The sequence below is a fragment of the Methylophilus sp. DMC18 genome, assembly GCF_056314005.1.
Map to the genome: position 1 here is coordinate 395,251 of NZ_JBQUZE010000003.1, position 115,343 is coordinate 510,593.

A 115,343-nucleotide genomic window follows, 5' to 3' on the forward strand; every position below is an offset into this window, starting at 1 on the left:
GACGGGCTGGATATGGAAAGCCTGCAACGCAATGCGGATGTTGCCATGTACCGTGCCAAGCAGGAGAGTCGTAACAGTTTCCGTTTTTTTAGTAATCATATGCAATTGCAAACGGCGCGCAATTTGCAATTGGTGAATGGCCTGCGTCACGCCATTGCCTTGGGGCAATTGGCAGTGTATTACCAGCCACAAATTGCACTGGAGAATGGGCAGTTGGTTGGCGTGGAGGCATTGTTGCGATGGCAGCATCCACAGTTGGGCTTTATCTCGCCTGCAGAGTTTATTCCACTGGCGGAGTCTAACGGGCTGATTATTGCCATTGGTAGCTGGGTACTGGAACAGGCGACGCAGCAAATTCAGCGTTGGCAGCAGCTGGGGTTACACAAGATGACGGTCTCGGTCAACCTCTCCAGCATTCAGTTCCGTGATCCAAAATTACCTGCGCTGGTGAAAAGCACGCTTGAGCGCTATGACGTGGCACCAGATTGTCTGGAGCTTGAACTGACCGAAGGTGTAGCCCTCGAGAACCCCATGGGGGCGGTGACCATGATGGATGCGCTCAACGCGCTAGGCGTACGGCTGTCGATTGACGACTTCGGGACTGGCTATTCGTCTTTAAGCTATCTCAAAAAATTCAAGGTCTACAAGCTCAAGGTCGATCAGTCTTTTGTGCGCGACCTCACCACCGATGATGAAGACAAGGCCATTGTCATTGCCATCATTCAACTGGCGCGCAGCCTGGGCCTGAAAACCATTGCCGAAGGGGTGGAAACGCCTGAACAACAAGCCTTTTTGCAGGCGCAAGGCTGTGATGAAATGCAAGGCTACCTGTTAAGCAAACCCATGCAAGTCGAGGATGCCACCGCATTCTTGCTGGCCTATCCGCACCGTGACTAATCGCTAATCGCACGATCTCTGGCCCTTATTTACCACCGCTATCACGCCTGTTGTCATTTTGGTTGACTTTATAAATGATAATCATTATCATTTAATCTAAATCAGCTAAAGGAGGCTTGTGATGAAACGTCAAACTGTTGTGGGTAAAACCATGCTGGCCGGCAACACCGCATGCAAAGTACTTTATCACCAGTCATCAGACATGGTGGAGCTCGAAGTGGGCGGAACTACGCTCAAGTTTGAAGCAGACAGCTTTATTGTGATTAATGAAATGTTGCGCAAGGCGGCGGCACGGATTGTGATGCAGACCGAGATTGCGATGACGGTTTAGAGAGGAGAACACACCATGCAAACCATGACTATGCCTGCCATGCGTTATGACCCCAGCTTGCCCGATGCCGAGTCTGTGATGGCCTCGCTGCTATATGTGGCGACGTTATATATCAAAAAACCCACCTATGACCTGGCCAAACAGGCGTTGCGGCTAGCTGAAACATTGGCTGCGCCAGAATACGCGGATTCCGACCTGATATGTCACGTGTCGCGCCGCATGTGCGTGCACTGGACCCTGCTAGTCAATGAACATGAGCAGGCCAGCCTGGCACTGGCGACCATCTAAGCGCGCGCTTTTGGTGCTGATGGATGAACCCTGATCGACGAATGGTAGAAAGAAAACATGATGTGTAAAAGAATATTATTGTCCGGCCAAAGCGGGTTTCGCGTGCACTATTGTGAAACCCACCGTACGATTGAACTGGAAATAGGTGCTATGAGTTTGCGGCTTGATGAAGACGCGCTGGCGGTGATGAGCGATGCGCTCTCTGAGTCGCTCAGTAAACTACAGGCGTTACAAGCGTCACAAGGTTCATTTCGCGCCTTTATGCGCCAGCTCAATATGCCTGACTAGGCGGCTATCCCTGGCGGCAATAAAAAAGCTGTGATGAATGACATCACAGCTTTTTTATTTGGGCGAGAGTCCCGTGTGTGCTTAGCCAGGGATTTTGGCAGAAACGTTTTTAGTCAAATTGCTCAATGTTTTGTTGAGCCCATCAAAGTCATCATTAGACAGGCCGGTATCGCAGGCCACGCGCTTTTGCACGGTTGACAGTTTGCTACGCAAGGCTTGACCTTCTTCAGTCAGGCTGACAATCACTACGCGCTCATCATCTTTCTGGCGGGTACGCTTGGTCAGTTTTTTGACTTCCAGTCGTTTGACCACAGGCGTAATCGTGGCAGGCTCCAGTAATAACTTCTCTGCAATTTCTTTAATTGAGAGTTGTTTGTATTGCCACAAGGCGACCAGAACCAGATATTGCGGATAAGTCAGATTTAACTTATCAAGGTCAGGCTTATAAGACCGCAATAAGGCATGAGTAGCGGAATACAACGAAAAACATAATTGATTTTCTAAGTATAAATTTGGCATAGTTAAAATTATATTGTCATTAATATGTATAAAGACAATTACAGCACCATTTATCGAGGGTGTCCATAGTTGTCGTGTAGGAGTATGTAACTAATGTTACATAATAATCGTTAAATCTTATCGTATTGAGCTTACAGCAGCCTTGCAATGCGTCTCAATTGAAACCCTCTGAAACACTCTTTCTGGGCTAAAATAAAGGCCATGAAATTTCTCTTGTTGCATTTGTGATTGCTTGCCTGCCTGATGTTGCCCTCTGTTACTTTTCTTGACCTCGAAACCACCGGGGCCACACCACTCAAAGACCGGATTACCGAAATTGCGCTGGTGCGTTTTGACCACGGCGTTGAAACGGCACGCTGGCAAACACTGGTCAACCCGCAACAGCCTATCCCGCCGTTTATTCAATCGCTGACAGGCATCAATGACGGCATGGTGGCCGAGGCGCCAACGTTTGCTGAGGTTGCAGACACCTTGCTTGCTTTTCTTGAGGGCACGGTGTTGGCAGCACACAATGTACGCTTTGATCATGGGTTTTTAAAGACCGAATTCAAGCGCATAGGCATCACCTTGCGGCAAAAAGTATTGTGTACGGTCAAGCTGTCACGATTGCTTTATCCGCAACACTATAGTCATGGCATAGATGCGATTGTGGCACGCCACCAGATCACTGGCCTGGCCAGACACCGCGCCATGGGCGATGTGGAGGCGATACTGGTCATGCTCAACGATGCGCGTCGAGAGCTTGGCGAAGAGGCCGTGAAAGCTGCCGCGCTTAAACTGATGTCAGCCCCAACTCTGCCACCGCATATTGATGCCAGCTTGGTCGGCGAGTTGCCTGAGGCGCCGGGTGTCTACCTGTTTTATGGCGAGAATGACTTGCCCCTGTATATCGGTAAAAGTGTCAATCTGCGCGCACGCGTACTGTCGCATTTTAGCAGCGACCACGCCTCGACCAAAGAAATGCGCATGACGCAGGAGATGAAGCGTTTTGAATGGATCGCGACCGCCGGTGAGTTCAGTGCCTTGTTGCTGGAGTCGCGGCTGGTCAAGGAGCGGCAGCCCATTTATAACCGTCAGCTTCGCCGCGAACGCTCTTTATGCAGCTGGCAGATTGATCCGGCCGCGCAACCTTTAGTCAGGCTGGTGCATGAGGATGAGATTGATCCTAGCCAGATGTCCCATTTGTTTGGCACCTTTAGAAGCAAGCGCCAGGCTGTGGAAACCTTGCGCAAGATTGCTGAACTCAGTCATTTATGTGTCAAGGCCCTGGGGCTGGAACCCGGCCGCAGTGGGCCTTGTTTTGCCTTTCAGCTCAGGCGCTGCAAAGGTGTATGCTGCGGACAGGAGTCGCCTGAAATGCATGCTCTGCGCGTACAACAGGCGCTCATGGCACACAAGCTGAAAGTCTGGCCCTATCGTGGCAAGATTGGCATTGAGGAATATGACCTGGAGCATGATCTGCGTCAGATTCATGTGTTTGAGCACTGGGTCTATCTGGGCGTGGCAGAAGACGATGAAAGTTTAAATGCCTTGCGTGCGCAAACCACAGCGCTCAAGTTTGATCTGGATAGTTACAAACTGCTACTGAAAATGCTGGCGCATAAAAAGACCCGCGTACTCGATTTGGCTGACTAAGCAGAGGGTGGGCTCAGCCATGGTACGCGGGCAAGGGGTGCTGTCAGGTCAGGGCTGATAGAAGGTGCTGTCCGTGCTGACTTTTTCGCCGCTGGATAAGGCAGTCACTTCTATCTTGATGCGTTGGCTGCCATGTTGGTTGCCGGCGGGGGCCAACAGGCTCATCGGCACCAGGACTTCCTGTGTCGGCTGCGCAGTCAGTGTTTGCTCACTTTCGATCTGCAAGCCATCCAGGCCAATTGCACGTAACTGATAGCTTTCGCGGTGCTCGGTGGCATTGGTCAGGTGCAGCTGGTAAGCGTTTTCGATGCCCTGGCTGGTTTCTCGGTATAGGATGTTGCGGTCGCGCATGATATCGACCTTGAAATCCGGTTTGTGTAGCAAGCCGTATCCCAGCCAGGCGATCATCAAGACAAATAAACTGCTGTAAATCAGTACGCGCGGACGCAATAAATGGGAACTGAGCGCGTGCTGGTCTGTGGCGCCTGCCGCAGAAAAACGAATCAGGTCACGCGGATAGTGCATTTTGTCCATCACGTCATTGCAGGCATCAATACACAAGCCGCAACTAATGCATTCATATTGCAGTCCATTACGGATATCAATGCCTACCGGGCACACCTGTACGCAGATACTGCAATCGATGCAAGCGCCCAGTCCCTGTGACTGGTAGTCCTGACCCTTTGCGCGGTGACCGCGCGGTTCGCCACGCGTACTGTCATAGGCGACGATCAGGGTGTGGTTATCAAACATCGCACTCTGAAAGCGCGCATAGGGGCACATATGTTTGCATACCTGTTCGCGCAAGAAGCCTGCGTTGCCATAGGTCGCCAGGCTGTAAAAGCCAAGCCAGAAGCAGGACCAGCCACCCAACTGCCATTGCGTGAGGTCAGTGACAAGCTCGCGGATGGGCGTAAAGTAACCGACAAAACTCAAGCCGGTGATCAGTGAAAAGCCGAGCCAGACCGAGTGTTTACTTAATTTGAGGCCAGTTTTGCGTAGCCCCCAGGGTTGGGCATCCAGCTTTTGCCTGGCCAGGCGGTCGCCTTCTATGCGGCGTTCCATCCACAAGAAAATTTCGGTATACACCGACTGCGGGCAAGAAAAGCCACACCAGAGCCGGCCTGCCACCGCTGTAAACAAAAATAATCCGACCGCACAAATGATCAGTAGCATGGCCAGATAAAACAGGTCCTGTGGAAAGATCACCAGGCCAAACAGATAAAAGCGATGCGTATCAATATCGAGCAAGAACGCCTGGCGGCCGCCATATTGCAGCCAGGGCAAACCGTAAAACACCAGTTGTGTGGCCCAGATCATGAACCAGCGCCAGTTTTTAAAATAGCCGCTGACACTGCGCGGGTAGACTTTGCTGGTTTTCTGATACAGCGAAATCGTTTGTTCGCTGGCAGGGGCAGCCACAATCGGGATCACGGGTTTGCTACGGGAAGCGGTCATACAGGCACTCTATCTTGATGAAGACGTGTGTAGTGTAGAGGGCGGGATTAATTTAAAACAGATTCAGTTTTTAAATAAAAAACCATATCAGATGGGCTGACTTGTTCGTTGACTATTGCATCCACTGCCCCAGAGTCTCTATCGCCTGCCTGTGCTCTGCATTGAGCGGGTGGCCATAGTTCAGGCGCACATATCCGGCATATTGCTGTTGCGAGGAAAACAAGTGCCCAGGGGCGAGGCTGATATTGTGCTGGATGGCTTGCTGAAACAACTTCAGGCTATCCTGATGGCCGGGCAGTTGCAGCCATAAGAAATAGCCGCCTTGCGGCAGGGTGTAGCGCACCTCAGCAGGAAAGGATTGATGAATGGCTTGGGTAAATTGCAGTTGTTGCAACATAAGCTGGTGACGCAGTTGGCGCAAGTGTTTGTCGTAACCGCCTTTCGCCAGATAGCTGGCCAGGGCCAGCTGTGCCGGAATCGAGGTTGCCAGGGTCGTGGAGAGTTTGAGGCGTGTGATAGTTTCGCTGAAGCGCCCGGCGGAAACCCAGCCGACGCGGTATCCGGGCGCGAGCGATTTTGAAAATGAACTGCAATGCATGACCCAGCCGTCGTTGTCCCAGGTTTTGGCTGGTAAAGGCCGCTGTTTGCCAAAATACAATTCGCGGTAGACGTCATCCTCAATCAGCGGTAACTGGTGGCGGGTAATCAGGGCCACCAGCGCCTGTTTTTTCGGCTCAGGCATCAGGCTGCCTGTCGGGTTCTGAAAATTGGTCATGAGCCAGCACGCTTTTGGGTGATGCTGAAGGATTGCTTGCTCAAGTGCCACCAGGTCTATGCCCAGATCAGGGTCACTAGGCACCTCGATGGCTTTCAGCCCCATGCGCTCGATGGCTTGCAGTGCGGCATAAAAACTGGGCGATTCGATGATCACACTATCGCCCGGTTGCGTGACCGCGGCCAGGCATAAGTTCAGTGCTTCCATGGCGCCATTGGTCACCACGATCTCATGCGGATTCGTCGGCTTGCCGTCCAGCTGGTAGCGTAATGCAATCTGCCGCCGCAGTTCGACATCACCCTGGCCGATATCACTGATGGTCAGTTGTGGCTGCATGCGGCGCACCGTGCTGGCCATATGATCGGCCAGTCTGGCAAGCGGGAACAGGGAAGGGCTGGGAAACGCCGAGCCAAACGGGATTTGTTGCGGGTCTTTGATGCGCTCCAGCAGCGTGAACACCAGGTCGCTGACTTGCAGTTTGGTCGGGTGGCTAGCATTGTGAGCTGCTTGTGGCAACAGGCGCTCGCTGCGTAACGGCCCCGCCACATAGTAACCAGAGCGCGGGCGCGTCACAATCAGGCCGCGGGCCTCCAGCAGATAATATGCCTGAAACACGGTCGAAGCATTCACCTGTTTGCTGGCCTGGATGTGCCGGATAGAAGGCAGTTTGTCTCCCCGTTTGAGCAAGCCTTGCTGAATCGCACTGGCGATCTCTTCGGCAATCATTTCGTATTTTTTCAAGCCATGGTCCTGACAGGGGGATTATCTGATATGGTCAATTTAAAGCAAACTGCCTCTGTGATGCAATCAGCGTAGGCGTTAAGCTTGTCTTTTTCAGCAGGCGGCAGGACGAATGACTGACACAGGGAAAATTCATACGGGGGTTGAGCAAATGACTCAGCACAACAAAAAGCTGTACGGCGTCACATTGCGAGATGGCCAGTCTTTACAGCTTGCCGTGCAAGATATGTTTACCGTGCAATTAATGCAACACAGCCGGGTTCTGCTCAATGTGCGATTTCAGCCTTTGAGCTCGCTGAATAACCTGGAAATGCAACCGGTGTATCGGGTGGCGGACATGCAAATGGACAAGCAGATTGATCCCGTGCTGGAAGAGGAGTTGCTCATGTGCGTGTTTGCAGTCTACCGCTATTACACACGTGGCAGTATTCGTCCCTGGCGATCTAGGGTAAACTAGCCGCTTTGGTGCCAGCGCTGGCTGCCATCCACCGTTCCTGCACGCGATTGAAACGATGCATAAATATATTTGCATTCCCGAATAAATTGCGTATAATTGCGGGTTCTTTAAAAGGCGATGTTTAAGGCATTATTATGTACGCAGTGATTAAAACAGGTGGCAAACAGTACAAAGTAGCCGCTGGTGACAAAGTAAAAGTTGAGAAATTGACTGGCGACGTTGGCTCCACAGTAGTGATCGACAAAGTGTTGTTGATTGCAGACGGCGAGACAACTACGATTGGTGCACCGTTGGTAGCTGGTGCAAAAGTGAATGCCACAGTGGTTTCACATGGCCGTGGTGACAAAGTGATGATCTTCAAAATGCGTCGTCGTAAGCACTACCGCAAGACGCAAGGTCATCGTCAGAGCTACACAGAAATTCAAATCGACACTATTTCAGCAAAATAAGCACGTTCTGCTTGAGTAGAGCAGATTGCTAGAATAAGGAATCAAACATGGCACACAAAAAAGCAGGCGGTAGTTCACGTAACGGTCGCGACTCACAAGCCAAACGCCTGGGCGTTAAAGCCTTCGGTGAAACAGTTGTCAACGCGGGTAGCATCATCGTGCGTCAGCGCGGGACTAAAATGCACGCTGGTGAAAACGTTGGCATGGGCAAAGATCACACCCTGTATGCACTGGTAGAAGGCAAAGTAAAATTTGCTGTAAAAGGCGCATTGAAGCGTCATACCGTGAGTATCGAAGCGGTCTAATCGCACTTTTATGAAAAAAGCCCTGTCGCTTGACGGGGCTTTTTACTTTATAGTTATCAGATTGTAGCCTTGTATGGTTGTGCGCTGGATTGTCCGCGCGCAGTGAGAATTTTAAGATGCAGTGCAAGGCGCACGGTAGGCCCAAGCTTGCAATACACACAGGTTTTGAGCACCGAGTTACGCAGTAATGCGCTTAAAGGCAAATTGAATCATGAAGTTTATTGACGAAGCGACTATCAAAGTCTACGCCGGTGACGGCGGCAACGGTGTTGCCACGTTCCGCCGTGAGAAATACGAGCCTATGGGCGGCCCTAATGGCGGCGACGGTGGCCGTGGTGGTTCCATCTTTGTCATTGCAGACCGCAATATCAATACCCTGGTCGATTACCGTTACACGCGGACCTTCAAGGCCGAGCGTGGCGAAAATGGCAGCGGTTCCGATTGCTATGGCAAGGGGGGTGACGACATGATACTGCGTGTGCCTGTCGGCACGACCATCAGCGATAAGGCCACCGGCCAGATGATGGTGGACTTGAATACTGATGGCCAGAAAGTGCTGATTGCCAAAGGCGGCAACGGCGGTCTGGGGAATATCCATTTTAAAACCAGTACCAACCGTTCTCCACGTCAATGTACCAAGGGTGAGCCTGGTGAAGCTTTTGAGTTATATTTCGAGCTGAAAGTATTGGCCGATGTGGGCTTGCTGGGGATGCCTAATGCCGGTAAGTCGACGTTTATTCGCTCGGTGTCTGCCGCCAAGCCCAAGGTCGCCGATTATCCTTTTACCACATTGCACCCTAACCTCGGCGTGGTGCGGGTCGATAGCAATCGCAGCTTTGTGATTGCCGATGTGCCTGGCCTGATTGAGGGCGCGGCGGAGGGGGCTGGACTGGGACATCAGTTCCTGCGTCATTTGCAACGCACCTCCTTGCTGTTGCACCTAGTCGATATTGCGCCGTTTGATGAGAGCGTCGATCCGGTGCAGGAAGCCAAGGCCATCGTCAACGAGTTGAAAAAATACGATCAAGAACTTTACGACAAACCCCGCTGGCTGGTGCTGAATAAAATCGATATGCTGGAAGACAGTGCGCAAAAAGTGGCTGACTTTATTAAAGCCTATGGCTGGGATGGACCGGTATTTCCTATCTCCGCCATTAGCGGTGTTGGTTGCCAGGCCTTGACCTACGCCATCATGGATCATATAGACCAGACGCGTGCGCAACGTGACCTTGAAGAGACTCCCGTCCAACCGATCACAGAATAGTTTTATGAGCGTTTCACTCATACAAGACAGTAAAACCCTGATCGTCAAGGTGGGTTCCAGCCTGGTGACTAACAATGGTCAGGGCCTGGATAAGACGGCGATTGCCGCTTGGGCACAGCAAATCAGTGCCTTGGTCAAGCAGGGCAAACAAGTTGTGCTGGTCTCCAGTGGTGCGGTTGCCGAAGGCATGCAGCGACTGGGCTGGAAAAAACGCCCGGTAGAGGTCAATGAGCTGCAGGCCGCTGCGGCCGTTGGTCAAATGGGCCTGGTGCAGATGTATGAACAATGCTTTGCGCAACACGGGTTGCACACGGCGCAATTGCTGCTCACCCACGAAGATCTGGCCGACCGCAAGCGCTACCTCAATGCGCGCTCCACCTTGCGCACACTGCTAGACCTCAATGTCATCCCGATTATCAATGAAAACGATACGGTGGTGACCGAAGAAATCCGTTTCGGCGATAACGACACCCTGGGTGCGCTGGTGGCGAATCTGATTGAAGCAGATGCGCTGATCATCCTGACTGATCAAAAAGGCCTGTATTCCGCGGACCCGCGTAAAGACCCGAATGCCGTGTTTATCAATTTTGAAACCGCAGGCAATCCTGCGCTCGAAAGCATGGCAGGCGGCGCAGGCAGCTCAGTGGGTACTGGCGGCATGTTAACCAAGATATTGGCCGCTAAGCGCGCCGCCAACAGTGGCGCACATACCGTGATTGCATCAGGACGCGAGCCGGAAGTGCTGGTACGTTTGAGTCAGGGCGAGGCGATTGGGACGCACCTGCAAGCCGTGAGAATGAAAACGCTGGCTAAAAAGCAATGGTTGGCGGATCATCTGCGCGTGGGTGGTAAATTGGTGCTGGATGACGGCGCGGTGAATGTCCTGACCAACGAGGGTAAAAGCTTGCTGCCGATTGGCGTGGTGGATGTGCTGGGCCAGTTTGAGCGCGGCGATGTGGTGGCTTGCGTCGATGCTGCGGGTAAGGAATGGGCACGCGGCATTGTCAATTACAATGCCAATGAAGTACGACGGATTAAACGTAAGCCCAGTAGCGAAATAGAAAGCGTGCTGGGGTATGTGGAAGAAAAAGAATTGATACACCGGGACAATCTGGTGTTGTTATAAGCAAACGTAGTTGGCCGCAGAAGCCAGCTGCGCATGACAAGTGAACACATTGATTAAAAGGTAACGGGATGAGTAAACCTTTGGTAGCCATTATTATGGGGTCGGACAGTGACTGGCCGGTGATGAAAAATGCCGCACAAATGCTGGCAGACTTTGGTGTCGCTTATGAAGCGCGTGTGGTATCTGCCCATCGTACGCCTGACCTGATGTTTGAGTTTGCTGAATCTGCCGCAGGCAATGGCTTTCAGGTGATTATTGCCGGGGCGGGCGGTGCTGCGCACTTGCCTGGCATGGTGGCAGCAAAAACCACCTTGCCGGTATTGGGTGTGCCCGTACCTTCCAAACATCTGCAAGGCCAGGATTCATTATTGTCTATCGTGCAGATGCCTAAAGGCATCCCGGTGGCGACCTTTGCCATTGGCGATGCCGGTGCGGCCAATGCCGGTTTGTTTGCGGTGGCGATGCTGGCCAATCAAGATCCGGCGTTAGCAGAAAAATTAACTACCTTCCGCAAAAAACAAGCTGAAAAAGTGCATGCAATGGAGTTGAGCGAAAAACCATGACATCATCCGTGATTCAACCTCCTGCCATGTTGGGCATGTTAGGCGGCGGCCAGCTGGGTCGCTTTTTTGTGATCGCAGCGCACGAGATGGGCTATAAAGTCACTGTGCTGGACCCTGACCAGAACAGTCCGGCAGGCATGATTGCCGATGTGCATTTATGTGCAGCCTATGACGATGCGGCCGCGCTGAAAACCATGGCGGAAACCTGCCAGGCCATCTCTACCGAATTTGAGAATGTACCGGCCGAGACGCTGGCTACCTTGGCTAAGTCTACCGTCGTGCATCCGAGCGCGGATGCGGTGGCGATTGCCCAGCATCGTGTGAAAGAAAAAACCTTCTTTAAAGAAGCTGGCTTGCCGGTGGGGCCGTTTGTGCCGGTGATGGCGGAGAGCGACTTGCCTGCCGATGGCGAGATGTATCCTGCCGTGCTCAAAGTGGCGCGCTTCGGTTACGATGGTAAAGGTCAGGCGCGTGTTGCCAACCGTGAGCAAGCGGTCGCTGCCTTTCAGGGCTTTAAGCAAGAAGTCTGCGTGCTGGAGAAAATGCTGCCTTTGGACCTGGAAGTGTCTGTGGTGCTGGCGCGGGATGCGCACGGCCATATTGCCGCTTTCCCCACGGCAGAAAACAGCCATTTGAATGGTATTCTGGATGTGAGTATCGCCCCTGCGCGCTGTTCTGAAGTGATCAAGGCCAATGCCCAAGAACTGGCCAAAAAACTGGCAACCAAACTCAACTATGTCGGCGTGCTGGGGGTGGAGTTCTTTGTGGTCGGCAACCAGTTGCTGGTGAATGAGATTGCGCCACGCCCTCATAACTCCGGCCATTACACTATCGATGCCTGTGTCACCAATCAGTTTGAACAGCAAGTGCGCGTGATCACCGGCCAAGCCTTGGGCAGTCCGCGCTTGCATAGCGATGCGGTGATGGTGAATATCCTGGGCGATAGCTGGCTGTACAGTGGTAAACAGGTAGAGCCAGCTTGGGATAAAGCCTTTGCCCACGGCAACCTCAAAATGCATTTGTATGGCAAGCATGAGCCGCGCAAAGGCCGCAAAATGGGCCATTTCACGGTGATTGGCGATGATGCGCAGGCTGTGTTGAATGCCGCTAAAGTGGCGCGTAGCGAGTTGCATATTGGTGAATAACTGTTTGCCAGCGCCATCAAAAAAGCCCGGTTATCCGGGCTTTTTTGTCTCTGAAGCAGGCAGGCTACGAAAGGTTTGCCTGCACCTGTTTTCTAAATTCAAGCGGTGCAGCAATTTGGTCAAACGTTTCTTTGGTGCCGCCTGTGCCTGTGACGGTAATCGTCCCAAAGCCGAATACTCTGCCGAGGATGCTTTGATTGACGCCTATGCCTTCCACCTTATGGAGCAATACTTCCAGCGAGTGGCGTCTGATAAAGCCAATCTTGATCAGCACGCGTTTGTTGGTAATGGCAAATTCAGAGGTCTTGTAGCGGATATAGCTGCTGATGCCACTGATCAAGGACAGCAACAAGCCGAGCAGGCTGATCGCCCATAATAGCTGGTTGGATTGTGCCAAGCGCAGATTAAATGCGCACGCCAACACGCTCAACAATAAGTAGATGAAGGTATTCAGGAAAATAATCCAGTGCATCTGCGCGCGGTAAATCACCGCTTCATTCTCAAGCAAGTTTTTGTCAATAAAACTCAAAGGGCTCTCCTGGGCAAAGATTGCAATTTCAGCTGTGATCATAGCAGCAACAGCGGTTTCGATAATGCGCTAGATCATCGTAATCAATAGATCAAGGCAATAAAAAAGCCGGACATCAGTCCGGCTTTTTTAGTATGCACCCCTACTGAAATTATTCAGCGGCTTTTTTCGCGCGAGGCTTGGCAGCTTTTTTAGCTGGTGCAGCTTCGGCTTTAGGGGCTGCTGCTTTTTTCACAGAAACCAAAGTTGCAGGTGCGTCACCGGACAATGCTTTGATTGCTGCAGTCAAACGGCTCTTGTGACGAGCAGCTTTGTTTTTGTGAATGATTTTTTTGTCAGCGATACGGTCGATCACGCTGACATTTTCTTGGTAAGAAGCCACAGCAGCAGCTTTGTCACCAGATTGAATCGCTTTGATTACTTTTTTGATCGCAGTACGCAAAGTTGAACGTAACGCAGCGTTGTGCGCGTTAACTTTGACGGATTGGCGCGCGCGTTTGCGAGCTTGTGCGGTATTTGCCATATTCGTTTTATCCTGTAACTTTCAAAAGGGGTGTGATACGAAACCGTGCATCATACTGTTTTCGCTTTGTTTTTGCAAGATAAAAACGCATTTTCCTCGACTGCGGATGCCTGCATGGTAAAATCGGCCAAATTTTTAATCAGTCAGCCGTTCGTTGGGAGCGGCTCACGGTTAAAAAAATAAACCAGGGCCTGTATTTTCCACCATTTATGAATTTGCTCAAAGCATTGGCCACCGTGGGTGGCATGACCTTTATTTCGCGCCTGCTGGGATTTGTGCGTGACACCTTGATTGCCCGTATTTTTGGCGCGGGGATGGCCACCGATGCTTTTTTTGTCGCTTTCAAGATTCCTAATCTATTACGCCGGATCTCGGGCGAAGGGGCGTTTAGCCAGGCCTTCGTGCCTATCCTTTCCGAATATCGCAAGCAACGCACGCCAGAAGCGACCCGGGCCTTGATCAACCATGTTGCCAGTTTGCTGGGCCTGTTTCTGGTCGGAATCACCATTGTGGGCATGCTGGCAGCACCGCTGATCGTGCGGCTGACCTCGCCTGGGTTTGTGAGCGACCCGGCCAAATTCGCACTGACCACGGAGCTGTTGCGCATTACCTTTCCTTATATCCTGTTTATCTCGCTGGTTTCGATGGCGGGGGGCGTGTTGAATGCCTTCAGCAAGTTTCAGGTGCCCGCATTTACGCCCGTCTGGCTCAATTTGAGTTTTATCACCGCTGCGATTTTTATTGCCCCGCATTTTCACAACTCGGTGTATGTACTGGCTTGGGCCGTGTTTGTCGGCGGGATTATTCAGTTGCTGTATCAACTGCCTTACTTGCAACAGATAGGCATGTTGCCGCGCTACGAACTGAATTTGCAAGATGAAGGCGTGCGCCGCATCCTTAAGCTCATGGGCCCCGCGATTTTTGGCGTTTCTGTCGCGCAAATTTCGATTGTGTTGAATAACATTTTTGCCTCATTCATGCCCACAGGCAGTGTGTCCTGGCTGTATTACGCTGACCGCCTCATGGAGTTCCCGACCGGCGTGCTGGGCGTGGCATTGGGCACGATTTTGTTGCCCAGCTTATCCAAGGCGCATGTGGATAAATCCGGCGCCGAGTTTTCGCAATTGCTGGACTGGGGCCTGCGCCTCACCTTTATGCTGGCCATTCCGGCGGCTGTGGCGATGGCCGTGCTGTCCAAACCATTGGTGGCGAGTCTATTTTATTACGGCAAATTCACACCGGTCGATGTGGCGCAAACCGAGCGCGCCCTGATTGCGTATAGCCTGAGCCTGCTGGGCCTGATTATGGTCAAGGTGCTGGCCCCTGGCTTTTATGCACGCCAAAATGTCAAAACGCCGGTCAAAATTGCGATTTTTACCTTGGTGATGACCCAAATTCTCAATGTGGGCTTTTTGCTGTTTACTTCATTGCAGCATGCCGGGCTGGCGCTGGCCGTGGGCTTGGGCGCTTGCCTGAATGCGACCATGCTGTGGGTTATGTTGCAAAAAAGTGGTGCGTTCGAGCCGCAGCCAGGGTGGGGCCGCTTTCTGTTCAAGCTGCTCGTTGCGGTCACCCTGATGGCCTTGGCATTGCACGCCACAGATCGTTGGGTGGGGGATTGGTTAGCCATGCCAGCCCTGACGCGCATGCTGCATCTCGCGGGCGTGGTGGTCTTGGGTATGGTGGTTTATTTTTCAGCCTTAGGTTTGCTAGGCTTTAGGCCTCAACATTTTATGAAGCGGGTGGCCAAATAATGCAAATATTTCGTCATTTTCCAGCGGCTCAAACGCCGCAGGCGATTGCCATCGGTAATTTTGATGGCATGCATTTAGGGCATCAGGCCTTGCTCAGGCAGCTGATTGCCTACACGCAAACCTACAAGATAACGCCAGCGGTCATGACCTTTGAGCCGCATCCGCGTGAATTTTTTACACCACAAAACGCCCCCGCGCGTTTGGCCTCCATGCGTGAAAAGCTGGAGTATTTTGCCGAGTGTGGTGTGCAGCATGTCTATGTGCAGCGCTTTAATCAGGCGTTTGCAGGGCAGAGTCCAACCGCATTCATGCAAGTGTTGCGTGAGCAACTCAATGCCAATGTGGTGATGGTGGGCGAGGACTTCTGTTTCGGATCCAGGCGGGCGGGCAGTGTGCAAACCCTGATTGAGCACGGGTTTAATGTGATTCCCTTACCAGAAGTGCAGCTGCAAGGTGAGCGTGTGTCGAGCACCTTGGTGCGCGATGCGCTTGCGGCTGGCGAGTTGCTCAAAGCGCAGGCCTTGCTGGGACGGCCTTACAGCATCAGTGGCAAGGTCGTCCATGGCGCCAAGCTGGGCCGGCAACTGGGGTTCCCCACCGCCAATGTCCATATGCGCCACGAACGGCCTGCACTGACAGGGGTTTATGCGGTAAAATTGAACAATTTACCGGCTGTGGCCAATTTGGGCAATCGCCCGACGCTGGAAGGCATCCCCAAGCTTAAACTCGAAGTGCATGTGTTTGATTTTAATGGTGATCTTTACGGTCAACATGTGCATGTGCAGTTTTTTCACAAACTGCGCGACGAGCAAAAGTTTGCCGGACTGGATGCGCTGAAAGCGCAAATTGCGCTGGATACTGCAGCAGCAAAAAGCTATTTTGCCACAGATAAACGCAGATAAACGCAGATAAAAACCAAGCAATTGCTGGGAGCCGACGCAGAATATCTGTGTGCCTTTGTGTTTATCTGTGGTTAAAACGATTTGAGAATTTTAAATGACTGACCAAAGCAAAGATTCAAAATATAAACTGAATTTACCCGAAACCAGCTTTCCCATGCGTGGCGATTTGTCCAAGCGCGAACCCGCCTGGTTAAGAAGCTGGCAAGAGCGCAAGGTCTACGAGCGTATCCGCGCCAAGCGCAAAGGTGCGCCAGCGTTCATCCTGCATGACGGCCCGCCCTATGCCAATGGCGATATTCACATTGGTCACGCCGTCAATAAAATCCTCAAGGACATCATCATCAAGGCCAAAACCATGAGTGGTTTTGACGCGCCTTATGTGCCAGGCTGGGATTGCCACGGTCTACCCATTGAGTTGGTGGTCGAGAAAAACCACGGAAAAAATATAGACCCTGCCAAGTTTCGTGAGCTATGCCGCGCCTACGCCGCTGAGCAGGTCGAGAAACAGAAAAAAGACTTTATTCGCCTGGGGGTGCTGGGCGATTGGGATCACCCATATCTGACCATGGCGTTTAATACCGAGGCAGATATCATGCGTGCCTTGGGCGAAATCTACCAGAATGGCTATTTGTACCAGGGTTCCAAGCCCGTGCACTGGTGCGTGGACTGCGGTTCTGCGCTGGCTGAAGCCGAGGTGGAGTATGAGGACGTTAACTCACCTGCGATTGATGTGGGCTTCAAAGTGGTGGACAACGCTGCGTTAAGCAAAGCATTTGGTACAACAGTGAATGGTGATGCTTATGCCGTGATCTGGACCACGACGCCATGGACCTTACCTGCCAACCAGGCGGTGAGTGTGAATGCCGAGCTCGAATATGACCTGATTCAAACCAGTAAAGGCTTGCTGATTCTGGTGCGTGACCTGGCCGAGAAAACCTTGGTCAGATATGCGGAAGAAAATACTTCTGTGGTCGCCAGTTGCAAGGGTGAAGCCCTGCGTGGCCTATTGTTGCAACACCCGTTCGATCACCGCCAGGTGCCTGTGATCACGGGCGACCACGTCACCACCGATGCCGGTACTGGCTTGGTCCACACGGCAGCCGCCCACGGTAACGATGACTGGCTGGTCATGCGCGCTAATTTCCCTAACGAGAAGCCACGCGTCTTGATTGGTGGCGATGGCAAATTTTTTAGCAGTGAACTGGTTGAGCTGGCTGAGATCCGTGGCCTGAGCCGCCAGGATGCGAATAAAGTTATTCTGGCTAAACTGCAGGAAAACGGCGTGCTGTTTGCCTCTGCGCGTTTAAACCACAGCTTCCCGCATTGCTGGCGCCATAAAACGCCATTGATGCAATTGGCAACGCATCAGTGGTTTATTGGCATGAACTCTGTTGGCAAAGATGGCAAAGCTTTGCGTGAACATGCCAACACAGCGGTAGACGCGACCCAGTTCTTCCCGAGCTGGGGCCGTGCACGCCTGGAGGCCATGATTAAAAACCGCCCAGACTGGTGCGTCTCTCGCCAGCGTAACTGGGGTGTGCCTATGCCGTTCTTTGTGCATAAAGAAACTGGTGAACCACATCCACAGACCATGCAGTTGCTGGAAACCGTGTGCAAACAGGTGGAGCAGCAGGGCATAGAAGCCTGGTTCAGCCTCGATGGCGCGACTTTCCTCGCGCAGCATGCGCCTGAAAATGCCGAGCAATACAAAAAAGTGACCGATACGCTGGACGTGTGGTTTGACTCTGGCGCCACGCATTATGCAGTGGTGCGTTCAGCGCATCATGCTAGCCTATCTGCGGCAGCTAACCAGCGTGAGGCTGAACACCAGCCTGTGGCTGACTTGTATCTGGAAGGCTCTGACCAACACCGTGGCTGGTTTCAGTCCAGCTTGCTGACTGGGTGCGCCATTGATGGCAATGCGCCTTACAAAGCCTTGCTGACACATGGTTTTGTGGTGGATGGAGCAGGTCACAAAATGAGTAAGTCCAAAGGCAACGTGGTTGCACCGCAAAAGGTGATGGACACCTATGGTGCTGATATCCTGCGCTTGTGGGTTGCCTCAACCGACTACTCAGGTGAGCTGACCATCAGTGACGAGATCCTCAAGCGCGTGGCCGATGGCTATCGCCGTATCCGCAATACCTTGCGCTTCTTGCTCTCTAACCTGGCTGACTTTGATGCCAGCAAAGACTTGTTGCCGGTTGATCAGTGGCTGGAAATTGACCGTTACGCACTGCATCTGACACAACAGTTGCAGACTGGCATCCTGGCCGATTACGACAAATACGAATTCCATCTGGCCGTACAGAAATTTGTGAGTTTCTGTTCTGAAGACTTGGGTGGTTTTTACCTTGATATCCTCAAAGACCGTTTATACACCAGCGGTGAAACCTCGCATGCGCGCCGTGCGGCACAGAGTGCTTTGCATCACATCACGCATGCCATGATGCGTTTGATGGCGCCGATCTTGAGTTTTACGGCAGATGAAATCTGGCAGACCTTGGGACTGGATGCTGTGGCGACCGTGTTTGAAGAAGACTGGTATGCATTGCCTGCCCATGGCTTGAGTGACACGCAATTACAGCACTGGCAAACTGTTATTGCCTTGCGCGCGCAAGCTGCCAAAGAGATTGAAGTGTTGCGTGGCGAAGGCAAGGTGGGTTCTTCATTGCAAGCCGAGTTGGAGTTTCATGTTGCCAGCGAGACATTTGAAGCATTGAGTAGCCTGCAGGATGACTTGCGCTTTGTCATGATCACCTCCAGCGCGACCACCTATAAAGTGGCCGATGCGTCAGCGCAGAAAATCCTGGTAAAGCCGAGCGCACACCAGAAGTGCGACCGCTGCTGGCATTACCGTGCGGATGTCGGCATTGATCTCGCACACCCGACCCTGTGCGGCCGTTGTGTAAGCAACCTGTTTGGCAAAGGTGAAGTGCGCAACTATGCCTAATGTTCGCTCGGCTCTGCCATGGCTGGTGTTAAGCGCCATTGTCATCGCACTCGATCTTTACACCAAGCACCTGATCCAGCGCATGTTTGTCTATGGCGAGCATTTGCCAGTCACCGGTTTTTTTGATCTGGTGCGTTACCACAACACCGGCGCGGCCTTTAGCTTTTTGGCTAATGCTGGCGGCTGGCAGCATGGCTTTTTCACCGCGGTCTCTACGCTGGCTTCGGCCGTGATGGTGTATTTGCTGGTCAAACATCCGCAGAAAAAGTTATTCTGTTTGGGGCTGGCGCTGGTGTTGGGCGGCGCCTTGGGCAATCTCTATGATCGCCTGACGCTCGGCTATGTGGTGGACTTTTTGCTGTTTTATTATCAGCAATGGGCCTGGCCTGCGTTTAATGTGGCAGACAGTGCCATTTGCGTCGGTGTGGGCATGTTGATGCTGGATAGTTTTAAACAACCCACGGCCTCCTGAAACCGCGTTCTGCAGTCTAGTGAACGCGGGTCCTGGTGACTTGCGATGACTGAGGTGGTGATGGATGGACTGGAATATACGTTTACTGATGTGATCAGGCTTTGGCAAGGCAGCAAAAGCACCTGGCATTACGTTAGCTTGCCGCCAGATATCTCTGACGAAATTCATACCCTTAGCCAATACCATCAAACCAAACGCCGCGGCTGGGGGGCGGTCAAGGTCACTGCGAGTATCACTTCCAGCCGCGCCCCATCTATTCCAGCCCCAGCCATGACGTGGCAAACCTCAATTTTTCCGGCATTTGATCACAAGCGCTATGCCTTGTTTTTAAAGGCAGAAATTCGCAAGCAGGCGAGTGTGCGGGAAGGTGATGCCGTGACTATACAGCTCAAACTGCAGTTTTAAGCCTTAGGCTGACAGCGTCAAAGATTAAGCGCTCAGCGTTTGTGTCTTGGCAGCGACTAACAGGGGCGGAATGCCTTGTATATCCATAGGGCGGCCCAGCAGAAAGCCCTGGATGCAATCGCAGCCGATCTTGCGTAGAAACTCAAGCTGCGCTTCGGTTTCAATGCCTTCTACCACAACGGACAAGCCCAGAATGCCGGCTGTTTTGATAATGGTGCTGACAATTTCGCTGTCGGCGCTGCTTTCCGGTACATCAATCATAAAGGCACGGTCAATTTTGAGTTCATCCAGGGGCAGGTGTTTGAGTTTAAACAGCGATGAGTTGCCTACACCAAAATCATCGAGCGACAGGCGCACGCCAATAGCCTTGAATTGTTTTAAGGTTTCCAGCGCCTGTTCTTCATGTTCAAAGACGGCACTTTCGGTGATTTCCAGGGTCAGCAAGCGGGCCGGCAGGTGATAGCGTTGTAGTTGCCCGGCAATGCGGAGTGGCAAGCTATGGTCACGGAATTGCCGCGGGGAGATGTTAATTGAAAGGCCCACCTCATGACCACTGTCTTTAACCAGCTTGGCCCAATGCTTGAATGCTTCTGCAATAATCCATTCGCCCATGGGTAAAATCAGGCCAGACTGTTCGGCGTAGGGAATAAATTCAGCCGGGGAGACCACCTCTCCCTTGTTGGTTTTCCAGCGGATGAGCGCCTCAATATTGCAGATGACCGGTTGTTGTTTGCCCAGGCTGAAAATCGGTTGAAACTGCAAAAAGAATTCTTGTTTTTTGATGGCTTTGCGCAGCTGCACGTCGAGCTTGAAGCGGTTTTGGGCCAGTCGGGTATGTTCTTTGCAATAGAATAAATACGGATGTTGGGTGCCGTGCTTGGCATGTGCGAGTGCAGTGTTGGCATTGCGTGCCAGCTGTTCTGCATCTTCTGCATCACGCGGAAACAGGCTGATGCCGATATAAGCATCCAGAATCAATTCATGTCCTTCAATCAGCACGGGCTTATGCACAATTCTGCATAAATTGTTTGCCAGATGAACCAGTTCGGCATCGGTTTTCCGCGAGGTAATCAGGGCAAATTTGTCGCCATGCACACGGCCTAACTCGCCAGATTCGTGCGTGATATATTGCAGGCGCTGTGCGATCTCCAGTAAATACAAGTCGCCGGTATGGTGGCCGAAGCTGTCGTTAATGCTTTGAAAATGCTTTAAATCAATCATGAGCAGGGCGACGGTGTCGCTGGCATCGGCTGCCGTGATGATGGCGTGTTCTAGCAGGGTGTGTATGGCCAGCCGGTTGGGAAGCCGCGTGAGCGGGTCGTTGCGCGACAACTGCTGGAACTGGCGTTCTTTTTCGGCCAGCAGATTTTCGGCGAGTAGCAGTTTTTCACTCTCACGCAGCAAGATACTTTGCCGCAGGGCCGAGAACACCAGGATCATCATGACTGAGCCGATGGCAATGTAATAGGCATAGGGGTGCGGGCCGCTTTGCCACCAGATGAGCGCCAGTGTACACATGCTAAAAATAAAGGTAATGGCTGGAATCAAGCCGCGAACGCGTCTGCATTGCCTGTGATAAGACACGCGCTTGGCAATGCGGACTTGCCAGCCATACAGCCCGCTGCCGATCAACAGGTCTGCCGCTGAAAAACCGTAATTGGTCCAGAGGCTAGTTTGAGGCACGTGGTTGAGTGCGTTGAGGTTCCATTGCATCCAGCATGCGCCCAGCAAGGTCAACCCCGCGCTGAGCATAAGCCAGGGCATCATCCATGCCGGTCGCAGGTATGGGATCAATAGCAGGGAAACCAGCGCAGCACTGAGTAAACTGGCAGGGTAGGCACTGAGCACGGCCAGCTGTAGTGGGCTGACTTCGGACGATTGTGGCAAATATAAAATTAGGATGTAGCTGAGAACAGCAATGCTGAATGAAATAGTGTCAATCGAGAATGCCCAGGTTTTGGCCGCAGAAAGCTGGCTGCGTAAGGCGGTGATAAAGCCGATGATGAGGCATACGCCCATGAGGGGGTAAAAAATATCGGACTGGGCGGGGAAATTGGTTTGTTTGCTGAGGACTTCAAATATCCAGAGCACGCCGCCGGTAAAATAGGCCAAGGTACCAAACACAAACCAGCGTTTACAGGGGCGGTGTGAGAGATGGCTGCGGTAATAACCCAGTAGCGCCAGAATCAGGCAGGCCGCATTGGTGACAAACCAGTGCACATTATCCAGCCATAACATTTGAGCGGGTGTTGCTTGCAAAGAACCGAGCAAGCAAGCAACGGAAACCGATAAAGCAACCACTATTACTTTGCGCGAAAGTATCATGAAGCCCCCTTTTTAGGTAATTCTAACAAGGGCTTAGAAAAAAACTAGTGTTTCTTTCTAAATATCATCGCGATATGGATTAAGACGAAGCAGATAGCGCCCGCCAATATGCCGATCAAGGCGTTCCACAACAGCGTCCACTGTGGAGATTGCTCAATCAGCGCATGCAAGGGGGGGGTGCCATGGGCGAGAATGCCGCCGCCGACCAGAAACATGGCCGCGGTGCCGACGATGCTGAGCAAGCGCATCAGGTAGGGGACCGTTTGCACCATGCCCCAACCTGTTTTGCGTGCGGCAGAGGCCAGAAGATGATAACCGCTTCGTTGCATCAGCCATAAGCCGATATCATCCATTTTGACGATCAAAGCGACCAGGCCATACACCCCCAGTGTCATGACGACGGCAATGAGGGAGAGCACCAGAATACGCTGCGTGATAGCTGCATCGGCGACAACGCCCAGGGCAATCACAATAATTTCGGCGGACAGAATGAAGTCCGTCCGTACAGCGCCTTTGATTTTTTCCTGCTCCAGGGCGACCAGGTCTGTCTCAGGTTGCTGCATGGCGGCGTGGATCGCTTGTTCACTGGTGTCCGAGTGCTTGTCATGGCGCAGTTTGTGCCAGACTTTCTCAAAGCCTTCAAAGCACAGAAAGGCCCCTCCCAGCATCAGCAAGGGGGTGATCAGCCAAGGTAAAAACGCACTGATCAACAGCGCTGCAGGCACCAGAATCAGTTTGTTCAGCAGCGATCCTCGCGCCACCGCCCACACCACTGGCAGCTCTCTCTTGGCGGCAATCCCTGTGACTTGCTGGGCATTGAGTGCCAGGTCATCGCCCAGTACCCCCGCTGTTTTTTTGGCCGCGAGCTGGCTCATGACGGAAACGTCATCCAGCATGGTGGTAATGTCATCTAATAGTGCCAGCAGGCTGGGAGTGGCCATGGTTTGTCCTGTGTCAATGAAGAGGCTATTGTTTATTTTAAAGGATTGCCGTTAAAATGGCGGCATGGTGACGCGCAAATTTCAACGTTGGATGGCACGCATGGCCTTGATGGCAATCATGCTGGCTGCGCTCGTGCCGACGTTGAGCCTCGCGTTTCCCATGCAAGCAGGCAAAAGCTTTATTCAGGAGGTGTGTTCCTCGCAGGGCAGTAAACTGGTCATTCAGGTGATCACCACGCAAGGAAAATTGCGCGCTACCCTGATTGACTATCAGCCTTCACAAAAACCGGTTTCACTGGGGCATCATCTCAATCATTGTCCGTTCTGCCATATGGCGATGGATGATGTGGTATTGCCCCAGCCCAATCCGGCTTACATTCTGTTTCAACAAGCCCAGGCCGAGATTGCTTTAAGCAGCTATCAGGCCCCTGTTGTCGCAAGTGTTTACTCCACCGCGCACCCCACGCGCGCACCCCCACTGACTCCACCTTACTCAATCTAGTGCCGTCTGTTGTGTAGACGGTTTATGGGTATGCCTGTGATGCAGGCACATATGGAGTCATGACATGATCGTCATCAACCTTCAGGCAATGATATTTGCCAAACAGGTGGAGTGGAAACGCCACATCACCCTCAAAGAAATCGCTGAGTCTACCGGCATCAGCCGCATGACCTTGCATCGCATGGTCAAAAATCCTTCTTACAACGCATGCACCGAGCATCTGGGCAAACTTTGCTCTTATTTCGCTTGTGACATCAGCGCGCTTATCCGCTGGCAACCCGATCGGGATGCCAGGCAAGTCTTCGCCGCCTGATGTGTGATGCTCACCCTGCTGGTAGCTGACCAGTAGGGGGCATGCCGTTTACAAAAAATATTTCTGAGGAAAAGTCTATGAAAAAAACCTTCTTGGCCCTGGCCTTGCTGGGACTCACTCAACCTGCCTGGGCGCATTTAAGTTATACCGGGCGTGACTTTGGCACATTCTCTGGCCTGGTGAATGCCAGCAATAGCATTACCACCACGGTCAATACCAACTATGGCTGGGCCGGCGCCGCTGACGGCAATCTGGGCGATAGCCATATCGGCCGCGCTTTCCGCTTCACCCTGCAAAACAATGCCTGGGTGGATTTCACCGTGAATGCGGCCTCTGCCGATTTATTGCCTGCCTTCTCGATTTACTCTGGCCTAGCCGCCATCAGAACGGGCGGTGTTTTCCCTGGCACGCAAACCAGCGCCGATTACGATAGTGCCAACGCTTCTATCGTATGGCGCTACAGCTGGGCGCAAGCCAACCTTGGCTCCAACAAGTCGTATACCGACACCGATGGTAGCTGGAACGCATTGGGCAACTGGAAAATGGGCGGTGATGGCGATGCGATTGGTATCGACAATGAGTTGAGCAGTTTTATCTACAAAGGCTCTGCCACAACCGCGACCGATGTGGTCACCGGCAAGTTTCTGCTGGGCGCAGGCGATTACACCATCATGATCGGAGGTAACAACGCCGCAAACCAGCTTGCGACCACTTTTGGCTACACCGCCTCACTGAATGTCACTGCCGTCCCCGAGCCGGAAAACATGGCCTTGGTGCTAGCAGGTCTGGCATTGATCGGCTGGCAAGTGCGCCGTAGTAGCAAATAACCCACCACATGAATCGTTGGTGAGCGTGCTGAACGCCCTCACCAACATGATAGGAGAAGATAATGAACGCATTGAAAAAAACATTGGCAATCACTGCCCTGACCTTGGCAACCAGCCCAGCATTTGCTGCGCTTGCGACCTATAACGTGACCACCAAGTTTATTGAGCCAGATACTGATCCGGCCAATACCTGGTTTGTGGGGACATTCACTTTTGATACTGTCAGCAAGACGGTTTCTGGTTTGCAGGGCTGGCTCAGTGAGTCTATGACCGGCATGACGGATTACAACCCCGCCACAGGCATCAATGGCTCAGATGACATGAGTTGGGTGCATTTGACGCATCAACTGGATGCAACTTATGACGCTGCGCTTGGCGGGTTTCTTGTTACCACCTTTCTTAACTCAACCACCAGCACGTTTACCAGCGGCGATGGATGGACCCCCGGCGTCGGGATGACCAGAAACAATGGTAGCAACAATGCTTATGCCAGAGTGTTTGTGAACACGACTGATCCATTGGCCGCGCTGACTTCTGCGCAAATCAACAAGCTGGCCTATGCCGATTGTACAGCGGGCGGCATGATGGGGCCGACCTGTATGACGGGGACTACAGTGGCTGGCTATGGGCGTGTTGGGACCATGAGTGGTTATCCTGTGTCACAGAGCGTGAGCTTGCTGTCTGTGACGGTGCCAGTGCCTGAGGCTGATCGCTCTGCAATGATGGTATTGGGACTTGGCCTGTTGGCTTGGGCGCAACGTAAACAGCGTCGTTCGATGTAAGCAAGGTGTGGCGAGCAGCAATGCTCGCCACGCTTAAGGTCACATATGTACATATTCGAACAAAAATTATCGTTGCGCTTTCCGCAGAACTGGCAGCTGGTATTCATCGCGCTTTATGCCGCCTCACCGCTGGCTGAGGCCGCGGACGCAGAGCCATCTCTGCCGAAATCGGATCAGACACTCGGTTTGCCTGAGATTGAAGTGGTAGAAAAGAAACCGCGTGCAACTCCCTTGTCGGCGACAGAGCTGGAGGCTGAAAGCCTCCGATCCCATGCTATGGAAATGGACACCACCAGAATGCTGGAAGAGGTGCCTGGATTGAGTGTGTATTCGGCAGGTACGATTTCTGGATTACCTGCGATTCATGGCTTAGCCGATGAACGTTTGCGCACACAGGTGGATGGCATGGATTTATCCTCCGCATGCCCCAATCACATGAACTCCATACTCTCATATATTCACCCTAGTCGAGTGGGCAAGATTAAAGTGTTCAGCGGGGTCGTGCCAGTGAGTGAAGGCGGCGATAGCCTGGGCGGGACCATTCAAGTCAGTGCCGCCTCTCCAGTGTTTGCCACGGGTGAGCAACCCCTGGTCACCGGCAATTTAGGGAGTTTTTACCGAAGTAATGGCTATGCCCATGGCTGGAATGCAGCTGCTGGCTTTGCAAGCAGGCAGTTCAATCTCCAGTATTCAGAGTCCAGATTGGACGCCTCCAATTATCGTGCAGCCAAAGACTTCAAGGATCTCAGCCGCTGGCCCTCTGCAGACTGGATCAAGGCGACTGATCTCGATGAAGTTGCCTCCAGTGCCATTTCCGGCGCCATTAACCGAGCGCTTGATCTCGCCTTCAAACAGGACTCGCATATGCTGCAACTGGGTATCAGCCAGCAGACCGTTGGTTTTGAGGGCTTTCCGAATCAACGCATGGACATGACGGATAATCAAAACACCAACATCAACTTTCGCTACAACGGTGAGTTCGACTGGGGGGATATTCAGGCCAGGCTATACCGTCAACGGGTCAAACATGCGATGGATATTGGTGCAGAACGTGCAGATCAACTGATGCCCATGTTATCCAAAGCGACAACCGTTGGTGGTGGGTTAAAGTTAAGCATCCCGTTTTTGACGGACCATATTTTCAAACTCGGGAGTGAGTTCGTTTCCTATCGTCTGGATGACTGGTGGCCACCGGTTGGATCGGCAGTCGGCTCTATGTGCTGTAATGATTTTCAAAATATCCGTAACGGGCGCCGCGATCGTATTGGCCTGTTTGCTGAAATGGACTCACACTGGGGAACTGCATGGCAGACCTCTCTGGGCTTGCGCTCGGATATTGTGAGTACGGATGCGTCAGATGTACAGGGCTACAGTAATACAGCTTCCTACCGAAATGATGTTAGAAGCTTCAATGCGCTGAGTCATGATCGTCGGGACCATAATTGGGACTGGACCGCACTAGCCCGTTATATGCCAACCCAGCAGGCCACTTACGAACTTGGCTTGGCCCGAAAGTCCAGATCGCCTAACCTGTATGAGCGCTATCCATGGGCAACCTTCTCGATGGCTGCGCTCATGAACAATTTTGTCGGCGACGGCAATGGTTATGTGGGCGACGTCAATTTGCAACCTGAAGTCGCGCACACCCTGAATCTCGCAATGGATTGGCATGATGAAGCACAGTCTGTGTGGGCAGCCAAAATAAATGCCTACCTGACCTACATCAGTGATTATGTCGATGCCAAACGCTGCAACAGCGGCAGGTGTTCGCCAGCCAATCGGACCAACAATAATGCCTACGTTATTTTGCAGTATGCCAATCAAAGCGCCAGGCTGCATGGGCTTGATTTCTCCGCCTATCGTGTCCTGAATCCTGAGCAGAAGTCTTGGGGTGAGTTCAGGGCAAAATCCCTGATCAGTTATACCCGAGGTGAAAACACCACCAGCGGCAATGATCTTTATCACATCATGCCCCTCAATGGACGATTCTCGCTAGAGCATGCCGTCGGCGGCTGGTTGTCGACCGCAGAGCTACAGCTTGTGAGTGCAAAGACGCATGTGTCAGCGGTCCGCAATGAAACTCAGACCGATGGGTATGGCTTGCTCAATCTGCGTACCAGTTACAGTCGTAAACATTTCAGGGTGGATTTCGCCGTGGAAAATGCCCTGAATAAGCTTTATTACTCGCCACTAGGCGGGGCCTATCTTGGTCAAGGAGACCCGATGAGCCTCGGCACAATTCCATGGGGCATCAACTTGCCCGGCATGGGGCGGTCGGTAAATGTGGCCTTCAATTTGTTTTATTAAAAGTGGTCTGCATCTGTTTGACCATGTGTAAAAGGGGAGCGTTTTGAATAATAAGGTGTGGATGATGATGTTGGTGTGGGGCGGGGTGGTTTCCCATGCCTACGCAGACCATGACCAGTATTCCGAGCAATTGGAAGACGTGGTGATTACGTCTAGCCGTGCGCAGGCTAAATTGAGTCAGATGCCGGTGAATACTACATTGATTACGCAGGAGGATATTCGGCGAACGGCGGCACAATCACTGGATCAGGTGTTGCGTATGATTCCCGGGTTTAATTTTTCTGGCACCCCGGCATTGATCAGTGATCCCACAGGGAATCAGACCAAGCTGCGCGGGACTGGTAACAGCAAGGTGCTGGTGATGGTGGATGGCATTCCTGTGATTGATCCTTTCTACTTGACGACGCAATGGTTCAAGGTGCCATTGAATAACATTGATCATATCGAGATTATGCGAGGAGGTTCATCTAGCCTATGGGGCAGCATGGCCGCGTCCGGTGTGATCAATATCATTACCAAAACACCCAAAGACAATGCCGGAGAGGCCGTGATTTCAGGCGGGACACAGGGGACCAATAATGAGTACATCAGCAAAAACTTTTCGATGTCTGATCATTTGCACTTTAATCTCACTTATAACCGTACGCAGACCAATGGGTATCTTACAGTGCCACACGAATACCTGTGGATGTATCCGGGACGAAGGGCTACGCATGATGAAAACAATGTGATTCGGCTTAGTGGGATTTATCATCCCTCAGATCAATTCGAGGCTTTCTTGAAAATGGGCTATGCGCGCCAGGATCAGGACATCAATTACAGCTCAGCCTATGGTAACAACCTGCAGAGCAGTACAGATGTGGCGGGTGGCTTTACCGCAGCATTGTCTGACGACAGTAAAGTCAGTACGCGTGCCTGGTACCAGTATTTGAGCTTTGATAAGTACAATGGTGCTTCTTGTCTCTGGTCCAATGCGAATGGAACCGGTACCTGTCGAACAGCAGGTACATCTTTACTCGCCAATCCGCAAACTGTGAATAATCCCTATAGCCTTTATTACACACAATATGGCAATCAGGCGTATCGTGAAAAAGGACTGTCAGCGGTATATTCCAAAACGTTTAATGTCGCTGGTGATGGTGTCCAAGTCGGTGCAGACTTCAGAAAGCTGACGGCCAGTGATGCGGAGCAGTACTTCGGTACACCGGCTTCGATCAAGAGTACGCAAAATCTTTTTGCAACGGCGATAGGCTCAGGCGAACAAACATTCCAAGGTGTATTCATGCAGGGGAAATACTCGCCTACAGAAGCCTTACAGCTGACTTTGAGCGGCCGTTATGATGAGTGGTTTACAAATAACATGTCTAGCCAGCTGACCAGAGCGGGCGGGACCGCTTCGGGAGGGGGGAATGCAGATACTTCATATTATGCGTTCAACCCGAGTGCTGGTGTTCATTATGACTGGAATGACAATGTGGCCTTACGCGCTTCAGCGTACACGGCATTTCGTGCGCCAGGATTTAATAACCTGCTCAGAAGTTTTGGCAACTCAACCGCCTTTACCGTGGCTAATCCAAACTTGATGCCAGAAAAAGTGAAAGGATTTGAAGTAGGAACGGATTTTCGTGGGGACAAACTGACGCTTGGTGTGACGTATTTCTTTAATGATATTAGCGATATGATCGCGACATACAATGTTGCTAAAAATGCGTCTGCGCCTCAACCTGTGAAAAATCTTTGTGGATGGACTGGAGGCAGCACATTCACCAACTGTACGGGCAATATTACGTATTACACAAACGACCAGACCGGGCGAGCCTATGGTGTTGAGTTATATGGAAAATATGTATTGACCGATACCTGGCAACTGGATGGAATGTACACCTATACCAGTACGTACTTGACCAGCAAGTCTGGGAGTGTGACGACCCCATTGGATACCCAGCTAGCAGGTTTTGCCAAAAATATCGCTGCATTGGGCCTCGCTTGGAAACCGGATGCGCGCTGGCATACCTATATTCAAGCCTATTATGTTGGCCCGATGACAACTGCCTTTTCTGCATCGGGGGAAGCTCAAAAACAAGGGTCTAACACCATTGTGAACCTGAGCGCCAGTTATACCATTAACAAAAACTGGCAAATCTATGCCAATGTGATGAATGTGTTTGATAGAACCTATCAGGACAGTACTTACAGCTATGGCCAACCTTGGTCGCAAGGGTTGGCCATGCCGTTTACATTGCTGGCAGGGATCAGAGCCCAGTTCTGATCCCTGGGTTATGCCTATGCTTATGGGGTTACATCAATGCCAGTGACTTATCCAAAAAGTAGCTGGTGCGCTGTTTGAGCCGCATGCGTTTTTGCAGGATATCGGGTAGCTGCTCTGGTTTCAGGCACTGGATGATGTTGATGTCCAGCGCTTCCCTCAGGTCAAAGGTCTCGCCTTCTTCCTCAGGATCATCGTTGAGTATCTGCACGAAAGGCCTTAAGGGTTGCTGCGGGTTGGTGGAGACCACCGTCGCCAGTTGCTGATCAGATAGGCGCACTACACTGCCTGGCGGATAAATGCCCAGGCATTTGATAAAGCGGCGCAAAATGGTTTGGTCAAACTGGTGACGTTGCTGCGCAAACATCATGCTGAGCGCTTCGTAGGGCGTTTTTGCCAACGCCGGGTTAGAGGGGTTGCATAAGTTGTCATACACATTGGCGATGATCAGGATATGCGACAACGGATCAATCTGTTCTGCACGCAGGCCTTGCGGGTAACCGCTCCCATCGGCAAATTCATGATGCTGGGCAATCAGCGTCATGATTTTTTTTGGCACGGCCACCTCTTTGAGCATATTCAGGCCTAAGGCGACGTGGGTTTGATAAATCGCGACTTCGCGCAGGTTAAGGGGGTCCTTTTTTAACAGGATTTTGTCACTAATTTGCCGCTTGCCAATATCATGCAAAATGGCCGCCATGCCCAGTATCACCGCATCTTCATCGCTGATATTCAGGTTCTTGGCCAGGATCAGGCTGGCCACCAGGGTATTCAGCTCATGCTGGTAATGCTGATCGCCGACACGGTGTCCGCTCATGGCGTGGATCGCAATATCGCCCTCGGTCAGTGTGCTGCTGACCAGGTCTTGTACCAGAGTCTGAGCCAGTCCATAAGCCTGGTCAGGATGCTCGGTTGAGAGCTTCTGAATGTTTTTGACCTCGGCACTGGTGCGCATAAACTTTTGCTCACTCTCGTTGATGACTTGCTTGAGCACCTGTCGTTTCTGCTGAGCAGCATTGAGCGGCGTGGTTTCTTTGGCGGGTTCCGGCTCTGGGAACAACGCTTTTTTCACCAGAAACTCCACAACATTGGCATTTTTTTTCAGCGGGTGACTGGTACTCCGTCGCGGGTCATAGCGTAGCTGCTTGAGCCCCAGCGATTTGATCGTGTCAATTTGCGCATCTTCAGTGATCTTGAAGTTGCTGACCGAGAATGGATGATCCATCCAACCGAGATCAAGGTGGATATATAACCCCACTTGCAGTTGGTCTGGGCTAATGTAATAAGTGTCGGAGGCTTGATTATGCATGGCGTTTTATTTTTCTTTGATTGTTTAATGTTAACAGTTTTACAAAATCGTCCGCATTGACCGGGTAGGCGTACAGATAGCCTTGGGCTGTCTGGCACCCCAGTCGCTGTAAAAATTTTTCCTGCTCTTCTGTCTCTACGCCTTCAGCCACCACGGTAAATCCCAGCTGGGTCGCCATGGCGTAAATCGCACTGGTAATCGCAGCATCGTCCTTGTCGTTTGGCAGGTCTTTGACAAAGCTGCGGTCTATCTTGATCTGGTCCAGAGGCAACCGTTTCAAGTGTGAGAGTGAAGAGTAGCCGGTGCCAAAATCATCAATCGCAATGCTGATTCCCAACAGCTTGAGTTGATTGAAGGTGTCGACCACATGTTGCGTATGCTGCATCAAGGTGCTTTCGGTGATTTCAAGCTCAATGATGGATGGGTCACATTCGCTTTCCATCAGGATGCCGTAGACCGTGTCGGCAAACTTGCTTTTCATGATCTGCACAGCAGAGACATTAATCGCAATTTTCTTGAATTCCGGATGCTGTTGATGCCAGGCATGCGCTTGCCGGACCGACTGAGCGAGGGCCCATTCCCCTATGCTCAGAATCAGGCCGGTTTCTTCTGCCAGCGGGATGAATTTGGCGGGCGAGATAATGCCCTGTGTCGGATGCATCCAGCGGATGAGCGCTTCCGCGCCAATAATCATGCCTGTCTTGAGGTCAATCTGGGCCTGATAGAACATATTCAGCTGGTTTTTATTGAGCGCCTGCCGCAACTCGGTTTCCAGCTGGAAGTGCTCAACGGCGTCGCGGCTCAGTGCAGCGTCGTAAAACGCGACATGGTTTTTACCGTTGTTTTTGACCTGATACATGGCGAGGTCGGCGGCTTTGATCAGGCTCTCGACATCCTGCCCATCCTGCGGGTACATCGAGATGCCTATGCTGCCACTGACAAAAATCTGGTGGTGGTCAATATTGAATTCAACACGCAGGGCTTCCAGAATATCATGCGCTTTTTGTGACGCATCGGCCTTGCTGCGCAGGTTTTCCAGCATGATGATGAATTCGTCACCACCAAGGCGGCCAACGATGTCAGACTCACGGACGGCCTGACGCAGACGTTCGGTTACGCTCAACAATAACTGGTCGCCTGCATAATGCCCCAGGCTGTCGTTGATATTTTTAAAGCGGTCGAGGTCGATAAACAGAATGGCCGCTTGCTGCTCATTGCGGCCGGAGCGCTGAATCGCATGCGCGAACAGGTGATTAATCAGGCGGCGGTTAGGCAGGCCGGTCAGCGGATCGTGATTGACCAGAGAGTTCAACTGGCGTTGCGAACGTTTCATTTCCGAAATATCCGCAAACACGCCCACATAATTGGTGATGGCATTGGCGTGGTTACGCACCGCTGTGATAGTCATCCACTCGGTGTAGCTCTCGCCGTTTTTGCGGACATTCTCAATTTCCCCAGACCATTTGCCATGACGTTTGAGCGCACCAAACAAGCCGCGCGGACGCTGTTTGAAGATTTGCGGTTTGCTGCCCAGTACCTCTTCTTCTGCATAGCCGGTAATCAAGGTGTAACCCTGGTTGATCCCCACCAGCTCCCCGGCCGGGTTCACAATCATGATGCCTTCGGTGGTACTGTCAAAGGCGATTTTTGCCAGTTTGAGATGTTTTCCGGTTTGTTCGCGGTTGATGGCCACGCTCAAGGTGCGGCCGATGGCCATCAGTGAGCCCAGTTCTTGTGAACTGGTCGGCTCTGCATCAAAACAGCGTTCAATGACCATGGAGCCCCACCAGTCATCGTCCAGCATCAGCGGCACAATGACCAGGTTGACCGTGTCGTGCGACTTGAGCAGGGCGCGCTCGGCCTCTGGCAGGCTCAGGGCATCACACATAACCGGCTGGCCCTGCGCCAGCAGGGCATGCCAGCGTTGTAGTTCTGGCGTGAGGAAAGACACTTTTTCCCAGTGCTCATACGTGGCATGAAAGCCGTTCATGGCCCAATGAAACAGGGCCTTGGAGCGCATTTCTGTCTTGTTGCGCGTATGGATATTCTCATGCTGCAGCAGGGTGGCGCGACTGAATCTAAAGGACAGGCAGCATTGTTGCAGCACGTTTTCTGCCACCGTTTGCCAGCGTTCAGTCGAGTGCAGCATCCAGTCGCATGAGATCAGGGTATCCAGCACGGCACTGCGGTTGTTGAGTTGGGTTTGAATAAACTTTTGCTCGCTCACATCGCGAGCGACCGTGATCAGGTGGCTTGGAAGGTCTTCGCGGTCGTAGTAAGCGACTTTATGCACTTCTAGCGTTTTATGACCGCCTTGTGGCAAATGCACCAACTCTTCATTGTGGTAGGGCTGGCGCGTTTGCCAGACTTGTTGGTCTGATTTTTCGTGATGTTCAAAACTGTTGCGGAATACCGGGTGCAAGGTTTGCGCAATTTGACGGTTATTCAAAAACTCAAAGTCAAAATGGTTGATCTGGAAGGTGTTGAGCATTTGCTCGTTGGCCATCATCCAGCGGTTGTCGCTATCCTTAATGCAAATCAGGTCAGGGCTCATTTCGATCAGTGAATGCACGATGGATTGCATATGCAGCAACTGGTCGGTCAAGGTCTTTTCTTCTTCCTCCAGCATGAGGCCCACGGCGCGACGGGTGTGTTGCGGATAGAATAGTCTGCATTTGAAATCGCGCTTGAGGCCTTTGAGGGTAAGCGTGATGTTTAGCTCGGTTTTGCTTTCGCGCATGGCTTCGATGAGCACCTGACGTGTCTCTTTGGGCAATTCCTTGCCTATTGGTGCGAGCAGAGACAATGCCTGTTCGTTTGCCGCCAGGCTCACTGCACGGCGATTGATGGCCAGCATAGCCATATCGGGCATGGTGACGGCAAATGGCTGCAACCATGCTGTGCTATGATGATCAAAAACGGTGGGTAACATAATTCAGTCTGCTTGATTCCAGGCGTCTATCTGGGACGATTAAGTGGGTTAACGGCGCAGTTGGCGCTAAACTTTAGCGAGTTTCACTTGTGTTAATGAACGTCAATTTTATACATAAAATCAATCTGCTCAGGCATGGGTTAAGCGTGGTTTTAGGGCTGTTTGTCCTGATGACAAGCTGGGTGGATTGTGCGCAAGCGCACGAAGGTCATGAGGGCCATGCCGAGCAGGCACCCAACGCCCTGGCCGTCAGTGTCGCGCCCGAGGGTGCCGGCCGCATCTGGCTGGCTCAGGCCAGGCAGGGTCAGGTCTGGGTGTCTTTGCTGGATGCCACGGGCAAACCCCTTGGTCGGGAAACCGTGGTCAATCCGTTGCCGATGAAAGTGGCCGCCGATGGCGAAGCCAGGCCCAAGATTGCGGTTGGCCCCAATGGCCATCTGTATGTCACCTGGACCGAATCGCTGAAAAAGCCTTATGCCGGCTATATCTGGTTTGCACGCTCTACCGATGGCGGCAAAAGCTTTGAGGCCCCTTATATCGTGCACCAGCACCGCGATGAAATCACCCACCGTTTTGACAGTTTGCACGTGGCCGCCAATGGCACCATCACCGTGGCCTGGGTGGATAAACGTGATTTGCTGGCCGCCAAGGCTACGGGTAAACCGTATGATGGTGCTGCCATTTACTATGCGGTTTCAAGCGATCAAGGCAAAAGTTTTGCCCCAGAACAAAAATTGGCGGATAGCAGCTGCGAGTGTTGCCGGATTGCCATGACCAGCAAGCCGGATGGCACGGTGGCGGTCTTGTGGCGGCATGTCTTTGAGGGCAGTGAGCGCGACCATGCCATGGCCGAAATTGGTGGCACCGGCAAACCGGTGCTGGTGCGTGCCAGTTATGGTCACTGGAAACTGGATGGTTGTCCGCATCATGGTGCTGCGATTGCGGTTGGTGAAGGCTTTGGCTATCACTTGGCCTATTTTGATGGGGCTGGGGACAAGCCCGGTTTGCGGCTGGCGCGCATGGATGGCCAAGCCTGGGTGAGCTCACCGCCGAAACGGATTGGTGACCTCAAACGCAATGCCAGTCATCCGGCCTTGTTGAGCGTGGCCGATAAAGTCTGGCTGGCCTGGCAAGAGCGGGATAGCAGCGGTTTTGATATTGTGGGCATGGTCTCTGTGGATGGTGGCCGTACCTGGGGCACGCCCAGTGTCATGCTGCATAGCACGACAAAGCTGGATTACCCGCAATGGCTCAATTTACAAGGCCAGGTGTCGCTGGCCGTGAATACCAGTGATCAAGGCTTGAAAGTCCTGCCATTCGCAAAATAGCCAGCTCAAAAACGCTGTCATTTGATCTGGCGCTATTGAAAACGCAAAAACCCGCCGCATTATATGGGTATCCAGCCGCAAGCGTGCGGCGATACTTTAATCAAGAAAGGGTTTGCCATGCGTTTTGATAAACTCACGACTAAATTTCAACAGGCCCTGGCCGATGCGCAGAGCATGGCCGTCGGGGCGGATCATCCCACCATAGAAGCGCCTCACTTGTTGCTGGCCATGCTCAACCAGGACGACAGTGGGGTAGCGGCGCTGTTGTCACGCGCAGGCGCGCAAGTCAGCGCACTTAAAACCGGGTTGCAGCAAGCCATAGACAACCTGCCCAAAGTCAGCGAAAACAGCGGCGATGTCAGCGTGTCGCGCGACCTCAATAATTTGCTCAATGTCACTGACAAGCTCGCGCAAAAGAGCGGCGACAGCTATATTGCCAGCGAAATGTTCTTGCTGGCGCTGGCCGAAGATAAAGGCCCCACCGGGCAACTGCTCAAGCAACATGGCTTGAGTAAAACTGCACTTGAGCAGGCGATTAAAGCCGTGCGCGGCAATGATTCCGTCAACAGCCAGGAAGCGGAAGGCCAGCGCGAAGCGTTGAAAAAATACACGCTGGACCTGACCGAGCGCGCCCGTGCTGGCAAGCTGGATCCGGTGATTGGCCGCGATGACGAGATTCGGCGCGCCATTCAGGTTTTGCAGCGCCGCACCAAAAATAATCCGGTATTGATCGGTGAGCCCGGCGTGGGTAAAACCGCGATTGTAGAAGGCCTGGCGCAGCGTATCGTCAATGGCGAAGTGCCTGATTCGCTTAAAAACAAAAAAGTATTGAGCCTGGACATGGCTGCCCTGTTGGCCGGGGCCAAATACCGCGGCGAATTTGAAGAACGTTTGAAAGCGGTGCTCAAGGAGCTGGCGCAAGACGAAGGCCAGACCATCGTCTTTATTGACGAGATTCATACCATGGTCGGTGCCGGCAAATCTGAAGGCGCGATGGATGCCGGCAATATGCTCAAGCCTGCATTGGCCCGGGGTGAGCTGCATTGCGTGGGCGCGACCACGCTGGATGAATACCGTAAATACATCGAAAAAGATGCGGCCTTGGAGCGTCGCTTCCAGAAGGTGCTGGTGGATGAACCTAGCGTCGAGGCGACCATTGCCATCTTGCGCGGTTTGCAGGAAAAGTACGAATTACACCACGGTGTGGAAATTACCGATCCGGCCATTGTCGCGGCGGCAGAACTGTCTAACCGTTATATTACGGACCGTTTTTTGCCGGATAAGGCCATCGACCTGATCGACGAGGCGGCTTCGCGTATCAAGATGGAGATCGACTCCAAGCCGGAAGTGATGGATAAGCTGGATCGCCGACTGATTCAGCTTAAGATTGAGCGTGAAGCCGTGCGCCGCGAGAAAGATGAAGCCAGCCAGAAACGCTTTGGCCTGATTGAAGAAGAAATCAGCAAGCTTGAAAAAGAGTATGCCGACCTCGAGGAAATCTGGAAAGCGGAGAAGGCTGCCGTACAAGGCTCGGCAGGCGTGAAAGAGGCGATTGAAAAAATTAAACTGGAGATGGAAGCCGCCAAACGCAAAGGCGACTGGCAAAAAGTCTCAGAGTTGCAGTATGGCAAATTGCCGCAACTCGAAGCCCAGTTGAAGCACGCGTCAAGCGCTGAAGCGAGTGGCACGGTCAAACATAAAATGTTGCGTACCGAAGTCGGTGCCGATGAAATTGCTGAAGTGGTCAGCCGGGCCACCGGCATCCCGGTCAGCAAAATGATGACCGGCGAGCGCGAAAAGCTGCTCAATATGGAAAACAGCCTGCATGCGCGCGTGGTGGGCCAGGACGAAGCGGTTCGGCTGGTCTCGGATGCGATCCGCCGTTCACGCAGTGGCTTGAGTGACCCTAACCGACCATATGGCAGCTTTTTGTTCCTGGGGCCGACTGGCGTGGGTAAAACCGAGTTGTGCAAGGCGCTGGCCAACTTTCTGTTCGACAGTGAAGACCATCTGGTGCGCATAGACATGAGTGAGTTTATGGAAAAACACTCGGTCTCGCGTTTGATTGGTGCGCCCCCCGGCTATGTTGGCTATGAAGAAGGCGGCACGCTGACCGAAGCCGTGCGCCGCAAGCCTTATTCAGTCGTATTGCTGGACGAGGTGGAAAAAGCGCATCCGGATGTGTTTAACGTGTTGCTGCAAGTGCTGGACGATGGTCGCCTGACCGATGGCCAGGGGCGGACGGTAGACTTTAAGAATACCGTCATTATCATGACCTCTAACCTGGGTAGCCAGATGATCCAGAGCATGAGTGACCAGGATTATCAGGTGGTTAAACTGGCGGTGATGGGTGAGGTGAAGACGCACTTCAGGCCAGAGTTCATCAACCGGATTGATGAGGTGGTCGTGTTCCATTCACTGGGAGAAGCGCATGTGAAGTCGATTGCCAATATCCAGTTGCAATTGCTGGCCAAACGGCTGGCGGCCATGGAGATGCAACTCGACGTCACCGATGCGGCGCTGGCCGAAATTGCCAATGCAGGCTTTGATCCCGTTTATGGCGCACGTCCGCTCAAACGCGCCATTCAAAGTGAAATTGAGAATCCGCTGGCACGTGAAATCCTGGCTGGGCAGTTTGCGGCCAAAGACACGATACAGGTGGATTTTCAGGGTGGGAAAATGCAGTTCCGCAAAGCCTGAGTGTCAGTGCACTCATCTTGAGCGCAGCGTAGTCATCTGCATGCAGGCTGAACCTGTGGTGCAGGCAAAGGGTCATATTCGTATGACCCTTTTTTATTGTGCGGGTGTAAAATGGAGCAACTATGCGAGACTCACAAGCTTGGCGTTTGTCCTTGATCATTTTTTTGCTCGGTTTGATGAGCGGATGCGCGACACAACCACCGCAACCGGTGCAGATTGACCGTATTTCTCCCGAGCAACTCGCTGCGCTGGTGCCACCGCCGCAGTCGACGTTGAGTTTGGATGAGATTGTGACCATGAGCAAGCAGGGCAAGACGGATGCCGAAATTATTGATGCAATCAAGCAGTCGCAATCGCGTTATGCATTGACCCCTTCAGAGGTGCTGTCATGGCATCAAAAAGGTATTTCCAAAGGCGTGCTTGATTATATGCAGCAGGCGAATGCGCTGGCGCAGCAAAACGCCATCGCCGATGAGATTAACAAGCGTGAAAAAGCGCGCGCCGAGGCAGAAGCCAAGTTAAAGCGTGAACGGGATTATGCCCGGTTGCGCAGCATGGATCCCTGGTTTTACGGGCCAGGTTTTTACGGCGGCCCCGGTTTTTATGGTGGCCCTTGGGGACCCCGGCCCTATTGGGGCGGCGGCTGGCGTTACTGGTAAACTGACGCTGATTTACGGATAGATTGATGGATGCGACAACAGCACGAAACCCTCTCTATTAATGCCCAAGGTCGGCGTTTGTATGACATCACGCCGCAGGTATTGCAATGGGTGCAGCAATCCGGCATTCAGTCCGGCTTGTTGACGCTGTATATCCAGCACACTTCAGCCAGCCTGCTGATCAATGAAAATTATGACCGCGATGTGCTGGTGGACCTGGAAGCCTTTTTTAACCGGCTGGTACCGGATGGCGATGACCTGTTCATTCATACCGTGGAGGGCCCGGATGACATGCCTGCACATGTGCGTACCGCGCTGACACAAACCAGCTTGTCGATTCCTGTGCTACAAGGCAGAGTTGCCCTGGGCCAGTGGCAAGGCATTTTTTTGTTTGAGCATCGGCACCTGCCTGCCCGCAGACGCGTCCTCATGCATGTGATGGGTGAATAAGATTTTTGAGTATTTGATAGAAGTGTCGTATTGCCGTGCGTTATTCTGAACTGTTTTTATCTCTGACCTGTAGTTTCTTGGTGGTGGCTTGTAGCGAAGATGCGCCCAGCCAAGCGTCTACAGCGCTTCCCCTGCCACCCAGTGATGTGTCGTCCAATGATCTGGCGCCGCCAGCGGATGCGATGCCAGCAGCGGGGGGCACGCGCTCCGTGCAACTCATGCAGGTCTCTAACACCACGCTTACCATGTCGCAAGCTGAGCTCGACAAGTTGTATCTGGAAGCCAGGCAGCATGTGCGCGAGGCCGTGGATTCTTCAACAGAAGAACGGTACTAGGACCGCGCGCCGACCAGGACACCGGGGTGCGCAAGGCGGGCCAACGCCTAACGCACACTACTCCATTGCAGCGGATCAAACGGCACACTGTTGCGGCGCAGTTCGTAATAAACCCCATTTTCAGCATTGCCACCGCTATTGCCCACCGCGGCAATCGTATCGCCCGCTTTAACACTTTGCCCTGACGATTTGTACAAGGCCTCGTTGTTACCGTACAGGCTCATGTAGCCGTTGCCGTGGTCAATCACAATCAGGTTGCCAAAGCCACGCATCCAGTCGGCAAACACCACTTGCCCGCCCGCGACCGATTTCACCTCGCTGCCCTCCCTGGCGCGGATGAAGATGCCTTTCCAGCTTACCCCGGTCTCTGCCCGGGCCGTGCCAAAACGGTTGATCACATCGCCGCGCACCGGCAGGCGCAAGCGTCCCCGTAACTGGGCAAAGTTTTCCTTGTTGGCATTGTATTCAGGCAGCGTTTCGTTTTTGGCAATCACGGTGCTGCTTTGCGTGTCGCTGCCTGATTCATCGACTGTCGCTTGCGGCGTATGCTCAAACGTGCGGCCGCCAGATTTCTTTTTGCGCGTCGCCAGTTCGGCGGCTTTTTTAGCCGCTGCTTCTTTCTCGCGCTTGGCTTTCGCCAGCGCTTCCTGCTCACGTTTCTTGGCCTCGGCCAGCAAGCGCTGGAACAACTGTGACAGCGCTTCTTCGTCTTTTTTCAGCCGGACCATCTGCTGTTCTTGCGTTTCGATCTGTTTGGACAGCTCTTTTAACGCCTCGCTACGCAGTGATTTTTCGTTTTCCAGTTTTTGCGTGGTGTCGCTGTATTGGCTGGCCAGACGTTCGGTTTCGTGCAATTGTTCGGTGGTTTGCGTGCGGACGCGGTCTATGGCTTCCTGGTTAGTTTGCAGCGACTGAATCTGTTGCTGGTGCGCCGCCGTCAGATAGCCCAGGTATTTAAGATTGCGTGCCGTGTTGTTGGGGTCCTGTTGTTGCAACAGCATTTGCAGCGGGCTATGGTTGCCATGCCGATATTGCTGGTTTAGCTGCTCGTTGAGCGATTGTTTTTGCTGGTTGACCTGACGTTGCAGACCGTTGAGCTGCTTTTGCAAGTCTTGTAACTTGCTGCGGTTTTCCAGCTGCGCATCCTGAATCTCGCGCAATTTTTTGCGGGATGCGCTGATGGCCGTTTCCGAAGCCTTGAGCGCTTCATGTGCATCCTGTTTGGCCACGCGCGAAGCTTTCAGCGCATTGGCCAGTTGCTGAATTTTCTCTTTGACCTGTTCGAGATCGCCTTTGGTCGTTTCTGTTTTGTCCGCAGTCGCGGCCTGCGCTGGCAGGCTCACGGCGCCACAGAGCCAGAGGCCTGCCAACAGGCTAAAGCACTTGATCGCTGGCTTTGCCAGCTGCTTAACGAGGATCGGAGTCATGCACCTGAGTGGCCACTCAGGCCGCAGCATTCAATTGGATCAGCGACTGGCCGGTCATTTCTGCAGGTTGTGCGACCCCCATCAGCGATAACAAGGTCGGTGCAATGTCTGACAGTGCGCCGCCGCTACGAATCATCGCCTGGCGCCCAACGTAAATAAAGGGCACCAGATTGGTGGTGTGCTGGGTGTGTGCCTGCGCACTGGTGTGGTCAAACATGCTCTCGGCGTTGCCATGGTCGGCGGTAATAATCACTTCAGCGCCGGTTTTTTGGGCAGCCGCCACAATCCGGCCGACACAGGTGTCCAGCGTTTCTACCGCTTTAATGGCCGCTTGCAAGTTGCCGGTATGGCCCACCATATCGCCATTGGCATAGTTGCAGATCACGGCCTGATATTGCTGTGATTCAATGGCGGCGACCAGTTTGTCGGTGACTTCTGGCGCACTCATTTCTGGTTGCAAGTCATAGGTCGCAACTTTGGGTGAAGGCACCAGAATGCGGTCTTCACCAGCAAAAACGGTTTCTTCACCGCCGTTGAAGAAGAACGTCACGTGCGGATACTTTTCAGTTTCGGCAATGCGCAATTGCTTGAGCCCGAGCTTGGAGACGTATTCGCCAAAGGTATTGGGCACGGTGTAGGGCGCGAAAATCGGTTCTGCCAGCGTCTGGTTTTTGTCGTACTGGGTCAGCGTGAAATAGTGGCTAAAGCGTGGCACCCGGCTGCGCTCAAAGCCTGCAAACTGCTGGTTGAGCAGGGCATCGGTCAGTTGGCGGGCGCGGTCACTCCTGAAGTTCATGAACACTAGGCAGTCACCGTCTTCCATACGCACGGGGGCTTCGTCAGCCGCGCGAATTGCCGTGCACTTCACAAACTCGTCGCTTTCATCGCGGGCGTACGCTTGCTGCAAGGCGGTCAGGCTATCTGCCGCCACATATTCGGCTGTACCATTGACCAGCAACTCATATGCCACCGAGACCCGCTCCCAGCGCTTGTCGCGGTCCATGCCATAAAAGCGGCCGCCCACAGAGGCCACCCGGCCAACGCCCAGCTGCTGGAGATGGTCTTCGAGCGCTTGCAGGTAAGGCTGCGCGCTTTTGGGCGGGGTGTCGCGGCCATCGAGAAAGGCATGCACATACACCTTGCTCAGGCCCTGTTGCTTGGCCATTTCGAGCAGGGCGTGAATATGCGGCTGGTAGCTATGCACGCCGCCATCAGACAGCAGGCCCAGGATATGCAGCGCTTTGTCACTGGCTTTGAGGGCCTGCATGGCATTGACCAGGGCGGGTAACTTGAAAAACTCACCACTGCTGATGCTGTTATTAATACGCTCAAAGTCTTGAAAGACAATGCGTCCCGCCCCAATATTCAGGTGACCCACTTCAGAATTGCCCATTTGGCCGTCTGGCAGGCCGACATAGTGTTCGGATGCGTTGATCAGGCTGTGGGGGTAAGTGGCTTTGAGCCGGTCGAGGTTGGGCGTGTTTGCCTGTAAAACAGCATTGTGTTCGCGGGTCTCGCTGTGGCCAAAACCATCGAGGATCAGCAATATGACAGGTTTGATAGACATGGCTAACAATCTTTAAAAGTGATGACGAAATGTCGGATTGATGAATTCGTCTATTATAATCGCAACCGCTGGTCACGCCTACCCAAGCGGCCAGTCTCCTGAAGACCGCACACCGGTCGTCATAACCCAACAAAGTGAGTAACGCTGTGGAATTTTTAAAACATAATGTGTTGTTAATCGGACTGGCGGTGGGCTCTGGCCTGGCGCTCATCTTACCCATGCTGAGCCGTTCTGCGGCGGGGGCAACTGTGCTCTCAGTCACTGAAGCCGTGATGCTGATGAATAGAAAATCTGCTTTGGTACTGGATGTGCGCGAGGCGGACGAATTTGCCCAGGGGCATTTGCAGGGTGCGCGCCATATTCCGCTTGCGCAACTGGCTGACCGCATAAATGAAATTCAAAAATTCAAGGAAAAGCCGGTGTTGCTGGTTTGCCAGCGCGGCAGCCGCGCCAACGCCGCCGCCAAATTGCTCAAGGCACAGGGCTTTACCACGTTGAATGTGCTCAAAGGTGGCATGGCCGCCTGGGTGGAGGCCAAGATGCCAGCCACCAAGTCATCCACTTGAAAGGAATCATGATGGCAAAAGTAGTGATGTATACCTCGGCAGTCTGCCCTTATTGCATCAATGCCGAACGGTTATTGAAAAACAAGGGCGTGACCGAAATTGAAAAAATTCGTGTCGATTTGCAGCCAGAGTTACGGGCCGAAATGATGGAAAAAACCGGCCGCCGTACGGTGCCACAGATTTTTATTGGCGAGCACCATGTTGGCGGCTTTGATGACTTGCATGCCCTGGATGTGCAGGGCGGTCTGGACCCGTTGCTGGCCGCTTGAAGTGACCTGTCCGCTGTCATAAAAAACCCATAGTCAGGCCAGGGATGTCCGGTTAGAATAGCGCCTTTGTGTATTGATAATTTTAAGGACGATTCATGGCTCAGGAACCACAAAACCAAGCGGACCAAAACGCAGCACCGATTTTCAGCATCGAAAAATTGTATGTGCATGATGCTTCTATCGAAGTGCCTAATGCACCAGCGATTTTCACCGAGCGTACGACGCCACAGATCAATGTAGAACTGGGTAATACGGCACAACAGGTTGAAGATGGTATTTTCAACGTCTCCATCAAAGTGACTGTGACCGCGAAAATCGAAGATAAAACCGCATTCCTGGTAGAAGTGAACCAATCCGGTATTTTTGCCATCCGCAACGTGCCACAAGAAAACATGGAGCCTATCCTGGCGGTGGCTTGCCCTAACATCTTGTTCCCTTATGCACGCGAAGCCATCTCCGATATGGTTACCCGCGCTGGCTTCATGCCCGTGTTGTTGAACCCGATCAACTTCGAAGCCTTGTACCTGCAACAGCAGCAACAAGCTGCGCAAGCGGCAGGCGCCCCTAACTAATTTCGTCTCACTTTGTCAGTCACCGCAGACAGCACGCGGTGACTGATCAGGATCCATCCAAATGAGTAAAGTTGCCGTTCTTGGTGCAGGTGCCTGGGGTACTGCACTTGCCATGCATATTGCCTTGCAGCACGAGGTGGTGTTGTGGGCGCGTAATAGCGGGCACGTTTCTGGCATGCGCAAGGCGCGTGCCAATCCGCTGTATCTGGGCGACTTTGCTTTCCCTGAAAAACTCTCGGTAGAGGATGATCTGGCTGCAGCGATTGATGGCGCCGATTTGATTTTATCCGTGGTGCCTACGGCGGGTTTCCGGCCGATTTTGCAGCAACTCAAAAGTCTGGGCATACAACAGCCCTTGATCTGGGCCAACAAAGGCCTGGAGCCGCAAACGGCAAAACTGCCTTTTGAAGTGGCGCAAGAGGAGTTGGGCGCAGAGTATCCGTGGGGCGTGTTAAGCGGCCCCAGCTTTGCCGCCGAACTGGTGCGAGGCCTGCCAACGGCAATTACACTCGCCGCCAATCACCGCGAGCTGGCACAGCAATCAGCACAGCTGATTCATGGCGGCTGCTTGCGTGTCTACGATAGCGTCGACGTGGTCGGCGCTTCGGTGGGTGGGGCGGTTAAAAACGTGATGGCGATTGCTGCCGGTATCTCTGACGGCATGGGCTTTGGTAACAATGCGCGCGCTGCCATGATCACGCGGGGCTTAGCCGAAATCACCCGCTTTGGCATGGCGCTGGGTGCCAAGGCCGAGACCTTTATGGGCTTGGCGGGGGCAGGCGACTTGATTCTGACCTGTACCGGCCAATATTCGCGTAACCGTGAAGTCGGTTTGCAACTGGCTTCTGGCAAATCATTAGAGAGCATTCTGGCGGGATTGGGCCACGTGGCAGAAGGCGTCAACACTGCGCGTGAAGTCATGCGTCGTGCCGAAACCATAGACGTCGAAATGCCCATCACTTTTGAAGTCAATCAACTACTCACTAACCAGAAAACGGCGCAAGCAGCCGTCAGCGCCTTGTTGGGTCGCGGTCAGCGACAAGAGTCCGTCTAGGTTTTTTGCCAGCGGCTTGATCAGCCAAGCACAGAGGCCTGAGCCGTATAGACCCGCACACTTTCCTGCTCATTGGCATCGTTACGTGCCACGAGCGCAATCGCTTCGGTATCAGGGCTCAAATTGACTGGTTGATGCGGCACCCCTGCCGGAATGAAAATAAAGTCGCCCGCTTGATTGGTGCAGGACTTGCTCAAATTTTCACCATAAAACGTTTGCACTTCACCCTTTAGCAGGTAAATCGCCGTTTCAAAGCCTTGATGGTAATGCGGTTGCGCTTTGGCCGCTGGCGGGATCACCACGATATTCATCGAAATGCCACAGGCCCCCGCGGTCATTTGAGAGATGCCCACATAATTGGGCAGGTGCTGAATGGTATCTATGCTGTGTTCAGGGCGCACAGTCACGATTTCACTGGTTAAGTTTAATTGAGGATCTTGCATCTGTGGCGCTCGACAATGTGAAAGATTCACAAAGTCTAACAATAGCGCAGGCAGGGAGGCAAGCCGGGAATCGGCGGCCCCATGAAAAAGGGCACCCGACGGGTGCCCTGAATCTGTATTGCCTTGAATTTGTATTACCAGGACCGGCTTATTCGATAGCCAACAACTCAACCTGAAACACCAACGTCGCATCCGGGCCAATCACCGGGCCGCTGCCGTTTGCGCCATACGCCAGGTGCGATGGGATAGTCAGCTCAAACTTGCTACCTACGTTCATCAACTGCAAGCCTTCTACCCAGCCTGCAATCACGCCAGTCACCGGAAACACAATCGGTTCGCCGCGCTGATAAGAGCTATCAAACACCGTGCCGTCGGTCAGTGTGCCGTGGTAGTGGACTTTGACACGGTCGCTGGTGGTAGGCTTGGCGCCATCGCCTGCGACCAGTTGTTTATACTGCAAGCCACTTGCTGTTGTGGTTACGCCTTCTTTTTTCGCATTGTCTGCCAGATAGGCTTCACCTGCCGCCTTGTTTTTCGCGTGGGCAGCCATCTGTCTGGCCTGGCTCTCTTGTTGTACTTGTTCCACTGTGCTGCGTTTTTCGTCGTCGGTCATGCGTGAAGCATTGCCGGCCATCACATCGCTCACTGCCAGCGCCACGGCCGCAGCATCCAGCTCCAGGCCGTCATTTTGCAATTGGTGAGCCATATTTTCGCCGACGATATAGCTCAGGCGTTGAGTGAGGGTGTTTAGAGTAGTCATATGAATTCTTTCGTGAGATGAGTATGCCGCGCATATGCGCCGCGCCATTCGCCATTATGGCGGAGAATGACAGATAAAACAAAACCCGCAGAAGCGGGTTTTGTTTGTGAGAATGCTTGTTAGGGCATTTCAACTTCAATGCCAAGGTGAGGCTAGGCGTTGAAACATTTACGACGCAGACAGTACATGAAGTACGGCAAGGACTAAATGTCAAAACTAACGACGCATCACCGATGCAGGGAAGATTGAAATGACATCATGCCGCGCCACTGTTTTGTATGGTCGGCAATGATGTCATCCAAGCAAAGGCTACATCATACCGCCCATGCCACCCATGCCGCCCATATCACCACCCATTGCTGGTGCATCTTCTTTAGGCAGTTCAGCCACCATGCAGTCAGTGGTCAGCATCAGGCCAGCCACAGAAGCCGCGTGTTGCAAGGCAGAGCGGGTCACTTTAGTTGGATCCAGTACGCCCATCTCAACCATGTCGCCATAGGTTTCGTTGGCTGCGTTGTAACCATAGTTGCCTTTACCGGCAGCCACGTTGTTCACCACGACTGATGGTTCAACGCCAGCGTTCTGGGTGATCTGACGCAGTGGCTCTTCAACCGCGCGCAGAACGATCTTGATACCGGCTTCTTGATCCAGGTTGTCACCTTTCACTTTGGCAATCGCTTCGCGGGCACGAATCAATGCCACACCACCGCCAGCCACAATACCTTCTTCAACCGCAGCACGTGTCGCGTGCAATGCATCTTCCACGCGGGCTTTTTTCTCTTTCATTTCGATTTCAGTCGTCGCGCCAACCTTGATCACGGCAACACCGCCAGCCAGTTTGGCCACGCGCTCTTGCAGTTTTTCACGGTCGTAGTCGCTAGAAGCTTCTTCGATTTGTGTTTTGATTTGAGTGATACGGGCCTTGATCGCTTCTTCGTTGCCAGCACCGTCAATGATGATGGTGTTTTCTTTGCCCACTTCGATACGTTTTGCTTGACCCAGATCGTGCAGTTGTACGGCTTCCAGTTTCAGGCCCACTTCTTCAGAGATCACAGTACCGCCAGTCAGAATCGCGATGTCTTCCAACATGGCTTTACGACGGTCACCAAAGCCTGGGGCTTTAACTGCAGTCGTTTTCAGGATACCGCGGATGTTGTTCACTACCAGGGTTGCCAGTGCTTCGCCATCGACATCTTCAGCGATGATCAGCAATGGACGGCCAGCTTTCGCTACTTGCTCCAAGGTTGGCAGCAAGTCACGGATGTTGGAGATTTTTTTGTCGTGCAACAACACGAATGGGTTGTCCAGCAACGCGATTTGGCGCTCTGGGTTGTTGATGAAGTATGGAGACAGGTAACCACGGTCAAACTGCATACCTTCAACCACATCCAGCTCGTTGCTCAGGCCTGAACCGTCTTCAACAGTGATCACGCCTTCTTTACCCACTTTGTCCATTGCATCCGCAATGATCTGGCCAACAGAGGCGTCAGAGTTAGCAGAGATCGCGCCAACTTGGGCGATTTCTTTGCTGGTAGTACAGGGTTTGGATTGTGCTTTCAGGTCAGCTACAGCAGCTTCAACCGCTTTGTCGATACCGCGCTTCAGGTCCATTGGATTCATGCCCGCAGCCACAGATTTCATGCCTTCGCGGATGATAGCTTGTGCCAACACAGTTGCAGTCGTTGTACCGTCACCAGCGATGTCATTGGTTTTAGAAGCGACTTCTTTCACCATCTGTGCACCCATGTTTTCGAACTTGTCTTTCAGTTCGATTTCTTTAGCCACAGACACACCATCTTTAGTGATGGTTGGCGCGCCAAAAGAACGCTCCAATACCACGTTACGGCCTTTAGGGCCCAAAGTTACACGAACAGCGTTAGCCAATACGTTAACGCCATTTACCATTTTTTGGCGAACGTCATCACCAAATCTTACGTCTTTAGCTGCCATTTAAATTCTCCTAAATTATAAATGTGTGGGATTGAGTTGCGAGTGATTACTCAACAATCGCCATAATGTCTTCTTCGCGCATCACCAACAGCTCTTCGCCGTTGACTTTCACTGTTTGGCCGGAGTATTTGCCGAACAATACTTTGTCGCCGACTTTCACGTCCAAAGCGATAGCCTTGCCGTTGTCATCTTTTTTGCCATTGCCAACTGCCTGAACCACACCTTGGTCTGGTTTCTCTGTTGCACTGTCAGGGATCACAATGCCAGAAGCAGTAGTGCGCTCTTCAGCAGCGCGTTTAACAATTACACGGTCGTGCAACGGACGAATGTTCATGAGATTCTCCTTGGAGTTTTCCTAAAGTGTTATAGGGATAACGTTAAAACTAAAACAATCAAAGCGGTACGCATTTTAGCACTCGCGCACCTTGATTGCTAATTTGGGGCGGGATTTTTTGATTTCAAGGGCTAATACATAAAAATTTTATGGGTTTTTGTCGTTTGTAATTCAACTTGAGATTTTTGTAATTTAGGTGGAAAGCATCATTTCAATAAAATCATACATTTAACGAACTTGTTAAGTTGAACATTCCAATCAAAGAAGTTTTTTGGATGATTTGAGTATAAGGGCCAGACTTTAGTCAGTCCCGCTTGAATGATGGGTGAGGCCTACAACTATCAATAGCCCAACCAACGAAATATAAGAGTAAGAACGTCGGGAGCCCCAAAAGAACATAAGCACCAACCCATGAGATGTTTTGTAATTTTGAGGACAGACCGATTTCATGAATACCTGCCATTTGAAGGGCTATGGGAAGCTGTAAAAAAACGTACTGTCCTTTAAGATCACCCTCTGCTGAAAAAGCAACCGCAAAGCACACAATGATTATTACTGCATAGATTAAACAGAGCACTTTTCCGATTCGGCTCATAGTCTTATAGCTCTAAAGTTTAAAATCAGGGGGTGCCAGCTTGCTCTGGCGATCCATTGGGTTGTATTGTTGGGCGTCATCGGTTAGCGCTCCAGTAGCACCCGCAACATGCGCTCGGGGTTGGCCAAAAAATCCCGCGTAACTTGAAAGTGCTCAGTCTCTTCGTATGCGACCTGTTTGATGCCCTCTTTGTCGCAAAGATATATGACTGCTTCGGGATACGCCAAAAGGATAGGCGAGTGCGTGGCAATGATGAACTGAGACTTTTCGAGAACAAGATCGTGTATGCGTGACAGCACTGCAAGTTGGCGCTGTGGCGAAAGCGCCGCTTCTGGCTCGTCGAGGATGTAGATACCTTGCCCCCCAAAGCGCTCGTTCATGAGCGTCAAAAATGACTCTCCATGTGACTGCTCGTGCAACGAGCGACCTCCGTAGGAATTGATGACTGGCGGACCTAGCGATGGGGCTGCATCGAGGTTTTCAATTTCTGTTGCGACGTTGAAGAAACTCTCTGCTCGCAAAAAGAAGCCGTCTCGAGGAGGCCTTATGCCTTTTGCGATGCGCAAGTATTCGTGCAAGTCGGAGTGCGAGCGACGCGTACCGAAACGGAAGTTTTTCGTTCCACCCTCAGCGTTAAAGCCCATAGAAACTGCAACTGCTTCGAGCAGTGTCGATTTGCCGGAACCGTTTTCACCTACAAAGAATGTCACCTCCGGGTGCAGTTCAATTTGTTCAAGTGATCGTACCGCCGGTAGGCAAAAGGGATACTTTTCGAATGACTCGACCTTCTCCCTTAGCAACGTGACTCGGCTGACGTACTGGGTTGAGATCATGACGCCCAACGTTTGAAGTAAGGGGCTGGCGACATTGGCGACTCAACCCCCGTTATTAATAAACATTTCATAAAAGAACCTTTTCGCCAGTCCCGCTTGACTGTTGGGTTGGGCTATGACTCATAATGCATTTAAGCTTTCAATTTCTGCACTCATGCGAGACAAGAGTGCTCGTGCCTCATTAATCCCAATACCAGTTCTCGTTTGAAACTCTACCGAAGCAATCGCATCAGGGCCATTGATTATTTCGTTAAGTGCATTCGTGATTAGTACAAGCTCTTGAGCACTTAAATTTAGGGATATGGCTTGATGTCTCATTCTATTGACGCCTAACAGTAATTATAGAGGCCCATGGGTCTCTATATTAAAAATAGGATATTTGATATACATGGCTGAAGTTCCTTGCTCCCTCTTGGTTTTGTTATTTATGCGTCTGTTTATTGAATTATTAATATAGAGACAGAACGCTACCGTTTTACTGATTTTAGACTAAAGGATCAAACTTCCAACTTATGCTGGGTTAGATCTAAAGTTAATTTGCAAACAGCCTGCTAACTCTCAGCTTAAGTCGAGGCCCGTGCTACCCAGCCACGAAATGCCAAGCCGACATAGAAGGTGCTGATTTCAGTAAAGCCTGCTTTTCGCATGAGCGCTTCGTCTTGGTCTGGCGAAAGGATAGGGAGCTGTTTACCAATAGACTCCGCCGCTGTTTTCGCTTGCTCCCGATCTACTCCTGATGAGATTGCAAACTCAGCACATCTGGATAGCCATAGTTCACGCTCTGCAGGACCCTGAGGAATGCTGTAGTGCATTGCGACAAAAACGCCTCGAGGCTTTAACCGTGAATGAATTTCGCACAGTGTCTTCAAGCGTTCAGCTTCGGGGATGAAATGTAGCGTGAGGAGGCAAGACGCCGCATCGAATGGCCCCATTGGAGCCGCTTCGATGTAACCATTGTGTAGTTGAACTCGAGAGGCCAGCGGCCCAAGTGAAGTCTTGGCCAAATTCAACATTTCGGCAGAGGGATCCACGCCGTCAAATTGCCAGCCAGGAAATGACTGCGCGAAGAGTTTAAGTTCCATTCCTCCGCCGGCACCAACCACCAACACTCGCCCTTCAGGTGGCGTGCTCTCAGCCAATAAAATAGCCGACATACGGTGTACGTCAGTCAGGCCGGGGACACGTCGGGTTGCGTTCTCTGCATAGCCGACAATCGCTTTTGGATCCGAGAAAGATGACATCTTTGTTTCCCTAAAAGGTGAGCTCTGCGCAAAAAAGGCCTAACGTTAAAAGTCGGGGGAGCCGTTAGGGAGGCCGCTTAGCATTTCAAAAACGACGCGAGCGCTGTTGGCGTCGCCTTGAACAACCGGTTACCCTTATTTGCTCGGCCAATTCAACATCGCTACATTAACCATCCTTTTGAGTTGTTCTTGAGTGGCGCCATTGACCGCTTGCACTGACATTCCTTGATGTAGAGTAGCTAAATATTTAGATAAATCAACGGCATTTACGTCAGGCGATAAATCACCTTCCAGTTGTGCCAACTCAAATCGCTCAGTCAACAAGCCCTCATAATGTTTTCTATACTGAATAAGCTGTTCTTTGATGATCTGTGCGCCTTCACCGCATGAAAGGGCGCCTTGCACGATCATGCATCCCTTGGGATGTGCTTCACTAGTTAGAAACTCCGCGCTACTTAATAAAAACTTTTCTGCGACTTTGCGCGCTGTTGGCTCTTTCATCACCATCCTCACAAATGAAGCTGGACCGGAGACATACTTAGAAAGCGCTTGCCTAAACAATTCTTCCTTATTGCCAAACGCAGCATACAAACTTGGCTTATTCACACCGAGCGTGGAGGTTAACTCGGCCATTGAGGCGCCTTCATAGCCCCTTTCCCAAAAGACTTTCAAAGCCTTGTCCAGGATCACCTCGTTATCAAACATTTTGGGGCGACCTCGTGTCTTTTTTAACTCTTCAGTCATCTCAATTTTCTTCACTTAAGTAATTTATACCAATTGTTACAAAAAAATGTTGACAGAGCAAATTTTGTTGCATAGTATTTATGTACCGATTGGTATTTATATACATAACTGTTAAACCGTAAAGAGGTGAAAAAATGAATGCAGTGAATAAACTTGGGACAGCATTGATCACAGGTGCATCAACTGGGATTGGGGCTGTGTATGCAGACCGACTAGCAAAGCGAGGTTATGACTTGATTTTGGTGGCACGTGATCAAGCAAAGCTGCAAAAAGTAGCAGATGGGATTAAGAGCACATCTGGAAGTCAGGTAGAAATCATGCCGGCCGACCTGACCCTCAAGGCTGATTTATTAAAAGTCGAAACACGCTTACGGGAAGATAGCAGTATTACCCTGCTGGTGAATAACGCAGGTGGTGGTGCGTCTACGACGTTGGTTGAGTCTGATATGGATGCGATGGAGACCATGATTCAATTGAACATCACCGCGCTCACACGACTCTCCGGCGCAGCTGCCAAACGATTTTTTGCTGAAGGCAAAGGTGCCATCATCAATGTTGCCTCAGTGCTTGCCTATATTCCTGAAATGTTCAATGGCGTTTACAACGCAACTAAGTCTTATGTGGTGATGTTTAGCCAATCCATGCAGCATGAACTTGGTGACAAAGGGGTGCGCATTCAGGTGGTATTGCCTGGCGCGACCGATACGCCGTTCCTGGACAAAGTGAATATGCCAGCAAGTCACTTGCCGCCTGAAATGGTGATGAAAACTGATGATCTGGTGGATGCCGCGCTAAGAGGATTTGATTTGGGCGAGGTGATCACTATTCCCTCTTTGCCAAATATTGAGGATTGGCAAGCATTTGAAGCGGCAAGAAAAGCATTGGGGCCGCATTTGTCATTAGCTAAACCAGCGAATCGTTACCTGAGCTAATCACCGCGGGCTAAACATCTATTTGACTGAACAGGAGATATTCGTGAATAAAATTTTAAGATCATTGTTACTCATCGCCACTACCTTATCTATCATAGAGTCAGGCACGGCCTTGGCTGCAGATAAACTGGAAACAGCGGCCACAAAATTTGTAGAGGCCAATGGCATTAAATTCTCTTACCGCACTTTAGGCCCTCAATCAGGTACTCCATTAGTGCTCCTTCAGCACTTCACTGGCAATATGGATGCCTGGGATCCGGCAGTAGTGAATGCCTTGGCCAAGAATCGTCCAGTGGTTGTGTTCAATAACAGAGGTGTTGGTGCTACGAATGGAGTGGTTGCCGACAACATCGCACAAATGACCACAGATGCTTATGCGTTTATTCAAGCGCTGGGCTATAAGCAAGTGGATGTGTTGGGGTTTTCGATGGGTGGGTTTGTTGCTCAAGAACTTGCTGCGCAACATCCAGAACTGGTTCGAAAAGTGATTCTCGCCGGGACTACCCATCAAGGCGGTGGCAATCATCTGATGAAAGTATTGGGTGAGGCCTTTTCGAGAGCCAATGCGCCAGATCCACGCGACTATTTGTTCTTCTCGCAAAGTGAAGCAGGGAAGCAAGCCGCCGCTGCATTTTTGTCTCGCGTGTATGCCAGAAAAGAAGGGCGTGACCCTGAAAGTGGCAAGGAGATTGCAGATGCACATGGCAAGGCCTTAATTGTATGGACGAGCACACCTGATCCTGAATTCAAAACGTTAAAAGCCATTCAACAACCGGTTTTGGTAGTGACGGGGAGCAATGACACCATGTTACCAACCGAGGGTTCGATTACCCTATATAAGCAGCTTAAAAACGCGCAATTGCTGTTATATCCAGACTCCAATCACGGTTCGATTTTTCAGTACCATGATTCGTTTGTAAACACAGCTGAGTTCTTTCTGAGTCACTAAGCGAACACTGGCCGCAACGAGTCTAGGCGGTGTGGCCAGTATTCCTAATACGCCTAAGTCAAATCAGAGAATGTCATGAACTCAAACATACAGCAGTTAGTGTCAGCAAATAAAGCAATCCCGGCAGCTTGGCGGGTATTCGCAATCGCCAGTATTGCGATTTTTATGTCCTCCCTGGATACGACGATTCTGTATGCTGGGTTCAATAATATTCTCAGTAGCTTTCCGGACTCTACTGCCGCTGATCTATCCTGGGCGATGAGCGGCTACTCTATTGTCTATGCTGCCATGCTGATTCCGGCGGGTGGTATTGCAGATAAATTTGGGCGTAAAAAAATATTCACATTAGGCACCTTGTTATTTATCAGCGCCTCATTTGCATGCGGTGCCGCCCCAAGTGTCTCATGGCTTATTGTCGCCAGAGTTTTTCAATCTATCGGCGCTTGTCTGCTGACCCCCTCTGCATTGGCGCTGGTATTGGAGGCGTTTCCTCGCGAGAGGCGGTCAGTCATCATGGGTGCTTGGGGCGCTGTTGGTGCTTTGGCCGCGGCATTAGGTCCGGGGATTGGTTCCTGGATTATTGATGTAGGCGGCTGGCAGTGGGCATTTTTTATCAACATCCCGATTGGATTATTTTGCATATGGCAAAGCTTAGCTGTATTGCATGAGTCGGTTCAGCCAAGAGCGCATATGCGGCTTGATCTCGTCGGCATGTTGCAGTTGGTCGTCGGTGTGGGAGCAATTGCGTTTGCGATTGTTGAGATGAAGTCGCCTAGTTGGAATCCCTATGAGTTAACAGCCATTCTGATATTAGGTTGGGTGTTGCTGGCAAGTTATATTCCTTGGGCGAAGTTTTACCCAGAACCATTGTTTGACCTCAGCCTGTTTAAAAACAAAACCTTTTTATTTGCAAACCTGGCAGGCATCACCTTCGGGATTGCGTTTTCCATCATGTTTTTTTCATTCTTTTTTTGGATGAAGAATATATGGCATTTAAACCAGTCCTTAGCCGGTGCGTCTGTCATGCCAGGGCCACTGATGGTTGTGCCTACCGCATTGGTTGCAGGGAAAATAGCCTCCAAAGTGGGACATCGTCCTTTGCTTATCACAGGCACCATGACCTACGCCCTCAGTGGGCTGTGGTTTTTAATGGTCCCCGATACCACCCCTAATTATCTGGCTACATGGCTACCGGGTTTACTATTAAGCGGCATCTCTGTCGGCTTGGTCATGCCCTCTTTATCCGCTGCCGCCATGTTTGGTTTGCCGCAAAAAGACTATGCCGTTGGTTCTGCCATCAATCACGCTGCCCGCCAAATTGGCACGGTGATAGGTGTGTCCATCACCGTGTTATTCCTTGGTAAAGCACTGCTCAAGCCGGGTGACTTTATCCCAACGTACAGCATACATATTGCATTGGCGCTCATCACGGCCATGTTATGTATCCCGATCAATACCCACCCAAAACAACTTGCCAATTTAACTCAATAGGCCTTTAGGGAAATTTATGATGAAACGTATTGTGATTACTGGGATGGGCGCAGTCAGTCCGCTTGGAACAGGCGTTGACTTGGCATGGAAACATTTGTTGGAGGGAAAGTCTGGGATCTCTGCGCTCCCTGATGCGTTGGCAGAAGGCAGTCCAGTCAACATCGCCGGTTGGGTTAAGCCATCAGAACTTGATCCGAGCATGGGGCTCAATTTGTCTGAATATCTCGATGCAAAAGAGTTAAGACGCTCTGACAGATTTATTCAATTTGCTCTGATTGCCGCTAACGAGGCCATTCAGCAAGCCCAGTGGCTACCGATGACTGAGATTCAAAAACAACGCACTGCCACCATTGTCGCTTCAGGGGTGGGTGGTTTCCCAGCCATTGCACATGCAGTCCGCACAGGCGAAGCAGTGGGTGTGGGTAAGCTCTCGCCATTTACGATTCCATCATTTTTGGTCAATTTGGCGGCTGCGCAGATAGCACTTAAACACCAATTCCAAGGACCACTCGGTGCTCCGGTTACCGCCTGTGCAGCAGGCGTACAAGCGATTGGCGATGCAGCCAGGATGATTCATGCCAATGAAGCCGATATCGCAATCTGTGGGGGGACAGAAGCTTGTATTGATAAAGTCAGCCTCGGCGGGTTTGCAGCCGCAAAAGCACTGAGTACAAGATACGCGGCAAGCCCTGAGTTAGCCTCAAGACCGTTTGACACACATCGTGATGGGTTTGTGATGGCAGAGGGGGCTGGTATTTTGGTGATTGAGTCCTATGAACACGCCATGGCGAGAGGTGCAAAACCGCTTGCTGAATTAGTGGGATATGGAACCACTTCTGACGCCTACCATATCACCTCCAGCCCCGAGGAGGGTTCCGGTGCTGCCAGGGCCATGATGATTGCCCTTAATCAAGCACACATATCTCCCGAGGCCGTTGACCATATCAATGCGCATGCCACGTCTACCCCCATGGGAGATGCAAGTGAACTGGCAGCCATCAGAACTGTGTTTGGTCAGCGTCATGCCCAACCTGTGATCAGTGCCACAAAGTCTTCCACTGGACATTTGCTGGGCGCAGCGGGCGGTCTAGAAGCCATTTTTACCATTAAAGCAATTGAAGCGCAGTGTTGCCCACCCACAATCAATTTGTACGCGCCAGATGCGCGGGCAACTGGGCTGGCGATTACGACACAAGCTCCCATTCATCGACATCTTGAATATGCCCTTTCGAATGGGTTTGGATTTGGCGGGGTTAATGCATCTGTCATTTTTAAACGTTTTAACGGTTGAGCATGATGGATCAAACCTGGGGGGTGATCACTTAAATATCACTTCACTCGAAATGATAAGTACTAATTAATTTGATAAGGGAGAATGAAATGAGTGATGCACCAACAGATCTTAAATTTAACGGAGAGGAATTTTTTGTCACGCTTAAAGATGGAGAAACGGTTCGAGTCATTAAAACAGGGAGTGGAGAACCGCTGCTTTTAATGCATACGATCAGAACGCAAATTGAGTTGTTTAGCGAGATGATTCCATTTTATGCGAGCAAATTTACCGTCTATGCCATCGATTTGCCTGGCCACGGTCAATCGTCCATCAATAAGAAAATCAACTACGACGAGCCCTATTTGAGAGCCTCTGTGCTTGATTTAATTGATCAGCTGAATTTGACCAATCTCACCTTAATTGGTGAGTCTATTGGCGCGACACTGTCTCTCACGGTCGCTGCACAAATCCCAGATAAGATTAAGCAGGTGATTGCGGTCAATACATACGATTATGAAACGCGTTACGCAGATGGCATCCGGCGTGGCAACGTTATTGCCAACTTTATGATGTGGAATTACTCAATTCCCATCAATGGGGCGATTTTTGCTGCACTTGAGAATCGATTTTTCTTGAGCCTGGTGATGAATGGCGGCGTCACAAAAATCAAAAAAATCCCAACCTGGTTAATGAAAATGTTTGATCAAACAGGACATCGGCCGGGCTACAGTTTTCTTGGCAGGAACATATTAAAAAACTGGCGCAGTTGGGCGCAGGCCACTGATCAATATCATAAGATCAAAAGCCCTGTAATGCTGATATACGGAGAAAATGACTGGTCAAGACAAGCCGAAAGATATTTGACTTGGAAGAAAGTACCAAACGCAACGCTTGAGACCATCACAGGTTCTGGGCATTTCCTCAGCGTGGATAATCCAGAGGATTTAAAAAAGACCATATCCCAATACTTGGAGGCAAATTAATTAAACCATGTAAAAGTATTTTTCACGTTAAGCCCGACACCACAATCCTTAAGCTACTTTCGGTTCTGGTAATACATTTTCTTAATGTTTGTTTATTGAAATGCGGTTGACCTTCCCATCATGGAAAGCTTTAGACTGGATGAACATTTAACCAAGCAGTTTCCGAGGCCATTAAGTATGTCTGAAAAACAGTTAAGTGATGCTATCCAAGATATCTCCCTTCCTGTCCAAGGCATGACATGTGCTAGCTGTGTCCGCCGTGTTGAAGCAGCGTTAAACAAAGTGCCAGGTGTAAAAAGTGCGTCAGTTAACCTTGTTACTGAGCGTGCAAACATTAAAACATCAGCAGACACTGATCTTTCAGCTTTGATTCAAGCAATTCGTAAGATTGGGTATGAAGTCCCAACATCAAAAATAGAACTAAATGTAATAGGCATGACGTGCGCCTCATGTGTTGGTCGAGTTGAAAAAGCATTGAAATCTGTACCTGGTGTTGCTGAGGCATCAGTCAATTTGGCCACAGAAAGGGCAACCGTTTATGGCTATGTCGAGAAGGCCGATCTGATTTCCGCTATTGAGCGTATTGGTTACGAAGCAAAAGCCATCAATTCTGTCACTCAGTTGCAAGAGGCTGCCTCCAATCAGAAAGAGGTAAAACTTCTTGAGTTGAGAGATGACCTCATTCTCGCTTCAGGATTGACGTTACCAGTTTTTTTGATGGAGATGGGGGCGCACCTGATAACCGCTGTTCATGAATTAATCATGAATACTATAGGGATGCAAAATAGCTGGTACATCCAATTTGCACTAACAACGATAGTATTGGTTTTTCCAGCAAGACGGTTTTACCAAAAGGGAATTCCGGCGCTCCTCAGGTTAACACCTGATATGAACTCACTCGTCGCCGTGGGCACAGCTGCTGCGTTCGGGTACTCAGTGGTAGCGACCTTTGCTGCAGGGCTACTACCCGAGGGAGCGGTCAACGTGTATTACGAGGCGGCTGCAGTTATCGTCGTATTGATCCTATTAGGTCGGTTTTTAGAAGAACGCGCTAAAGGACGTACCTCTGAAGCGATCAAACGCCTCACAAAAATGCAGGTTAAAAAGGCCCATGTCATGAGAGAGGGGCGTTTGTTAGACATCCCTATCAATGAAGTCCTTCTCAATGATGAACTCGAAGTGCGACCCGGCGAGAGAGTGCCGGTAGATGGTCAAATCACCAATGGTAACAGTTTCGTTGATGAATCCATGATTACGGGTGAACCCATTCCTGTGGAAAAGGTTTTGGGTAGTGCTGTAGTCGGCGGTACCATTAATCAAAAGGGTGTCTTCACGGTGCGTGCTACAGCGGTAGGTAGTCAAACCATGTTGGCACAAATTATACGCTTGGTTGAGCAAGCCCAAGGTTCCAAGCTACCGATACAGGCCGTGGTTGATAAAGTGACGATGTGGTTTGTGCCTGCTGTCATGAGTGTAGCATTACTCACCTTTATTTCCTGGATCATTTTTGGACCTACACCGGCATTGACTTTTGCACTGGTGAACGCAGTCGCAGTGTTGATCATTGCATGCCCATGTGCCATGGGATTGGCGACACCCACTTCTATTTTGGTTGGCACTGGGCGCGGGGCTGAGCTAGGTATTTTGTTCAGAAAAGGCGAAGCGCTGCAATTGCTTAAAGATGCCAAAGTCGTTGCCTTGGATAAAACGGGCACACTTACGGAAGGGCGCCCCGTTCTGACCGATTTGGAAATTGCGGAAACATTGGACCGTAACCAGTTACTAGCAAAAATAGGTGCCGTGGAGTCTAAATCCGAACACCCGATAGCGCGGGCAATTGTCACTGCTGCGACTGAGGATGGCCAGTCACTACCGGATTTAATTGAATTTGAAGCGGTGACCGGCATGGGTGTGAGAGCCAAGGTTGCGGATTCACTCGTCGAAGTCGGGGCCGATCGGTTTATGCGTCAGCTGGGGCTTGATGTCAGTATTTTTGCGGAGGCAGCAGAACGATTGGGCAAAGAAGCGAAGTCTCCATTATATGCCGCGATTGATGGCCAGCTGGCGGGCATTATTGCCGTTGCTGACCCCATTAAAACTTCGACACCGGGCGCGGTTGCAGCGCTTCACCAGCTTGGGCTCAAAGTGGCGATGATTACTGGTGATAATGCCAAAACCGCACACGCAATCGCCCAGCAGCTTGGGATTGATATAGTGATTGCCGAGGTGATGCCAGAAGGTAAAGTAGCAGCCATCCGGCGTTTAAAAGCGACGTATGGGCAGGTTGCATTTGTCGGAGACGGTATTAATGATGCGCCGGCACTGGCAGAGGCGGATGTCGGCTTGGCAATCGGTACAGGTACGGATGTAGCCATAGAGTCTGGAGATGTCGTTCTGATGTCTGGTAATTTGCTAGGGGTGCCGAATGCGATTGCCCTATCCAAAGCAACGATAGGCAATATTCATCAAAACCTGTTTTGGGCATTTGCCTACAACACCGCCTTGATTCCGGTTGCTGCTGGCGCACTTTACCCTGTATGGGGACTGTTGCTTTCACCCATCTTTGCAGCGGGTGCGATGGCCTTGTCCAGTATATTTGTTTTAGGGAATGCCTTGCGCTTACGTACATTCATTCCGCCCATGATCGAATCGTCAACACATTGACTTAAATCGCTTTACCTTGCCATTATTGGAAGCTTTATTCTAATGTTGACGACCAATCATTGCCGAAGGAGTGGATGATGAAATTTCATATTGAGAATATGACTTGTGGTGGATGTGCAAGAGGTGTCACAAGTGCCATTAAAGCCGTTGATCCGGCAGCAAGCATTGCAGCCGACCCTCCAACCAGAACAGTCAATGTTGAAACCATGGTTGCAAGAGACGAGATCGTTTCCGCTTTGATAAATGCAGGTTTTTCACCTGCGAGTGAATAATTCACTCTGCCTGCTGAGCTAGATCAGCAGGCTTTTTTACCTATTATTTGGACATAAGCAATGAGTCTATTTAACATCGGGCAAGCTGCCAGGGCGTCTGGCATATCGACCAAAATGATCCGGCATTACGAAAGTGTTGGCTTGTTGCCTGCGGCATCAAGAACCTTTTCTGGATATCGTCAATATTCTGAAAAAGATATCCATACGCTAAGCTTTATTAGACACTCCCGTGATTTAGGTTTTTCTATCAAGCAAATTGAGGAATTATTAAGCCTATGGCAAGATCCGCTTCGGCCAAGTAGTAAAGTGAAAGAATTGGCAAACGCCCATGTTGAAGCCTTAAACCAAAAGATTCAAAGCCTGGTGTCGATTAAGTCGGAGCTAGAAAAGCTTGTTCATTGTTGCCATGGAGATGATCGCCCAGAATGTCCGATCCTGGAGCAACTTGCGCTAAATCAAGAAATCCACCCATAGGGTATTTCCGTCACAAGAAATTTAAGTATGTCACTGAATCATTTTTAATTTAGGGTTATCATAAGCTCATCGTGAGAAAGCTAATTAAGATTTTCACTATTTGGCTCATTGCAATCATTCTACCGGTGCAGGGATTTGCAGCGGTCAGCATGATCAATTGTGAGAAGCCACAAAGCCAGCACATCCATGAAAGTGTCAGTGGGCATAGCCATGAACACCACGAGGGGGCTGCAGATAGTCATGCTCACAAACATCCAGATGATACTAAACACGCTTGTAACCATTGTTCCAAATGTTCAGTCTGTTGCTCAGGCTTCGCCTTTGCGGCTTCGAGTGATTATCTCAAGCATCATTTGATCGTTGCAGGTACGGCAATCGGTTTTATCGTCCCAGATTTCACGAGTCATATATCCACCGGTCCTGAGCGACCTCCGCGCTTTACCCTCATTTAGTACATTGGCTAAAGTCCTATCAGGTCTTTGGCTAGCACATTTATGCTTTTGCATGCTCGCGGCAGGCGAAAGAATGTATTTCCAATGGATATTGGGAATTCTAAATGAGAGGTTTATATGAAATTTACTACCCTAGAGAGCGTCAGGCTTGCCTCTTTCTATCAATACTTATTCTTTATTGCGATGACATTAGGATTGGGTATTGGTGCATCATTTGCGGAAGAAAGCTCTGCGCCATACCAGTCCACCTTTGATGATTACAAGCCGACAAATAATGACCATCAAACAGATTGGAAATCGCTAGATTCTTCGATTGCAGACCAAGGCCATCAAATGCCGGGGATGCAGCACTCCTCGGATCAACCAATGCATCATGAAGCGATGGGACATCGTATGTCTCATGGCGATAAGCATGCTTTACATGACTCAAAGTCTCAGATGCCACCCATGGATCAGGGCAATATGAAAGGCATGGACCATAACAGCATGCCGGTGATGGACCATAGCAAAATGCATGACATGAATAATCAGGCTGAGGACATGGGCCACAGCATGGCAAGCATGGATCACAAATCATCTTCATCTGAAATGTCGGCACACACTCACGACCATGGAATGATGAACCATGCAGGAAGTGAAGGTGAAAAGGCTGTATCCATAACCCATGAGCATGGAAATTCGGAGGGTGTGCTTGCGGAAGATGATCACTCAAGCCATATCCATGAGGCTTCAGAAGCCCTTAAATCAGAAATGCCCTCAGAACACACCGGTTTCCAAATTATTCCAAATTTGCATCCGGCAGTCGTACATTTTCCAATTGCGTTGACGATGGTGGCATTTATTTTAGGCCTAGCTGCTCGGTTGCGCCGCCAATCTGCATCATCCACTTCATTGGCCGCCACAGGATATTACGTATTGATACTAGCTGCTGTGAGTGCTATGACTGCCGTTGGTTTTGGTTGGCTGGCATTCAACTCAACCATGAATCACGATGATGCCGGCCATGCTGCCATGTTGTTGCATCGAGCCTGGGCAATCCCTACTGCTGTTGGATTAGTGCTCGTTGCAATCTGGAATTCGTCGAAATCGCGTCAGGACAGCCCGATGTCAATGCCAGTATTAGTTTGCCTGGCAGGACTATCCATGGCTGTCGCGATAACGGCATGGCTGGGTGGCGAAGTGGTCTATCGCCATGGCATTGGTGTTCTATCTTTGCCTGCATCTGGTGGCCATTATCATGCGGGACACCACCATGGTGAAGCAAGTGAATCAGCAATACCGGCTCAGGACAGTCATTCAGATCATCAACATGCATCCTCTGAAGGAGATTCACATGAGCACTAATATTGGAAATCTCAGAGCACGCAGCGCCATTCTTGTTGCGGTAAGCCTGTTATTAGGTGGGTGCGCGTCCTTCTCCAAAGATGGCGGCATGAATGAGGTACAAAAACAAACTCAACCCCACCTGAAGCAAGCGTATGAATGGGCTAAGACAGAAGCGTCTACAAAGTCCCTACAGGACAAGACTCAGGCATTACTTGCACAACCCCTGGATGTAGAGGGCGCAGTACAGGTGGCGCTTTATAACAATAAAGGCCTACAAGCTTCATTCTACGAGCTGGGCATCTCAGAAGCTGATCTTGTACAGGCAGGCCGATTGCCTAATCCACGTTTCTCTATGCTTTATGCGCGTGATGGTGGTGAGTATAAGATCGAGCAGGCATTCACGTTCAACGTCTTCTCATTGATCACCATGCCTAAAGCGGTAGAAGTTGAAAAAAGACGTTTTGCGCAGACACAAGCATCTACCGCCATTGAAGTCCTAAAACTCGCCTATCAGACACGTACCGCTTATTTTAATGCGGTTGCCGCTACGGAATTGGCTAGATATAGCGCACAAGTGAAAGAGTCTGCAGAAGCCAGTGCTGAGTTGGCTAAACGACTGCATGAAACCGGCAACTGGAATCGCTTGGAGCAGTCACGTGAGCAAAGCTTCTATGCCGATGCCGCACTTGAATATGCTAATGCAAAGAATGCTGAAGTTAGGGCATATGAGGCTTTGGCCAGGCAATTAGGTGTGAAAGCGTCACAACTCACAATCCAACCTCGGTTACCTGATCTGCCTAAGTCTCTTTCAGAGTTACAGGCCTTTGAACAAAATGCCTATGAACAACGATTGGACCTGCTGGTTAAGCGCTCTGAAATGGACGCTTTGGCTAAGCAGCTAGGACTCACCAAAACCACACGATTCATCAATGTGATTGAGTTAGGCCCGGCACGAGTATTGGAGGGCAGAAGAAGTGAGCCTTATAAGAAAGGTATCGATATCGCTTTCGAGATACCGTTGTTTGACTGGGGCCAGGCCAAGGTGCCACGGGCGGAGTCAATTTACATGCAGTCGGTACAGGAAACTGCTCAGTTGGTGACCAATGCGCAATCTGAGATACGAGAACGGTATAACACCTATCGCACCAAACATGATGTCACTCGTCACATTCGCGATGAGATTGTGCCATTACGCAAACGCATATTGTACGAGGATCAACTGCGCTATAACGGCATGCTCACAAGCCCATTTGAATTATTTGGCGATGCCAGAGCGCAAGTACAAAGCGTAAAAGGCTATATCGAATCATTACGCGACTTTTGGTTAGCTGATGCAGAATTGCAAGCTACTTTAGTCGCCAGTCCTCGTTTGATGGAAGGTCAATAAGATGACAACAATGGATAGAAGAAACTTTTTTAAATATGCTGGTTTAGGCATGGCTGGCGTTGCCGTTAGTGCTGTTAGCAAGGTTGCATTAGGTGCTATTCCGGAAATCATCACCTCTGAGGTGGCAAACACACAAGAGCCGCTTTATCCTGGTACAGGGCGCCCGTATCAACCGGTAGTTACTTTGAATGGCTGGAGCCTTCCTTGGAAGATGAACAATGGTGTCAAGGAGTTTCACCTTGTTGCAGAACCTGTGGTGAGAGAAATTGCGCCAGGCATGAAAGCAAATCTTTGGGGCTACAACGGGCAAAGTCCTGGGCCGACAATTGAGGTGGTTGAGGGAGATCGCGTGCGTATTTTTGTGACCAATCGCCTGCCTGAAAAAACCAGTGTGCATTGGCATGGCCAGCGTTTGCCTAATGGCATGGATGGGGTGAGTGGTCTCACTCAACCTGCGATTGAGCCCGGTAAAACCTTTGTATATGAATTTCAGGCCAAGCGGCCGGGCACTTTTATGTATCATCCCCACGCGGACGAAATGTTGCAAATGGCTATGGGCATGATGGGCAGCTGGATCACGCACCCCAAGAACCCAAAATTCATGCCGGTGGACCGTGATTTTGTGTTTTTGCTAAATGCCTACGACATTGAGCCGGGCAGTTTTACGCCCAAGGTAAATACTATGCTCGATTTCAACTTATGGACCTGGAACAGCCGGGCGTTCCCAGGCATAGACCCGATTGTCGTGCGTAAAGATGACCGCGTGCGCATCCGCGTCGGCAATCTCACCATGACCAATCACCCTATCCATCTGCATGGTCACGAGTTTGAAGTCACCGGTACCGACGGCGGTTGGGTGCCAAAAACGGCACGCTGGCCGGAAGTGACTACCGACATAGCCGTTGGTCAAATGCGTGCAATTGAATTTGTGGCTAATGAGCCTGGTGATTGGGCATTCCATTGTCATAAGAGTCATCACACCATGAATGCCATGGGCCACGACTTTCCAACCATGATAGGCGTCAAGCAAAGTGACCTCATGAAGAAAATCACCAATCTCGTGCCCGATTACATGCCTATGGGGGAGACGGGGATGTCTGAAATGAACGAAATGATGGAGATGCCCTTGCCGAAAAACACATTGCCCATGATGATGGGTAATGGACAATACGGCTCATTGGAAATGGGCGGCATGTTTACCACTGTCAAGGTCCGGGAGGGGCTTGCGAAGAATGATTATCAAAATCCTGGCGACTACAAGCACCCAAGTGGCTCGGTTGCACATGCAATCGAGGTGGATACAACTAAGATCCAGCGTCAGAATTCTCATTTTGAAAGTGAAGCAGAGGTTAATGTAAGAAAGCCAACTAACCATTCTGGTCACTAATAGATGACCTACTCCAATGCATTAATAAAAACGGGATGCACTCTGCTAACTTTCAACGTAAGTTGCATATGGCTTGAATTAGGGCTTTACAAGACTTTTTCTAAGTCTTTGATTTATATTGATGTTAAGTTTTGAGTTAAATTGCAGACGACACAAACAGTGTAGATGCTCAACGATCATGCACATGCGTTTGACTTCGTCAGTCACACGCATGTTGGCCTAAAAAAGGGTTGCGAGGATCGTAACCCTTTTTTCATTGAGGGGTTCTCATCTCACGCATGTATTGATTTCGTGCAAAATCAGACCCCTGTGTCATTCTGGCTGGGGCAGTTACGCTGCGAATACCAATCCCTGAGTTATCTCTCAAGTTAATTTCAAAAAAGCTGCTGAATCTTGACTCGAATAACTAACGACAGAACGTTGGATGTGTCTGGATGAAGATGGTGACAAAATCTGGCATGTGCACTGTTTATAGTAAGCATTTCAATACTCCATCGAAATGAATATGAACAAGTGTATAACTATCCAGAAACAAAGCGTGTCCGCATGAAGCGCATTCAGTACCATCAATATGGCGGGGCAAGTATGATGCGCCTGGAGGAGTTTGAAGTGGAAGCTCCCGGCAAGGGCCAGCTACTTGTGAAGGTGAAATATGCTGCAATCAACCCCATCGACTGGAAGTTACGCAATGGCACGATGAAAATCCTGACCGGAAACACCTTCCCTCGGGCAATGGGTTTGGACTTCTCGGGGACGGTGATTTCAACTGGTAGAGGGGTGACACGCTTTGCTCCAGGCGACCATGTGTTTGGCATGGCACGACTGAAACAGGCCGGCGCGTTCGGCGAGATGCTAGTCACCAATGAGTCCTTTGTGACACACAAACCGGATACAGTCTCGTTTGAGGATGCAGCCTGTTTGGCGACGCCTGGCATTATGGCTTGGAGAGGGTTAGTGGAGAAATCCCGCCTGAGGGCTGGTCAACATGTATTTGTGAACGGTTGTGCCGGGGCTGTTGGGATAGCAACGATTCAGATCGCGCAGATGCTAGGGGCCATCGTCTCTGGCAGCTGCCGCCGTGAAGACATGGCAAAAATGCAAAAAATGGGATTAGCCCATGTCTACGACTATCGAAAAGTGGATTTGCATGCCCTGACGCAAAAATTCGATATTGTCTACGATACCTCAACAACCATTTCCGCAAGCACAGGGATGAAGCTGCTCAAGAAAAATGGTGTATTTCTTGACCTTGACCCGAAACCAATGAAATTCCTGCGGGCGATTTTCTCTAAAAACTATCAGGTGCTGATAGGCAGTCCGAGCGAGTATACTTTGGGCAAGGTCGCACAAGCGGCGGCACTCGGAAAGCTCCAATTACCGATTGGCAGAATCGTATCGCTCATCGATGGTGCAAATCTGATGAGTGAAATTGAGGGTGGACTCAAAATAGGGGGCAAAGGTGTTATCGCCATGGAGTAACAATGTCTCGTAGCCATCGCCTCAACGAACTGATGCAAGTGTTGCGTCGACATCGCGGCAGTGTTTCCGGCGCAATGCTGGCGCAAGAAACCAATGTCTCGTTGCGAACGATTCGCCGTGATATTGCAACGTTGCAGGCAATGGGTGCCAAAATTGATGGCGCAGCAGGCGTAGGGTACATGTTAAAGCCTGGATTTTTGCTGCCACCGATGACATTCAATGAAGACGAATTGCAAGCTTTGGTCGCAGGCGCGCAATGGGTGAGTCAACAAGCAGATCAAGCGCTCGCGCTTGGGGCTCAAAATGCACTGGCAAAGATTGGAGCAGTCATTCCTGCAGACATGAAACTATTCATGGAGGATGACATGCTTTATGTCGGCGAAAGACCATTTGTCGTAGATTTTGATTCAGGTGTAGTGCGTTATGCCATGCGCGAGCAAAAAAAACTCAAAGTGGCCTATATCAACAAAACGGGTGACACTTTGGCGTATGTGATCTGGCCGCTTATTTTAGGGTTCGTCGATTCGCGTTGGTCCATTGCCGCGTGGTGCGAGTTACATCAGGCATTTAGAATCTTTCTCGTGGATCGTATTGTGGAGATCAGTGAGCTTGAAGATCACTATCCTGGCAATCGACGCCACTTGTCAAAAGAGTGGCGTAATAGCGTCTGCCAAAGTACCGACAAAAATCAGTATATTGAATAACACATGCTTGGCTTAAGTGTGCGCATCGAGCGCGCCTTGAGTGTTGTGTCAATGGTGGTTGATTACTGCCGGGACATTATCTCCTCGCGCAGTATGTCAACCTTGTTTATTGCGAGCTCCATCGCTCAGCGCCCCATTCTGAAGTCTCAAATCGAGGTGTATCGCCTATTCATGCTGGATAAAGTCTAGAGCGAGTATGGAATGGAGCGAGATACAAGCTGACTAGAAGGCGCTGGAAACGGTGATTCTCGGCAAATGGGGGCGTCTGACCCAGGACAATATTTATGACATTACGGGCAAGCGGGAGATTCTCGTAGAAAAACTGCAGCAAATTTACGGCATCAACAAGCAAGAGGCCAATCAGCAAATCAATGCGTTTGCCCAGTCGGTACAGGAGATCAAGCACCATTGAACCGCGTGATCTGGTCTTTCACCTGGTAAAGGCCATCTGGTCGTAATCTGTCTCCTGAAGTGGGCCAGTTCGGCGACCGCTTCTTCACCCTCTGTGGCATGACGCCGCGCTTAGGAAACAGTGATGCATGGATATATCCAGAATTTTTATCAAGTCACTTTGATGAATACGGATTTCAGGATGAATACAGACTGCAGGCGGGTGGTATACACAGGACAGTATGGCCAGTTGCTTCTCGTCTCACTCAAACCGGGCGAGGAAACCGGCTTTGAAGGATAGATGCAAGACCAGTTTTTACGCGTGGAAAAAGGGGGGGGACACATCATCATCCATGGCGCCACCACAGCAGTGGAACAAGGATACGCGATGATGGTGCCAGCCGGGGTCAATCATCACCTGATCAATACGGGCAAACTGGACTTGAAACTACACAGCCTCTACTCGCCACCCAGTCATCAAGAGGGCACCGTCTGTCCTCTGCGCGTGTATGCAGATGTCTCGAAGCTGCCCTTTGACGGGGTCATGACTGAATAAGCCAGACCGTGTTGGCTAGCGAACAAACAGCCCCTTGCGTGCCCGATAGACTGCAAAGACTGGCTGTTGAATTTCCAACGGCCAGACACAGATCGACGCCACAAAGGATTTACGCCATGTCAATTTCCAATCAAGCCAGTGGATTACATCAACAAGCAGCGACTGATCATGAAGCGGCCGCCAAACATCATCTGAATGCATCAGAGAGCTATCATAAAAATAATGTTTCAGAAGCCAAAGAAAGTGCAAAAAAAGCGATGGAAGCCTGCAACTCGGCCCAGCAGAAAACGCAGTCTGCCTGCAATTGCCATGAAAAATGAGTCAGGCATTTATGCAATGCTGACCGCAACAATCCCGCTTAGGCGGGATTGCTGACGCTGGTGTCTCCGTATGCGGCCAACTGGCGATACGACGGATACTGCTTATGTTTATGCACGCGCTTATGAAAGGCCCATTCCATGCGCTTTGATCATCAGCCCACCACACAGTTAATCCGCATCTTGAAAGCCGGATTGGGCTTCAAGCTTAACCGCCGGCAACGCTCCGCACACGAGATCGCGCAACTGGATCAGATTGCGCACACCAGCGGCGCGCACATTACCTGGATAGAGCCACAGGCACGGACTGCTCGAGCAGCGCCCGACGAATGCCATCAGTCAATGGCAAAAGAACATTGAGTGTGCCAATCTCCCAGTTAAATCAATGGCTTGATCTGCACTGATTCGCCGTTACGACCAGATGAAAAATGAATTGGTTTTTCATGCGGCCTGGAGGCGGGCGCTATTTATTGCTGCCCCTGGCTTTGTGCATGCAGATAAGCCCGCCAGCCGCCAAAGCCCGAGATATCCGTTGCGGTTGCGCTGGCGTAGGCTTCACACAAAAAGCCAGCCACTTGTTGGCCATCTTGCAGCGTAAGGGTGCCAAAGCCGAGCGGGGCCGGGACGCTGGCAACCAGTTTGCCGTAGTTCTCCAGCGGCAGCTGCCAAACCTCCAGGGCGATTGCGCTGCCGCCTGTATTGACTCTGATCAGGCCGGGGCGCGGTGGGTGAAAGCCGGCCAGGTGGTAGAGTTTGTAGTCGGCCGAGGTATGCGTGGCGCGTACAAAAGTGGCCTGCAATGCCTGCAGTTGCGGGTTGAGTGGCAGGCCTTGCATATGCGCGCCGCAGACGGCGACTTCTATCATGGACATGCGTGTTTCCTTGTAATTTTTAGCGCGGTTAGCGGCCTAGCCGTTGCGCCAGTTCAACCAGCGCAAGGTCGTGAAAAGCCGGGGCGCAGAGCGTAATGCCAAACGGCAGGCCGTTGTGCTGGAATCCGGCCGGAAGAGCAATGGCAGACAAATCCAGCAGGTTCATAAAGTTGGTGTAATAGCCCAGGTTGCTATTAGTCTGGATCGGGTCCTGTTCCACTTCTTGTATGGTGTAAATCGTGCCTGCCGTCGGCGTGACCAGCAGGTCAACCTCATCCCAGCATTGCTGGGCCTGCGCCTGGTTGGCTTTGAGCTGGTATAGCGTGGCATAGGCGTCGGCTGCACTGAATTTGCTGGCCCCCTGAATGATGCTACGCGTTACCGGGTGCATGGCCTCTGCGTGTGATTCAATAAAGGGCCGGATGGCGGCATAGCGCTCGGCGACGATGGCGCCCTCATAAAGCAAGCGCGCCGTGTTGAGAAATACCGAAAAATCTATTTCGACGGCTTGCCCGCCTGTCGCGGTCAGTGCTTGTACGGCGTGGGCAAACAACGCGGGCGTCTCGGGGTTGCCAAAAAAATTCAGTTGCTCAGTCCGGGGCACGCCAAAGCGAAAGCGGGGTGGAAAAGAATGCACTGCCTGCGCGGGTGCCCGCCGTGAATAGGCATCCTCGTGGTCTTCTCCTTGCGCGACTTGCAACACGGCGTGTGCCTCTTCGGCGGTACCGGCAAAAATAGAGACGCAATCGAGTGAACGGCAGGCCGGCACCACCCCATGCGTGCTAAGCAGGCCGCAGGTCGGTTTGATGCCAACCAGATTGTTAAACGCGGCCGGGATCCGTCCAGAACCTGCCGTGTCTGTGCCCAGGCTAAAACTGGCCATGCCCAGCGCAACTGCCACGGCAGAACCCGAACTGGAGCCGCCGGAAATGTAGTCAGGATCAATGCTGTTTTTGCAGGCGCCATACGGCGAGCGTACGCCGACCAGGCCGGTGGCAAATTGATCCAGATTGGTTTTGCCGACCGGGATCGCGCCCGCGGCAATCAGTTTTTTGACCACCGTGGCATGTTGGTCGGCCGTGTAGGCAAAGTCCGGGCAAGCGGCCGTGGTCGGATATCCGGCCAGGTCGATATTGTCTTTGATGGCAAACGGGATGCCGTACAAAGGCAGGCTGGTCGGGTCCATCGCCTCCAGTTGGCAGGCGTAGATCAGCATCTCTTCCAGGCTGACCCGGTTAATCCAGACATGGTGCGTATCCTCGGCATGGATTTTTTCTGCCAGCTGCCGGACCAACTGGCTGGGTTTCAGGCTGCCAGCGCGATAAGCGGCGCTCAGATGCGAAATGTTCAAATTCATGTGGGGCAGGGCTCCGGTGTGGGTCAGGGTGGCTGGCACGGGGTTAGTGCTGGCTGCTGAGGCCGGTGGGCAAGGCCTCAATGCGCGCATATTTACTGCTTAGCCACAGCATGATCGCCACCACCAGGTAACTGGCGGCAATCGGCAGCGATTGGCCAATGCCGATCGCCTCGCCATGCATGAGGCCGAAAAAAGTAAACAGCGCCGCTGCCAGTGCAAAGCCAGCAGCTTTGGCCAGTTTGCGGTCTATGACCAGGGCGGCAATCGCACCCAGCATCAAGCCGCCTAAAATGGCGCCACCACCCAGCACCTCCAGCCCGTGGTAGAGCACGCCCACCTGGCCGAGTTTATCCAGCCCCAAGGTGGCGGCATTGGTGCCAGCGACGGCGAGGACGTTGTCAATTTGCAATTTCCCCCAGGCCGCGACATGTGGCAAAAAGGCCAGAATAATGGCAGGCGCGTGGCTCTTGGGCGTTTCTTGAAATGCTTGTGCGCCAATCAGCATGCCGATATAGAGCAAGATAGGCGAAATGGCGACCACCGGAATCAAGGAGGCCATGAGGGCGATGATGCCCAGCCAGGAAAGCAGCAAAACGATGATCCCGGTCGCCGCTGAGTAGCCGATGCGGCCGCCCATGGCCTTCCAGCCGGGATGCCCAATGTAGACCGCATTGATAAATGGGTTGCCCATCAGGCAGCCAATCAGGCTGATCACGCCGTCGGCCGTCAACACCCTTGTTGTCGGAAAGCTGTCGCCACCGGCGGCGGCGCTCTCAACGTTGTCCATTGCCTCAACCAGGTCATAAATGCCAAACGGGATGGCGGTGACCAGAATCACACCTAAAAATTCAAAGCCTGAAAACACATGGTTGATGGCGGGTAGCGGGATGGAAAAGCCAAAGTTGGCAAGGGCGGCGCTGACGTGATTCAGGCTCATGTGGGCATAATCGAGCCCGAACAGGTGAGAACCCCAGGCGATGAGCGTCCCGGCGGCAATCGCCACCAGCCCGGCCGGGATGCCTTTGAAATAGCGCACGCCGCCAAACCAGCTGGCCAGAATAATGGCGAAGCAGACCACGCCGACCATGGGCGTCATGAACATCTCCAGCGCCGGGCGCAAACTGATAAACGCGACGGAGACGCCTGCCAGCGTGCCCAATAAGGCCGCACGTGGGGTGATTTTGCGGATCACCGGCGCAATAAAGCCGCCCAGCATCAGCACAAAGCTCTGGATAAACACCCAGGCCAGTCCGGCCTCCCAGCCTTTGACCGGGTCGCCACTGGCCAGCGAGATGGGCAACATGATCACAAACACCACCACAAACATGTGCGGTACGCTGACCCCTGAAGGCAGTGCGCAGACATCGTTGCGACCGGTCTGCCTGGCGAGTTGATAGGCGAGCCAGGCGTAATACATGGTGCTCAGAAACAGCATGAGCCCGGTGGCCGGCAAGATGCGGCCGAACACCATCTCATCCGGCATTTTGAGCACAAACCTGAGCAGGCCGGTGAGCACCAGCAGATTGACCAGAATATTGGTGCCAAAACCAAAGAGCGCGTTCCAGTCGCCCGGTGACCAGAGTTTGATGCCTGAAGCGGTTTTCATGATGGGGATTCTCCTCAAATGGCGGGATGCCTGATTATTTTTGCAATGCGTGTACCAGTGGCTGGCTATCGGTGACCCAGCCAAAAATCGCGCCTTGGGCGGCAAACATGCGCAGGCTGACGGCGTGAAATTCGGGGTGGTATGAGGCGCAACAATCGCCAGGAATCAGGCAACGGAAACCGCGGTCATTGGCTTCGCGCACCGTGGTATGCACGCAGACTTCGGTCGTCACGCCACAAACAATCAGCGCTTCAATGTTGCGCTTGCGTAATAGCAGTTCGAGGTCGGTCGCATAAAAGGCGCCTTTGCCAGGCTTGTCGATAATGGGTTCGCCAGCGATGGGTGACAGCGCCGGGATAATCTCGTGCCCCGGTTCGCCACGGATCAGGATACGCCCCATGGGCCCCTGATCGCCGATACGCAGTTTTGGCGCGCCCCGGTCCACTTTGGCTGGAAAGGCGTCTGACATGTCTGGTCGGTGGCCTTCACGGGTATGGATTACCAACATGCCCTGCGCCCTGGCTGCCGCCAACACGGCCTGGCAGGGGGCAATTGCCGCTTTGAGCAAACGCACATCATTGCCCAGACTTTGCCCAAAGCCCCCTTCTTCAATGAAGTCGCGTTGCATATCGATGAGCATGAGCGCGGTGCGTGCGGGATCAAAGACAAAAGCTTCGGGCATGGCTGCGACGGTGACTGTTTGCAGGGTGGAGATCATCTGAAAGGACTTTATAAAATGCATCAATGTATACAACAAAGCAAATCACATGCCTGAGTTGCGTCTATGCTTGGTTGAAAAAAAAGCTTTTAAAACAAGGGAATTATTTTTTAATCTGCTTGGTCTGGCTGCGGAAAATCGGCCAGCGCTCGCCAAAAGAGTGCGGCTCGCACCAAGCGAGCGCATTAGTCCGGCATCAGGGACACATGCGCCGCTGCGATTTTCCAGCCTTGTTCAGTGCGTATCCAACTCTGGCTTTGCCGGCCTGTGCCATTGTCGCGCCTGAACTCGGTGCTGGTGTTGGCATAGTCAAGGCCATAGGTGGTGATGACCGTATTAAACAGGGTGCGTGGCGGCGGGGGCGTGCGTTGTTTTCTGAAGGCGACAATCTGCTCCCAGCCATACAGGTTTTCGGCAGCGCCATAGCGCACGGCGAGGGGGCTTTGCCAAAAGAAATGGATCAGGGCTTGTACGTCATTGTTGACCAGGGCACGTTCGTAGTCAGCAAATACCGCGGTGACTTCGGCGAGGACAGGGGGATGATTAATCAGCATGGGTCACCTCTGTATCAGTTTCTAACCACGGGAGACTGGCAGACTGACAACGACTGTAAATGGTGTGCCAGTTGCAGCAGCTGCGCCTCCTTGCCGGGCGCACCTATCAGTTGTACCGCAATCGGCAGCTGGCCGGGCAAATGCACAGGCACCGCGACGACAGGCAAGCCAATAAACGAAATCGGCTGGGTAAACATGCCCATGTTGGGCCGCAACGGCATACGGTTGCCGTTGATCACCATGTCTTCTTGCCCCAGCGGTTGTGCACAGCAAGGGGTGGCCGGTGCAATCAGCACATCCGTGCTCGCAAACACTTGCATGGCCTGCTCAAAAAACCAGCGCCGCAAACGTTGTGCCTGCAGATACCAGGCGGCTGGTAGCGTGGTGCCTGCCGCCAGCCTGGGGCGGGTCAGCGGGTCAAAGTCAGCGGCCTGCATGCGTAAGCGGGTCAGGTGGCGGTTGCCGCCTTCGCTGGCGGTAATCAGATAGGCGGCTGAGCGGGCGCGCGCCACTTCGGGTAACTCGACCACTTGCGTCACCTGCAAGGCGTTGCACACGGCGGCGACGGCGGCCTCTGCTTGCGCATCGCCTTGCTCAAAATAGCCGCCCAGGCGGGCGAGGCGTGGCGTGTCTGAGACTAATCGTGGCGTTGAGTCCGCGCTGGGGTTGCCTTGCAGCACGTCAAAGCAAAGCGACAAGTCTTGCGCGGAGCGCGCAAAAATCCCGGCATGATCAAAACTGTGCACAAACGGAAACATGCCGTCCAATGAGAGTGCGCCATACGTCGGTTTCAAGCCAAACAAACCGCACATGGACGAGGGCACCCGTACTGAGCCATTGGTGTCTGAGCCTAGTGTCAGCGGCACCAGACCAGCTGCGACGGCGGCGGCTGAGCCGCCGGACGAGCCACCAGCGCTACGCGTCGGATCATGCGGGTTGCGGGTTGGGCCAAAATGGTGGTTTTCAGTAGTGAAGCCATAGGCATACTCATCCATATTGAGCGCGCCGAGCAAGATGGCTCCCGCTCGCTGCATGGCCTGCACCAGCTGCGCATCGGTGCTGGCGGGGGCATGACTTTGGTTGATTTTGGCCCCGGCCAGGGTAGGCAACCCGGCAATATCAAACAGGTTTTTCACCGCATACGGCACACCCGCCAACGGTGGCAAGCGCTCGCCACGGGCACGTGCCGCATCCACGGCAGCGGCCTCTTGCAACGCACGCCCCGCAGTTACGGTGGTAAAGCTGTTGTAGCGGCCATCATGGCGCGCAATGTCGGCCAGCGCCGCCTCGGTCACGCTCAGGGCTGAGACGGTTCCCAGGCGGATTGCGTTGGCAATGTCGATTGCATTCTGACTTCCATCCATGGCGCTTAGCTCTCTGCCTGTGGGCGAAACTCTGGTGCGGGCTCAATGTGCTCGTCCAGCGGCCAACTCATGACGCGTTCGGCATGGCTGAATAGCAGGCGGTAATGTTGCGTGGTTTGCAGCAGGTCCTGTTCGTCAAGCGTGATACCCTGTAATTGTAATTGGCTGGCAACAAATGCCGGTGTGATTTCGTTGTCTTGTAGCATGGCGTGTGACAAAGCAAACTCCTTGGTGAGGTTTTTTTGATATGCAATATTGTATACAACAAAACCCAAGCAAGTGCCGTACCAGTGCCGCGTACTGGGTGGGTTTCAGGCGGTCAGGCAGAGGGGGTGGATAAGAACTTTTGCCGCGCCAAGGCAGTCAGCGTCAGGGTTTTGGCGAATTCTCGACTGCGCTGGATATGCCGCTTCATGGCTTGTTTAGCCTTGGTCGTATCGCGCTCTTTAATGAGCTGCAATATCTCATAATGCTCTTTATAGGTGCGCTGGCTGCGATTGTCAGCGTTTAGGTCCAGGCGACGAATGACGCGGATGCGGTGGTTAATGTTTTTTAAAATCGAGGCCAGCACTGGTTTGTCACTGGCCAGGGCCAGCCCGACATGAAAAGACTCATCTTTTTCGCCAAGGTCTATACCCATCTGTAATTCCGCATCATGCTTGTCCGGCTGCCAGAGTGCCATCATCTGCTCCACTTGCTTGTCACTCATGGCGTTGACCGCAGATTCGACGATGAGCAACTCCAGAGCGATGCGTGCCTCGTAATACTCCATCAGTTCGGTCACATCCAGCTCACGGATAAAGCAACCCTGCTTGGGACGTATGCTCAAAAAACCCTCTATTTCCAGGCGTTGCAACGCCTGCCGGATCGGCGTGCGGCTGACACCAAACATCTCTGCCAGCGCCAGTTCGGTAATGCGCGTGCCCGGATAGAGCTCAAAAGAAATAATTTTTTGCTTGAGCTGGCTATACAAAGCGTCGACAGTAGAGCTTTTTGCAGGTTTTTCTTTTTTGATCATGACCTTGAATCTGACTGGGGATGCGATTAAAGATACTTGGATAATGGCCTTTCGGCAACCGTTACACTACGTATGCGTGGTCACTACGCCTGCATTTTACGTGCACCTGGCTTGAATAGTCCGATTGGGCTATGAGTAATTGCGGGCATCGCTTTTATAATGACAGGCGTTAATTCGGGTTTGGTCATTCATCAAGGGAACAGGGCTGATTGCAACGGCTTCGATGGCCAGGGTTGCATCGCTTGTTGCCTGATTCTCAAAAAAACCGGACATTCGTGATACGAAATCTTCGGTAAATAAACATAGCAAGTCGTGTCCAGCATGGCAAAAGCAGTTGCCGCGAAGGATGCATCCAGATCAACCGCGGTTGATCCTCTCTATTTTTGCATTATTTAACAAAACCCCCGGCCTATTTGCCAATATACTCACCTGCTGCAAATAGGGCGTGTTTGCGGCTGTTCCGGCAGGGCCGAATTTTGAGATTTTGATGTGTTACCCATGATTGACCTACGATATTACCGTCATTTTGACGAAAACATCCTTTACGCCAGATACTTTTCGTTGCTGCCTTATGTGCCTGTAGTGATTGTGGCTGCAGTGGTGGCGATGCTGACACAAATCTCGGTGTTTCACCGTAATGAGCCCTTTGTCTGGTCTTTTGTCGTGCCTGCCATGCTCACGCTGGTTTCGGCCGCAGTGTTTGTCTACTGGTTTATTCACCGCAAGGAAAAACCGCACACCGATGTGGTTCGCAAACGCTTGCAGTTTTTCGCCAGTTTGCTGCTTGTGGCGGGCATCACCACTGTGATTTGCGACCTGCATCTGCTGCAAGACTCATCTGGCTACAGCCGCTACTTTTTGGTCGTGCAGATGACGCTATATGGCATCTGTTTTCCGTTTCTGCTGGTCAGCCTTGGCCGGCCGGCCTACCTTTACAATCTGATGCTGATCGTCACCACGCTTGCTTATGTGCTGTATGCCGACATTGAATATAGCCATTCATTTGCATTCATGATCCTGATTTTTGAGATTGGCATGTTGATTGCCATGTACCGCCGCAACAAGAGCTTTGATTCCCTGGTCTACAGTTCGTTACACGCTCAAAATCTGGCCGCCGAAAATGCGCGCCTGGCCAATGTGGACATGCTGACTGAACTGCCAAACCGCCGCCAGTTTTTTGCCACGATTAAAGCGCAATCGCTGGAGCATCTGAAAACAGAAGGCAAAAAATTTGCGATTGGCATTATTGATCTCGACAAGTTCAAGCAGGTGAATGATGCACATGGGCACCGCATTGGTGACCTTGTGCTGGTGGAAATCGGTCGGCGTCTCAAGCATTACCCGCGATGTCAGCATCCTATTCACTTCTACCGCTTGGGCGGCGACGAATTTGCCTTTCACAAGCATTTTGCTGGCGATGAAGCGGCGCTCAAGCAGCTTGGTCAGTCTTTGATTGCGCTGATTGAAGAGCCGGTAGCCGTAGAGGGGATGTTATTCAATTTGAGCGCCTCTATTGGTATTGCGGTGTTTCCTGAGGTGGATGATACGTCTGAGAAACTCTATGAGTATGCGGATTATGCGCTCTACCATGCAAAGAACACGGGGCGCAGTCATACCGAGCTGTTTTCGGCCCGTCATCTTGAACGGCTGCAAAGCCGCCTGCAAATTGAGCGGGCGTTACGTTCTGCGGATCTGGTGCAGGAATTTTTTCTGGTCTTTCAACCGATGGTGGATATCCCCTCTGGTCGTACCATCGCCTTTGAATGTCTGGCGCGCTGGAACAGTCCGGCACTGGGGATGGTCAGCCCGTGTGTATTTATCCCGGTGGCTGAAAGTATAGGCATGATCTCCAGTCTGACGCTGACTTTGTTTTCTCAGGCCTTGCAGGCCGTGCAGGCCTGGCCTGCCCAGATTGGCTTGTCTTTTAATCTGTCGGCGTTTGATATTATCAGTGATAAGGTGGTGCAGGATCTGGTGGCGATGCTCTCCGCCAGTGGTGTCGATCCTGCACGGATTACCTTTGAGTTGACTGAGACTGCCTTGCTTCAGGATTTTATTGTGAGCAGAAACAATATCGAGTTGTTACGGCAAACTGGTGTTTCCCTGGCGCTGGATGATTTTGGGACCGGTTACTCCAGCCTGAGTCACGTGCAAGGTTTGCCGCTCAACAAGATCAAGGTGGATCGCAGCTTTGTACATGATATGGAAACCAATCCGAAGAGCAAAATGATCGTGCGTTCCATTCTGGCCCTGTCTCATGGCATTGGCGTTGATTGCGTGGTGGAAGGCGCCGAGACACAGCAGCAAGTCGACTTGCTATCCTCCATGGGTTGCAAGATTATCCAGGGCTTTTACTACGCCAGCCCGATGGTTGAACCCGAGATCGTCAGTTACCTGCGTACCTGACCGGCATCGGGTCAGGCGCTGCCTTGGCCATATGCCGGTGCCAGCTGCTGTGGTCAGCGTTGTCCGTTCCAGTGGCTGAGCCAGACTTTGCTGGCGGCCGCATCCATGGGTCTTGCAAAAAAATAGCCTTGCCCGAAGCGGCAGCCCAGCTCCCGTAAACCGATGGCGGCCATACTGTTTTCTATGCCTTCGGCAATCGTCTCCAGCCCCAGGCTTTCTGCCAGTTTGAGCGTTGAGGCAATCACCTTGCGTGATTTGGAAGAGGCCTCCATGGTTGTGACAAATGACTTGTCAATTTTGAGCTCGGTAAATGGCAGCGCCGCTAATTGTGACATCGAAGAATAGCCCGTGCCAAAATCATCAATACTGAGCTTAAAGCCTTGTTCACGTAAGTGAGTCAGGATTCTTTCCGCCTGTTGCGTATCCAGCATGGTGGCGGTTTCGGTCAATTCCAGAATCATGCGCGCGGGATCGAAGGCAAACCGTTGGCAGACTTGTTCCAGCATCTGGATCAAATGGTCATTGTGCAGGCTTTTGGCTGAAATGTTGACCGACAAGCATAGGGTTGAACTGATGGATTGGATAAACTGGATACCTGTCACAACCACGTATTCAGTCAGGGCTTCTATTTGCCCAGTGTCTTCTGCCACATGAATAAATAATTCGGGTAACTGGATGCCCTGCTGTGGATGCTGCCAGCGCAGCAAGGCCTCAAAGCCTATCACCTCGCCGGTAAATAACTCAATTTGTGGTTGATAATAGACGACGAATTGCTGCTGGCGGATCGCCGCGTCTATGCTCTCGTGGTCGATGCTGAGTGGTTTGACGACTTGTGTATGATCCGTGGCATGCAAATCGACGGAAGGATGGTCCGCCAGCAGTTTTTGCAGCAGATGCGGTAAGACCGGGTGATGCAAAATGCCGCGGATATTCAATTGATGTTCCAAGGCCGTCAGCTGCGCCAGCGGCAGTAGCACTGAACCGATGCCGCTGGTCAGGATAATGCTGCTTTGGCAGTCCATACGCGCCAGCGTTTTCAGAATCTCAATGCCATCAATACTCGGCATGACCAAATCGATGGCCAGGTGCGATGGCTTCCAGGCGAGGATGGCATCAATAAATTGTCTGCCATCTTCACAGTGTTTGACCTCAAATCCCAGATCTTTTGCGACGGCAGTCATCAGGGTCGTCAGCGTGACATCATCATCCAGAATCAATAGCGTATTTGTACTCATTGCACCACCTCCTTTTATCGGCATTCATTGCCGTTCTTGTTGTTGCTGTGTTGCAGGGGTGAAACTAAATGGGTTCGCTGAGAATAAACCTCAACACATTGGGCTGTTTAGACTGAGTAAAGTTTTATGGTAATGTAATTTGCTTAAAAAATGAACATAGTTTTGGCTGAAAACAAACGGAAATGTGCTGGTTTGGTTATAAATAGCCAAATTTTGAGGCGGGAAAAGTGTTAGTACCGCCAGCGCATACGGCGGTGATCGGTCAATAATGATGCGTTAGCAAGATTAGAAAGTGCATTGAGACAAAAGGGCAGGGCTAGTATAAGTTATGCCATTTTTTTAAGGTCCAGGGGCTCGCTGTATATCTGCAAGTGACCGCGGCCGGCACGCTTGACCTGATACAGCGCCTGATCTGCGTGTTCATACATGGTTTGTGCAGAAAGTTTGGCGTCACAGGTGGAGCAGGCGCCGATAGATGCGCTCACCGTCAGTACCCGTTCGTCGATATGCATGGTTTGAGACAGTGCATGGCTGATTTCTGCACACACTTGCTTGAGGCGCAGATGCTCGCAATCAGACAATAAATGAAATGCGAACTCATCGCCACCCAGTCGGTAAAACTGCACGTCTGCTGTGTGAATCGCAGCCAGCCGCTTGCCCACCTCGCTTAACACCAGATCGCCAATATGGTGACCGTACTGATCGTTGATCGGTTTGAAATGGTCAAGATCCAGAATGCCAACAACAAAACAATGCTCACCCAGGCTGGATTCGGCTTGCTGTTGTGCCGCTTGCAGAAAGAACTGACGCCGGTTAGGCAGCGCAGTTAACACATCCTGTTGTGCCAGCCGCTGATTTTCCTTAAGCAGGCTTTGCGTTTCAAAGGTTGCATTCACCCATTGGTCAAAGGTCTTGTTGCTGGCGCGCATGGTTAACAGCATGCCCACTTCAAACACCAGAATCAGCATAGCGACCAAATAGGGATGTTCAATGTCGCCGCGAAACACGCAGGTCACCGCCGCCCCAATCAGCAACACATTGTAGGCATAAGCCGCTGCACCCAGCTTGCTCAGGATAAAGGCAAAGCACAAGCCATACAGCGTGTTGTGTACGATTAAAAAATAATGCGAAAAACTGCCCGTGATTGGAAACAGGTACAAACTGCGCCAGAAGGTAAACAGGCCTGCCAGTATCAGCAAGGTAGAGGCGGTATCCAGGCGTTTGCGGATATTCTCGATCGGTGGCTGGTCATGCCTGTGCTTGTACCAGAACCACAGCAAAATCACCCCTATCACCAAGCGCAACATGGGTGGCAAAATGGCAAATTTCCAATCAATCTCACCCTGCAACGCCACCATTTGGATCGTCAATGCGCTAATCGCGGTAAAAATGACCACGGGCACGTCGTTTACCAGGCTGTGGTAGCGGGCGCGCAATAAGTTAGCATCAGGTTTCTGGAGCAGTGACATTAAAATCGGTACAGGTTTCAGGAATAGCTTATCTTATGCAAGAGGCAACCGGCTTGATCATCAAAATATCGCTTTGTTTTATTCTTTATTAAGCGTTTTACTTCAGATAAAAGCAGCCATGTCCGAACCCGCATCCATTGTTCAGGCGATGGATGCCAGTTAGTTGGCGCTATTATCGAAAACTTTGAGCTTCTAGGGGGAGAGCATAGATTCAATTTATCGATAATTTTTGCAATTCATTGTGAACTTTGGGTATGACCGTGCCGCCAATATTTTTGCGGTTTGGCGCTTCCCGCTGTGACGCCAGCATGATTCGATGCCTATTCATGACGGATAAACAAGTGTTAGCGTTGCAGGCCTCGCGATCCAGCGGAGCGGTCGCTGGATGTTTCATAACCAAATTGGTTTTTATCAGCCATTTTTTATTAAATGTGGTTGTTTTAAACCTGTTTTATGTCAGGAAATTTTCCCTATTCATTTTTTTTATAATTGAGAATCAGTCTCTTATATGTGGTTGTGTCATGTGGCATGCGTTTTGCACTCTATGAATATAAATCTAAAAGTAGGGTGGCAGGATATGAGCGAGACACTGGCATGGTGCGGGATCGATTTAAAATGGGCTTACACGGATGTGTTGCGTCGCATTGGTCGGCGAACAGCCTGTGTGCAGCGGGCCAAAGATATTTTGCATGATGCGCTGGTGTTTTTTGCCGTCTCCAGCCATCCGGCCCGTGAAGAGTCGCCACAGGCCTATTTAAACGGCATCGTGAATCATCTGCTGGTCGATGAGTTCAGATACCGCACCCGTTTTGTCGATGAGGAGCAGATGGACGAAACCGCCCTGATCCTCGACTGCACGCCAGAGCAGCTGTATGAAACTCGGCAAAAACTGCATCACTTGCAACGTATTGTGGATTTATTGCCAGAAAAATGCCGCCAGGTATTCTGGCTCTATCACGTCGATGAAATGAAGCAACGCGAAATCGCCTTGCATCTGGATATCAGTTCCAGCATGGTAGAAAAACACCTGATTCGCGCCATGCTGGATATCCGTGCTTTTCAGCAAAGCCTGAACCATTAAAGGCTTATTGACCTCAACTGCTGCCATGTCAAAACCCGCCCAGTCCAAGCCACTCAATCCCAAATCGCTCACCTTGAGCGAGATGGCGGCGCGCTGGTATTTGCGCTTACGCGAACACGAGCAAAACGCACGTGGTAGCGAGCAACAAGCGTTTGAGGCGTGGTTGGCGGATGATCCGCGCCATGCGGCGGAATACGACAGCATTGCCCGTGCCATGCGGCAGCTGGATTCAGCCGAGAGCCTCTCTAGCTTGGCCGATGCCGCCGAGCAGCGAATGTTTTTAGCCAATGAGGCCAAACGCAAAACCCGGCAGCGCCGGCTCGGCCAACTGCTCATGATAGGCATGATCAGTATCATGGGTTATTTCTCTCATCAGCAATACCAGGTTTGGCAGGCCCAGCCCGTCATGCAAATGGCCGCGCAAAACCCGGTAGGGCAGATCGTCACAAAAACGCTGGATGATGGCAGCAAAGTCACCCTCAGTGCCAAGAGCGACATGCAAGTCACTTACTACCGCCACGAGCGTCATGTGCTGCTTAAAGAAGGCGAAGCCATTTTTGAAGTGACCAAAGACCCAGCGCGCCCCTTTATTGTCGAAACTGATACGGCCAAAGTCACTGTGTTAGGCACACGCTTTGCCGTCAACCGTCTACAACAATTGGTTCGTATCAGCGTGGATCACGGCCGGGTCAAGGTCGAACCAAATCTTGAAAACAAAGCTGAACAAGTCACCTCAACCGCTGAAGGCCAGCCCGCCATCGCCAGGGAGATCACCAACGGCCAGGTGCTCGAGGTCTACCCCAATCACGCCATGGCACTGGTCAATCGCCCGGCGTCGGACGCCTTTGCCTTCATGAAAGGCCGCCTGGTATTTGACCGCGCCGATATCGACGAAATCGCCTACACCGTTTCGCGCTACCGCGTTAAACCCGTGCAAGCACAGGGCAAGCAGGTGCGCAATATTTCTGCGGATATCAATATCCAGGATATCGACCATTTCCTGCATGGCCTGCCCAATATCGCTCCGGTCAAACTGCAAGAAACGCCGCAATATACTTTACTGAATAGCCGGTAGTTACTGGCGGTGCAAGGGTAGGGAGCGAAAAGAGCGGTATGTGCTTGCGTGTGAAAAAAGCATTGGGAACCATCATCGATGAACGCTTCAATTGAATGGCATGGCATCAACTTAAGGTGGGCATATTGTGAGCTGTTGCCTGCCATCTATCACGACATCCGTTGCCGTCATAAAGCCTATGACATTCTGCATGATGCCTTGTTAAAGTTTGCGATTTCACCCTCTACCATTCAGCTGGAAAAACCCCATGCTTATCTGCGGGTGATTGCACAAAATCTGGCCCACGAAGACCGCAAGTTCAATCAACGGCTGATCCCAATCTCGAGCGAAGATGTTGACCTGACGGCTTTTCTGGAAGACCCCAGCAGAGTGGCACCGTCCCCGGAAGAGCTGACCTCCATCAAACAAAGGCTGGAAGCCTTGCAACGCGTCATCAACCGGCTGCCGCCCAAATGCCGCGAGGCATTCTGGTTATATCGCATAGATCAACGCTCGCTTAAAGAGATTGCCGACCAGCTATCCATCAGCGTCAACATGGTGTCGCGGCATATCACCCGTGCCATGCTCGATTTGGCCAGACTGCAAGACCTGGTTCGCTAATCATGTCGCGTAACCATACCGATAAACTGCGCGAGGTTGCGATTGGCTGGTTTATCCGCATCAAGGATGCCGATATCGACGATCCGATCAGATCCAAATTTGAACAGTGGTTGATGGCCAGCGCCGCCCATCAGCAAGCCTATGCAGATGTGTCAAATGTCTGGGCCTCGTTTGATTCTCCACAAGACCTTGTTAAGTTGGCAGATATCGCCGATCAGGATGCTTTTTTTCAACAATCAGCCCGCGCCAAAAAAATCAAGAATGGCATCGCTGTCGCAATTGCAGCAATTGCCATTGGCGTGGGTGGGGCGTTGGGTTTCCAAACCTGGCGCGCCCAGCCCGTGATGCAAATGGTGGCGCAGGCAGACATCGGCCAGGTGAAATCACAACGCCTTGCAGACGGCACCGTGATGACCATGAACACCGGCACCGATATTGAGGTCACCTATTACCGTGACCGCCGTCTCGTAACCCTCAAGCGCGGTGAAGCCATTTTCGAGGTGACGCGCGATGCGCAGCGTCCATTTATTATTGATAGCGGCCAGGCCAAAGTCACCGTACTCGGCACGCGTTTTGCAATCAACCGGCTGAATAAGTTGGTGCGTGTCAGCGTCGATCATGGCACCGTCAAGGTTGAAGCGCAGCCTACTGAGCCCGCCAGTCAGGCAGGCACAATCATCCTGCACGATGGCGAAGTGGCTGAAGTGAAACGTGAAGCTGCAACCCCCACCCGTTCAAGCCACCAGGCTGCAGACGCCTTTGCTTTTGAAAAAGGCATGGTGATTTTTGAAGAGGCCGATCTGGACGAAATCGCCGAGACCCTTTCCAGATATCGCAAGCTGCCCTTAGTGGCTGAGCAACCAGCCCCGCAACACGTGCATATCTCCTCCATGCTCAAGGCCAATGCCATTGAAACCTTTATTCAGCAAATGCCTGAATTGGCCCCTGTGCGTATTGTGGCGACCCCCAACGTCACCCTGATCAAAAGCAGACCTGTAAAAAAATAATAATTTTCAAAAATCGACATCACAATTTTGCCCACCTAAAGCGTCAGTGCAGCAACAAGACCAAATCAGGGATAGGCAATGGCACAGAGGATCACACATCAACACCACCTGCTGGTATGGGCGGTGTTATCCGCACTCAGCATTAGCGAGGCAGTTTTGCACCAGGTGCAGGCAGCCGAACTCAATACCAATGTGCCTACCGTCAGTGAAACAGGTGGCTTCCCGGTGCAAATCAATTTGCCTGCGCAGCCCTTAAATCAATCCATTCGGCAATTAGCCAATCAAACCGGTTTAAGCATCTCGTTCGATAGCGAACTCACTAAAAACAAAACCGCTCCAGCCGTGAAAGGTTTTTTATCCCCACAAGAGGCTTTAAAAAAGGTACTTCAAGGTAGCGGATTGCAACTCAACATCAGTGGTGATTCCGCCGTCATCAAACCCGAGCCGGAAAAAAGTACTCAGTCGCTCAAACTAGATGCTGTAGAAGTAAGAGCCAAGCGCTTTTATGAAGTGGGCCCGTTGCCAGGCCTAGGATTAACTAAAGAGGAAATCCCTGGCAACGTTCAAAGCATTTCGGCTAAAGAGATTAAAGAAGCTCACTCGTTAAGCCTAACTGATTTAATGAATCGTAAGTTGCAATCGGTCACAGTCAATGACTACCAAGGCAACCCATTTCAGATGGACGTGCAGTATCGTGGCTTTACAGCAGGGCCACAGATCGGTACACCTCAGGGTCTGAGTGTGTTTTTTGATGGCATCCGCGTTAATGAACCATTTGGTGATGTGGTGAACTGGGACATGATTCCCATGAATGCCTTGGCCAGTGTGGATGTTTTTCCAGGATCTAACCCAATTTTTGGCTTGAATACGTTAGGTGGCGCATTCACTGTGAAAACAAAGGATGGTTTTAATCATGCAGGCGGTGATATAGAAATACTGAATGGTTCTTTTGGGCGTAAGCAACTTCAAGCTGAGGGGGGCTGGAATAATGGCACAGTCGGTATATTTGCTGCTGCGAATGTTTTTTTGGAGGATGGGTGGCGCAATAATTCCCCGAGTAAAGTGAATCAGCTTTTTACAAAAGGTACGTATCGGGGAGATAAACTCGATTTAAATTTGAGTGCCTTGTTTGTAAAAACAGACTTGGTAGGAAATGGTCTGATTCCAAGTGACGAGTATGAGCGCAACAGAAATGGCGTTTTTACAAGTCCGGATACTACAAAGAATACACTTGATCAGTACCAGTTGTCTGGAAGTTATTTTGTGAGTGATGTTTTTACAATTACTGGTCAGGTATATAGGCGCCATAGTAATCGTAAGCAGAGAGCTGCAGATGCATACACGCAATATGATGGAAATGATGTTAATTCTGTGGTTAGAAGCAAAATTGGAAATACTTTAGAGGATGGTGAGCAATATTCCTGCTTATACAATAGTACAGGTCGTGCTGCTGAGTATGGGCTGCCAAATTATTATGTTTACTCAATCCCTCACGGATCGCTTTTTTCAGGTACAGATCCTCTATTCGATCAGTTTATTCAAGGAAATGTAAATCAACCAACTTCTTTCTTTGGTGCAAATTCATTTAATGCGGAAATTACTGATCAAAACTTTTTAAAGTACGCGCAATACTATCTTCAGTACTCCAAAAATCCTACAGCAGCTACAGCTTATTCGGGCCAGTACAACAGCATCCCTGTGCCGCCCACACCTGACCCTTTGCCAGATGGGACTTCCCCCTATAGTTTTGCTCAAAATACCTTTCCAACAAATGCAATGAATTACAACACTTTACCAACAGAAGTGGACATTGGAGGAATAGCTAACTTTAATTACTACACAACCTTGGACTCAAACGGCAATCCTATTACGGACAACTATATTTTATTTATGGGACCAATAAATGGTACCAATTGTGCTGCTACACAAACCAAATATGGAAATAACACTAATTTTGCTTTTGCAGGTAATCCGCCAGTAAGAATTGATGGAGCTGCGAATGGTACATCAGGTGTTGTAGAAGGAATTCCAACTGCTCAAATAACAAATACGGAAATAGGTCAAATTGTTAATGGCGCCTCTTTACAGTTGAACTGGAATTTTGAAAAGCACAAATTGATGATTGGCACCTCGATAGATGACGCTAAAGCAGATTACAGCAGTAGTGGTCGTCTTGGTATGTTTGATAGCAACCGTAACGCATTTTTGGCGCCCGAATTATTGTTAGAGCAATTTGTTGCTGCAAGACAGGACATCCGAAATAATAATTTTGAAGGAACTTCAACTACAAAAAGTATTTATGCCAGTGAAACATGGAGTCCAGTAGATACTCTTCATGTAACTGGTGCGCTTAGATACAACGAAACGACTGTTAAAAATACTATTGCTACTACCGCTGCTGGTGACCGCCAAAGAGCCCTTTCAGAAATCATCGCTCTCGCCGATCTGTTTAATATTTGCATTGACGGAATTTGCCCTAGCACCGGATTAAGAACTCCAGATTTAGCAAACCTGCTGAATCCTCCTGAAACTGAAAAATTCACATATCGCTCATTGAATCCTGCCTTTGGTGCAACTTGGCAAGCTAAAGATAACTTAAATATTTACAGCAATTGGTCTCAAGGTACCCGAACCCCAAGTGTGATTGAGCTTGGTTGTGCTATCGATAAAACTTTGATTGATGATGGTAGGGGAGGGACGGCTTTTAAAAGTATTGTAGAAAATCGCAGTTGCAACTTGCCAAGTACTCTCTCGGGAGATCCCCATTTGCCACAAATTAAAGCGACCACTTACGAGGTTGGTGCAAGAGGTTTCTTTCAAAACGTACTTGGTGCTGATCGTATTGAGTGGAATTTAAGTACCTATCGTACGGATCTAAAAGACGATATTTATCTAATTACTTTGCCACAAAACCAAAGCTTGTTTGACAGTATAGGTAAAACTCGTCGTCAGGGCCTTGAGGCTGGATTGTCTGGGGAGTATGGCAGGGCAAGATTCAAGTTAAATTATGCTTTAACAGATGCAACTTTCCAAGATACCTTCCAAATGGCTAGTGCAGATAATAGTAGCTCTGTGAGTAATGACGTATTTGGCACAGGAGACGGTGCAAGATCAATTACCGTCAGGCCGGGTAATCGTATGCCCGGTGTGCCCTTGCATAATTTCAATGCTAATTTGAGCTTTGATTTAACGCCTCAATGGCAAGTAGGTTTTAGCGCAGTTATGCACTCAGAGAGTTTTCTAAGAGGCAATGAAAATAATGAGCATCAGCCTGGGGTAACTACTTTTAGAAGTTATGATGTGATTGATCCAGTCACAAATGTTTCAACGCGAGTTACTGTACCTCGACAACCTACAGGTAATCCTGGAAAAGTACCTGGTTACACTGTATTTAATTTTCAAACGTCTTACAAAATCAGCAAACAGTGGACGGCAAGCCTGCTCATAAACAATATTTTTGACAAAGAATATTTCAGTGCTGGCAGGCTAGGGCGAAACCCATTCTCCCCTAGTATTTTGGGGGCAATCGGTCCCGATGGTTACAACCATAACTCTAATGATTGGCAAAGTACCAACTTCATCGCTCCAGGTGCCCCTCGTGGCATTTGGTTTAGCTTGAATTGGCATTTTGTGCCTGATTAAAAGAAGTTTACTTGATCTGAGTTTATAATTTTGGCGCATCTTTTTTAGTTTGTACTTCAAGACGGTATCTGCCCCTAACTTTCTTCCCGACTAGTTGTTATCCAAAATATTCTTAATCCGCTCTATGACTTCATAGGTAATGTATTCGGGCAAGGTTTCTGCATATCTATACCCGCGTGCGCTAACATCAATTGAGCGAATTTGGTTAGTGATAATGACACCTTGTATTTGCGATCCAGTGCCTGTCAGCGAGACAGCAAAGCCCTGATCTCTTGCAAGATTGCCCCCTTGCGTAATAGGGACCACCCATGTCAAACCAGCATTATTAAATATAGACGGGGTAATGACTAACACTGGACGTTCACCTGACTTTTCTGAGCTTTTCATTTCACGACCAACAGTAGGATTAATATCCGTATAAATCACGTCGCCAGCAGAGAGTGATTTTTTTAGTTTTTGCATCAAAACGCTTCCTTGCCTACGGGTGGCGATGACTCAAATGCGATTAAATCAGGATCACGCTCCGCGCTCAGATCACATTGCGCAAGCATCTCCTTAAGAGATGGCACCTTTTTCTTGTTTCCTCTTACTGTGATCACTAAATCAGCGTCACTTTCAACAATTTCAACGCGAGTCCCTACGTCTATATTGCGCCCTTCACGCAATGAAGCTGGCAGTGAGACGCCAAGACTGTTCCCAAACCTTTTAACGATTGTTTCCATCATCATGCCTTTATGTATAACGGGTGTATTACATTGTCTCAAGCCGGATGCGGCGTGTCAAACATTGTTTTACGTGAGTCTGGTTTTTTTCAGGCAGCTTAACTGACGCTATTGGTCATAAGACAAAACCACCCAAATCAACATCATACACTCATTGTGTAAAGTTAAGTTAACAACGTCAGGGTTTTGCCGCGCTCACAGATGAGTCAATAGGACAGGAGAAGAATCTGTGATTAAACATACAAAAATACACAAAAGAGGATTACACACAGCGCTCACTGCATTGAGCGTGATGGCAACACAGCCCACTTGGGCAGAAGCACTGAACACCCAATTGCCAACACAGCAAGAGGAGACTTTTAGCGTGCCAGTGAATGTGGATATTCCAAAACAGCCTTTGGCGAACTCTTTGCACGACCTGAGCAAAGCCACCGGGATGAATATCTCATTCCCGAACGACATCGTCTCTGGAAAAACTGCGCCAGAGGTACGTGGCCGTATGACGAGCGCGGAAGCCCTGCGAAGGATGTTGAATGAAAGCGGTCTTGTCCCTAAGGTAGAAGGTAATAACATCTTTATTCAAAAAACCACAAAAGACGCAAAGAAAGATGTTCAGCTCGATAAAGTAGAGGTCCGCGCCAAACGCTTTTATGAAGTAGGCCCCTTACCTGGTTTAGGTCTCACCAAAGAGGAAATCCCAGGTAACGTACAAAGCATTTCTGCCAAAGAAATCAAAGAAGCCCATTCCTTGAGCTTGACTGATCTCATGAACCGCAAGCTGCAATCAGTGACGGTCAATGATTATCAAGGCAACCCGTTCCAGATGGATGTGCAATACCGTGGTTTTACCGCAGGTCCGCAGATTGGCACACCGCAGGGCTTAAGTGTGTTTATTGATGGTATTCGGGTCAATGAACCGTTTGGCGATATTGTGAACTGGGACATGATCCCCATGAATGCTTTGGCAAGCGTAGACGTATTCCCAGGATCTAACCCTATCTTTGGTTTAAATACTCTGGGTGGAGCTTTTTCCTTGAAAACGAAGGATGGCTTCAATAATGCAGGTGCTGATGCCGAGGTGTTGACAGGCTCTTTTGGACGTAAGCAATTACAAGTAGAAGGTGGTTGGAATAACGGTACAGTAGGTCTTTTTGCTGCCGGAAACTTTTTTTTGGAGGATGGCTGGCGTCAGAACTCTCCTAGCAAGGTGAATCAGCTTTTTAGTAAAGCAAGTTACAGAGGCGATAAGCTTGATCTGAATTTAAGTAGTTTATTAGTTCAAACCAATTTAGTCGGGAATGGGCTTTATCCCAGTGAAATGTACGATCAAGATCGGAAGGGGACTTTTACAGCTCCAGATAGAACAAAGAACAAGCTTGGACAGTTTCAACTGAGTAGCAGTTATTTTGTGAGTGATAATTTTACAATCACAGGGCAGGTTTATCGCAGAAATAGTGATCGACACCAAAAAGGGGCCGATGTTTACATGGCTGATCGGACTCTGGAACAACTTGAGTTCGGCTATGCGCGCAAGATACCATTGGCTGGAACGCAATATACGTGTCTACATAAAAGCAGTTCTGGCACGGGTCTGCTGGATTATTACGTTTTAAGTATTGACGTCACCAATGCTGATCCAAATTTTGTAGATGGAGGTTTTTTTAGTGATTCATTTGTGAATAGTGGGCTGATTGACCCAAGTGATCCTAATTTCCCCCAAAACGCTCCATCTAACCTTACCTTTAATTCGGAATTGCCATCGCAATTTGCTGCAGCGTTAAGGGAGTCATACTTTCAATTAGGCACTGCTGGTGGAAAGCTATATCTTCAGCAACGAACTAAACCAACACCGCAAGCAGGTGATCCATCACCAGAAACCTTTGGAGAAGCAAGCTACCTGTTAACGGCTACTGACCCAACATTTATACCTAATTTAGGCGATGGTCAGTTGGATGTTTTTAACGCGACAAATAACTTCTTCTACAAAACTGTTCAGACCACGTTGAATGGTGTGACAACGAACACACTCACCAAAAATTATGTAATCTTCCTTTCTCCCATTAACAACACATCATGCCAGGCTGCACAGCTTGCCAATGGTAATGATGGTTCAAATCCATCTGCGCTAAGGCCATATATGTACAAAGGTCCAAATGGAAACTATGTCACTTTGGATGGCGCTTATGATGGAAGTGGCGGTGTGATTTATGAAATTGATCCGAATACCGGTGAAAAACGTTATACCCCGACGGCAGTATTCACTGATAACCGAATTGAACAGACCACTGATGGTGGGTCGATTCAGCTTAACTGGAATCTTGAACACCATAAATTTATGGTGGGGGCTTCTATTGATGCTGCCAAAGCCAGTTATACAAACTCTCAACAATTAGGGTTATTGGATGCAAACAGGAATGCTTATCTGGCGCCGGATCAAATTCATCCCATGTTTACCGCTGCTGACCAAGCGATTAGTAATAATGATTTTAATGGGACCAATACCACTAAAAGTATTTATTTTAGTGAAACCTGGAGTCCAATAGAAACATTGCATATCAGTACCGCAGGCAGATACAACCAGACTAGAGTTAAAAATACCATGGCAACACGGTATGGTGAGGGTTCGTTCCGCTATGATGAAGTGCTTAATTTGCCAAGAACTTGGGATACTTGTACCAGTGACGCTGATTGCCAAAACTATGTACAGGGCTATCGTAAGCCTGACCTCTCAAGTCAATTAGATCCAGCTGAAACTGAAAAGTTAAGTTATTACTCATTTAATCCATCCTTGGGCGTGTCTTGGCAGGCCTTACCAACTCTCAACTTTTATTCAAATTTTGCTCAAGGCACCAGAACGCCAAGTGTTATTGAGCTTGGTTGTGCCTTTGACAAAACGCCCGTAAAGACTGGTGGGCTAATTATGCCGAAAAGCCTTGCAGAAAATAGGCAGTGCAGCCTGCCTACTACCCTCTCTGGAGATCCATTTCTTCCGCAAATCCGTGCGACTACCTACGATATTGGCATGCGTGGCAATTTCTGGGGCGAATGGCAATGGAACTTGGGCGCCTATCAAACCGACCTCAAAAACGATATTTATTTTGTTTCAGTCGGGAATGGTCAAGGATTTTTTGACAGCATCGGCAACACTCGTCGACGTGGCTTGGAGGCGGGTTTATCAGGTGCGGTCGGTAAAGCTAAATTAAGCTTGAACTACTCAATGACTGACGCGACTTTTCAGGACAGATTCCTGATGTTTAGTGTGGACAACAGTAGCGCCTTTCAGCTAGATGGCTATGGTAACGGCATCATTCGAGTTGACCCAGGAGACAAGATGCCTGGCGTTTCTTTGCACAACCTTAATGCAAATCTCACCTATGACATTACGGATAAGTGGAATGTTGGTTTAACTGCGGTTGCTCACTCTGATAGCTTCTTGCGTGGCAATGAAAACAACGACCATCAAAAAGGAATTGCCAGTACCAGAAATGTTGTCGTACCTGGTGGCGGTTTTATTCAAGTGCAAAGGCAACCTACAAATAATCCTGGAAAAATCCCTGGCTATGCGACGTTTAATTTTCAAACGAGTTACAAATTAGCAAAAGAGTGGACGGCTACGATGATCGTCAGCAACTTGTTTGATAAAGAATACTTTAGTGCGGGCAGGCTAGGCATCAATCCCTTTTCACCAAGTATCAACGGAAATATAGGCGTGAGTGGATACAACCATAATTCAAGTGATTGGCTAAGCACTAACTTTATAGCGCCTGGAGCGCCAAGAGGCATCTGGTTCAGCTTGAATTGGCATTTTGTGCCGGATTGATTTTTGAGCTTCAGGAAAAAATCCCAGTGGCGGAAGCATAGAAAATGGTTAATTTAGCCACTGTAAAAGAAAAAGTTCAGTATTGGGAGTGGCGCATTTGTGATCTGCCACTTTAACAACAGAATTCAACTACAACCTGTTTAGAACTTACGAGGCACTAATTAAGTTGTGGTGAATTGGTGAAGCGGGCAGCCACAAATGCCTGCTTATTGTACCTTTTTACAAGGAGTAGAACATGAAAAAAGCGATTTTGGCCATGGCAGTAGCAGGTGTATTAGTGTTAAACGCGACACCAGTCTTTGCAACAGGTTTGGTGACAATACCAGCTGCAGGATTTAGTGGAACTGCTTACAAAGAGTGTTTTGCTTTGGGCCAAACCTCAACTGTTCCAAAAAACAATTATGGTTCAGCTGGAACGGCAACTGCAACGACAACAAGTGATAATGAGTGTGCAGTTTTTCCTGCCAATGATGCGACATCCCCAGTCTCCGGTTTTACATTAGTCGCATCTGCTAATAGATCAGTTGTGATTAATAACACCTATACAGGTGGAACTAATATTAATGTTGGAACAATTCAAGACCGTGTATGGAGAAATGCAGCAGGTACATCCTGCATTTACGGTGCAAAATTCGTTCCTCTGAATGTTGATTTCCAGCCTGGAGTTTCAGGGACTCAGTACTTTGAGGCTAACGATATCGCGCGAGGGGGGTTTAGTGCATCAGGAGATGTTTTAGCTGGATATTATCCTGCAACAAGCACAACATCACCTGCCTATCGCATAGGTCGGACATTTACAGCGGTGCAACACCGCGCACTTAAATATGACACTTTGGCCAATAAGCAGTTGCCAGGTACGGGTTATCTGAGCTTACCAACATCAGGTTCCGGTGCATCAACAGCCTCGATTAATGGTGTGAATTCCCCAATCGCCTCTACAGCAACCGCATCTGCAACTGCTGCTGAGCAAACAGCTGCTGTAAATAGCAATTGGGTTGATTTTACTATAGATGGTGTATTTGCAGATGATGACGGATTTACAAACCCAAACTCTCCAAATACTTATGTTCAAGCAGCTTGCACAACAGCTGCACCGGTAGCCGTTAATGATGCGATTCGTATCCGCCAAACAGCTCAGGAGAACGCTAATTTCATCGAGGCAAGTGTGCCTGGTTTTGTGCCACCTGGCGGAACAGCAGCTCCTGCGCCAGTAGTTCCTTTCTAACTTCAGTAATTTATAGAACTTGTATCCTCAGGCGAGGTTTTAATGCCTTGCCTGAAGCTACTTAAAAAGGAGTATTAAAATGGCAGTGAAAGTATTTAATGCAACTGAAACTGATTACACAGGCACTTCAGTCTCTGACTTGATTATTGGTAATAACCTTGCCAATTTTATTGATGGTGGCGATGGTGCGGATATCATTTTAGGTGGCGGGGGAGATGATGTCCTGATCGGTGGAAACGGTAATGACATTATTCTTGGAGGAGATGGAAACGATATTATTGATTTGGGCTCTGGTACCAATATCGCTTTTGGAGGTGCTGGTGACGATTCTATTTATGGAGGTGACGGAAATGACGCCATTTCTGGAGGCGCTGGAAATGATGTAATTTTTGGAGGTGCTGGTGACGATATTCTCACTGGCGGTGATGGGCAAGATGTTATCAATGGAGGAGAGTCAACCTTTGGAGATGAAACTGTAGATGGTAATGTGTTTATTGCAACCTCTGACGATTTTCTTGGAGGAGAGCATGGCAATGATACATTCGTAATTGGTTCTGATGATATTCAGAATACTTTTATTAGTGGTGACGTATCGGGTCTTGATAACGAAGGTGAAGCCGCACGTTACGTCGATGTTCAAGAGGTCAGCGAGGATGAAGGGGAAGAGCGCGCTGCTCTTGATACACAAACTGGACAGTTAGTTGTTTTGGATGATGAAGAGTTGTCTGAACAAACAGAAACTGATGTTCGGTTGAACATCGTTACTCGCCCCGGCTCATCAGCAATTAGCACCTTTGCCACAACAATCGCTGGCTACAATGCTGTGGATACGATTGAGTTTACTCAATCAGGTGAGTTTGAAGGCATCTCTTTTACGGGTATTGAGCGTATTGAGTTGAATAGTGGTGTAAATATCACCTTAGAGGCTGAGCAGTTGGAAGCTAATGGTGAGTCTCTGAGCTTGGGCGAATTAAACCCTGGCACCCACATCTACGGTGTTGCCGGTGGTCCAACCGAGTCTGTCACGCTCGAAATGGAGTTTGAAGAAACGACATTTGAGCCAGCTTCTACGATTGTTGGTGCAACGCCAGTAACTTATGAAGCCGCTGCATTGGAGTTTGATGATTACTCTGTGGCTGAGTTGTTCCACAACGTGGATATTATCTACGATGCTTCAGAAGGCGAGGCTGGTAGCTATACCCGTATTGATGGCGGCAACGAGTCTGCAGGTGCGCATGAAATCGTTCAGGGTAGTGACGGTGTTGACTACGCGACCATGCGTTTGGGTGATGACACAGTTTATGGCAACGGCGGCAATGACTTGCTGATTGGCCATGGCGGTGCGGATTACCTAGATGGTGGCGAGGGCGATGACATTTTTGTGATCGGCGGTTTTGGTAGTGGTGTGCAAGGCACGACTTCTAAAGCAGATGACGGTAACAAAGAGTGGATTGCGACTGGCGACAAGCATGATGTCATCGTGGGTGGTGAAGGCGTGGATACGCTGCGTATTACGACCGGTATCGGCGCCAACACCAAAGCCAATGGCACGGTGGTGCTGAATGATGACAACTTCCAGTCCATGGAAGTAGTACAAGTCGGTGGCACGGTTGGCCGTTTGAATGTTGAAAATACTGCCTTGCAGTTGCTCAATGATCACTACTACTTCAAAGCCAACGGTTCGGTGGCTGATCTCTCCAACACCTTGGGGAACAATGGCGGCACTATCAACAACGTGGTGGTCGATGCCTCTGGGGTGACTGCTAACGGCTTGCGCTTTGAAGGCAATGCTAACCAGCAAACCTTTATTGGAACGACACAGGATGATGTGTTTGTTGGCAATGGCGGTAACGATACGCTGACTGGTGGTGCCGGCGCAGATACGTTTGTGTTCGGCAAAGTCTACGAGCAAGTCGTGACTGGTTCATCTACCAGCGTGCAAACCTATACCAACACGGCGTTTAACCTGACCGGGGTAGACACCATCACTGATTTCACCCGTGGCACCGACAAAATCGAGTTGCACCTGGATCAGTACAGCCAGTTGGCAGGGTTTAACAGCAGCATGTTGCGTGTGAACAGCACCGGCACTGCGCAAGACGCCAATGATTACCTGATTTACAACACCACCACTAAAACCCTCAGCTATGACGCAGATGGTAATGGTAGCGGTGCCAAGGTAGACATTGCAGTGTTGACCGGTGTCAGCACAGTGTCTGTGTCGGACTTTGTTGTCGTTTAAGTAGCGGCGGATAGGCGGGCAGGGAAACCTGCCTGCCGATACGCTCTATCAAAGTCATTAGTCGTGATGAAGTTGTCGCAAGCTGAAACCATCAAGCAAGCATTGCCCGCCCTGTGGCCGTTGTGGCGCCGGGTATGGTTGTTTGGGGGGGTGACCAATTTGCTGATTCTGGTGCCCTCCTGGTATATGCTGGAGGTGTACGACCGCGTCATTAATAGCCGCAATGTTTCGACCTTGCTTATGCTCACCGTGATGGCGGCCTTTGCCTATCTGGTGATGGAAGCGCTCGAGTGGCAGCGCCGCAACTTGTTGCAGTCAGCGGCCAAAAGATTTGAATCCCTGTTGCAACAACGCGTATTTGAACGCGTATTTGCGAGCAGGTTGTCCATGCCTGAATTCCCTGCCAGCCAGGTATTTTCTGATTTCTCTACCCTCAAGCAAGCGTTACATTCTTCTGCCTGTTTGAGCCTGATTGATGCCCCATTCTGCCTGATTTTTTTAGCGGCCGTGTTCTGGATTCATCCGGCACTGGGCTTGCTTACCCTGGCCGGGCTCACCATCCAATTGATTTTGACCTGGCATAACCAGTCTCGCGTCGCCCCGCTGATGGCGCAGGCCAACCAGCATGCAATCGAGTCGCACCGTTATTTTGCCAGCATCAGCCGTCATGGCGATGCCATGCATGCCATGGCCATGCTCGTGCCCATGCAACAGCGATGGCTGCAACACCAGCACGGCTTTTTGTGGCAGCAGGCGCAAGCCTCGGCGCTGGCGGGCAAAAGCGCTGCCGCTGCCCGCTGGCTACAAACCCTGCAAACCAGCTTGATTCTGGGCCTGGCCTGTTACCTGTTTATTGCAGGTGATTTGTACAACGGCGGCGCCATGATGATTGTGGCCTCGATTCTGGCTGCCCGCGTGCTCGCACCGCTGGTGCAATGTGTGGGTCATTGGAAAACCTATGAGCAAGCCTGGACCGCGTATCAACGCATAGACAGTTTGCTGGCGGGGGCGCCAGCCACTGCGCCCGGCATGGTCTTGCCGCCGCCAGTGGGTGAGTTGAGCGTAGACCAGCTGGGGTATGCCATGCCGCAAGCAGGCAAAGCAGCTGCCGAAGCGTTTATCCGCCAGGTGCAGTTCAAGCTTGCGCCGGGGCAGGTGCTGATTGTCGCTGGCGCCTCGGCGTCAGGCAAAACCACGCTGGCCAAATTGCTGGTCGGCTTACTGGCCCCCACCACCGGCCGGGTACGCCTGGATGGGGTGGATATTTACCGTTGGGATAAAAACCAGCTCGGCCCTTCGCTGGGATATCTGGCGCAAGAGGTCGATGTGTTTGATGGCCGCCTCGTAGATAATATTTGCCGTTTTCAAACGCCTGACCCTGCCGCGCTGGCCGAGGTACTTGATCTGCTGGGCCTCGGCGAGTGGGTGCAGCAGTTACCAGAGGGGCTGAATACCGTGATTGGCGCATCTGGCATGCACCTGTCTGGCGGCGAACGGCAGTTGATTGGCCTGGCCCGCGCCTTTTATGGCAAGCCGCGTTTTGTGGTGCTCGATGAGCCCAATGCCAACCTCGACACCACCAGTGAGCGATTGTTACAGCAGGCGATTGCACGCATGAAGCAACAGGGCACTACCTTTGTCATCATCAGCCATTTGCAACACATTTTAAGCATCGCCGACTGCATGCTGGTGATGTGCCAGGGCCAGATGATCCGCTTTGGCAAACCGGCCGAGGTGCTGGCCAGTTTTCAGCCGGAGTCTGGCAAGGTGGCGAGTTTATGATGGCTTTAGCGGGCGGATGGCGGCAGTCGCCGATGTGGGCATTTATGCAGCCTTTTCAGGGCGCATTTTTACAGATGTTCTGGCTGAGTTTTTTAACCAATGTACTGATGCTGGTGCCCACGCTGTACATGCTGCAACTGTATGACCGGGTTATGCTCAGCCGTAATACGCTGACGCTGGTGGCGATGACGCTGCTGACGGCCGGCTTGCTTGTGTTCATGGCGGGGGCTGACTGGTTGCGCAGTCTGTATGCGGTGAAGACCGGGGTGCAGTTTGACTTGCGCTTTGGCAAACAGGTGTTTGCTGCCACCTTTGATCCTGGTCGCCCCGCGTCCAGTGTGCCGCAACAGGCCTTGCAGCAATTGACGGCAGTCAGGCAGTGGCTTACTGGGCAGGGCTTGTTTGCCTTGCTGGATATTCCCTGGAGCCTGATTTACATCGCTGTCCTGTTTGCCCTGCATCCGCTGCTGGGAATGACCGCAATTGCATTCTGCCTGGTGCAGTGTCTGGTGGCCTGGTGGCATCAGCATGTCTTGGCGCAGCCTGGTCAGGAAACCCACGCCGCCCGCCAGCGCACCGAGCATTTTTTGCAACAGAAAATTCAGCACGCACAAACCAGCCATGTGCTGGGCATGATGCAGACCTTGCGCCAGCACTGGCAACAGTTGCTGGCACAGCAAGCCGAAACCGAAGACCACTGGCAACGCCAGAGTGATCGCAGCCAGTTTCTCAACAAATGGGTGCGTTATTGCCTGCAATCGCTCATGCTGGCTGTCGCTGCGTGGTTGACCATTGAAGGCGAGATCAGTGTCGGTTCCATGGTGGCCTCCAATGTGCTGATTGCGCGTGCCCTGCAACCGTTTGATGTCATGGTGCAAAGCTGGCGCCAGTGGTTGCAAGCCAAGACGGCCGCCGGTGAGCTTCAGCAAATGATGGCGGGTGTGCCGGTGAAGGCGGGGGCTGAGGTGCAAACAATGGAAACCGTCGCCGCTGCGCCCCTGTTGCGGCCCTATACCTTGCAGTTGACGCAGGTCGGGGTCAGTCATGGGCCCCGCCCGTTGCTGCAGGCGGTGGATGTCAGCATTCTGCCGGGCCGCCTGCTATGCGTGATGGGGCCTTCCGGGGCAGGCAAAAGTACCTTGGCCCGATTGCTGGTTGGGGCGGTATTTGCCGAGCGCGGGCGCTATGAAGTGAACCAGACCTTGCTGACGCCTGCCAATGTGCGGCAGTCACTCACCAGCGTTGGTTATCTGCCGCAGCAAGTGTCTTTGCTCGAAGGCACCATTGCCGAGAATGTGGCACGTTTTGGGCCACTTGAGACGCCGCATATCTTGCAGGCTTGCCAGCGTGTCGGTTTGCACGAGGCCATTTTGCGCTTGCCACAAGGCTACGATACTCGGCTGGATGCGCAAGGCTTGCCCTTGTCAGGAGGCCAGCGACAGCTGCTCGGTCTGGCCCGCGCCATTTACAAAGAGCCCGCCTTGCTGGTGCTGGATGAGCCCAATGCCAGCCTGGACGAGTTTGGCGAAGCCAGGCTGCTGCAGCTATTGCAGGCGCTGAAAACCCTCAACACGACCATCGTCGTCATTTCTCACCGTTCCGGCATCCTCAAGATCACTGACGACCTGCTGGTGCTCAAGCGCGGCGAAATATTGCACCACGGGCCGCGTGATGCCGGCATCGTCTATTTAAACCAGTTACAAGCCGCCAGTCCTCTGGCTACTACGGAGTAAACATGTCGCTGATGTCGACCAGCCCTGTCCCTGACAATGTCCATGCCATTGAAGACTATGCGCATAACGCAAGGCCTGCACGCAAAGGCGCCCTGATTTTGCTGGCGGGCCTGGCCGGGTTTGTGCTGTGGGCTGCCCTGGCGCCACTGGATGAGGGCGTGCCGACCGAAGGTGTGATCAGCGTGGAAAGTAATCACAAGGTGGTGCAGCATTTGTCGGGCGGCATGGTGAGTGAGTTGTTGGTGCACGAAGGTAAGGAAGTACACGCCGGCGAGGTGCTGTTCAAGCTGGATGCGCAGGCCAGCAAGGCGCGGTATGAAGAGGTGCGTCACCGTTATGCCGGGTTGCGTGCGCAGGAAGACCGCTTGCGTGCCGAGCAGACCCAACGCACGCTGATTGACTTTCACCCGGATTTGATCAGCCAGCAGACCGACCCGCTGATTCAGCAGCAGATGCGTAACCAGAGCCAGTTGCTGCTGGCCAAAGTGTCAGCGCTGGCGGCGGATATTGCGGCCAAGCAAGAGGCCATTGCCGGCTATCAGGCATTGATAGAAGGCTATCGCGGCGTGTTGACCAGCCATGAGTCGCAACTGCGCCTGCTCGAAGAACAACTGCAAGGCGTGCGCGCGCTGGCGGCCGAGGGCTATGCGCCACGCAACCAGCAAAATGACCTGGAGCAACGTGTGGCGGCCCTGTATGGCGACCGGGCCAACACACAGGCCAATCTGTTACGCGCGCAGCGGGCCATTCTCGAGCTGCAACAGCAAATTTATCAGCGCAAACAGCTGGAGAAAAAAGACATTGATGCAGAAATGGCGCAAGTCAAATTGCAAGTCGAGGCCGATGCCGAAAAAGTCCGCGCACTGCGCGAAGAACTGGGGCGGACTGAAATCCGTGCGCCAGCCTCAGGCCAGGTGGTGGGCTTGCAGGTACACACCGTGGGTGCCGTGATTCAGCCCGGGCAAAAACTCATGGATATTGTGCCCTCGGGCGAAGCGCTGATTGTGGACGCACAGATTCCCCCGCACCTGATCGACAAAATCCATGTTGGCCAGGCGGCCGATATCCGCTTTTCGACCTTTGCCAACAGCCCGCAACTGCTGGCAGAGGGCCAGCTTAAATCGGTTTCCAAAGACCTGCTGAGCAAACCGGCCGCTACGCCTGAAGGCAGCCAGAGTTATTACCTGGCCCGCGTCAAGCTGACGGACAAAGGCGTGCAAGCCTTGCAAGGCCGCCAGTTACAGCCGGGCATGCCAGTACAGGTCGTGATCAAGACCGGGGAACGCACGCTGTGGAATTACCTGATGCATCCGCTGAGCAAGCGGTTAGCCGCCTCCATGAAGGAAGAATAACCTTGTCTGTTGTATCCGTATTTGTTGCTGTTACTCGTGAGTCTGTGCATCTCAAGGCTTTAAGCCGGTTGCTCATCATGAGCATGCACCAGTGTCTGTTTCTGCTAGCTGGCTTGCTGCTGACTGGGATAGTCATCGCCGAGGCCGACCTTAATAGCCTGTATCAACTGGCGGCGACCCATAATGCAGACTACCGAGCTGCGCTGGCCAATACCGAGGCCGAACGTGAAGAGTTGACCAAGGCGCGCGCAATGTTTTACCCCAAGGTACAACTGGGCTTGCTCAAGGGACGCGGCAATACGGATCGCACGACGCAAACCACGCTGGGGGCCGTCAATAGTGAGCTCGATTATTCGCTCGAAAATTACAGCCTCTCGGTCAGGCAACCGCTGTACAACAAAGAGACGCTCGCCATGTATGGCGGCGCCAAATCTTATGTGAGTGCGCAGGAGTCATTGCTGGAGCAGGAAACCGCAAAGCTGATCCTCAAGCTGGTGTCGGTTTATCTGGAGACGCTGTACGCGCAAGACCGCGTAACGGTGCAGGCACGCAAGCTGGAGGCGGTCGGCCAGCAATTGCAACAGGCGGAACAGCGCTATACGCGCGGCAGTGGCACCGTGGTCGAGGTGAGTGAGGCGCAGTCCAACCTGGATGTGGCTAAAGTGGAGCACTTGCAAGCCAATAATGACTTGCAGGCCAGTCAGCAAAGCCTGCAGATTCTGACAGGCAGCACCCATGTCTTGTCTGCCGAGCTGCTGGTCGATGGCTTGAATCAGCTAAGCCCGGCCGAGCATCCGCTGGAAACCTGGCTGGCGCTGGCACGGCAACACCACCCTGAGCTGGCGGCGGCCTACCAGAATATTGAGGTTGCCAAGAAGGATGTCGAGAAAAAACAGGCCGGGCATTATCCGACCCTGGATTTGGTCGGTGTGCGCTCTTACAGCCAGAACGACAGCAATAACACCTTGGGCTCGCGTTTTGACACGACCACGCTGGCCTTGCAAATGAATGTGCCGCTGTTCGCGGGCGGGTATGTGAGTGCCAATGTGCGCCAGAGTGCCAGCCGCCTGACCGCCAGTGAAGAAACCATGACCGCCAAGTTACGCGAGGTAGAGTTCAATGTGCGCAAGTACTACCAGAGCCTGCACGCACAACAACAATCCGTCACTGCCTACCAGCAGGCGGTACAGTCGGCCAGGGTGGCCCTGGATGGCACGCAAAAAGGATTTTTGGCCGGATTTAAAACCAACCACGAGGTGCTGGAAGCCCAGCAAAAGCTGTTTAACAACCAGCTGGCACTGACCAAGGCCTATTACAGCCTGATTAGTGACTGGGTGAACTTGCAGTTCAGCAGTGGTTTGTTGTCACTGGACACGCTTAATCGCGTGAGCCAATTGTTTATGACCAAGTAGTCGGGGGTAAATCATGTCCAAAAAAAATCAATCTGCAATCCAGTCAAGGGCCAAGCCTGCACCATACACACAGTGGGGGTTTACCTTGCTGGAACTGCTGGTGGTGATGGTGATTATCGGTCTGCTGGCTGGCTATGTCGGCCCCAAGTACTTTGCGCAGATCGGCAAGTCTGAAACCAAAACCGCCAAAGCGCAGATTGAGGCCTTGGCACGTGCCTTGGACACCTACCGGCTGGATACCGGCCATTACCCCAGCACTGAGCAAGGGCTGGCGGCGCTGAATCAGGCACCCAGTGGCGAGACCAAATGGCAGGGGCCTTATCTGGCTAAAGGCGTGCCCGCCGATCCGTGGGGGCGGCCTTACCTATACCGCGCGCCCGGCGAGCATGGCGATTACGATGTCTGGACCTTGGGCAGCGATGGCGCGGCGGGTGGCCAGGACGCCGATAGCGATGTGGGTAACTGGTAAAGCAGCCATCTAGCCATGAAGTTTGAGCTCAAGGTATTGCAGGGCAGCGAGGTCAGCTGGTTGTCGCTGGAGGCAGCCGACCCGCAGGCGGCGCGTCAGCAGGCGCAGGCGCGTGGTTATGGCGTCTTGCAGGTGCGTCAGCCGCGTCGGGCATGGGCGCTTCCGCAATGGCCGATCAAGAAAAACAGCTTTCAGCTCAGCTTGTTTAGCCAGGAGTTGCTGGCGCTGCTGGAGTCTGGCCTGAGTTTGATAGAGGCGATTGAGGGACTGGCCGAGAAAGAGCAGCAAGAGACCTCAAGAGCGGTGCTGACTGCTTTACGGACAGCCTTGTATGAGGGTTTGCCGTTGTCGCAGGCGCTGGCTTTGCAACCCGCGGTCTTCAGCCCTTTGTATGTCGCCTTGATCCGTGCCAGCGAGCGCACCGGCGACATGGCGCAGGCGCTCAAACGCCATGTCGCTTACCAGGCGCAGGTCGATGCCATCCGTAAAAAAATCATCTCCGCGTCGATTTATCCGGTGTTGCTCATCGTGGTCGGTGGGCTGGTGGTGCTGTTTCTGCTGGGTTATGTGGTGCCGCGCTTTAGCACGATTTATGAAAGTGGCGGCGACAAGCTGCCCTGGGCCAGCCAGATGCTGCTGCGCTGGGGGCAGTTGCTGCAAGGGCATGGCGAGCTGGTGTTATTGAGCACTATCAGCGGTATCGCCATGCTGTGGCTGTTGTTTTCGCGTCCGGCTTGCCAGGCCTGGATCATGAAAAAAATCTGGCAGATCCCGAGTTTGGGTGAGGCCTTGCGCATTTATCAACTGGCCCGCTTTTACCGCACGCTGGGGATGTTGTTACAGGGAGGAATTCCCTTGTTGACGGCCCTCGGCATGGTGCAGTCTTTGTTACCGCTAGAAATGCAACGCGCCTTGCAGCAGGTGATCGCTGATGTGCGTGAAGGCAAGCCGCTGTCTGGTGCCATGGAGGTGCATGGTTTGACCACTTCTATCGCCAACCGTATGTTGCGCGTGGGTGAGCGTAGCGGCCAGCTGGACGAGATGCTGGGGCGCATTGGGGTGTTTTATGACGAGGATACCGCGCGCCGCGTCGAGTGGTTGAGCAAGCTGCTGGAACCGGCGCTGATGGTCATCATCGGCCTCATTGTTGGGCTGGTGGTGGTGTTGATGTATATGCCGATTTTTGAGTTGGCCGGCGCGATTGAATAATGAGCGCCGCAAATGAAGGGTCGCGATTGAATAATCAGTACCATAAATGAAAAGTTTCGATTGAATAATGAGCCCCAAAAAAGAGGTGCGGTTTAGTAGGCGTGTCAGAGGATAGAGGTTGTAGACGGGATGCAAGCTTAAAATGAATATGCAGGATTTATCCATGTTGGAGCAGCCCCTGGGCGAGGCCCCCGTGTTGTCCGGCGACTTGCTGCAGCAGGCGCGACTATTGGCCGCGCAAAGCGGCCGGCCGCTGGTCGAGGTGCTGGAATCACTGAGTGGTTTGGCCGCCGATGCCTTTGTCGAGGCCTTGGGCCGCTGGCTGCACTATCCGGTCAAGACGGCGCTGGCCATGCATGCCATGCAGCCCATGTTTGACACCTTGGGCCTCAATGACGCCAATGCCTGGCACGTGATCCTGATGCAAGCGGAGGATCAGTCTTTGCACATGCTGATGGCCGACCCGTTTGATGAGGCCTTGCAGGTACGCTTGCAGCATCTGGTACGGCAACCGGTGCAGTGGTCACTGGCGCATCGCAATGAGATTGCGGCCTGTTTGCAGTTTCACGAGGCGCAAATGCGGGCGATGGATCAGGTGCATGCGGGGGATGCTACCAGCCATGAAGATGAGGCGCCGGTGGAAGAGCTCTCGCTCAAATCCATCAGCGAAGACAGTAGCCCGGTGGTGCGTTTTGTACGCTCTACCTTGTACGACGCGCTCAAGGCCGGGGCCAGTGATATCCATCTCGAATCAACGCTGCAAGGCTTGCGTGTCAAATACCGCATTGACGGCGTGCTCACCGAAGTCGGCGGTTTGAATGGCGTGATGCAGGCCGAGCAGGCCATTTCGCGCATCAAGGTCATGTCCGAGCTCGATATTGCCGAGCGCCGTATTCCGCAAGATGGACGCTGCAAGGTGCATGCGCTGGGCCGCGACATCGACCTGCGTGTCTCCATCATGCCCAGTGTGCTGGGCGAGGATGCGGTGTTGCGCGTGCTCGACCGCAAAGCCCTCAGCGAGGCACAGGGCATCAGCCTGGAAGTCCTTGGATTTGCCCCGGCCTTGCTGGCGCAAATCCGCGCCCAGGCCGAGGCGCCGTATGGCATGTTGCTGGTGACCGGCCCCACCGGCAGCGGTAAAACCACCACGCTTTACGGCATGATCTCCGAGATCAATCAGGGCCAGGACAAGATCATCACCATTGAAGATCCGGTGGAATACCAGTTGCCCGGTGTCTTGCAAATTCCGGTCAATGAGAAAAAAGGCCTGACCTTTGCCCGTGGCTTGCGCTCGATTTTGCGGCATGACCCGGACAAAATCATGGTGGGCGAGATCCGCGATGGCGAAACCGCCCAAATTGCCGTGCAATCGGCGCTGACCGGGCATTTGGTGCTGACCACGGTGCATGCCAATAATGTCTTTGATGTCATTGGCCGTTTTACCAATATGGGCGTCGATGCCTACAGCTTTGTCTCGGCGGTCAATGTGATTCTGGCGCAGCGCCTGATCCGCGTGATTTGCCCGTATTGCAAGGTGGACGACCACCCTGATGCCGCCTTGCTGACTAAATCTGGCCTCACACCGGCCACTGCCAGCCATTACCAGTTTAAAAAAGGCCAGGGCTGTGGCCAGTGTCACGGCAGCGGTTACAAGGGCCGTAAGGGCATTGCTGAATTATTGTTGTTTGATGACCGCATGCGCGAGCTCATCGTATCCAAAGCCCCCATCAGCCAGATCAAGGCACTGGCAGCCACCACCGGCACCCGTTCCATGCGTGAATCCGGGCTGGCCCTGGTGGCCGCGGGCGAAACGACCTTGCAGGAGATTAACCGTGTTACATCATTGGCCTGAGCCCGGCGTCGATTGCCATGCCGCCGCCAGCCGCCGCTGGTGGCAAGCCTACACTGCGCCAGAGTTGCGCATAGTGATCACGCATGACCGCATTGTCGCCTTTGAGTGCTCTCGGCGCGGACGACTGGGGGGCGCTGCGCAATGCCTGCAACACACGGTGCATACGGTGGATGATCACAGTGATGCCCATGCAGCATCCCCATCTGCGCCATTGTGGGAGACCTTGCGCCTGGTGTTATCAACCTATGCCGGGCAACGCTGGCATGTGGTGGTCGTGCTCTCTAATCAATTTGTGCGCTGGCTGGCCTTACCCTGGCAAGATCAGATCCGTAGCCGTACGGATCAGCAAGCCTATTTTGCTCATGGGTTGCAGCAGGCGTTTGGGTCTCAGACGCAGCCATCGCAGCTACGTAGCCAGTGCCCGGGCTATGGCAAGCCATTTTTGATCAATGCGATTGCCGAGGACTTGCCGACGCAGTTACATCGCGAGTTCGATGCGGCAGGATTGCCTATCGGCCAACTGCTGCCAGCCTGGCAACTTTCGGCTAACCAAAGCCTGACGTGGATGCGAAAGCAGGGCCGTGAAGCGGCTGGCTGGATCGTCTGCCGTGAGTCAACCAGCCTGACACTGGCTTGCCTGCAACACGGTGCCTGGCAGCAGATCCGCACGTTGCCCGTAGACCGCCATTCCCCTGAGAGCGATTGGCGGCATACCTTGCGCCAGGTGTTGTTGCGCGAGCAGGCCCTGCATCCTGAGCGGGCGCAGTTGCCGGTTTATCTGGCGCAGACCGCACTCGCAGGTCTGCGCCCAGAAGATTTCTCGCCGTTTAACGTCATTGTTTTACCCACGACTGAGCCAGCGGGCCAGCCGATGTGGAGTCTGGCCTGATGCGTGCCGCCATGCCAATTTTGGACTTTAATCATGCCGCCGGTCGTCTGCCTGGCCCGGTCGCTTGTGCGCTCGGCCTGATCTTGCTGTTGCTATTGCTGGTGCTGGTACCGCTTTATCAGCACCTTAACCAGCAAAATCAGGCTTTGCAGCAGCAGTGGCTGGCCAGGCAGTCTGCCAGCCGCCCAGCCACGGTGGTGCAGCTTGCGCCTATTAGCCCGGCCTTGCAAGCCGAGTTGACGCAGGCGCAGGCGCAGATTGCCACGCCGTGGTTGCCTTTGCTGCATGACCTCGAACGCGCGCAACAGGCTGAACTTTACTGGATGCAGCTGGCACCCGATGCCAAGCGCAAACTGGTCAGGATGACGGTGCTCGCACACAAACGCCAGCAGGGCTGGGCCCTGGTTGAGCGTTTGCGTCAGCAAGCCTCGCTGGCGGCCGTCAAGCTCAATAGCAGCGAAAGCACCGAGGTCAATGGCGAGCGCATGACCAGCTTGCAACTGGAGGCCGCATGGCAGTTTTAAATTCTGGGCGCAATGGTAGCGAGGTTCTGAGCCGCGTGTGGGTACGCCTGCAGTTTGCCTGGCAGCACAGTCCCTGGCGTCAACCCTGGTTGCTCGGCCTGCTGGCATTGACGCTGGCAGTGGCGATGATGCTGGCACAAGCCTGGTGGCTGCAGCAAGATTGGCAACAGCGATTGCGTGCACCAGCGGCCGGGCCTGGCCGCCAGACACAAACGGCCAGGCCGTCCACGTCCTCAGCGAATCAGGCCTTACCACAGCCCATGCCAGTGTTGGCGCAATGGCCCAGTGAAGAAGACGCCGACCGCGTCAGTGCCGAGATTCTGGCCCTGGCCGATGCCATGGGCATGGTGTTTGAGCGCGCTGAGTTTCAATCCGGCGCGACTGCGCAAAGTGATTTATATGTGCAGCGCATCAAGCTGCCTTTAAGCGGCGACTATGTGCAACTGCGGCATTTTCTGGCGCTGGTCTTGCAACGCTACCCCAGCCTGGCGCTGGCACAATGCAAGCTGCAACGCAGCGATGTGCAGCAAGCCGGGCTGGAGGCCTATATTGAATTCAATCTGTATACGCGCAAACGGAGGCCAGCATGAACCGGCAAATCGGCTTATTGGCTGCGCTTGCCATGACCTTGGTTGCCTGCTGGTGGGTGAGCCAGTCTGACACCGAGACCGCGTCCACGCCGGTTGCTGCGACTGTCATGCCTGCCGGGGCGGCCAAGCAGCGCAAACCTTTGTCGCAGGCGCTGCCTGCACTAAATGCCGCGCTGACCGATGCGCAACCCGCCACGGGCTTGCTGCCCATCCCGGGGCGAGATAAGGCAAAGATGGATGCGCCGACTAGCGATGAAGCAAAAATGGATGAACCGGTAGTCAACCTGTTTGCGGCACTCCCGCCGCCAGCGGTGCCTGCAGAGGCGTCAGCCGCAGCTGGGCCGGTCAACCCATATACCTATGCCGGCCGCCTGCTGCAAGACGGCCGCTGGCAGGTATTTTTAAGTGATGGACAACAACAATATGTGGTGCGTGAAGGTGACCGGTTTGCCGAGGGGTGGCGGGTCACGCGGCTGGATCAGCACAGGCTGGTGCTGCAACATGCCGGAGAGCGCTTTGAAATGATGCTGGAAAATGGGGGAATGCTTTGAGCAAACAGATGAAACAAACAGGCTGGCGTTGGATGTGGCTACTCGGCAGCCCGCTATTATTGCTCAGTTGCAGTCACTGGCCAGCGGCTGAAAAAAATGGCGATGCGGCCTTGGAGCAAGCGCGGCTCTACGCAGCGCGCGGCCAGGATGACGAAGCGATCCGGCTGTTGCAGCCACTGGTAGAGGCAAACCCACGCCAGCCGCAATATAAAAACTGGCTCAGTTTGCTGCAGGAGAAAAAGCTGCAAAAGCAATTGCAGGAAGCCGATAGCTTGTTGCAGGCCAAACAATACGATGCCGCCATGACGGGTTATGAACAAGTGTTGCAAGCAGCACCGAATAATCGCGCGGCCAGTGATGGCTTGCAAAAAGTCACGCAAGCCCGCCAGCACGACCAGCAATTAACGCAGGTTAAAAGCGCGATTGCGGCCGAGGATTGGGCCGGCGCCGAGTTTGGCTTGCGCACCGTATTGGCCGAGCAACCCGCGCAGCCTGAAGCGCGTCAGTTATTTGAACAGCTGGAACAAAAGAAAAACGAACGCAGCAGTGTGGTGCGGCCGTTGCAGTCATCGCTCAAAAAGAAAGTGACACTGGAGCTTAAAAACGCCCCGATCAAGCAGGCGTTTGAATATCTGGGCAAGGCCGGTGATTTGAATTTCTCGTTTGACCAGGAGCTCAGTGATGGCATCCGCGTCAATGTGCTGCTGCGGGATACACCGATTGAACAGGCGCTGGAGGTGATCCTGACCAGCCACCAGCTTGGCAAAAAAATCCTCAACAGCAATACCTTGCTCATTTATCCGCAATCGCGCGCGGCACAATATGAGGAGCTGTTTGTGCGCAGTTTTTACCTGACGCACATGGATGCCAAGCGCGCGCTCAATATGATGAAAACCGTGCTGCGCGCCAGCGATGTCTATATGGATGAAAAGCTCAATACGCTGGTGATCCGTGACACTCTGGACCGCATCAAGGTGGCTGAAAAACTGATTGCCTCGCAAGACCTCAATGAGCCAGAAGTCATGCTGGAGGTGGAAGTGATGGAGATCAACCGCCGTAACCTGGAAAACCTGGGCATCCAGTACCCCAGCCAGATTGGGGTGGGTGTGCAGGGCAATGCTGCAGGCAGCACGAGTGGCACGCAGCCACAGGCGGGCAAATTAACGCTGACCGAGCTGCGCAACTTTAACGGCAAACTGGGCGTGTTTTCCATCAACGATCCGGCCGTGGTGCTGAACTTGTTGCATCAGGATACCGACACCAATTTGTTGGCCAGCCCCAAAATCCGCGTCAAGAACCGTGACCGTGCCAAGATTCATGTCGGTGACAAGATCCCGGTGCTGACCAGTGTCGCCAGTGCGCAAGGCTTTGTCAGCCAGAACGTGAATTATATCGAGGTCGGCATCAAGCTCGATGTGGAGCCCGTGATCCAGATGCAGGACCAGGTCAGCATCAAGGTCGGCATGGAGGTCAGCAATATTACTGACCAGGTCACCACCAGTTCCGGCGTGCTGGCTTACACCATTGGTAGCCGCAACGCCAATACCACCCTGCAATTGCGCAATAACGAAACCCAAATCCTGGCGGGCCTGTTCCGCGATGACGAGCAGCGCACCCAGCGTAAAGTGCCTGGACTGGCCAATTTGCCCTTGATCGGCAGGCTGTTCAGCAACAACAATCAGGACAAGCGTAAAAACGAAATTGTGCTGCTCATCACGCCGCGCATCATGCACAACCTGAGCCCGGCCAATGCGGTGTACAGCCTGATTCCATCCGGGGTGGCGGCGACGGCGAATCCGGTCGGGGCAGGCGGCGCGCGTACGGTGCAAGCGGTAGACACCACCCCGCCCGCTGCGCCCGTGGTGACACCACAAAGCACGCAAAGCAGCAATGTGCGTAATGACAGCGGCTTTGCCAACCAGATGATGAACAGCACCGATGGTGGCGCGGTACAGCCCTGATGGCATTGAGATAAGTTGACCATGTTTGCGTTGCGACTGTTTTCTGCCCATCCCGCCCACGCCAAACGCAGCAAGGGCTTCACCCTGGTCGAGCTGCTGGTGACACTGGTATTGCTGGCGCTGCTGGTGACGGCGGCCAGTCCGGTGGTGCAACTCAATGGCAAGCGCGAAAAAGAGCGCGAACTCAAGCGCGCCTTGTGGCAAATCCGCGACGCTATTGATGCCTATAAAGATGCAGTGGACCAGGGGCTGATTAAAAAAACCGCAGAGAGCAGTGGCTATCCGCCGAACCTGGCTATCCTTGTCACTGGCGTCGAAAATGCCCAGGATACCAAAAAGAAAAAAATGTTCTTTTTACGCCGCATCCCGCGCGACCCGTTTGCCACCGACCAACAGCTCAGCAATGCCGATACCTGGCGTATCCGTGCCTATGATGGTGCCATCGACGACATGGCCAAAGATGTCTACGACGTTTCGTCACGTTCAACAGCCATTGGCATCAACCAGCAACCTTACAGTGAGTGGTAGGCAATGAAACGTGGATTTACCTTGATCGAGATGTTGGTGGTGTTGGCGATTCTGGCCATGTTGCTGACCATCGTGTCGCCACGCTTTATGCACATGTTGCAGCGCGCCAAAGAGACCACTTTGCGTCATGACCTGGTCACCATGCGTGACGCCATCGACAAGTTTTATAACGACAAAAACCGTTACCCGGAAACGCTGGACGAACTGGTCGAGCGCCAATACCTCAAGTCTGTGCCACCCGACCCGATCACCGAGCGTGCCGATACCTGGGTCATTACACTGCCGCCCAATATCGACGAGCAGGGCAGTGTGTTTGATGTGCATAGCGGCTCGGCACTGCTGGCAGAGGATGGGACCCCGTATGCCTTGTGGTAGGCGATCGCAGGGCTTTATCCTGATCGGCATGTTTATGCTGATCATGCTGAGCGGCCTGATCTTGTCAGAGGCTGCCACGCGCTGGCAGACGCAGGTACTGCGCGAGCGTGAGCAGGAGTTGATCAAAGTCGGCCTGGCTTACCGCGATGCCATCGGCCGTTATTACAACCAGACGCCGGGTGTGATTAAAACTTTTCCACCGACGCTGGAGGCTTTGTACAACGATGAGCGTTTCCCGTCGCCGCGCCGGCATCTGCGCAAACCGTATCAGGACCCGATCACGCAGCGTGAAGGCTGGGGCATTGTCGAAGCGCCGAGTGGCGGCATTATGGGCATATACAGCCTGTCGGACAAAGTGCCTTTTAAAAGCAAAGGCTACCGCGGCGAGTTGCAGCATCTCAATGACAAGCGCTATTACGGTGAATGGTATTTTGTGTATCTGCCACAACCCATCAGTGGCCGTAATGCGCTTTAAGCTTTTAGCACTGAAGTTGATTTAACTGGTGGTTGTAAACGATGTAAGTTGGTTGCGTGCAGCCAGTTTTACAACCGGGAATTATTGAAAAAACCAATCAATTCAATTTGTTAGCTGGCTGGCATTAATATTGCCACTCATAGACCTAAACACCGATAAGAGAGTTGCCATGTCCAGTCAGTTATCCAACCCGCAAGGCTTGATTCGAGGGCTCTACCTTGAGCACCATGCCTGGTTGCGCGCCTGGATACAAAAGCGCCTGGGTTGCCCCAACTGGGCGGCAGACCTCACGCAAGACACCTTTGTCAATCTCTTGCTCAAACACGAGCTGCCTGTATTAAACGAGCCACGTGCCTACCTGAGCCGCGTCGCGCATGGCCTGATGGTAGACCATGTGCGCCGCCGGGATATTGAACGTGCCTACCTCGAAGCACTGGCCTACATGGCCCCGGCTGAAGTTGGCTCGCCAGAAACGCGCGCCATCATGCTCGAGCTGCTGGTGCGGCTCGATATCATGCTCGATGGCTTGCCGCACAAAACCCGCACCGCGTTTTTGCTGGCCCAGCTTGAAGGTGCCAGCTATCCGCAAATTTCCGAGCGTCTGGGCGTCTCTGTGCGCACCGTAGGCAGCTATGTTTCTACCGCCATGCTGCAATGCATGACGCTGTTGCAAGAGCCCCCGCATGCGGCCTGAACTCGCACAACAAGTCACCCCGGCCATGCAGCAAGCCAGCGACTGGTATGCGCGTTGGCTCTCAGGCGAGATGGATGAAAAAGCCAAACGTGCCTGGCAAACCTGGCTGGAAGCCGATGAAGAACACAGCCGTGCCTGGCAACAAATTGAACGCGTACAGCTTTACTTTGGCAAAGTGCCCGGTGCGCTGGCACTCGCCACGCTGCAGGCACCGCCTTCGGCCGAGCGCAGACGCCTGCTCAAGCAACTCATTCTGCTGCTCATGGTCAGCGGCAGTGGCTATTATGCCTACCGCGAACAACCCTGGCGCGGCATGCTGGCCGACATCAGCACCGAGGTCGGCGAACGCCGCCAGTTAACGCTCGAAGATGGCACGCTGGTGCACCTCAACACCCACTCTGCCATTAACGTGGTCTACAGCAATACTGACCGGATTGTTGAGCTGGTGCGTGGCGAAATTCTGGTTGAAACCGCCCACGAAAACCTGCGCATTTACCGCCCATTCAGCGTGGTGACCAAGCAAGGCATGGCCACTGCGCTGGGCACACGCTTTAGTGTGCGCGAGTGGCAACAACAGCAACGCGACTACACCAAAGTGAGTGTCTTTGATGGCATGGTCGATGTGCGTGCGCTTGGCCGCAAACAATCCCCGGTGCGCGTCAACGCCCGTGAGTCTGTGGTCTTCTCCGCCAATCAGGTCTATGCCAAAACCAAACTCAAAGCCACCGAAATGGCTTGGGTCAATGGCCTTATCGTCGTCTACGCCATGCGCCTGCAAGACTTTGCCGCAGAACTTTCACGCTACCAGTCCGGCGTCTTACGCTGCGACCCGGCCGTGGCCGACTTGCAAATCTCCGGCTCGTTCCCGCTCAACGATATTCCCGCCATTTTGCAAACCCTGGAGCAAACCCTGCCCGTCAAAGTCGAGCGTTTCACACGCTTCTGGACCACCCTCAGTCCTGCCTAGCCCGCAATGCCGTCGTGGAGGACCGCTTCACAACGTGTTTTCTCAAGCGATCTTTGCAGGTTTTTTTAAAAAAACGCAATTTTATCTTCCGGTTTTTATTTCTCGTTCGGCATAGCAGTAATCACACAGATTATGCGTATGCAGAAAGTGCTTACCCACATGAAAAATAAAACCCTATCAGGATACACAACACCCCATTGGCTAGCGCTAGGCGTGAGCCTGGCGCTCTCTGCCTGGCATGCACAGGCAGAAACACTCAATGTCAGCCTGCCTAAAAAGAGCTATCAAATCCCGGCCGGGGACTTAAGCGACACCTTGCCCGACTACGCCGCTGAATCCGGCATCCTGCTCGGCTTTGACCCCATCCTCACCCAAGGCAAACGCAGCCCCGCGCTCAAAGGCCAATACGGCGTGCAAGAAGGCTTTGAAGCACTACTTAAAGACAGTGGCCTAGAAGTCGTGCAAGACAAATCCGGCCGCTACCAACTCCGCCGCGCTGCACCCAAAGCCAAACCTATCCCCGGCGCACCAGAAAAAGAAGATAAAGCACTCAAACTGGAAGGCATTGAGGTTCGGGCTAAACGCTTTTACGAAGTTGGGCCATTGCCAGGACTTGGTCTGACGAAAGAGCAAATCCCTGGTAACGTGCAGAGTATTTCTGCTCAGGAAATTAAAGAAAGTCATTCATTAAGCATTACAGATTTAATGAATCGCAAGTTGCAGTCTGTGAATGTCAACGACTACCAAGGTAACCCATTTCAGATGGATTTAACCTATCGAGGATTTACTGCGGGCCCTCAGATTGGTACGCCACAAGGGTT

108 protein-coding genes (2 of these 108 only partly in view) are annotated in these 115,343 nt (G+C 51.8%); 77 read left to right on the forward strand and 31 right to left on the reverse strand.

Going from position 1 to position 115,343, the window contains the following annotated elements; genetic code table 11:
• The 4 genes from ACT53G_RS08900 to ACT53G_RS08915 all read left to right on the forward strand — a co-directional run.
• A protein-coding gene (locus ACT53G_RS08900; protein WP_476169190.1) for a putative bifunctional diguanylate cyclase/phosphodiesterase crosses the window boundary here: on the forward strand, positions 1 to 897 show its 3' end. The gene continues 1,542 nt to the left of window position 1, outside the view; the window shows 897 of its 2,439 coding nt (coding positions 1,543-2,439); its start codon lies beyond the left edge, outside the window; it ends in the stop codon at positions 895 to 897.
• A 121-nt stretch (positions 898 to 1,018) separates the two neighbouring features.
• Entirely contained in the window at positions 1,019 to 1,228 is a 210-nt protein-coding gene (locus ACT53G_RS08905) for a hypothetical protein (protein ID WP_194748602.1), read from the forward strand.
• Positions 1,229 to 1,243: 15 nt separating this feature from the next.
• Positions 1,244 to 1,516, forward strand: coding sequence for a hypothetical protein (locus tag ACT53G_RS08910; RefSeq protein WP_476169191.1), 273 nt, complete (start codon positions 1,244 to 1,246; stop codon positions 1,514 to 1,516).
• A gap of 150 nt (positions 1,517 to 1,666) precedes the next feature.
• On the forward strand, positions 1,667 to 1,804 hold the full coding sequence (locus tag ACT53G_RS08915) for a hypothetical protein (protein WP_476169192.1): 138 nt from the start codon (positions 1,667 to 1,669) through the stop codon (positions 1,802 to 1,804).
• An 81-nt stretch (positions 1,805 to 1,885) separates the two neighbouring features.
• Here the strand turns inward: ACT53G_RS08915 and ACT53G_RS08920 are convergent, their stop codons facing one another.
• Positions 1,886 to 2,260, reverse strand: a complete 375-nt coding sequence (locus ACT53G_RS08920) for a MarR family winged helix-turn-helix transcriptional regulator (protein ID WP_228518828.1) — start codon at positions 2,258 to 2,260, stop codon at positions 1,886 to 1,888.
• 306 nt (positions 2,261 to 2,566) lie between these two features.
• Between ACT53G_RS08920 and ACT53G_RS08925 the strand changes: the two genes are divergently transcribed.
• Positions 2,567 to 3,958 carry a 3'-5' exonuclease family protein gene (locus tag ACT53G_RS08925; protein WP_338655201.1) on the forward strand — a complete coding sequence of 464 codons (1,392 nt, stop codon included), beginning with the start codon at positions 2,567 to 2,569 and terminating at the stop codon, positions 3,956 to 3,958.
• Positions 3,959 to 4,006: 48 nt separating this feature from the next.
• Here ACT53G_RS08925 and ccoG read toward each other — a convergent pair whose 3' ends face one another.
• Both ccoG and ACT53G_RS08935 read right to left on the reverse strand, forming a co-directional pair.
• Entirely contained in the window at positions 4,007 to 5,416 is a 1,410-nt protein-coding gene (gene ccoG, locus ACT53G_RS08930) for a cytochrome c oxidase accessory protein CcoG (RefSeq protein ID WP_476169193.1), read from the reverse strand.
• A 112-nt stretch (positions 5,417 to 5,528) separates the two neighbouring features.
• Entirely contained in the window at positions 5,529 to 6,932 is a 1,404-nt protein-coding gene (locus ACT53G_RS08935; RefSeq protein ID WP_476169194.1) for an aminotransferase-like domain-containing protein, read from the reverse strand.
• Between the two features lie 112 nt (positions 6,933 to 7,044).
• Between ACT53G_RS08935 and ACT53G_RS08940 the strand changes: the two genes are divergently transcribed.
• The 7 genes from ACT53G_RS08940 (at position 7,045) to ACT53G_RS08970 (ending at position 12,241) form a co-directional block, all read left to right on the forward strand.
• On the forward strand, positions 7,045 to 7,389 hold the full coding sequence (locus tag ACT53G_RS08940) for a hypothetical protein (protein ID WP_476169195.1): 345 nt from the start codon (positions 7,045 to 7,047) through the stop codon (positions 7,387 to 7,389).
• Between the two features lie 134 nt (positions 7,390 to 7,523).
• Complete coding sequence (rplU, locus tag ACT53G_RS08945; protein WP_018986099.1) at positions 7,524 to 7,838, forward strand: 50S ribosomal protein L21; 315 nt, start codon at positions 7,524 to 7,526, stop codon at positions 7,836 to 7,838.
• A gap of 47 nt (positions 7,839 to 7,885) precedes the next feature.
• Complete coding sequence (gene rpmA / locus ACT53G_RS08950; protein WP_049637894.1) at positions 7,886 to 8,143, forward strand: 50S ribosomal protein L27; 258 nt, start codon at positions 7,886 to 7,888, stop codon at positions 8,141 to 8,143.
• A 211-nt stretch (positions 8,144 to 8,354) separates the two neighbouring features.
• Positions 8,355 to 9,407, forward strand: coding sequence for an Obg family GTPase CgtA (gene cgtA, locus ACT53G_RS08955; RefSeq protein WP_275356202.1), 1,053 nt, complete (start codon positions 8,355 to 8,357; stop codon positions 9,405 to 9,407).
• Between the two features lie 4 nt (positions 9,408 to 9,411).
• Positions 9,412 to 10,533 carry a glutamate 5-kinase gene (gene proB / locus ACT53G_RS08960; RefSeq protein ID WP_476169196.1) on the forward strand — a complete coding sequence of 374 codons (1,122 nt, stop codon included), beginning with the start codon at positions 9,412 to 9,414 and terminating at the stop codon, positions 10,531 to 10,533.
• 68 nt (positions 10,534 to 10,601) lie between these two features.
• Positions 10,602 to 11,096, forward strand: a complete 495-nt coding sequence (purE, locus tag ACT53G_RS08965) for a 5-(carboxyamino)imidazole ribonucleotide mutase (RefSeq protein ID WP_338655186.1) — start codon at positions 10,602 to 10,604, stop codon at positions 11,094 to 11,096.
• Positions 11,093 to 12,241 (forward strand): 5-(carboxyamino)imidazole ribonucleotide synthase, encoded by a 1,149-nt coding sequence (locus ACT53G_RS08970; protein WP_476153877.1) that lies wholly within the window; start codon positions 11,093 to 11,095, stop codon positions 12,239 to 12,241. Before purE ends, ACT53G_RS08970 begins: the two co-directional genes overlap by 4 nt.
• Before the next feature lie 64 nt (positions 12,242 to 12,305).
• On the opposite strand, the gene ACT53G_RS08975 is transcribed toward ACT53G_RS08970, so the two are convergent.
• Complete coding sequence (locus ACT53G_RS08975) at positions 12,306 to 12,770, reverse strand: PH domain-containing protein (RefSeq protein WP_476153879.1); 465 nt, start codon at positions 12,768 to 12,770, stop codon at positions 12,306 to 12,308.
• Between the two features lie 151 nt (positions 12,771 to 12,921).
• Entirely contained in the window at positions 12,922 to 13,293 is a 372-nt protein-coding gene (gene rpsT / locus ACT53G_RS08980) for a 30S ribosomal protein S20 (RefSeq protein WP_194748589.1), read from the reverse strand.
• 209 nt (positions 13,294 to 13,502) lie between these two features.
• Here rpsT and murJ point away from each other — a divergent pair, with 209 nt between their 5' ends.
• The 5 genes from murJ (at position 13,503) to ACT53G_RS09005 (ending at position 19,779) form a co-directional block, all read left to right on the forward strand.
• Positions 13,503 to 15,047 (forward strand): murein biosynthesis integral membrane protein MurJ, encoded by a 1,545-nt coding sequence (gene murJ / locus ACT53G_RS08985; protein ID WP_476169197.1) that lies wholly within the window; start codon positions 13,503 to 13,505, stop codon positions 15,045 to 15,047.
• The gene (locus ACT53G_RS08990; protein ID WP_476169198.1) at positions 15,047 to 15,949 is read left to right on the forward strand and encodes a bifunctional riboflavin kinase/FAD synthetase; all 903 of its coding nucleotides are present in this window, start codon (positions 15,047 to 15,049) and stop codon (positions 15,947 to 15,949) included. The genes murJ and ACT53G_RS08990 overlap by 1 nt, the downstream gene beginning before the upstream one ends.
• Before the next feature lie 94 nt (positions 15,950 to 16,043).
• Positions 16,044 to 18,902 (forward strand): isoleucine--tRNA ligase, encoded by a 2,859-nt coding sequence (gene ileS, locus ACT53G_RS08995; protein ID WP_476169199.1) that lies wholly within the window; start codon positions 16,044 to 16,046, stop codon positions 18,900 to 18,902.
• A complete protein-coding gene (gene lspA / locus ACT53G_RS09000; RefSeq protein WP_194748585.1) occupies positions 18,895 to 19,374 on the forward strand; it encodes a signal peptidase II in 480 nt (159 codons plus the stop codon). Before ileS ends, lspA begins: the two co-directional genes overlap by 8 nt.
• Before the next feature lie 45 nt (positions 19,375 to 19,419).
• Complete coding sequence (locus ACT53G_RS09005) at positions 19,420 to 19,779, forward strand: DUF1905 domain-containing protein (protein ID WP_476169200.1); 360 nt, start codon at positions 19,420 to 19,422, stop codon at positions 19,777 to 19,779.
• A 24-nt stretch (positions 19,780 to 19,803) separates the two neighbouring features.
• On the opposite strand, the gene ACT53G_RS09010 is transcribed toward ACT53G_RS09005, so the two are convergent.
• Positions 19,804 to 22,017, reverse strand: coding sequence for a putative bifunctional diguanylate cyclase/phosphodiesterase (locus ACT53G_RS09010; RefSeq protein ID WP_476169201.1), 2,214 nt, complete (start codon positions 22,015 to 22,017; stop codon positions 19,804 to 19,806).
• Positions 22,018 to 22,148: 131 nt separating this feature from the next.
• On the reverse strand, positions 22,149 to 23,045 hold the full coding sequence (locus ACT53G_RS09015; RefSeq protein WP_379074892.1) for a DUF808 domain-containing protein: 897 nt from the start codon (positions 23,043 to 23,045) through the stop codon (positions 22,149 to 22,151).
• Between the two features lie 64 nt (positions 23,046 to 23,109).
• On the opposite strand from ACT53G_RS09015, the gene ACT53G_RS09020 reads away from it, so the two are divergent.
• From ACT53G_RS09020 to ACT53G_RS09045, 6 genes are all read left to right on the forward strand, one after another.
• On the forward strand, positions 23,110 to 23,547 hold the full coding sequence (locus ACT53G_RS09020; protein ID WP_275356191.1) for a DUF2946 domain-containing protein: 438 nt from the start codon (positions 23,110 to 23,112) through the stop codon (positions 23,545 to 23,547).
• A gap of 64 nt (positions 23,548 to 23,611) precedes the next feature.
• Positions 23,612 to 23,860 (forward strand): helix-turn-helix domain-containing protein, encoded by a 249-nt coding sequence (locus tag ACT53G_RS09025; protein ID WP_194748582.1) that lies wholly within the window; start codon positions 23,612 to 23,614, stop codon positions 23,858 to 23,860.
• Between the two features lie 77 nt (positions 23,861 to 23,937).
• Positions 23,938 to 24,687, forward strand: coding sequence for an FxDxF family PEP-CTERM protein (locus tag ACT53G_RS09030; protein ID WP_476169202.1), 750 nt, complete (start codon positions 23,938 to 23,940; stop codon positions 24,685 to 24,687).
• Between the two features lie 62 nt (positions 24,688 to 24,749).
• Positions 24,750 to 25,469 (forward strand): PEP-CTERM sorting domain-containing protein, encoded by a 720-nt coding sequence (locus ACT53G_RS09035; RefSeq protein WP_476169203.1) that lies wholly within the window; start codon positions 24,750 to 24,752, stop codon positions 25,467 to 25,469.
• 45 nt (positions 25,470 to 25,514) lie between these two features.
• Entirely contained in the window at positions 25,515 to 27,776 is a 2,262-nt protein-coding gene (locus ACT53G_RS09040) for a TonB-dependent receptor (RefSeq protein ID WP_476169204.1), read from the forward strand.
• Positions 27,777 to 27,819: 43 nt separating this feature from the next.
• Complete coding sequence (locus tag ACT53G_RS09045; RefSeq protein ID WP_476169205.1) at positions 27,820 to 30,045, forward strand: TonB-dependent receptor; 2,226 nt, start codon at positions 27,820 to 27,822, stop codon at positions 30,043 to 30,045.
• 28 nt (positions 30,046 to 30,073) lie between these two features.
• Here ACT53G_RS09045 and ACT53G_RS09050 read toward each other — a convergent pair whose 3' ends face one another.
• Positions 30,074 to 31,351 (reverse strand): HD-GYP domain-containing protein, encoded by a 1,278-nt coding sequence (locus tag ACT53G_RS09050; protein WP_476169206.1) that lies wholly within the window; start codon positions 31,349 to 31,351, stop codon positions 30,074 to 30,076.
• Complete coding sequence (locus tag ACT53G_RS09055; protein ID WP_476144267.1) at positions 31,344 to 34,283, reverse strand: EAL domain-containing protein; 2,940 nt, start codon at positions 34,281 to 34,283, stop codon at positions 31,344 to 31,346. Before ACT53G_RS09055 ends, ACT53G_RS09050 begins: the two co-directional genes overlap by 8 nt.
• 95 nt (positions 34,284 to 34,378) lie before the next feature.
• Between ACT53G_RS09055 and ACT53G_RS09060 the strand changes: the two genes are divergently transcribed.
• The 5 genes from ACT53G_RS09060 (at position 34,379) to ACT53G_RS09080 (ending at position 39,755) form a co-directional block, all read left to right on the forward strand.
• Entirely contained in the window at positions 34,379 to 35,611 is a 1,233-nt protein-coding gene (locus tag ACT53G_RS09060) for a sialidase family protein (protein ID WP_476169207.1), read from the forward strand.
• A gap of 117 nt (positions 35,612 to 35,728) precedes the next feature.
• Positions 35,729 to 38,311 (forward strand): ATP-dependent chaperone ClpB, encoded by a 2,583-nt coding sequence (gene clpB / locus ACT53G_RS09065; RefSeq protein ID WP_338655148.1) that lies wholly within the window; start codon positions 35,729 to 35,731, stop codon positions 38,309 to 38,311.
• 122 nt (positions 38,312 to 38,433) lie between these two features.
• Entirely contained in the window at positions 38,434 to 38,970 is a 537-nt protein-coding gene (locus ACT53G_RS09070) for a hypothetical protein (protein ID WP_194748574.1), read from the forward strand.
• Positions 38,971 to 39,000: 30 nt separating this feature from the next.
• A complete protein-coding gene (locus ACT53G_RS09075) occupies positions 39,001 to 39,420 on the forward strand; it encodes a secondary thiamine-phosphate synthase enzyme YjbQ (RefSeq protein WP_194740530.1) in 420 nt (139 codons plus the stop codon).
• A 35-nt stretch (positions 39,421 to 39,455) separates the two neighbouring features.
• Complete coding sequence (locus tag ACT53G_RS09080) at positions 39,456 to 39,755, forward strand: hypothetical protein (protein ID WP_313987334.1); 300 nt, start codon at positions 39,456 to 39,458, stop codon at positions 39,753 to 39,755.
• Positions 39,756 to 39,802: 47 nt separating this feature from the next.
• On the opposite strand, the gene ACT53G_RS09085 is transcribed toward ACT53G_RS09080, so the two are convergent.
• Both ACT53G_RS09085 and gpmI read right to left on the reverse strand, forming a co-directional pair.
• Positions 39,803 to 41,182: a murein hydrolase activator EnvC family protein gene (locus tag ACT53G_RS09085; RefSeq protein WP_194748572.1), complete on the reverse strand. Its 1,380-nt coding sequence runs from the start codon at positions 41,180 to 41,182 to the stop codon at positions 39,803 to 39,805.
• Between the two features lie 16 nt (positions 41,183 to 41,198).
• On the reverse strand, positions 41,199 to 42,749 hold the full coding sequence (gene gpmI, locus ACT53G_RS09090; protein ID WP_476169208.1) for a 2,3-bisphosphoglycerate-independent phosphoglycerate mutase: 1,551 nt from the start codon (positions 42,747 to 42,749) through the stop codon (positions 41,199 to 41,201).
• Positions 42,750 to 42,895: 146 nt separating this feature from the next.
• Between gpmI and ACT53G_RS09095 the strand changes: the two genes are divergently transcribed.
• From ACT53G_RS09095 to ACT53G_RS09110, 4 genes are all read left to right on the forward strand, one after another.
• The gene (locus tag ACT53G_RS09095) at positions 42,896 to 43,315 is read left to right on the forward strand and encodes a rhodanese-like domain-containing protein (protein WP_194748570.1); all 420 of its coding nucleotides are present in this window, start codon (positions 42,896 to 42,898) and stop codon (positions 43,313 to 43,315) included.
• An 11-nt stretch (positions 43,316 to 43,326) separates the two neighbouring features.
• Positions 43,327 to 43,584: a glutaredoxin 3 gene (gene grxC / locus ACT53G_RS09100; protein ID WP_194748569.1), complete on the forward strand. Its 258-nt coding sequence runs from the start codon at positions 43,327 to 43,329 to the stop codon at positions 43,582 to 43,584.
• A 95-nt stretch (positions 43,585 to 43,679) separates the two neighbouring features.
• A complete protein-coding gene (secB, locus tag ACT53G_RS09105) occupies positions 43,680 to 44,156 on the forward strand; it encodes a protein-export chaperone SecB (protein ID WP_194748568.1) in 477 nt (158 codons plus the stop codon).
• A gap of 61 nt (positions 44,157 to 44,217) precedes the next feature.
• Positions 44,218 to 45,210, forward strand: a complete 993-nt coding sequence (locus ACT53G_RS09110) for an NAD(P)H-dependent glycerol-3-phosphate dehydrogenase (RefSeq protein WP_275356178.1) — start codon at positions 44,218 to 44,220, stop codon at positions 45,208 to 45,210.
• Between the two features lie 20 nt (positions 45,211 to 45,230).
• On the opposite strand, the gene ACT53G_RS09115 is transcribed toward ACT53G_RS09110, so the two are convergent.
• The 8 genes from ACT53G_RS09115 to ACT53G_RS09150 all read right to left on the reverse strand — a co-directional run bounded on the left by ACT53G_RS09115 (position 45,231) and on the right by ACT53G_RS09150 (position 52,110).
• Positions 45,231 to 45,653, reverse strand: a complete 423-nt coding sequence (locus ACT53G_RS09115) for a cupin domain-containing protein (RefSeq protein WP_476169209.1) — start codon at positions 45,651 to 45,653, stop codon at positions 45,231 to 45,233.
• A 148-nt stretch (positions 45,654 to 45,801) separates the two neighbouring features.
• On the reverse strand, positions 45,802 to 46,413 hold the full coding sequence (locus ACT53G_RS09120) for an FKBP-type peptidyl-prolyl cis-trans isomerase (RefSeq protein WP_313987319.1): 612 nt from the start codon (positions 46,411 to 46,413) through the stop codon (positions 45,802 to 45,804).
• A gap of 309 nt (positions 46,414 to 46,722) precedes the next feature.
• Positions 46,723 to 48,363, reverse strand: coding sequence for a chaperonin GroEL (gene groL / locus ACT53G_RS09125; protein ID WP_194748563.1), 1,641 nt, complete (start codon positions 48,361 to 48,363; stop codon positions 46,723 to 46,725).
• 46 nt (positions 48,364 to 48,409) lie between these two features.
• On the reverse strand, positions 48,410 to 48,697 hold the full coding sequence (locus ACT53G_RS09130) for a co-chaperone GroES (RefSeq protein ID WP_194748562.1): 288 nt from the start codon (positions 48,695 to 48,697) through the stop codon (positions 48,410 to 48,412).
• A gap of 678 nt (positions 48,698 to 49,375) precedes the next feature.
• Positions 49,376 to 50,125, reverse strand: a complete 750-nt coding sequence (locus ACT53G_RS09135) for an AAA family ATPase (RefSeq protein ID WP_476169210.1) — start codon at positions 50,123 to 50,125, stop codon at positions 49,376 to 49,378.
• Positions 50,126 to 50,245: 120 nt separating this feature from the next.
• Positions 50,246 to 50,443, reverse strand: coding sequence for a hypothetical protein (locus ACT53G_RS09140; RefSeq protein WP_476169211.1), 198 nt, complete (start codon positions 50,441 to 50,443; stop codon positions 50,246 to 50,248).
• Between the two features lie 245 nt (positions 50,444 to 50,688).
• A complete protein-coding gene (locus tag ACT53G_RS09145) occupies positions 50,689 to 51,366 on the reverse strand; it encodes a class I SAM-dependent methyltransferase (RefSeq protein WP_476169212.1) in 678 nt (225 codons plus the stop codon).
• 135 nt (positions 51,367 to 51,501) lie between these two features.
• On the reverse strand, positions 51,502 to 52,110 hold the full coding sequence (locus ACT53G_RS09150; protein WP_476169213.1) for a TetR/AcrR family transcriptional regulator: 609 nt from the start codon (positions 52,108 to 52,110) through the stop codon (positions 51,502 to 51,504).
• A 134-nt stretch (positions 52,111 to 52,244) separates the two neighbouring features.
• Here ACT53G_RS09150 and ACT53G_RS09155 point away from each other — a divergent pair, with 134 nt between their 5' ends.
• The 18 genes from ACT53G_RS09155 (at position 52,245) to ACT53G_RS09240 (ending at position 69,506) form a co-directional block, all read left to right on the forward strand.
• The gene (locus ACT53G_RS09155) at positions 52,245 to 53,042 is read left to right on the forward strand and encodes an SDR family NAD(P)-dependent oxidoreductase (RefSeq protein WP_275356173.1); all 798 of its coding nucleotides are present in this window, start codon (positions 52,245 to 52,247) and stop codon (positions 53,040 to 53,042) included.
• A gap of 43 nt (positions 53,043 to 53,085) precedes the next feature.
• Entirely contained in the window at positions 53,086 to 53,991 is a 906-nt protein-coding gene (locus tag ACT53G_RS09160; protein WP_476169214.1) for an alpha/beta fold hydrolase, read from the forward strand.
• A gap of 75 nt (positions 53,992 to 54,066) precedes the next feature.
• On the forward strand, positions 54,067 to 55,482 hold the full coding sequence (locus ACT53G_RS09165; protein ID WP_338655121.1) for a DHA2 family efflux MFS transporter permease subunit: 1,416 nt from the start codon (positions 54,067 to 54,069) through the stop codon (positions 55,480 to 55,482).
• A gap of 16 nt (positions 55,483 to 55,498) precedes the next feature.
• Positions 55,499 to 56,773 carry a beta-ketoacyl-ACP synthase II gene (fabF, locus tag ACT53G_RS09170; RefSeq protein WP_228518820.1) on the forward strand — a complete coding sequence of 425 codons (1,275 nt, stop codon included), beginning with the start codon at positions 55,499 to 55,501 and terminating at the stop codon, positions 56,771 to 56,773.
• A gap of 89 nt (positions 56,774 to 56,862) precedes the next feature.
• Positions 56,863 to 57,738, forward strand: coding sequence for an alpha/beta fold hydrolase (locus ACT53G_RS09175; RefSeq protein ID WP_476169215.1), 876 nt, complete (start codon positions 56,863 to 56,865; stop codon positions 57,736 to 57,738).
• A gap of 177 nt (positions 57,739 to 57,915) precedes the next feature.
• The gene (locus ACT53G_RS09180; RefSeq protein ID WP_476169216.1) at positions 57,916 to 60,402 is read left to right on the forward strand and encodes a heavy metal translocating P-type ATPase; all 2,487 of its coding nucleotides are present in this window, start codon (positions 57,916 to 57,918) and stop codon (positions 60,400 to 60,402) included.
• Positions 60,403 to 60,479: 77 nt separating this feature from the next.
• On the forward strand, positions 60,480 to 60,674 hold the full coding sequence (locus ACT53G_RS09185) for a heavy-metal-associated domain-containing protein (protein WP_343223966.1): 195 nt from the start codon (positions 60,480 to 60,482) through the stop codon (positions 60,672 to 60,674).
• Between the two features lie 60 nt (positions 60,675 to 60,734).
• Positions 60,735 to 61,148, forward strand: a complete 414-nt coding sequence (gene cueR, locus ACT53G_RS09190) for a Cu(I)-responsive transcriptional regulator (protein ID WP_275356166.1) — start codon at positions 60,735 to 60,737, stop codon at positions 61,146 to 61,148.
• A gap of 569 nt (positions 61,149 to 61,717) precedes the next feature.
• On the forward strand, positions 61,718 to 62,944 hold the full coding sequence (locus tag ACT53G_RS09195) for a DUF2231 domain-containing protein (RefSeq protein ID WP_476169217.1): 1,227 nt from the start codon (positions 61,718 to 61,720) through the stop codon (positions 62,942 to 62,944).
• Complete coding sequence (locus tag ACT53G_RS09200; RefSeq protein ID WP_476169218.1) at positions 62,934 to 64,313, forward strand: TolC family protein; 1,380 nt, start codon at positions 62,934 to 62,936, stop codon at positions 64,311 to 64,313. The genes ACT53G_RS09195 and ACT53G_RS09200 overlap by 11 nt, the downstream gene beginning before the upstream one ends.
• 10 nt (positions 64,314 to 64,323) lie before the next feature.
• Positions 64,324 to 65,700 carry a multicopper oxidase family protein gene (locus ACT53G_RS09205; protein WP_476153924.1) on the forward strand — a complete coding sequence of 459 codons (1,377 nt, stop codon included), beginning with the start codon at positions 64,324 to 64,326 and terminating at the stop codon, positions 65,698 to 65,700.
• A 546-nt stretch (positions 65,701 to 66,246) separates the two neighbouring features.
• Entirely contained in the window at positions 66,247 to 67,179 is a 933-nt protein-coding gene (locus ACT53G_RS09210) for an NAD(P)-dependent alcohol dehydrogenase (protein ID WP_476169219.1), read from the forward strand.
• A gap of 2 nt (positions 67,180 to 67,181) precedes the next feature.
• Positions 67,182 to 67,883, forward strand: coding sequence for a helix-turn-helix transcriptional regulator (locus ACT53G_RS09215; RefSeq protein ID WP_476169220.1), 702 nt, complete (start codon positions 67,182 to 67,184; stop codon positions 67,881 to 67,883).
• A 3-nt stretch (positions 67,884 to 67,886) separates the two neighbouring features.
• The gene (locus ACT53G_RS09220) at positions 67,887 to 68,072 is read left to right on the forward strand and encodes a hypothetical protein (protein ID WP_379074948.1); all 186 of its coding nucleotides are present in this window, start codon (positions 67,887 to 67,889) and stop codon (positions 68,070 to 68,072) included.
• A gap of 52 nt (positions 68,073 to 68,124) precedes the next feature.
• Entirely contained in the window at positions 68,125 to 68,295 is a 171-nt protein-coding gene (locus ACT53G_RS09225; RefSeq protein ID WP_476169221.1) for a CsbD family protein, read from the forward strand.
• Between the two features lie 279 nt (positions 68,296 to 68,574).
• Positions 68,575 to 68,829 carry a cupin domain-containing protein gene (locus ACT53G_RS09230; protein WP_476169222.1) on the forward strand — a complete coding sequence of 85 codons (255 nt, stop codon included), beginning with the start codon at positions 68,575 to 68,577 and terminating at the stop codon, positions 68,827 to 68,829.
• Positions 68,830 to 68,945: 116 nt separating this feature from the next.
• Positions 68,946 to 69,149, forward strand: a complete 204-nt coding sequence (locus ACT53G_RS09235) for a hypothetical protein (RefSeq protein WP_194748552.1) — start codon at positions 68,946 to 68,948, stop codon at positions 69,147 to 69,149.
• Between the two features lie 138 nt (positions 69,150 to 69,287).
• Complete coding sequence (locus ACT53G_RS09240; protein WP_194748551.1) at positions 69,288 to 69,506, forward strand: hypothetical protein; 219 nt, start codon at positions 69,288 to 69,290, stop codon at positions 69,504 to 69,506.
• Between the two features lie 107 nt (positions 69,507 to 69,613).
• Here the strand turns inward: ACT53G_RS09240 and ACT53G_RS09245 are convergent, their stop codons facing one another.
• The 8 genes from ACT53G_RS09245 to ACT53G_RS09280 form a co-directional block, all read right to left on the reverse strand.
• Positions 69,614 to 70,018 (reverse strand): allophanate hydrolase-related protein, encoded by a 405-nt coding sequence (locus tag ACT53G_RS09245; protein ID WP_476169223.1) that lies wholly within the window; start codon positions 70,016 to 70,018, stop codon positions 69,614 to 69,616.
• A 28-nt stretch (positions 70,019 to 70,046) separates the two neighbouring features.
• On the reverse strand, positions 70,047 to 71,375 hold the full coding sequence (atzF, locus tag ACT53G_RS09250; RefSeq protein WP_476169224.1) for an allophanate hydrolase: 1,329 nt from the start codon (positions 71,373 to 71,375) through the stop codon (positions 70,047 to 70,049).
• Positions 71,376 to 71,418: 43 nt separating this feature from the next.
• Positions 71,419 to 72,981, reverse strand: a complete 1,563-nt coding sequence (locus ACT53G_RS09255) for a hypothetical protein (protein ID WP_476169225.1) — start codon at positions 72,979 to 72,981, stop codon at positions 71,419 to 71,421.
• A 34-nt stretch (positions 72,982 to 73,015) separates the two neighbouring features.
• Entirely contained in the window at positions 73,016 to 73,699 is a 684-nt protein-coding gene (locus tag ACT53G_RS09260) for a cysteine hydrolase family protein (RefSeq protein WP_476169226.1), read from the reverse strand.
• 185 nt (positions 73,700 to 73,884) lie between these two features.
• Positions 73,885 to 74,253 carry an oxalurate catabolism protein HpxZ gene (gene hpxZ, locus ACT53G_RS09265; RefSeq protein ID WP_275356155.1) on the reverse strand — a complete coding sequence of 123 codons (369 nt, stop codon included), beginning with the start codon at positions 74,251 to 74,253 and terminating at the stop codon, positions 73,885 to 73,887.
• Positions 74,254 to 74,267: 14 nt separating this feature from the next.
• Positions 74,268 to 75,617, reverse strand: coding sequence for an AtzE family amidohydrolase (locus ACT53G_RS09270; protein ID WP_476169227.1), 1,350 nt, complete (start codon positions 75,615 to 75,617; stop codon positions 74,268 to 74,270).
• A gap of 5 nt (positions 75,618 to 75,622) precedes the next feature.
• Positions 75,623 to 75,835 (reverse strand): hypothetical protein, encoded by a 213-nt coding sequence (locus tag ACT53G_RS09275; protein WP_476169228.1) that lies wholly within the window; start codon positions 75,833 to 75,835, stop codon positions 75,623 to 75,625.
• A 101-nt stretch (positions 75,836 to 75,936) separates the two neighbouring features.
• On the reverse strand, positions 75,937 to 76,635 hold the full coding sequence (locus ACT53G_RS09280) for a GntR family transcriptional regulator (protein WP_476169229.1): 699 nt from the start codon (positions 76,633 to 76,635) through the stop codon (positions 75,937 to 75,939).
• A gap of 498 nt (positions 76,636 to 77,133) precedes the next feature.
• Between ACT53G_RS09280 and ACT53G_RS09285 the strand changes: the two genes are divergently transcribed.
• A complete protein-coding gene (locus ACT53G_RS09285) occupies positions 77,134 to 79,041 on the forward strand; it encodes a putative bifunctional diguanylate cyclase/phosphodiesterase (RefSeq protein WP_476169230.1) in 1,908 nt (635 codons plus the stop codon).
• A gap of 53 nt (positions 79,042 to 79,094) precedes the next feature.
• Here ACT53G_RS09285 and ACT53G_RS09290 read toward each other — a convergent pair whose 3' ends face one another.
• Together ACT53G_RS09290 and ACT53G_RS09295 are read right to left on the reverse strand one after the other, a co-directional pair.
• Entirely contained in the window at positions 79,095 to 80,276 is a 1,182-nt protein-coding gene (locus ACT53G_RS09290) for an EAL domain-containing response regulator (RefSeq protein WP_476169231.1), read from the reverse strand.
• A 326-nt stretch (positions 80,277 to 80,602) separates the two neighbouring features.
• Positions 80,603 to 81,745: a GGDEF domain-containing protein gene (locus tag ACT53G_RS09295; RefSeq protein ID WP_313986845.1), complete on the reverse strand. Its 1,143-nt coding sequence runs from the start codon at positions 81,743 to 81,745 to the stop codon at positions 80,603 to 80,605.
• Positions 81,746 to 82,322: 577 nt separating this feature from the next.
• On the opposite strand from ACT53G_RS09295, the gene ACT53G_RS09300 reads away from it, so the two are divergent.
• From ACT53G_RS09300 to ACT53G_RS09320, 5 genes are all read left to right on the forward strand, one after another.
• Positions 82,323 to 82,826, forward strand: coding sequence for an RNA polymerase sigma factor (locus tag ACT53G_RS09300; RefSeq protein WP_476169232.1), 504 nt, complete (start codon positions 82,323 to 82,325; stop codon positions 82,824 to 82,826).
• A 25-nt stretch (positions 82,827 to 82,851) separates the two neighbouring features.
• A complete protein-coding gene (locus tag ACT53G_RS09305) occupies positions 82,852 to 83,901 on the forward strand; it encodes a FecR family protein (RefSeq protein ID WP_476169233.1) in 1,050 nt (349 codons plus the stop codon).
• A 78-nt stretch (positions 83,902 to 83,979) separates the two neighbouring features.
• Complete coding sequence (locus tag ACT53G_RS09310; protein WP_476169234.1) at positions 83,980 to 84,501, forward strand: RNA polymerase sigma factor; 522 nt, start codon at positions 83,980 to 83,982, stop codon at positions 84,499 to 84,501.
• 2 nt (positions 84,502 to 84,503) lie between these two features.
• Positions 84,504 to 85,508, forward strand: coding sequence for a FecR family protein (locus tag ACT53G_RS09315; protein ID WP_476169235.1), 1,005 nt, complete (start codon positions 84,504 to 84,506; stop codon positions 85,506 to 85,508).
• 78 nt (positions 85,509 to 85,586) lie between these two features.
• Positions 85,587 to 89,150 carry a TonB-dependent receptor gene (locus ACT53G_RS09320; protein ID WP_476169236.1) on the forward strand — a complete coding sequence of 1,188 codons (3,564 nt, stop codon included), beginning with the start codon at positions 85,587 to 85,589 and terminating at the stop codon, positions 89,148 to 89,150.
• A 90-nt stretch (positions 89,151 to 89,240) separates the two neighbouring features.
• Here the strand turns inward: ACT53G_RS09320 and ACT53G_RS09325 are convergent, their stop codons facing one another.
• Together ACT53G_RS09325 and ACT53G_RS09330 are read right to left on the reverse strand one after the other, a co-directional pair.
• Positions 89,241 to 89,612: a type II toxin-antitoxin system PemK/MazF family toxin gene (locus ACT53G_RS09325; RefSeq protein ID WP_476169237.1), complete on the reverse strand. Its 372-nt coding sequence runs from the start codon at positions 89,610 to 89,612 to the stop codon at positions 89,241 to 89,243.
• Entirely contained in the window at positions 89,612 to 89,878 is a 267-nt protein-coding gene (locus ACT53G_RS09330; RefSeq protein WP_476169238.1) for an AbrB/MazE/SpoVT family DNA-binding domain-containing protein, read from the reverse strand. The genes ACT53G_RS09325 and ACT53G_RS09330 overlap by 1 nt, the downstream gene beginning before the upstream one ends.
• Before the next feature lie 223 nt (positions 89,879 to 90,101).
• Between ACT53G_RS09330 and ACT53G_RS09335 the strand changes: the two genes are divergently transcribed.
• The 21 genes from ACT53G_RS09335 to ACT53G_RS09435 form a co-directional block, all read left to right on the forward strand.
• The gene (locus ACT53G_RS09335) at positions 90,102 to 93,692 is read left to right on the forward strand and encodes a TonB-dependent receptor (protein ID WP_476169239.1); all 3,591 of its coding nucleotides are present in this window, start codon (positions 90,102 to 90,104) and stop codon (positions 93,690 to 93,692) included.
• 235 nt (positions 93,693 to 93,927) lie between these two features.
• Positions 93,928 to 94,917, forward strand: coding sequence for a hypothetical protein (locus ACT53G_RS09340; protein ID WP_476169240.1), 990 nt, complete (start codon positions 93,928 to 93,930; stop codon positions 94,915 to 94,917).
• A gap of 79 nt (positions 94,918 to 94,996) precedes the next feature.
• The gene (locus ACT53G_RS09345; RefSeq protein WP_476169241.1) at positions 94,997 to 97,159 is read left to right on the forward strand and encodes a calcium-binding protein; all 2,163 of its coding nucleotides are present in this window, start codon (positions 94,997 to 94,999) and stop codon (positions 97,157 to 97,159) included.
• Between the two features lie 66 nt (positions 97,160 to 97,225).
• The gene (locus ACT53G_RS09350; protein ID WP_476169242.1) at positions 97,226 to 98,941 is read left to right on the forward strand and encodes a type I secretion system permease/ATPase; all 1,716 of its coding nucleotides are present in this window, start codon (positions 97,226 to 97,228) and stop codon (positions 98,939 to 98,941) included.
• Positions 98,938 to 100,674 carry a type I secretion system permease/ATPase gene (locus ACT53G_RS09355; protein ID WP_476169243.1) on the forward strand — a complete coding sequence of 579 codons (1,737 nt, stop codon included), beginning with the start codon at positions 98,938 to 98,940 and terminating at the stop codon, positions 100,672 to 100,674. The genes ACT53G_RS09350 and ACT53G_RS09355 overlap by 4 nt, the downstream gene beginning before the upstream one ends.
• Positions 100,675 to 100,676: 2 nt before the next feature.
• Positions 100,677 to 102,026, forward strand: a complete 1,350-nt coding sequence (locus tag ACT53G_RS09360) for an HlyD family type I secretion periplasmic adaptor subunit (protein ID WP_476169244.1) — start codon at positions 100,677 to 100,679, stop codon at positions 102,024 to 102,026.
• 2 nt (positions 102,027 to 102,028) lie between these two features.
• Positions 102,029 to 103,438, forward strand: a complete 1,410-nt coding sequence (locus tag ACT53G_RS09365; protein ID WP_476169245.1) for a TolC family outer membrane protein — start codon at positions 102,029 to 102,031, stop codon at positions 103,436 to 103,438.
• A 13-nt stretch (positions 103,439 to 103,451) separates the two neighbouring features.
• Complete coding sequence (gene gspG, locus ACT53G_RS09370) at positions 103,452 to 103,907, forward strand: type II secretion system major pseudopilin GspG (RefSeq protein ID WP_476169246.1); 456 nt, start codon at positions 103,452 to 103,454, stop codon at positions 103,905 to 103,907.
• 15 nt (positions 103,908 to 103,922) lie between these two features.
• On the forward strand, positions 103,923 to 105,116 hold the full coding sequence (locus ACT53G_RS09375; protein WP_476169247.1) for a type II secretion system F family protein: 1,194 nt from the start codon (positions 103,923 to 103,925) through the stop codon (positions 105,114 to 105,116).
• A 142-nt stretch (positions 105,117 to 105,258) separates the two neighbouring features.
• Positions 105,259 to 106,968, forward strand: a complete 1,710-nt coding sequence (locus ACT53G_RS09380) for a GspE/PulE family protein (RefSeq protein ID WP_476169248.1) — start codon at positions 105,259 to 105,261, stop codon at positions 106,966 to 106,968.
• Positions 106,949 to 107,857: a hypothetical protein gene (locus tag ACT53G_RS09385; RefSeq protein ID WP_476169249.1), complete on the forward strand. Its 909-nt coding sequence runs from the start codon at positions 106,949 to 106,951 to the stop codon at positions 107,855 to 107,857. The genes ACT53G_RS09380 and ACT53G_RS09385 overlap by 20 nt, the downstream gene beginning before the upstream one ends.
• 11 nt (positions 107,858 to 107,868) lie before the next feature.
• Positions 107,869 to 108,381: a hypothetical protein gene (locus ACT53G_RS09390; protein ID WP_476169250.1), complete on the forward strand. Its 513-nt coding sequence runs from the start codon at positions 107,869 to 107,871 to the stop codon at positions 108,379 to 108,381.
• Positions 108,369 to 108,971 (forward strand): hypothetical protein, encoded by a 603-nt coding sequence (locus ACT53G_RS09395; protein ID WP_476169251.1) that lies wholly within the window; start codon positions 108,369 to 108,371, stop codon positions 108,969 to 108,971. The genes ACT53G_RS09390 and ACT53G_RS09395 overlap by 13 nt, the downstream gene beginning before the upstream one ends.
• Positions 108,968 to 109,522 (forward strand): hypothetical protein, encoded by a 555-nt coding sequence (locus ACT53G_RS09400; protein ID WP_476169252.1) that lies wholly within the window; start codon positions 108,968 to 108,970, stop codon positions 109,520 to 109,522. Before ACT53G_RS09395 ends, ACT53G_RS09400 begins: the two co-directional genes overlap by 4 nt.
• Before the next feature lie 8 nt (positions 109,523 to 109,530).
• Positions 109,531 to 111,483: a type II and III secretion system protein gene (locus ACT53G_RS09405; protein WP_476169253.1), complete on the forward strand. Its 1,953-nt coding sequence runs from the start codon at positions 109,531 to 109,533 to the stop codon at positions 111,481 to 111,483.
• Positions 111,484 to 111,504: 21 nt separating this feature from the next.
• Positions 111,505 to 112,011, forward strand: coding sequence for a prepilin-type N-terminal cleavage/methylation domain-containing protein (locus tag ACT53G_RS09410; protein ID WP_476153976.1), 507 nt, complete (start codon positions 111,505 to 111,507; stop codon positions 112,009 to 112,011).
• A gap of 3 nt (positions 112,012 to 112,014) precedes the next feature.
• Positions 112,015 to 112,386: a type II secretion system protein gene (locus tag ACT53G_RS09415; RefSeq protein WP_194748526.1), complete on the forward strand. Its 372-nt coding sequence runs from the start codon at positions 112,015 to 112,017 to the stop codon at positions 112,384 to 112,386.
• Entirely contained in the window at positions 112,373 to 112,861 is a 489-nt protein-coding gene (locus ACT53G_RS09420) for a type II secretion system protein (protein ID WP_476169254.1), read from the forward strand. The genes ACT53G_RS09415 and ACT53G_RS09420 overlap by 14 nt, the downstream gene beginning before the upstream one ends.
• 169 nt (positions 112,862 to 113,030) lie before the next feature.
• Positions 113,031 to 113,555, forward strand: coding sequence for a sigma-70 family RNA polymerase sigma factor (locus ACT53G_RS09425; RefSeq protein WP_476169255.1), 525 nt, complete (start codon positions 113,031 to 113,033; stop codon positions 113,553 to 113,555).
• Positions 113,545 to 114,522: a FecR domain-containing protein gene (locus ACT53G_RS09430; protein ID WP_476145384.1), complete on the forward strand. Its 978-nt coding sequence runs from the start codon at positions 113,545 to 113,547 to the stop codon at positions 114,520 to 114,522. Before ACT53G_RS09425 ends, ACT53G_RS09430 begins: the two co-directional genes overlap by 11 nt.
• A gap of 159 nt (positions 114,523 to 114,681) precedes the next feature.
• Positions 114,682 to 115,343 carry the 5' end (the start) of a TonB-dependent receptor gene (locus ACT53G_RS09435; RefSeq protein WP_476169256.1) on the forward strand. The gene runs 2,869 nt beyond the window's last position, so only the first 662 of its 3,531 coding nucleotides appear in the window; it begins with the start codon at positions 114,682 to 114,684; the stop codon falls past the right edge of the window.

Bases quoted from the DNA above. Each gene is read 5' to 3' on its own strand.
- ACT53G_RS08905 (WP_194748602.1), top strand. From the start codon at position 1,019: ATGAAACGTCAAACTGTTGTGGGTAAAACCATGCTGGCCGGCAACACC.
- ACT53G_RS08910 (WP_476169191.1), top strand. From the start codon at position 1,244: ATGCAAACCATGACTATGCCTGCCATGCGTTATGACCCCAGCTTGCCC.
- ACT53G_RS08915 (WP_476169192.1), top strand. From the start codon at position 1,667: ATGAGTTTGCGGCTTGATGAAGACGCGCTGGCGGTGATGAGCGATGCG.
- ACT53G_RS08925 (WP_338655201.1), top strand. From the start codon at position 2,567: ATGTTGCCCTCTGTTACTTTTCTTGACCTCGAAACCACCGGGGCCACA.
- ccoG (WP_476169193.1), bottom strand. From the start codon at position 5,416: ATGACCGCTTCCCGTAGCAAACCCGTGATCCCGATTGTGGCTGCCCCT.
- ACT53G_RS08940 (WP_476169195.1), top strand. From the start codon at position 7,045: ATGACTGACACAGGGAAAATTCATACGGGGGTTGAGCAAATGACTCAG.
- rplU (WP_018986099.1), top strand. From the start codon at position 7,524: ATGTACGCAGTGATTAAAACAGGTGGCAAACAGTACAAAGTAGCCGCT.
- rpmA (WP_049637894.1), top strand. From the start codon at position 7,886: ATGGCACACAAAAAAGCAGGCGGTAGTTCACGTAACGGTCGCGACTCA.
- cgtA (WP_275356202.1), top strand. From the start codon at position 8,355: ATGAAGTTTATTGACGAAGCGACTATCAAAGTCTACGCCGGTGACGGC.
- proB (WP_476169196.1), top strand. From the start codon at position 9,412: ATGAGCGTTTCACTCATACAAGACAGTAAAACCCTGATCGTCAAGGTG.
- purE (WP_338655186.1), top strand. From the start codon at position 10,602: ATGAGTAAACCTTTGGTAGCCATTATTATGGGGTCGGACAGTGACTGG.
- ACT53G_RS08970 (WP_476153877.1), top strand. From the start codon at position 11,093: ATGACATCATCCGTGATTCAACCTCCTGCCATGTTGGGCATGTTAGGC.
- rpsT (WP_194748589.1), bottom strand. From the start codon at position 13,293: ATGGCAAATACCGCACAAGCTCGCAAACGCGCGCGCCAATCCGTCAAA.
- murJ (WP_476169197.1), top strand. From the start codon at position 13,503: ATGAATTTGCTCAAAGCATTGGCCACCGTGGGTGGCATGACCTTTATT.
- ACT53G_RS08990 (WP_476169198.1), top strand. From the start codon at position 15,047: ATGCAAATATTTCGTCATTTTCCAGCGGCTCAAACGCCGCAGGCGATT.
- ileS (WP_476169199.1), top strand. From the start codon at position 16,044: ATGACTGACCAAAGCAAAGATTCAAAATATAAACTGAATTTACCCGAA.
- lspA (WP_194748585.1), top strand. From the start codon at position 18,895: ATGCCTAATGTTCGCTCGGCTCTGCCATGGCTGGTGTTAAGCGCCATT.
- ACT53G_RS09005 (WP_476169200.1), top strand. From the start codon at position 19,420: ATGACTGAGGTGGTGATGGATGGACTGGAATATACGTTTACTGATGTG.
- ACT53G_RS09010 (WP_476169201.1), bottom strand. From the start codon at position 22,017: ATGTTATGGCTGGATAATGTGCACTGGTTTGTCACCAATGCGGCCTGC.
- ACT53G_RS09015 (WP_379074892.1), bottom strand. From the start codon at position 23,045: ATGGCCACTCCCAGCCTGCTGGCACTATTAGATGACATTACCACCATG.
- ACT53G_RS09020 (WP_275356191.1), top strand. From the start codon at position 23,110: ATGGTGACGCGCAAATTTCAACGTTGGATGGCACGCATGGCCTTGATG.
- ACT53G_RS09025 (WP_194748582.1), top strand. From the start codon at position 23,612: ATGATCGTCATCAACCTTCAGGCAATGATATTTGCCAAACAGGTGGAG.
- ACT53G_RS09030 (WP_476169202.1), top strand. From the start codon at position 23,938: ATGAAAAAAACCTTCTTGGCCCTGGCCTTGCTGGGACTCACTCAACCT.
- ACT53G_RS09035 (WP_476169203.1), top strand. From the start codon at position 24,750: ATGAACGCATTGAAAAAAACATTGGCAATCACTGCCCTGACCTTGGCA.
- ACT53G_RS09040 (WP_476169204.1), top strand. From the start codon at position 25,515: ATGTACATATTCGAACAAAAATTATCGTTGCGCTTTCCGCAGAACTGG.
- ACT53G_RS09050 (WP_476169206.1), bottom strand. From the start codon at position 31,351: ATGCATAATCAAGCCTCCGACACTTATTACATTAGCCCAGACCAACTG.
- ACT53G_RS09055 (WP_476144267.1), bottom strand. From the start codon at position 34,283: ATGTTACCCACCGTTTTTGATCATCATAGCACAGCATGGTTGCAGCCA.
- ACT53G_RS09060 (WP_476169207.1), top strand. From the start codon at position 34,379: ATGAACGTCAATTTTATACATAAAATCAATCTGCTCAGGCATGGGTTA.
- clpB (WP_338655148.1), top strand. From the start codon at position 35,729: ATGCGTTTTGATAAACTCACGACTAAATTTCAACAGGCCCTGGCCGAT.
- ACT53G_RS09070 (WP_194748574.1), top strand. From the start codon at position 38,434: ATGCGAGACTCACAAGCTTGGCGTTTGTCCTTGATCATTTTTTTGCTC.
- ACT53G_RS09075 (WP_194740530.1), top strand. From the start codon at position 39,001: ATGCGACAACAGCACGAAACCCTCTCTATTAATGCCCAAGGTCGGCGT.
- ACT53G_RS09085 (WP_194748572.1), bottom strand. From the start codon at position 41,182: ATGACTCCGATCCTCGTTAAGCAGCTGGCAAAGCCAGCGATCAAGTGC.
- gpmI (WP_476169208.1), bottom strand. From the start codon at position 42,749: ATGTCTATCAAACCTGTCATATTGCTGATCCTCGATGGTTTTGGCCAC.
- grxC (WP_194748569.1), top strand. From the start codon at position 43,327: ATGGCAAAAGTAGTGATGTATACCTCGGCAGTCTGCCCTTATTGCATC.
- secB (WP_194748568.1), top strand. From the start codon at position 43,680: ATGGCTCAGGAACCACAAAACCAAGCGGACCAAAACGCAGCACCGATT.
- ACT53G_RS09110 (WP_275356178.1), top strand. From the start codon at position 44,218: ATGAGTAAAGTTGCCGTTCTTGGTGCAGGTGCCTGGGGTACTGCACTT.
- ACT53G_RS09115 (WP_476169209.1), bottom strand. From the start codon at position 45,653: ATGCAAGATCCTCAATTAAACTTAACCAGTGAAATCGTGACTGTGCGC.
- ACT53G_RS09120 (WP_313987319.1), bottom strand. From the start codon at position 46,413: ATGACTACTCTAAACACCCTCACTCAACGCCTGAGCTATATCGTCGGC.
- groL (WP_194748563.1), bottom strand. From the start codon at position 48,363: ATGGCAGCTAAAGACGTAAGATTTGGTGATGACGTTCGCCAAAAAATG.
- ACT53G_RS09130 (WP_194748562.1), bottom strand. From the start codon at position 48,697: ATGAACATTCGTCCGTTGCACGACCGTGTAATTGTTAAACGCGCTGCT.
- ACT53G_RS09135 (WP_476169210.1), bottom strand. From the start codon at position 50,125: ATGATCTCAACCCAGTACGTCAGCCGAGTCACGTTGCTAAGGGAGAAG.
- ACT53G_RS09140 (WP_476169211.1), bottom strand. From the start codon at position 50,443: ATGAGACATCAAGCCATATCCCTAAATTTAAGTGCTCAAGAGCTTGTA.
- ACT53G_RS09145 (WP_476169212.1), bottom strand. From the start codon at position 51,366: ATGTCATCTTTCTCGGATCCAAAAGCGATTGTCGGCTATGCAGAGAAC.
- ACT53G_RS09150 (WP_476169213.1), bottom strand. From the start codon at position 52,110: ATGACTGAAGAGTTAAAAAAGACACGAGGTCGCCCCAAAATGTTTGAT.
- ACT53G_RS09155 (WP_275356173.1), top strand. From the start codon at position 52,245: ATGAATGCAGTGAATAAACTTGGGACAGCATTGATCACAGGTGCATCA.
- ACT53G_RS09165 (WP_338655121.1), top strand. From the start codon at position 54,067: ATGAACTCAAACATACAGCAGTTAGTGTCAGCAAATAAAGCAATCCCG.
- fabF (WP_228518820.1), top strand. From the start codon at position 55,499: ATGATGAAACGTATTGTGATTACTGGGATGGGCGCAGTCAGTCCGCTT.
- ACT53G_RS09175 (WP_476169215.1), top strand. From the start codon at position 56,863: ATGAGTGATGCACCAACAGATCTTAAATTTAACGGAGAGGAATTTTTT.
- ACT53G_RS09180 (WP_476169216.1), top strand. From the start codon at position 57,916: ATGTCTGAAAAACAGTTAAGTGATGCTATCCAAGATATCTCCCTTCCT.
- ACT53G_RS09185 (WP_343223966.1), top strand. From the start codon at position 60,480: ATGAAATTTCATATTGAGAATATGACTTGTGGTGGATGTGCAAGAGGT.
- cueR (WP_275356166.1), top strand. From the start codon at position 60,735: ATGAGTCTATTTAACATCGGGCAAGCTGCCAGGGCGTCTGGCATATCG.
- ACT53G_RS09195 (WP_476169217.1), top strand. From the start codon at position 61,718: ATGAAATTTACTACCCTAGAGAGCGTCAGGCTTGCCTCTTTCTATCAA.
- ACT53G_RS09200 (WP_476169218.1), top strand. From the start codon at position 62,934: ATGAGCACTAATATTGGAAATCTCAGAGCACGCAGCGCCATTCTTGTT.
- ACT53G_RS09205 (WP_476153924.1), top strand. From the start codon at position 64,324: ATGGATAGAAGAAACTTTTTTAAATATGCTGGTTTAGGCATGGCTGGC.
- ACT53G_RS09210 (WP_476169219.1), top strand. From the start codon at position 66,247: ATGAAGCGCATTCAGTACCATCAATATGGCGGGGCAAGTATGATGCGC.
- ACT53G_RS09215 (WP_476169220.1), top strand. From the start codon at position 67,182: ATGTCTCGTAGCCATCGCCTCAACGAACTGATGCAAGTGTTGCGTCGA.
- ACT53G_RS09220 (WP_379074948.1), top strand. From the start codon at position 67,887: ATGCTTGGCTTAAGTGTGCGCATCGAGCGCGCCTTGAGTGTTGTGTCA.
- ACT53G_RS09230 (WP_476169222.1), top strand. From the start codon at position 68,575: ATGCAAGACCAGTTTTTACGCGTGGAAAAAGGGGGGGGACACATCATC.
- ACT53G_RS09235 (WP_194748552.1), top strand. From the start codon at position 68,946: ATGTCAATTTCCAATCAAGCCAGTGGATTACATCAACAAGCAGCGACT.
- ACT53G_RS09240 (WP_194748551.1), top strand. From the start codon at position 69,288: ATGCGCTTTGATCATCAGCCCACCACACAGTTAATCCGCATCTTGAAA.
- ACT53G_RS09245 (WP_476169223.1), bottom strand. From the start codon at position 70,018: ATGTCCATGATAGAAGTCGCCGTCTGCGGCGCGCATATGCAAGGCCTG.
- atzF (WP_476169224.1), bottom strand. From the start codon at position 71,375: ATGAATTTGAACATTTCGCATCTGAGCGCCGCTTATCGCGCTGGCAGC.
- ACT53G_RS09255 (WP_476169225.1), bottom strand. From the start codon at position 72,981: ATGAAAACCGCTTCAGGCATCAAACTCTGGTCACCGGGCGACTGGAAC.
- ACT53G_RS09260 (WP_476169226.1), bottom strand. From the start codon at position 73,699: ATGATCTCCACCCTGCAAACAGTCACCGTCGCAGCCATGCCCGAAGCT.
- hpxZ (WP_275356155.1), bottom strand. From the start codon at position 74,253: ATGCTGATTAATCATCCCCCTGTCCTCGCCGAAGTCACCGCGGTATTT.
- ACT53G_RS09270 (WP_476169227.1), bottom strand. From the start codon at position 75,617: ATGGATGGAAGTCAGAATGCAATCGACATTGCCAACGCAATCCGCCTG.
- ACT53G_RS09280 (WP_476169229.1), bottom strand. From the start codon at position 76,635: ATGATCAAAAAAGAAAAACCTGCAAAAAGCTCTACTGTCGACGCTTTG.
- ACT53G_RS09285 (WP_476169230.1), top strand. From the start codon at position 77,134: ATGATTGACCTACGATATTACCGTCATTTTGACGAAAACATCCTTTAC.
- ACT53G_RS09290 (WP_476169231.1), bottom strand. From the start codon at position 80,276: ATGAGTACAAATACGCTATTGATTCTGGATGATGATGTCACGCTGACG.
- ACT53G_RS09295 (WP_313986845.1), bottom strand. From the start codon at position 81,745: ATGTCACTGCTCCAGAAACCTGATGCTAACTTATTGCGCGCCCGCTAC.
- ACT53G_RS09300 (WP_476169232.1), top strand. From the start codon at position 82,323: ATGAGCGAGACACTGGCATGGTGCGGGATCGATTTAAAATGGGCTTAC.
- ACT53G_RS09305 (WP_476169233.1), top strand. From the start codon at position 82,852: ATGTCAAAACCCGCCCAGTCCAAGCCACTCAATCCCAAATCGCTCACC.
- ACT53G_RS09310 (WP_476169234.1), top strand. From the start codon at position 83,980: ATGAACGCTTCAATTGAATGGCATGGCATCAACTTAAGGTGGGCATAT.
- ACT53G_RS09315 (WP_476169235.1), top strand. From the start codon at position 84,504: ATGTCGCGTAACCATACCGATAAACTGCGCGAGGTTGCGATTGGCTGG.
- ACT53G_RS09320 (WP_476169236.1), top strand. From the start codon at position 85,587: ATGGCACAGAGGATCACACATCAACACCACCTGCTGGTATGGGCGGTG.
- ACT53G_RS09325 (WP_476169237.1), bottom strand. From the start codon at position 89,612: ATGCAAAAACTAAAAAAATCACTCTCTGCTGGCGACGTGATTTATACG.
- ACT53G_RS09330 (WP_476169238.1), bottom strand. From the start codon at position 89,878: ATGATGATGGAAACAATCGTTAAAAGGTTTGGGAACAGTCTTGGCGTC.
- ACT53G_RS09340 (WP_476169240.1), top strand. From the start codon at position 93,928: ATGAAAAAAGCGATTTTGGCCATGGCAGTAGCAGGTGTATTAGTGTTA.
- ACT53G_RS09345 (WP_476169241.1), top strand. From the start codon at position 94,997: ATGGCAGTGAAAGTATTTAATGCAACTGAAACTGATTACACAGGCACT.
- ACT53G_RS09350 (WP_476169242.1), top strand. From the start codon at position 97,226: ATGAAGTTGTCGCAAGCTGAAACCATCAAGCAAGCATTGCCCGCCCTG.
- ACT53G_RS09355 (WP_476169243.1), top strand. From the start codon at position 98,938: ATGATGGCTTTAGCGGGCGGATGGCGGCAGTCGCCGATGTGGGCATTT.
- ACT53G_RS09360 (WP_476169244.1), top strand. From the start codon at position 100,677: ATGTCGCTGATGTCGACCAGCCCTGTCCCTGACAATGTCCATGCCATT.
- gspG (WP_476169246.1), top strand. From the start codon at position 103,452: ATGTCCAAAAAAAATCAATCTGCAATCCAGTCAAGGGCCAAGCCTGCA.
- ACT53G_RS09375 (WP_476169247.1), top strand. From the start codon at position 103,923: ATGAAGTTTGAGCTCAAGGTATTGCAGGGCAGCGAGGTCAGCTGGTTG.
- ACT53G_RS09380 (WP_476169248.1), top strand. From the start codon at position 105,259: ATGAATATGCAGGATTTATCCATGTTGGAGCAGCCCCTGGGCGAGGCC.
- ACT53G_RS09390 (WP_476169250.1), top strand. From the start codon at position 107,869: ATGCCAATTTTGGACTTTAATCATGCCGCCGGTCGTCTGCCTGGCCCG.
- ACT53G_RS09395 (WP_476169251.1), top strand. From the start codon at position 108,369: ATGGCAGTTTTAAATTCTGGGCGCAATGGTAGCGAGGTTCTGAGCCGC.
- ACT53G_RS09400 (WP_476169252.1), top strand. From the start codon at position 108,968: ATGAACCGGCAAATCGGCTTATTGGCTGCGCTTGCCATGACCTTGGTT.
- ACT53G_RS09405 (WP_476169253.1), top strand. From the start codon at position 109,531: ATGAAACAAACAGGCTGGCGTTGGATGTGGCTACTCGGCAGCCCGCTA.
- ACT53G_RS09410 (WP_476153976.1), top strand. From the start codon at position 111,505: ATGTTTGCGTTGCGACTGTTTTCTGCCCATCCCGCCCACGCCAAACGC.
- ACT53G_RS09415 (WP_194748526.1), top strand. From the start codon at position 112,015: ATGAAACGTGGATTTACCTTGATCGAGATGTTGGTGGTGTTGGCGATT.
- ACT53G_RS09420 (WP_476169254.1), top strand. From the start codon at position 112,373: ATGCCTTGTGGTAGGCGATCGCAGGGCTTTATCCTGATCGGCATGTTT.
- ACT53G_RS09425 (WP_476169255.1), top strand. From the start codon at position 113,031: ATGTCCAGTCAGTTATCCAACCCGCAAGGCTTGATTCGAGGGCTCTAC.
- ACT53G_RS09430 (WP_476145384.1), top strand. From the start codon at position 113,545: ATGCGGCCTGAACTCGCACAACAAGTCACCCCGGCCATGCAGCAAGCC.